Here is a 97267-nt window from a genome sequence, read left to right on the forward strand (position 1 = left end):
GTCGGCGCGGACGGCACCTATACCGCAACCCTCAGCGCCCCGCAGGCCAATGGCGAGACGCTGTCGGTGGCTCAGGCCGATCCGACCGGCAACCTTTCGCCGGCTGCAACTGCGCTGGCACCGGACATCACGGCACCAATTGCGCCGACCATCGCGATCAACGCCAATGGCACCGTGATCAGCGGCACGGGTGAGGCCGGTGCGACGGTGACGATCACCGGGGCGGACGGCACGACCGTCGGCACGGTGCTGGTCACCGGCGACGGCACCTACACCATCACGCTCGCCGATCCGCAGAACAACGGCCAGGCGCTGACCGCAACGCAGGCGGACCCAGCGGGGAACGTGTCGAACCCGGCCTTCGCCACCGCGCCGGACCTCGTCGCGCCATTGGCACCGACCGCAGTCGTCTCGGGCGACGGGACGATCGTGACCGGTACGGGCGAGCCTGGCGCGCATATCGTCGTGACCGATCCGGCCGGCGCGGTGATTGGCGCCGCCACGATCGGGGCGGACGGCACGTATTCCGCAACGCTCGGCACGGCCCAGTCGAACGGTGAGGTCCTCTCGGCCACGCAGACCGATAACGGCGGCAACGCCTCGCCATCTGCGACGGCCATCGCGCCCGATCTGACGGCACCGGCGATCCCGACGCTGACGATCGCCGGCGACGGTGCGAGCGCGACTGGCACCGGCGAGCCCGGTGCCACGGTCACGCTCGTCGGTCCCGGTGGGGCTGCGATCGGACAGACGGTGGTTGCGCCGGACGGGACTTATACGGTCGCGCTCAATCCGGCTCGACTGAACGGCGAAGCGTTCACCGCGACACAGGCCGACGCAGCCGGCAATGTCTCGCCACAGGTCTCGGCGGCAGCACCCGATCATACGGCGCCTGCTGCTCCTGCAGCCGTGCTCGGTGCCGACGGCACCAGCGTGACCGGCACGGGCGAGGCGGGTGCGACGGTCAGCGTCACCGGCCCGAACGGTCTCCTGGGAACGGCGATCGTCGCGGCGGACGGTAGCTTTACCGTGCCGCTGTCGTCGACGCAGGCCAATGGCCAGCCGCTGACGGTGATACAGACCGACCCGGCCGGCAATGGCTCGTCGCCGACGGGGATTATAGCGCCCGACACCACCGCGCCGACGGCGCCGACGGCGATCGTCGCTGCGAACGGCGCCAGCGTGACCGGCATCGGCGAACCCGGCGCACTCGTGACGATTACCGCGCCCGGTGGCGGCATCCTGGGATCGGCGACGGTCGCAGCGGGCGGCGGCTACACGGTGACGTTGTCGACCGCGCAGACCAACGGTGAACTGCTGACCGCGAGCCAGGCGGATCCGGCCGGCAATGCGTCTCCCACGACGCCCGCGCTTGCCCCCGACACCACCGCACCGACCGCACCGACCGCGGCGGTATCCGCCGATGGCGGGTTCGTCACGGGCACGGGCGAGCCCGGGGCGACGGTTACCGTCACCGGGCCGGGCGGCGCTCTCGGAACGGCGATCGTCGGCGTCGACGGCCACTATGCCGTACCGCTGTCGGTCGCACAGACCGACAGCCAGGCGCTGACGGTCAGGCAGGCCGACGCGGCGGGTAACGTATCGCCGCCCGCAACGGCTATCGCACCCGACGATACCGCACCGTTCTCGCCCACGGCCACCGTTTCCGCCGACGGCGGCGCGGTCGTCGGCAATGGTGTCCCCGGTGCCACGATTACGGTCAGCGGTGCGGGCGCGGTGCTTGGAACCGCGATCGTCGGTGCCGATGGTACCTACACCGCGCCGCTCGATATCGCGCAGCGCAACGGCGAGGTGCTGAGCGTGGTGCAGTCCGACGCGGTCGGCAATGCCTCGCAGCCAGTGCCTGCGGTCGCCCCCGATCTCACCGCGCCGGTCATGCCGTCCATCGCTATTGGCGGCGGCGGCGATGTCGTGACGGGTAACGGCGAGTCCGGTGCAAGGGTCACGATCACGGGTCAGGGCGGCGTCATACTGGGCACCGCGATCGTATCCGGCGGTGGCACCTATCTGGTCACGCTCGACACCCCGCAGCGCAACGGCGAGACCCTGGTGGCGACCCAGAGCGATGCGGCGGGTAACGTGTCCAATCCGGCCAGTGCGGTCGCACCCGATCTGACTGCGCCTTCCGCCCCAGCAGCTTTGGTCGTCGCAGGGGACGGGACGTCGGTGACCGGTACCGGCGAACCCGGCGCGCGTGTCGAGGTTCGCACCAGTGGCGGCGCGCTGCTGGGCACCGGCGTGGTTGGCGCGGACGCCAGCTTCGTCATTCCACTGAGCGCGGCTCAGGTGACCGGGGTGACGCTCGTCGTGACCCAAGCGGATGCCGCGGGCAACATCTCTGCCCCCGGCAATGTCGTCGCGCCATTCGACATCGCTGCGTTCGACAATACGAATACCGCCTCCATCGACCTGGTACCACCGACCACGGCGGTGAACTTGGGCACGGCCAACTATGTCGCGCTCGCCTCGCTCGGGGTGGTCAATCTACAGGCGCAAGTGCTCGGTGTACCTGCCGTGCAGTTCACGGTGGATGGCGGACACAGCCTGAACGCGGTGTTCACCTATGATGCGTTGCTGAACGTCGGGGCTGCGAGCGGGTATGCGGTCGTCGTGCAGCGCTTCGACGGGACCAACTGGGTCGCGGTCGCAGGGCCGGGCAACGTGTCGCTGCTTGAGGTCGGACTGCTCAACGGCAATCTAAGCGCCACCGACACGCTGGGTCCGGGCGAATATCGCGCGTTCCTCACGTTCGATGGCGCCGCGGGCGTCGGGCTGCTCGGTCACCTCAACGTCGGCGGGGTGGACTCCAACTTTACCGCGATCGGCGGCGCGGTACCTACTGCCGCCAGCGGCAACGTCATCACCGACCCCGGCGCAGGCGGCGCGGTCGATGTCGTCGGACCGGGTACCCATGTCGACAGCGTCACGATCAACGGTGTGACCATCGCGGTCACCGCGAACGGCACCGTCGTCGATGGCACCTATGGTACGCTGGTGATCAATCTGAACGGTAGCTATACCTACACGCCGGATGCCACCCCGCTTGCCATCGGCCATACCGATGCATTCACCTACACGCTGGTCGATCCGACCGATGGCGAACACGAAAGCGCCATCCTGTCGATCGCGATCGGCAGCCCGGATATCACCGGCGCGCCGGTGGCGGTCGCGGACGTTGCCGTCGCGGCGGTGACGTACGACAACGTCGTCACGACGACCGCGCCGGCGACGGCGTTCTCGTTCAACTCGTCCGGTCCGCTTGGGCTCGCTTCGACGGGCGCCGGCGCCGGCGGCTTTACGGTGGCGGCGAACAGCGTGGCGGACATCTCCATCACGGCGGCGCGCGCGCCCGGGCTCTCGGTGTTGCCGAGCTACACGTTGGTCGTACGCAACGATGCGGGTCAGGTGGTCGACCGGGAGACGCACCTCGCGGTCGTCGGACTGCCGGCCGGCACCGGCACCGTGTTCACGGTCGAGGATCTGCCGGCCGGGCATTACAGCTACACGCTGTCGAGCAGCGCGGCCGCCGGATCGTTCGCAACCACCGTGTCGGTTGGGGCGACGACGACGTTCCTCGACCAGTTCACGCTGGCCAGCGCAGGAACGGCGGCGGGCAATCTGCTCGAGAACGATACCGCGAACACGTCGTTCGCCGGGATCAGGGTGAACGCTGGCACCGGTTTTGCCGAAATCGGCGATACCGCGGTGGTGCTGACCGGCCAGCATGGGACGCTGACGGTCAATGAAACGGGCGATTATCTCTATCGTCCGAGTTCGACGCTCGGATACTCGGCGGTCGATCTGCACGACACGTTCACCTATCAGGTAATCCAGCCGAACGGCACGGTGGCGACGTCTACGCTGACCGTGACGATCGATGTGCCGGCGGACAACGCGCACGCCGTCATGAGTTTTGCCAGCCACGAAACCACCGCCGACACGAGCCACGTCGCCGTCGCAACGGATGTCATCGCGCTTGATGCATTCGTGGCACCAGCGGTCGACACGGACGCTTCGGTCGCGGCTGCCCATGACAGCAACGCGCTGGGTCGGGCGATCTACGACGTGTTCGAAGGGCAGGGCGAGTTGGAGAACGTCCTGGCGAACTACCTTCCGCCGGAACAGCATACCGCGCTGGAAGGTATTGGAGATGCAGGACATCCGACCTTCGTCGCCGACGTCGCGATGCCCGCAGTCGCCGATCCGCTCGACTATATCGTCGCTCCGGAAGATCCCGACCGGCACGGTACCCATACCAATCCTGTTTATTAAGAAGTCAGAACGGATTTAATATAATGATCTCAATGCGATAAAGGCTCTAGCCTTATACAATTCCTTAAAGGTACCGGGTCTTCTGTGTGTTCAAAGCAGAGGACCCGGTACCCATGCAAAACAGAGCACGATACGTACGATCGATACTTGCACTCGGCGGCGCGATGTCGATGGGCTTGGGCGGTATTGGCAGGGCGGAGGATAAGGGAATTGGACCGGCGCCGGATATGGTGCCGATTACGGCGGCTGACCGGGCGCCACCCGTGACCCTTACCGAAGCCGCCAGGGAAGCGCTGACCTGGCATCCATCGATCGTCGAGGCGGCGGGCGCTCTCAGCGCGCGAGGCGAAGAGATCAACGCGGCGCGCGCAGGCTATCTTCCCACCGTCAGCACCGGCGTCGGCAGCGGCTATGACAACCGCGTGTCGGGCTCATGGCGTCCGCGTCCGCAGGTCGGCGCAACGCAGATGCTGTTCGATTTCGGCAAGGTGTCGAGCGATGTCGCGGCTGCACGGGCCGGGACCCGCGGCGGTCGAGCCGAACTGCTGCTCTCGGTCGATACGCTGATCCGCGAAAGCGCGTACGCGGTCATCGAGCTGCAACGCGCAACGGCGCTGTACGCGGTCGCGCTCGACCAGGCATCGCGGATCGAAGAGATCAGCGCGCTCGTCGGCCAGCGTTCCAAGATGGGGGCGGCAACGCAGTCGGACGCGCTCCAGGCAGAAGCGCGGGTCGAAGCCGCGAGCGCCACGGTGACGCAGGTCGAGGCGACCAAGCGGCGGTGGACGAGCAATCTCGCCTATCTGCTCAATCGTGATACGCCGCCCTCGGCAGTGGCGCCCGACGTACCGGACTGGTTGATGCGCAGCTGTTCCAGGCCGATGCCGGAATGGAACACCGTGCCGTCGGTGATGGTTGCCGACGCCCTTGTGGACAAGGCGAATGCCACCGTTCGCCGGAGCCGCGCCGATCGCTATCCGACCGTGTCGCTGGGCGGCGACGCCTCGAGCGACATCGCCTCGCCGTTCGGCCAGCGCAGCATCTACAATTTCGGTCTGCGGGTTTCGAGCAACGTCTTCTCCGGCGGCGTCACAAAGGCGCGACTGCGCGGCGCCGGGTATGAACTCGATGCCGCAGAGGCGAGCGCGCGGCGTGCGCGGCTCGATACCAGCCAGGGCATGGCCGAGGCACAGCAGCAGATCGATAGCTACAACCGCGTGATCGACACGCTGGTCTCCCGGCAGGGCAACATGCGCGAGACCAACCGGCTCTACCGGATCCAGTATCTGGAGATGGGGACGCGGACGCTCGTCGATCTGCTGAACGCCGAGCAGGAGCTTCAGCAGGTCCGCTTCGAAGCGATCAACACGGCGCACGATCTGCGCCGCCTCCAGGTCGATTGTCTGTTCCTGTCCGGGCGAATGCGCGATGCCTTCGGGTTCACGGGCACGACGTTGCGCGGGGTGACGCTGTGAGCGCCGTGCTCGCGCCGCCGCCGGCCATGGCGGTCGACAGCTGGCTCGAATTGTTCGGCCGGGTGGCGCGTCATTACCGCCTGCCGGTGTCCGAACAGCGCGCGCGGCTCGCGGTACAATGGGATCTCGGCGGCGACGACGATATCCGGATCCGGACGCTGGGCCGCGCGACCGGTCTGACGGTGCGATTCGATACGCCGCGCGCGGTGCGCCTGACGAGCTGGCGACTGCCCGCGATCGTCCGCTTTGCCGATGGCGAGATCGCGCTGATCGAGGGGATCGATGCCGATGGTCAGGTCCGCCTGACGCTGCCCGGCGATCGCGGCGGCCAGACCCGGCTGACGCTCGCCGAACTGATGGACTCGGCGACCGGGTTCGTCATCCCGCGGCCGTCTCGATCTGCGCCCGACATGCGCGTCGACACGTATATCCGCCCGTTCCAGGATCACTGGCTGCGGCAGATCCTGATGCGCGATGCACCGTCCTACGGTCATGTGATGGTCGCGTCGGTGGTGACCAACTGCCTGGGGCTCGCCGGCGTCCTGTTCTCGATGCAGGTCTATGACCGGGTCGTGCCGGCAGGGTCGATCCCGACGTTGACCATCCTGTTCCTGGGCGTCCTGATCGCGATCGGCTTCGACTTCGCGTTGCGGCGGCTCCGTACCAACATCGTCGACGTGCTCGGCAAGCGCGCCGATCTGCGCATCTCGGACCGGGTGTTCGGGCACGCCTTGCGCGTCCGCAACCGCGCGCGACCGGCGTCGACCGGCACCTTCATCTCGCAGCTCCGCGATCTGGATCAGGTCCGCGACATGCTGACCTCGACCACGGTCGCGACGGTGGCGGACATGCCGTTCTTCCTGCTGTTCCTCGCGGTGCTCTGGTACATCGGCGGTGCGCTCGCGCTGGTACCGCTCGGCGCACTCGTTCTGCTGCTGCTGCCGGGGCTGCTGTCGCAACGCAAGCTGCGGATGCTGGCGACCGAATCGATGCGCGAATCCTCGCTCCGCAACGCGATGCTGGTCGAGGCGGTGCAGGGGATCGAGGACATCAAGGCGCTGCAGGCCGAGGAACGCTTTCACCACCAGTGGAATCACTACAACGCGGTCGCGGGCGAGGCGCAGTTGCGGTTGCGCGGCGTGACCAACGGCCTCTCGGTATGGACGCAGAGCGTGCAGAACGGCGTGTATGCCGCGATCATCTTCGTCGGCGCGCCGCTGGTGATCGCCGGCAACATCACGACCGGTGTGCTCGTCGCCACGTCGATCCTCGGCTCGCGGATGATGGCACCGATGGCGCAGGTCACGCAGCTGCTCGGCCGGTTGCAGCACGCCCGCGTCGCGATGGGTAGCCTGAACCAGATCATGTCGTTGCCCGTCGACAGTGCGGACGGCGACCACCGCATCCCGTTGCCGGCCGTGACCGGCGACTTCACGATCCGGTCGGGCGTCTTCACCTATGCCGATCCCAACGCGCCCCCGGCGCTGTCGGTCACCAGTCTCGACATCATCGCGGGTCAGCGGATCGCGCTGCTCGGGCGTAACGGTGCCGGCAAGTCTACGTTGCTGCAGGGCCTGTCGGGCATGCTCCAGCCGGTGTCGGGCGAGGTCCTGCTCGACGGGCTCGCGCTGCACCAGATCGATCCGGCCGACGTGCGCCGCGACATCGGCCTGCTGACGCAGAACAGCCGGTTGTTCCACGGGACGCTGCGCGAGAACCTGACGCTCGGGGCGCCATCCGCATCCGACGCGGAGATCGTCGAGATGCTCGGTATGGTCGGCGCCGAGGGCATGGTGCGCCGGTTGCGCGACGGGCTCGGCCATGTCGTGCAGGAGGGCGGGCTCGGCCTGTCCGGCGGGCAGGTGCAGGCGTTGCTGCTCGCACGGCTGCTGTTGCGACAACCGATGGTCGCGTTGCTCGACGAACCAACCGCGTCGATGGACGAGGGCGCCGAGCGCCACTTCATCGAGCGGCTCGGGCATTGGAGCCGGACCCGGACGGTCGTCGTCGCCACGCACCGCATGCGGATGCTCGACATCGTCGACCGGATCATCGTCATCGACAACGGCAAGATCATTCTCGACGGGCCCAAGGATCAGGTGCTCGCGACGATGCGCGGAACGCGGAGTGCTGCAGCATGACCACCATCACGGCAGAAGACGACCATCTGTTCGGCGGCGAAGGCGAGGCGCGGCTGACGTCGGCCACCCGTCTCGTCTGGGTCCTCGCGGCGATGTTCGCAGCCGCATTGATCTGGGCCTGGGTCGCCAGTCTCGATGAGGTGGCGACCGGCGAGGCGCGCGTCGTCCCGACCAGTCACGAACAGGTGTTGCAGTCGCTCGAAGGCGGTATCCTCGCCAAGATGCTCGTGCGGCAGGACGATATCGTCAAGCCGGGGCAGCTGCTGGCGCAGCTCGATCCGACCCAGGCAGGCTCGACCATGGACGAAAGCGCGGCGAAATACCGCGCCGCGCTCGCCAGTGCGGCACGGTTGCGGTCGGAGGCGAACGGCACGCCGTTGCAGTTCCCGAGCGAACTCGCGCCGTATCCCGACCTGAAGGCCGCGGAGACTCAGTTGTACGAGACGCGTCGTCGCAGTCTCCAGTCGTCGGTCGGCCTGATCGACGAGTCGCTCCAGCTGATCGGTCGTGAAGTCGCGATCGGCCAGTCGCTGATCGCGGTCGGCGCCGCGAGCAGCGTCGAGGTCCTGCGCCTGCAACGCCAGCGCGCCGACCTGGAGCTCAAGAAAGCCGATCTCCGCTCGCAATACATGGTCGAGGCACGGCAGGATCTCGCCAAGGTCACCGAGCAGGTCGACTCGCTGGCGCCGGTGGTCCGCGGCCGCTCCGATACGTTCAAGCGCCTGACGCTGCGATCCCCGGTGCGCGGCGTGGTGAAGAATATCGAGATCTCGACGATCGGCGGTGTCATTCCCCCCAACGGCAAGATCATGGAGATCGTGCCGCTCGACGATCGGCTGCTGATCGAGGCGCGCATCCAGCCGCGCGACATCGCCTTCATCCGCCCCGGCCAGCCCGCGAACGTCAAGGTCACCGCCTATGACTATTCGATCTATGGCGGCTTGAAGGGCACGGTCACCAGCATCTCGCCGGACACGATCCGCGACGAGGTAAAGCCCGACATCCTCTATTACCGGGTGTTCGTGCAGACGAAATCGGACTCACTGACCAACAAGTCGGGGCACAAGTTTCCGATCACCCCGGGCATGGTCGCGACCGTCGACATCCATACCGGCAGCAAGACCGTCCTCCAGTATCTGCTCAAGCCGCTCAATCGCGCGCAGGAAGCGCTGAGGGAGCGATGAGTCCGGTCATGCAGGACCGCGCACCGCGGGCACAGTTTCAGATCGAGTATGGGAGCATCGAGCAATGACCCCCCCGCGTTCGGATGGTGCAGTCGATCTGGCAACGCGGCGAGACAGGGCCGCTGGTATCGTCCCGATCTCGCCAGCGCTTCTCGCCCGTGCGCGCCAAGCGCGTCGGTTGCGTGCGACGATGAGCGCGTTCCTGCCGCGCGACCTTCTGGTCGATCCCGCCTGGGACATGATGATCGACCTCTTCATTGCCGTCGCCACCGGAGAGCGGCTGCACGTGAAGGACCTGATCCTGATGTCGGGCGAGAGCGTGGCCAGTGCGATGCGGCGGATCGATCGTCTTCAGCACGCCACGTTGCTGACCCGCCATCCCGATCCGATCGATCATCGCCGCGTTCATATCGGCATAACCGCCAAGGGGCAGGCTGCGATGGCTGCGATGCTGGATCACCTGTTCGATGGGGGCGCCGAAAACGGCAAGCTGCGGCCGGTGGAACCGCAATCCTTCCTGCCGGCCATGGGAAAGCTATCGTCGAACTAAGTGCTCCGCCGCCCGACGCGCAGCGCGGCGGGGCGGGTCTGCTCGCAGTGGAGGCGTGCTGCCGCGCGCGCAGGATTCATGAGCGCGAGCGGAATGCCGCAAGCTCCGCGAACAGACTAGAACGTCGACTGAAAACGTTTTCTATCGAACATTGAGCGGCCTGCGCTCGACAAACTGGCCCGCGACCCCGCGACCCCGCGACCCCGCGACCCCGCAACCACGGCGGCACACGGCATCGTCATTCGGCCAGCAGTGCCATCGCGGCCTGTGCCATCGCGTCGACCGGTTGTGCGATCACCAGTGGTTTGACGTCCAACAGGCGTAACCACGTCGCCCCGTCGAAGCCGGCAAGGTGGACCGCGAATCTTTGCGTGTCGATCCGGTCGTGCAGGACGACTGCGGCCTCGAGCATGGCGAACGCGTCGCCGACGATGATCGCGTCGAATGCCGCGCCGGCCAGCGCGGCCTGCACGGCTGTGGTCCGTCCCTCGGTATCGTGCGGCACGTCGACCGCGTGGACCGGCAGCCCGTGGCGGCGAAGCGCATCGGTGTACCTCTGGCGCCGCTTGACCGCGGTACTTCCGCGCGCGCCGAACAGGCCGAGTATCCGCGTGCACCCGGCCGCCTGCAGCGCGTCGACGAGTGCGCTGGCCGCGCCCGCATCATCCAACACGACGCTATCGACCTGTGGCGATCCCTCGACCCGGTCGGCCAGGACCAGCGGTATCGACAGGTCCGGAACGCCGCCGGCCTGCGTCGGCGCGAGGATGATGCCGGAAACGCGTTCCTCTTCGAGCAGTTCGAGATACTGCGCCTCGCGCGTCGGATCTTCGTCGCTGTTGCACAGGATCACGCGGATGCCGTCGCGCAAGGCCGAGGTCTCGATCGCGCGTGCGAACCCGACGAAGAAGGGATTCGCGATATCCGGCACGACCAGCCCGATCACGCTCGGCCGTTGCGATCTCAGTCGGCGCGCCGCCAGCTTCGGACGATAGTCCCGCACCGCCAGCGCCGCATCGACGCGAAGCCTTTACGCCGGACGGACGCTCTTGCCGGACAATACGCGCGATACGGTTGCGATCGAAACACCCGCACTTGCAGCGATCTCCTTGATACCGATCGTCACGTGCACGCCCCGCTGAAGTCGGTCCGTCGTAGGCGCCAGTGGCCGATTGTCCGCTTACGCACCGATCGCGATGACGATCATCGCGGCGACCCATGCCGACCTTGCTTCATGTCAGTACGATAATCACGACACCCGCCGCACACGAAGTGCGTTCACACGCTCATACGGTATCGCTCAGGCGAAGAACCACCCGGTCCGCGATCAAAGGAACTCCAATGCCGATCACCGCGATCCTGTTCGACATCGACGGCACGTTGGTGGACTCCAACGACATGCATGTCCTGGCATGGGAGGAGGCATTTGCCGGCATAGGCGAGTCGTTCGAGCGGACCGTGATCCACGACCAGATCGGCAAGGGGACCGACATGCTCGTGCCGACGCTTCTGCCCGACATCGACGAGGACGGGCAGGAAGCGCTTGGCGAAACGCACGGCGCGATCTTCAAGGCAAAGTATCTCGACACGGTCCGCCCCTTTCCAGGGGCGCATGATCTCCTGGCCAAGGCGCACGCTGCAGGACAACGCGTCGTCCTCGCGTCCTCGGCGTCGGAGGCCGAACTGGAGCATTATCTCGACCTTCTGGACGCGCGGGCGATCGTCGACACCACGACGAGCAGCGACGACGTCGAGAAGACCAAACCCGCCCCTGACATCTTCGCTACCGCCTTGAAGAAGCTCGGGGTCGATCCGGCAGAGGTGATCGTGGTTGGCGACACGCCCTATGATATCGAAGCCGCGGCCAAATGCGGGATCGCCGCGGTCGCGCTGCGGTCGGGCGGGTTTGCGGATGACGTGCTCAAGGGCGCGGGTGCCATCGCGATCTACGACGATGCCGCGGCCCTGCTTGCCGGTTACGACGCGTCGCCGCTCGCATCCTGAACGATTTTGCCGCTTCGGGCACTGGACTCGCACAGGTCCGCTTACGATATTCCCTGCATGGTCGCGGAGACGACGGAGAGGATGATGCAGGGGAACGACACCGAATATCATCGGCAGCGTGCCGAGCAGGAGCGGTTGCGCGCGGCGCGATCCACCGACGAACCGTCCCGGCAGGCGCACGTCGAACTCGAGCGCGCCCATGAGCTGGCGGCCGAGCAGGGCGGGCATCGGCTCATCGTCGTGCCGGACTGGTAATTCCCGCGGTCTTATTTTCCCGGTGATCGATGCGTCCTTTGCGAGCCCGGATCGTTGGAAAATACAGCTTCATCAACAATGGCGGAGCGCTTGAAACGGAGAGGCACCGATGCGCGCACTATGTTGGCACGGCAAAGGCGACGTTCGCGTCGACACCGTCGCAGATCCCGAGATCAAGCATCCGCGCGATGTCATCATCAAGGTGACGGCCTGCGCGATTTGCGGCTCGGACCTGCACCTGCTCGATGGTTATCAGCCGACGATGGAAGCCGGTGATATCCTCGGTCACGAGAATATGGGCGTCGTCGTGGCGCTCGGCTCGGAGGTCACCAACCTGAAGATCGGCGACCGCGTCGTCGTACCGTTCACGATCAGCTGCGGCGATTGCTTCTTCTGTCGCAAGGGCCTCTTCTCGGCGTGCGAGCGTACCAATCCGAACGCCGAGATGGCGATCAAGGCGATGGGCCATTCGCCGGCCGGCTTGTTCGGTTTCAGCCACATGCTCGGCGGATATTGCGGCGGACAGGCGGAGTATCTGCGCGTTCCGATGGCGGACATCGGTCCGATCAAGATACCCGACAGCGTCACCGACGAACAGGCGCTGTTCCTCTCCGACATCTTTCCGACCGGGTACATGGCGGCGGAGAATGCGCAGATCGAGCCGGGTGACACGGTGGCGATCTGGGGCTGCGGGCCGGTCGGTCAGTTCGCCATCCGTTCTGCCCTGATGCTCGGCGCCGGGCGCGTCATCGCTATCGACGAAGTGCCCGAGAGGCTGGCGATGGCCGAGGCGGGCGGTGCCGAGACGATCGATTTCAGCAAGGTCGACGACGTCTATGACGAACTGCAGTTCCGGACCAAGGGGCGCGGACCGGATAGCTGCATCGACGCGGTCGGCTGCGAAGCGTCGGCACACGGCGCGGCCGACGCGGTGCTCGACAAGGTGAAGGCCGCGACGTTCCTCGCGACCGACCGGGTCCACGTCCTGCGCCAGGCGATCATGAGCTGCCGGATGGGCGGCACCGTCTCGATTCCGGGCGTGTACGTCGGCATGGGGGACAAGATCCCGATCGGGGCGATGATGAACAAGGGCCTGACGATCAAGACCGGGCAGACCCATGTCCAGGCCTATACCAAGCCGTTGCTCGCGCGCATCGAAGCTGGTGATATCGATCCGAGCTTCGTCGTCACGCATCCGGCCAGCCTCGAAGACGCGCCCGAAATGTACAAGAAGTTCCGCGACAAGCAGGACGGCGTCATCAAGGTCGTGCTGCGACCCTAGCCACCGGCGGAACGGGGTGGCGTAGCGAGGCGCGACGCACCCCGTTTCCCGCACCCGCTTTCGCCGCCCCGCGACATTGCGCGACGGCATGTATTTCAGAAGACAGGAGTGTTCGATGAGTGACAAGGTTCCGACCCCCGTCAGCGGCAATCCCGAGAGCAAGGGCGCACCCGACGGCGTAGCCGACGTTCCGCGCGGAACCGACGCGAACGAGGTGCATGGTCGATCGGCGGGCGGCGAAAGTGGAGGGGGGGCGTATCCTAATCCGCATACCGGAAAGACAGACACGAATTCGGGGTTCATGGCGCATGGCGGCCAGACCGACATTGCCTATCACGGCGGCGGGCAGGCCGGCGACGACGGCGGCAATGCGCCGAACGGCGTCGCGGGCTCCAGCGGCGATACCGGCGAGGCGGGCGCCGACGCCAGAGCGACCGCACCCGCGCCGGACGCCGATCGGAAGACGCACGACATTCCGTCCGACGGCAGCACCATAAAGGTCGTCGAAACGTCCGGCACCGCAGAAGCGGAGGCCACTGGAAAGGTCGGAACGGACGCCGACTACGAGGGCGAACAGAAACAGCCCGGTTCCGGCTGATCCTCAGGGGGGCGGTGTAGCAGCCAGCGCGCTATACCGCCTCGTCACGACCGGCAGGGTCATTCCGCATCGAGATCGACGATGTTCAGCCCGGCATGCCCGACCTTCAGCGCGTCGGCATTCACCGCTGCTACTGCGCGCATCCCGCTGCGATGCCCTGCCGACCAGCGTTGCTCGATCGTCGGCGCGGAGAAATCGAGCGCCTTGCCCGCCACCTCGTTCGCCTGTTCGGTATAGGCGAGCCGCACCAGCGAAAGCGCGATATCGTCCCGACCGCCATGAACCGCCTGCCAGCGCGCGATCGAGCGCCGCGACTGTGCAGCGAAAATCAGGTCCTGCATCCGACCCGCAGCGTCGCCGAGCGTCGTCGGTAGCGGCTGGCGCAGCGGCAGCAGGTCGACCGCGATGCAAAGCGTGGGACGAGCCGACGGGCTGGCAAGTACCGGGTCGAGCGGCAGGTTGGCTGACAGGCCGCCATCGGCCAGCCAGCGCCCGTCAATCTCGACCGCGGGAAAGGCGACCGGCAACGCGGCACTCGCGCGAATGTGGAAGGACTCGATGCGGTGGACGTCCGTATCGAACACGACGTCGTCGCCGTTGCCCAGGTCCACGGCCGTAACCGTCAATCGGCAGGCCCCCGCGTTGAGACAACCGAAATCCACGAGCCGCTTCAGCGTGGCGTCGAGTTGTTCGGTCTCGAACATCGAAGGCTTCGCGTCGGTCCACGGATTGGTCGACGAGAGCAGCGGACCGAAGATACCCGGTCGTCCAGCTGCCATCGTCCAGGTCGCGGCGGCCGTCCGACGGCCGACCTCCATGTCGGGGGGCAGCCCCGGCATGGACGGGAACCCCGGTATCGCCGGAAATCCAAGAATTGATCCAAGCCACGGCGCTGCGGTCGGTCCCATGCCGAACCCGCCCGGGCACCAGAATTCGCGCAACGTATCGAGCCTGCGCTGCCGGGCGGATCCCGCGATCAGGGCACCGTTGATGGCACCGATCGACGCGCCGACGATCCAGTCGGGTTCGAGACCGTGTTCGTGCAACGCCTGATATACGCCGGCTTCGAACGCGCCGAGGGCGTTCCCACCGCTCAGGACCAGCACGACGTCGAAGTCGCGAACGGGCGCGCCGTCCCCGGCCATCATCGTCTCTTCGCCGCAGCATTGCCGAGCGCGATCGCCGCGGCACCACCGAGCAGACCAACCGCCAGCAGCGATCGGGGCAGCTTCTGAAGTTGCAGGACGATGCTCGATCGTCGTGCGTGGACGTCCTGGCTGCCGCGCAGCGCATCGGTGCGCGGCTCGTAGAGATTGTCGCGCCGCGCCGAATCGCCGGGATCGCCCGGCTTCTGCTGCGTGGCCGTGCCGATCGCTTCCATGATCAGGTCGGCCACCCGCGGCGCTGTCCGCGACAGCAGCGAGGACATCAGCCCGCCGCCACCGGCATACAGCGTCCGCCGCGAATTGGCGCAGGCGAACAGCACCGCGTCGGCGACTACCTCCGGCGCGTAGAGCGGCGGCGGCAGGCGCGGCGGCTGATCCATGAAGTTGCGCGCGTGTTCGGGAAACGGCGTGTCGATCGCGCCCGGCTTGATCAGCGTGACCGAGATCTCGGCACCCTCCTGCTCCAGCTCCATCCGCAGCGTATCGGTCAGCGCCTGCACCGCGTGCTTGGTCGCGCAATAGGGGCCCTGTTCGACGATCGCCCGGTCGCCGAGGATCGAGCCGATATTGACGATCGCGCCGCCGCCGCGCGTGCGCAGGTGCCGCGCCGCGACCAGCGAGCCGTGCAGCACGCCAAAATAATTGACGTCGAACACCCGGCGATGATCGGCGACCGGCACCTGCTCCAGCGTGCCGTACGTCCCCGCGCCGGCATTGTTGACCCAGCTGTCGAACCCGCCGAACGCCTCGATGGCGACCGTGGCCACGCGCTCCACCGCGGCAAGATCGCTGACGTCCGCAACGCAGGTCGCGATCCGCGCGCCGGTCGCCGACAGGCGGACGCGCAAGGTTTCGAGCGCAGTCTCGTTGCGCGCGACAGCGACGACCGCGGCCCCGTCGCGCACCGCCCGTTCGACGATCGCCAGCCCGTTGCCGCTGGTCGCTCCCGTCACGACCAGAATCTGCTCGTTTACCGGTTTCAATGTGTTAGCCATGATGGATCCTCGCCGGCCGGCTCGGCACGAGGCGACGACACCGCACCAACGGAATGCGGCCGGGAACGATCCGGCTCGTCGCGCGACCTGCGAAAGCTATGGAAAATTCGCCGCCGGCGGGTGTCGTCGGCGGCGGTACGGATCGTCAGGCGGCGGTCTTGTCGGCCGCGGGTGCTTCGATCCGGTCGTTCGCAGCGGGGGCCGCCGCGATCTCGATCCGCCGCGGCTTCATCGCCTCGGGGATCTCGCGCTTCAGGGCGATGCGCAGCAACCCGTTGTCGAAGCTCGCATTCTGCACCTGCACGAAGTCGGCGAGCTGGAAGCGGCGCTCGAACGCGCGCGTCGCGATGCCACGGTGGACGAAGCGTCCGTCGTCGCGCTCGTCCGACTTCCGGCCGCTGACGGTCAGCTGGTTGTTCTGTGCCACGATCTCGATGTCGCTCGGGGCAAAGCCGGCCACGGCGAGCGTGATCTGGTAGCTGTCGTCGCTGTCGCGTTCGATATCGAACGGCGGATGACCATCAGGCGCTTCGGCCCGAGCCGTCGCCTCCAGCAGATCGAAGAGCCGGTCGAAGCCGACGGTGGACCGCCGATAGGGCGTGAAATCGAAGTTCGTCCTCATATCCAAATCCTCCTCATGAGCAATCTGAGCACGAGGAGCACCGGGAGAGCCGGTGCCCTCAACTGTCGCCGGACGGTCTATCGCGTCCGGCGCCGCCAAGATATTTTCGGACCGTTCGTCGTCAAGATGCGTCCTGCGGACCGAACGAGATTTTTTTCAGCTCGGCGCGTTGCAAGCTTGCCGCACGCCTTCCGCCACCCGCGGCACGGACGATTACCGCGGTCGACAGCAGGATCATCGACACCAGTCCGCCGATCGACAGCAGACCGGCGCTGCTGACGTCGATCTCGCTCCTCGACTTGAACCGTTTGCCGATGCGCAACGTCAGCGACGCACGCTGCCGCTCCTGCAGGAATGCCGGACGCTGGTCTGGTTCTTGGTTCATGGTCTTCCGTCGCGAACGCAGGCGAGGGTTCGAACCTGCCCGTGCAGTACGCGGACCATGCCACGCGAATGTCAACGCGATAGCGCTTTCCACGCTCGACCCGACCGCCTAAGCGGACTCATCCCCGGGGGGCCGCTCATGCGCGGCTGAGAGGTGGGCAGCAGCCCATGACCCGCTGAACCTGATCCGGCTTATACCGGCGTAGGGAGGGTCTGCGGCTGGCCCGTCGTCCCTCCGATTGGAGTGGACGTGAGCGCTTTCGGCATTGGTTACCCGTTTTTACAATTTGGTTCGCCGGCGCGCATGCGTCGTCGGCGGTCGTGCGCCCGTCTCGGCGGGGTCGCCCTGACGCTGGCGACGCTGCTCGCGGCATCCTCCGCGGGAGCGCAGGTCGCGTCGGATCCGGTCGAGACCACCGAACCCGCCGAGATCCGCGTCGTCGGCAAGCCCGATCCGGCTGGCCTGTTGCCCGACCAGCGCGCGCCCAAGGCACAGAGCGCGATCTCCGCCGACTTCATCGTCAAGCAGGCGCCGACGCTGAACGCGTTTCAGCTCGTGACCCTGTTGCCGGGCGCCAACGTCGCGTCGAGCGATCCCTACGGCCTGTCGACGAGTTCCAGTCTGACGCTGCGCGGTCTCGGCCAGGATGAGATCGGCGTGCTGATGGAAGGCGCGCCGCAGAACGACATCGGCTATTATTACGCCTATCCGTCGCAGTTCGCCGACCCGGAAAACCTGAAGCGCATCACGCTCGCGCAAGGCTCGGTCGACATTGACTCTCCGACGTTGGGCGGCGCGGGCGGCCTGTTGTCGCTAACGCTCGACGATCCGAAGGCGCGCCCGCAGGCACTCGCCGACCTCTCGCTCGGCAGCTACGCGGCGCGGCGCGGCTTCTTCCGTATCGATAGCGGGACGATCGGCACGACCGGGCTCAAGGCCTTCCTGTCCTATTCGAACACGCGCGCCGACAATTGGCGGGGCGCCGGCTACGACACGCGCCAGCATGTCGATGCCAAGCTGCTCGATGAATGGGGTGCGGGCAACCGCGCCAGCCTCGCGCTGTCGTACAACGACGCCAATTCATCGAGCTACCCCAGCCCGACGCTCGCCGACTGGAACGCGCAAGGTCGCGGTTTCAACTATGACGCGCGCTACAGCGAGGGGAACACCAATTACTGGCGCCTCTACCGCGCGCCGTTCCGCAACCTCTATGCGTCCGCACCGGTCCATCTGGTGCTGAACGACCGGCTGGCGCTCGATACCACCACCTATCTCCAGTTCGGTTACGGCAACTCGCCCTATGGCACGCAACTGACGACCACCGGCAATTATCTCGGCACCGAGAAACTGGCGCAGCCGATCGCGCTGCCCGGTGCGGTCGATGGGCTGGCGACGGTGCTGGGCAACTATACCGGCGACCAGATGCGGACCGGCAACGTCAGCAAGCTCACGCTCCAGGCCGGCAGGCACAAGATCACCGCCGGGCTGTGGTTCGACTACGGCACGGACCGCGTCACGCAGTCCTACATCAGCATCGATGCGGACGGACAGCCGGTCGACCGCTGGGGCTATCGCGCAAAGGCGATCCGCACGGCCGACGGGCGGCTGCTCGCCTACGAAAACCAGCGCACCGTAACGGTTACCAAGGGGTTCTTCGTCGCCGACAGCATCGCGGTCACGCCGCGCCTGACGGTCGACGCCGGGTTCAAGGGCGTCGACGTCCTGCGCAATGGCCGCAACTACCTGCCCGGACCGCAGGACAAGGTCCGCAAGGACAGTTTCGCCGCACTGCCGCGCGCTGCGATCCACTACCGGCTCGACGATCGGCAACAGCTGTTCGCCAACATCACCACCAACTTCCGCACGCCGAACGAGTTCACGCTCTACAACAGCTATTATGGCGGCGAGCTGGTGGCGCAGGGCACGAACGCGCTGAAGAACGAATATTCGGTTTCGCAGGAGATCGGCTATCGCTTCATCGGCGAGCAGCTGTCGGCCTCGGTGACCGGCTTCCACTACAAATTCCGCAACCGCCAGTTGGCGACCGTGATCGACCAGGGCGGCGCGCAGGTCAACGCGACCCTCAACGCCGGCGGTCAGACGTCCTACGGCATCGATGCCGAGATCGATTATCGGCCGATTGCGGGCGTCAGCCTCTACCTCTCGGGCGAATATCTGCATGCGCGGATCGACGACGATCTGCCGGTCGGCGCGGACTTTCTCCCGACCAGCGGCAAGCGCGCGGTATCCAGCCCGACGGTGCAGTTCGGTGCGGGCGGCACCTATGACGACGGCCGCGTCTTCGGCAGCATCGCGTCCAAATATATCGGCCGGCAATATTCGAGCTTCATGAACGACGAGAGCATCAAGGGTTATGCGACACTCGACTTGTCGGTCGGCCTGCACCTCGCCGAGTGGCTCGACGGCAAGCGCACCGATCTGCGGGTCAATGCGATCAACGTCACCGACCCGCACGTCCTGTCCGGCGTACAGTCGGTCAGCACCAACGCGCAGGACGTGATCGGGCGCAACGGCACGGTCATCTCAGGCTCCGCGCCGGCCTATTATATCGGCAGCGGCGCAGCAGTCATGGCGACGCTCTCGCGTGCGTTCTGAGGCGGCGACACAGCGCGTAATGCGCGCGGCGGCCCCGGTCGACCATCTGGTGCACGGGATGGGGACGGCGATGGAAACGCCGACCTGGCCCGCGATCACGACTGGCGAAGCGGCGGCGGTGGTCGCGCGGTTCCCCGCGGCAGGCAGGCTGACGGCGTTGCACTGGCATTCCCCGCGACCCTTTTCCGCGGCGGCACTCGTCCATACGACGCAAGGTGCGTTCTTCCTGAAGCGCCATCATCACAGCCTCCGGTCAGTCGAAGGTCTCGCCGAGGAACACGCGTTCATCGCGCATCTGGCGAACGCCAGCGTTTCGGTACCGGAGATCCTGTCCACGGCGGACGGTGCGACTGCCGTCGCGTGGCGCGAATGGTCGTACGAACTGCACCGCAGGGCACCGGGCCGGGACCTGTACCGCGACAGCCTGTCGTGGACGCCGTTCCTGTCGCACGCGCACGCCCATGCCGCCGGGGTCGCGCTGGCAAGGCTGCACGTCGCCGCGCGCAGCTTCACCGCTCCCGAGCGTCGGCGGCAACCCTTGGTCGCCAGTTTCACCATCCTTCGCGCCGCCGATCCTCTCGCGGCGGCCGCAGCCTATGTTGCGGCGCGTCCCGCCATGGCTGCGTTCCTTGCTCCCCGATCGTGGCGGCGCGACCTGGGGCAGCTGTTTGGAGCACTGGGCGAAGGGCTGCCCGCGATGCTGGCGGACCAGGTGCCGCTGTGGACGCACAATGACTGGCATCCCTCCAACCTGCTCTGGGCGGACAATGGCAGCGTACGGACCGTATTCGACTTCGGTCTCGCCGATCGCACCTGCGCCGTCCATGACATCGCGACCGCGATCGAGCGTAGCGCGGTGCAATGGCTGAAGCTGGGGCAGGGGGCGGATGCGACCATCGCCGATGCCGGCGCGGCGCTGGCGCTGCTGGCGGGCTATGCGACGATTGCGCCGCTGAGCCGATCCGACATCACCACGATCGTGCGCCTGCTGCCTTTGGTGCATGTCGAGTTCGCGCTGTCGGAGATCGATTATTTTACCGGCGTCGTCGCCGACCCGGCGTCCGCCGCGCTGGCATGGGACGAGTATCTCGTCGGCCATGCGGCATGGTTCCGGACGGGGGCTGCGGGGGACTTCCTGCAACGCATCGACGGGCAGGATTTCGGACGATGACGCCGCTCGAGATCGTCGCGGTCGTCGTCAGCTTCGCCGGCATCTGGCTCACGGCAACCCGGCGCATGCTGTGCTGGCCAGTCGGTTTCCTGGCCTGCGCGCTCTACTTCAAGCTGTTCCTCGACGTGCGCCTCTATGCCGACATGGTGTTGCAGGCGTTGTTCGGGATCGCGATCGTCTATGGCTGGATCGCCTGGGCCCGCGGCAAGGACGATACCGGCGACATTGTCGTCGCACCGCTGCGCCTCCCGCAGGCGCTGGCGGGGTTGGCGGCCGGTGCGGTCGGCGCGCTCGCGATCGGCGCGTTCACCAGCCGCTACACCGACGCGGCGCTGCCGTGGATGGATGCGGGGCTGAGCAGCTTTAGTCTCGTCGCGCAATATTGGACAGCCCGGCGCCACAGTGCCAGCTGGCTGCTCTGGATCGCGGTCGACATCCTCTACGTCGGCATGTTCGTGTTCAAGGGACTGTTGCTGACCGCGGGTCTGTACGCGGCGATGATCGCGCTGGCGGTAATGGGGTATAGGCGATGGCGGAGCGCCGCGTCGGCGGCGCGCTGAATAGGTGCGAAACGAAGTTCGGGGGCGTGGTGGAAAAGATCGTGAAGGACTGGAACGGCGAAGTCGTCCGCAGATGGCTGGAAAGCCGCATCGCCGCTGCGCGCTCGGATCAGGTCGTCGCCGAGCGGGGCGGCAGGGCATTGCAGGACGATTGCGACAAGGCGACGGCCGAGGAGATGGTCTGCTCGCTAATGAGCCGGAAGGGCGTCCCGGATAGCCATGCCGCGTTTGCCGGCGCGCTGGCAGCGCTATTGGAACGCGATGAGTTTATCTGGCGCGGCGTCTACGACGATACGCGGTTCGACCGGCACGTCCGCGCCTATGCCAAGAAACTGGTCAAGATGGCCAAGACGAACACCGGTTTCGAGAACGTCTCCCACTATCAATAAGGGCCCGGGGACGTGCCCCGGGGCCCTGGCCGTCAGTCCTTGAACGGATCGATCATCCGGATCGTGCCGTCCGGATTGAAGAACAGCTCGGTCATCTTCGCCGACCGGAGGTGGTTCTTGTTCGACAATTGCGTGTCGTGATAGACCAGCCACCAGCGGTTCTGGAACTGGACGATCGAGTGATGCGTGGTCCAGCCCTGCACCGGTGACAGGATGTGCCCGGTATAGCGGAACGGGCCGTACGGCGTTTCCCCGACGGCATAGGCCAGGAAATGCGTGTCGCCGGTCGAGTAGGTAAAGTAATATTTGCCGCCGCGCTTGAACATCCACGATGCCTCGAAGAAGCGCCGGTCATGGTCGCCGCCGAGGAGCGGCTTGCCGGCCTCGTCGAGGATCTGGACGTCGCGCGGGGCTTCGGCGAACTGCTTCATGTCCGCCGACATCCGCGCGACCTTGGGTGCGAGCGCTGGCTTGGCGTCCTGCTTCAGGTCGGTATCGCCGGCGTTCGGATCGAACTTGCCGGTCGCCCAGCGCTGCAGCTGGCCACCCCAGATGCCGCCGAAATACATGTAGCTCTCACCGCTCGTGTCGGTGAACACCGCAGGGTCGATCGAGAAGCTGCCGCGGATCGGCAGCGGCTCCGCCTTGAACGGACCGGTCGGCGACTTCGACGTGGCGACGCCGATGCGGAAGACGCCCTGTTTGTCGCGCGCGGGCATGTAGAGATAATAAATGCCGTTCTTGTAGGCGGCATCGGGCGCCCAGGTCTGCTTAGAGGCCCAGGGGATCTGCTTCACGTCGATCGCGACGGGATGGATCGTGACCGGACCACCGGGGCGATCCATGCTCAGCACGCGGTAGTCGTGCATCGCATATTGATTGCCGAGGTCGTCGTCGGGGATGCCCGCATCGACGTCATGGCTCGGGTAGATATAGATCTTGCCGTTGAAGACATGCGCGGAAGGATCCGCCGCAAATATCTCCGTGACCAAGGGCTGCGCGCGATAGCGCTTGCCGTCGGGGCTGCGCGGTTCGGCCTTCGTCGCTGTAGGCGCGGTGCGCGATGTCGCGGCCGGGGCGGACGTCTGGGCGATGGCGAAGCCGGATGCGAGCATCAAGGGTATGGTGATGCACAAGGCGGGTATGGGGAGGCGCATGACCTTTCGATCCTTCCTGATAAACGATCTTCTACGAGATCTGTGGCCCATGATTGTGGGACGATAGCGCTATCATATCACGGGCGATTGTTCCGGCAAGCGCTGATCCGCCGTCAGCTGCACAACCCCGCGGGCGGACCCTGGAGCGCGGGGGTGACGGGAGGGCCGGCCAGCGAGGGTGTCGGTCCCGGCCGCGAGAGGTCGACCGCGCCGCCGTAATAGGGGTCGGCTTCGGCCTCCTGAAGCGTGATGAAACGAAACCCCATCTCGCTGTAGAGTGCGAGCAGGCGGGGCAGCATGTGGGCATCGAACGCGCCGACATGCATCAGTAGGACATAGGGGATGTCGCGCCCGACCTGCGCCTTCGCCCGTGCCCGCGAAGCCAGCGCAGCGCTGCGGGCGTCGGCGAGGAAGCTGGCTTCGAGCGCCCGGACCGCGACGGCATCGCGCTTGACCGCACAGGCGGCGTAGACCGGGTTCCATTTGAAATCGTTGAAGCTCATCGTCACCGCCGCAGCCCGGTAGCCACGTGCCTTGAGGGTCGCGCGGGCGGCGTCGCGCACGGCGGGTGTGCTGCCTTCCGACAGGAATGGATAGCGGAACCAATGCCAGTCGGTGTCCCCGGCTGCTTTCCCCAATACCGCTTCGTTGCGCGCCACTTCGGCGGCAAAGGCGGGGGCGCCGACCTGGTCGAGATTGACGTGCGAATAGGTATGGTTGCCGAGCGGCAGTCCGGCGGCGCGCCACGCCGCAATCGCGCGTGCCGCATCGTCAGGTGTGTCGAGACCGAAACCGGCATTGAGAAATCCGAACGCAGGCGCCTTCGCCTTGGCGAGGGCCTCGGTGATGTCACGGATCACGCCGACGCGGGTCTGGCCGGTTACCAGTGGTCCGTGCGCCGGAATATCGTCGAACGTGATCGCAATCGCTGGACGCGTGTGGACCGCTTGGCGCGAAGGTGCGACGGGCACGGGAGCGGCAACACCAGCCACCGCAGTCTTGGTCGCGGCCGAGCCGCCACCGAACAGCCCCAACGGCACCGCTTCGCCCATCACGCGATAGCCCGCTTCCGAGGGATGCAGATGGTCGCCCGAATCATAAGCAGGAGACAGTCGATCGGGATGTGCAGGATCGCGCATGACCCGGTCGAAGTCGATCACCGCGTCGAACACGCCGGACGTGCGAATGAACGTATTGAGCGCCTGCCGATCGCCCTCGTTCAGGGCATTGGGATGATAATACTCGTTGCCGCCGAACGGCATCACCGTGCCGCCGATGACCTTGATGCCGTGCGCATGCGCACGCGTGACGATCTGCGTGTAGCTAGTCGTTATCTGCGTGACGATCGCGGCGTGTTGTGCCGGCGACGCCGGGGCATCGCGGGTCAGGACGCCGAGATCATTGATGCCCTCCAACACGACCGCCCAGCGCACGCCGCTGCGCGCGATCACGTCGCGGTCGAACCGCGCGAGAAGGTTCGGTCCGGACCCGTCGAGCAGGATGCGATTGCCACCGATCCCGGCATTGACGACCCCGATAGCCCGCGTTGCCGTTTGCGCACGCAGGCGGGCGGCGAGAACGTCTGGCCAGCGGCCGTTATGCTCGGGTGCGACGCCGTAGCCGTCGGTGATCGAATCGCCGATCGCGACGATCGTACCTGCGTTCGTCGCGCGTGATGGGACGGGGCGGGCGACCTCGATATCCGCCAGCGCGTACCAGTGCGTCGTCGGCGTGGCACCGGCGAGCGTCGCCGCCGCGACATGATCGCCGGCCAGCGTAAAACTCGTCGCACGGGAGCCCGGGTGACCCGTCTGCGGGCTCGCGGCGTCTGGTAGGTAAAGGCTCACGGCGAGGTCCGCGCCGGGCAGGACCTGCAGCCCGATCGGATCGGAATAGAGTTCGGCGCCCGCCGGGATCACCGCGTCGGCGCGTCCCGCAAAGGTCAGCCTCGCGCCGGACCCGATCTGCGACGTGCCCGGCGCCACGGCCTGCGCGAGATGGGCGCCGCCGATCGCGAGCGGTCGCGTGCCGAACGCGTTGGACAGTCGAACGCGGACACTCGCACCACCGGCGGACACGCGCACGATCTGCCGCAGCGTGACCGCCTTCGCACGCTCGGCCGGCAGCGCATTGTCACCCTCGGCGACCATCTGAGACGCGCCCCAGGTTGCGATCCAGTGCACATCCCTGCGCGCGAGCCCCCTGGTCGGCGCCGTGCCGTCCCGCGCCGCGGCGCCCGTCACGCATACCACGCCCAGTGCGAGCGCCATCGGCCAACGCCTCATCACAACCATCCTCTCGCCGTTTTTCGTTAGCGCTATCGCTACTGCGCTTGTGGCAATTCCGGCAAGCGCTCGATCGTCACGCTGCCGGTCATCAGTTCTCAAGCGACGCAAGCGGGCCCGACGGCATCACTGCGGATTGCCCGGCGCGTACGGGATCTTCTGCGACTCGTACCATCCGAGGTCGTGCTCAGGGGGCACCGTACCGGCCGGAAGTTTCAACCCGTTGACGGAAACCCAATAGGCCAGACTGGCATCGCGCCACCACCGCGCCTCGCGCTCCTGGATCGCAAGATAGGTCGCGGTCTTGTCCCAGCGCCCCGCATCGACCTGTGCCTTCAGCCCATCCCATTGCCGCCGCATGTCGCCGACATAGGCGACACCCGAATCATAGTCATGAACCATCTCGGCCCACAATGTCCGCCCCGACGCCATCCGCCGATCCCACGGCACATGGTGGAACCACAGCAGTTCGCGCTCAGGCGTGGTCGCCGGATCGGCGAGACGCCGCGCGAGGTCGGGCGCATACTGCGCCACCGCGTTGCTGCCGGTCTTCGTGCGATCGAAGCCGATCCCCGCCTTGTCCGCGCGGTGGTAATAGACCGGGTTCCATTCGGGCCGCTTGAGGTCGGCGACCCATGGGCCGGGGCCGTAGTGATGCCCGGTCGCCATGACGTGCGCCAAGCCGAGCGGTGTCATGTAGTCGATCACCGCTTCGCGCGATCCCATCATCATCCTGACGACCGGGTCGACGATCGCGGGAGAGGGGGCAAAGGTCATCGCCGCCCATTCACGCGCGACCGGTGCCGCGCCGAGCGTCGGATCCCACGCCATCCGCCCGAACGCGTACCAGTTCGCCTGGTTGAAGGTCGAGCCGGCCCAGTCGCGGTCGCGGCCAATATTGGCGACGCCCGCCATGCCGGTCAGTCGATGACCCTCGATCGACCCGTCGACGACCTTGGCGACGGTCTCGCCGGGCGCCTGCATCGTCTCGCTTGAGAGCGTCTCGGCGAACAGCGGACCGAGGTATGCGAGGTGCGTCGCGAAGCCGAGATATTCCTTGGTGATCTGGAATTCGATCATCAGCGGCGTCCTGGGCATCGCGCCGAACAGCGGATGGAACGGCTCGCGCGGCTGGAAGTCGATTGCGCCGTTCTTGACCTGGACGATGACGTTGCGCGCGAACTTGCCGTCGAGCGGCTTGAATTCGGTATAGGCCTGTTTCGCGCGATCATCGGGGTCGGTCTCGGCATAGACGAAGGCGCGCCACATCACGATCCCGCCATGCGGCGCGACCGCGGCGGCGAGCATGTTGGCACCGTCGGCATGGCTTCGGTGATAGTCGCGCGGACCCGGCTGGCCCTCGCTGTTGGCCTTCACCAGGAAGCCACCGAAATCGGGGATCGCACGGTAGATCTCGTCGGCCTTCGCCTTCCACCACGCCGCGACCTGCGGATCGAGCGGATCGGCGGTCTTCAACCCCCCGAGCTCGATCGGGGCGGAGAACCGCGCCGACAAATACACCCTGATCCCGTACGGCCGGAATATGTCGGCGAGCGCGGCTGCCTTGGCGATATAGCGCGGCGTCAGGCTTTCGACCTTCGCGTTGACGTTGTTGAGGACCGTGCCGTTTATGCCGATCGACGCGTTGGCGCGCGCGTAATCGGTGTAGCGCGGATCGCGGAAGTCGGGGAGGGACCACCAGTCCCACAGCGATTGCCCGGCAAAACCGCGCTCGACGACGCCATCGAGATTGTCCCAATGGTTCAGGACGCGCATTTTCACGCGCGGCGTCGACGTCAGGTCGATGCGGTCGAGATTGCCGCCGGTCTGCACGTAGCGCAACAGCGCGAAGCTGCCGTACAGCACGCCGCGATCGGTGTTCGCCGTCACCAACGTCACGCGGCGGCCGCCGAGACTGGTCGGACGGATGCTATAGCCCTCGTCGCCCAGCGTCGCGGTTGGCAGGCGGAGTGCGGCAACGTCACGGTCGGCAGTGGTCGCCAGCACGATCGGACGGGGGCTGGGTCCCTCGGGAACCGCGCGGCCGGATAGCCCCGTCAGTCCGCGGCGTAGTTCATCGGCGGCGACGCGGAGCGTGGCCGTATCGCCGCGCCGTTCGACCGATTGCGCATCGTGCCGCAATGCCGTCGCCCCGGCGGTCGCAAGCGGCCGGTACCGCATCCACAGGTCGTATCCGTCCTCGGCCCGTGCCGTGCCGACGCTCAGGAGGAGTCCAGCGACCAGCGTCGCGACGGTCACGACGAGCCTACCGAATAGCATCATTCTTTCCTCTCTTGCCGAACGACCCCGCATTGACAACGGATCTGTTTGTCGGACATGTTATCGCTATCACGACGACGGCATCGACAGCAATGCCGCGTTTGACGACAGGAGAGACGGGTGTCCGGCAACAAAATCAGCGCGATCACGACCAACCGCCGCAGCGCGCTTGGCTGGCTTGGATCGGCGTCCGTCGCCGCCCTGACATCCACGCTGACTCCCCGCCTGGCCCGTGCCGCCGCCGCGCCGATGGTCTACAAGGATGCACGCGCGCCGATCGATCTGCGTGTCCGCGACCTGATGTCGCGCATGACGCTGGACGAGAAAGTCGCACAGCTCGTCACGCTGTCCACGTCGAAGCGGCAGATCATGGATGCAGCGCTGCACTTCGATCCGGCGCGTGCGGACACCGCATATCCGAACGGCATCGGTCAGATCGCGCGGCCGTCCGATCGCGGCGGTGCTGCAACTGCCGCCAATACCGGTACCGACGTCACCGGCCGGTGGCGTGCGCCGGCCGACACGATCGCCTTCGTCAACGCGGCGCAGCGCTGGGCGACGACGCGCAGCCGGCTCGGCATCCCGATCCTGTTCCACGAAGAAGCCTTGCACGGCTACATGGCACCGGAAGCGACCAGCTTTCCGCAGGCGATCGCGCTGGCCGGATCGTTCGACCGCGACCTCGTCCGCCGCGTCAATTCGGTGATCGCGCGGGAGGTTCGCGCGCACGGCACGGTGCTCGCTTTGTCCCCGGTCGTCGACATCGCCCGCGATCCACGCTGGGGCCGGATCGAGGAGACGTTCGGCGAGGATCCCTATCTGTGCGGCGAGATGGGCGTCGCCGCGGTCACCGGGCTGCAGGGCGAAGGCAAGACGCTGGCGCCGGGCAAGGTGTTCGCGACGCTGAAGCACATGACCGGACACGGCCAGCCGGAGAGCGGCGAGAACGTCGCGCCCGCACCGATCGCAGAGCGCGAACTGCGCGAGAATTTCTTCCCGCCGTTTCGCTCGGTCGTGGCGCGCACCGGGATCGGCGCGGTCATGCCCTCGTACAACGAGATCGACGGCGTGCCGAGCCATGCCAATCGCTGGCTGCTGCACGACGTCCTGCGCGGCGAATGGGGCTTCGATGGCGCAATCGTCAGCGATTATGCGGCGATCGGCGAGCTCGCGTCGCTCCACCATATCGCCGCCGATCGCGATGGTGCGGCACGCCTCGCGCTGGCCGCAGGTGTCGATTCGGACCTTCCCGACGGCGAGGCGTATCGTTCGCTCGCCGACCAGGTTCGCGCCGGCAAGGTGCCGATCGATCAGGTCGACGCGGCCTGCCGCCGGATGCTGACGATGAAATTCCGGTCCGGGATGTTCGAACAGCCGCTGGTCGATGTCGGTGTCGCGGCCAAGCTGACGGGCAACGCCGAGGCGCGCGCGCTGGCGCTGGACGCGGCACGCCGCTCGATTGCGCTGCTCGTCAACGACGGGACGCTCCCGCTGACGGCTGGCGCCCACAGGACGGTCGCGGTGATCGGACCCAATGCGGCGGTCGCGCGGCTCGGCGGGTATTCGTCGATCCCCAAGGCGACCGTCTCGCTGCTCGACGGCGTACGCGCGCGGCTCAAAGGCAAGGCCGAGGTCGTCCATGCGCAGGGCGTCTTCATCACGCAGAACGAGGATCGCTCCGCCAACGAAGTCCTGCTCGCCGATCCTGCCAGAAACCGGCAGCTGATCGAAGAGGCGGTCGCGGTCGCGAAGACCGCCGACGTCATCCTGCTCGCGATCGGCGATACCGAGCAGACCAGCCGCGAAGGCTATGCCAAGACCCATCTCGGCGATCGCACCAGTCTGGATCTCCTGGGCGAACAGAACGCGTTGCTGGCGGCGATGAAGGCGACGGGGAAGCCCTTGGTCGTGGTCGCGATCAATGGCCGGCCGCCGTCGTGGCCGGCCGCGGTTGAGACCGCGAACGCGTTGCTCGAATGCTGGTATGTCGGACAAGAAGGCGGCACCGCAATTGCCGAGGCGCTGTTCGGCGACATCAATCCGGGTGCAAAGCTGCCCGTCACCGTTGCCCGATCGACCGGCCAATTGCCGGTGTTCTACGATGCGAAGCCGTCCGCGCGCCGCGGCTATTTGTTCGACACCACCGCGCCGCTGTTCCCGTTCGGGTTCGGGCTCAGCTACACAAAATTCGAGATCGGCACGCCGCGTCTCTCGTCGCCGAAGATCGGGATTGCCGGGACCGTCACGGTCGCGGTCGACGTCGCCAATCTCGGGCAGCGCGCCGGCGACGAAGTCGTCCAGCTTTACGTGCGCGATCAGGTCTCGTCGGTCGCGCGGCCGATCATCGAACTGAAGGGGTTCGAGCGCGTCACGCTGGCGCCCGGCGAGCGCAAGACCGTGCAGTTCGCACTCGGCCCCGACTCGTTCCGGTTCTTCGACATCAACATGCGCGAGGTGGTCGAGGCGGGCCTGTTCGATATCTCCGTTGGCCCAGACTCCGCGCATCTCAAGACCGCCATTCTCGAAATCGCCTGAGGGACTGCCCATGCCCAAGATCGTTTCTGCCCGCGTCATCGTCACCTCCCCCGGCCGCAATTTCGTCACGCTGAAGATCGAGTGCGACGACGGTACCACCGGGCTAGGCGACGCCACGCTCAACGGTCGCGAGCTGAGTGTCGCCAGCTACCTGACCGATCACGTCGTACCGTGCCTGATCGGCCGCGACGCGCACCGGATCGAGGATGTCTGGCAGTATCTCTACAAGGGTGCGTATTGGCGGCGTGGCCCGGTGACGATGGCGGCGATCGCTGCGGTCGATACCGCGCTCTGGGACATTAAGGGTAAGCTCGCGGGCATGCCGGTGTACCAGTTGCTCGGCGGCGCGGCGCGCGATGCGTGCATGGTTTACGCGCATGCCAACGGCACGACGATCGAGGACACGATCGCGGTCGCCAAGGCGGAACAGGCGAAGGGCTACAAGGCGATCCGGCTGCAATGCGGCGTACCGGGACTGGCCTCGACCTACGGCGTCGCCAAGCACGGCGCGCGCTACGAACCCGCCGACGCCGCCCTGCCGAGCGAGAGCGTCTGGTCGACCGAGAAATACCTCCGTGTCGTCCCCGAACTGTTCAAGGCGGCGCGTGACGCGATGGGCTGGGACGTGCATCTGCTCCACGATATCCACCACCGGCTGACGCCGATCGAGGCGGGGCGGCTGGGCAAGGCGCTCGAGCCGTACAGCCTGTTCTGGATCGAGGATCCGACGCCCGCCGAGAACCAGGAGGCGTTCAAGCTCATCCGCCATCACACGACGACACCGATCGCGGTGGGCGAGGTGTTCAATTCGATCTGGGACGCGAAGGACCTGATCCAGAACCAGCTGATCGATTATATCCGCGCGACCGTCGTGCACGCGGGCGGCATCACGCACCTGCGCCGGATCGCGTCGCTCGCCGATCTGTACCAGGTGCGGACCGGCTGCCACGGCGCCACCGACCTGTCGCCGGTGGCGATGGCGGCGGCGCTGCATTTCGGGCTGTCGGTGCCCAATTTCGGCGTTCAGGAGCATATGCCGCACACCGACGAGACCGATGCCGTCTTCCCGCATGCGTACAGCTTCGACGACGGCATGATGCATCCGGGCGAGGCACCGGGACTCGGGGTCGACATCGACGAGGATCTCGCCGCGACCTATGACTATAAGCGCGCCTATCTCCCGGTCGCGCGACTGGAAGACGGCACGTTGTGCAACTGGTGAGCGGCGACGGGACGGGCGCTCCCGTGATCGACAAGCCGCGCGGCCGTGTCCGCTGGATCGTCTGCGCGCTGCTGTTCGCGGCGGTGGTGCTCAGCTATATCGACCGGCTCGTCCTGCCGACGCTCAAGCCCGATCTTCAGGTCCGTTACGGCTGGAGCGAGACGGGTTATGCCGATCTCGCGATCTGGTTCCAGGCCGCCTACGGCCTCAGCTACATCGTGTTCGGTCGGCTGATCGACCGGCTCGGCGCGCGGGTCGGCTATGCGCTGGCGGTGACCCTGTGGACACTCGGCCATGTCGCGCACGTCTTCTTCACGTCGACCGGCGGCATGATCCTCGCGCGGATCCCGCTCGCGCTCGGGGAGGCGGGGACGTTCCCAGCGGCGATCGCGGCGACCAACGAGTGGTTTCCGCGGCGTGAGCGCGCGCTGGCGATCGGCATCTTCAACGCCGGCTCCAACGTCGGCGCGATCCTGACGCCGCTGGTCGTGCCGATCATCGCCGTGACGATGGGTTGGCGCTGGGCGTTCATCCTGACCGGAATGCTGACCGTCGTGTGGCTGGTCGCGTGGCTCGGTTTCTATCGTCGCCCGCGTGAGCATCCCAAGGTCACGCCGGAGGAACTCGCGTATATCGAAAGCGAACCGGTCGAGCCCGGCCGGCCGGTCCGCTGGGCGACATTGCTGCGTCAGCGACAGACCTGGGCCTATATGCTCGGCCGGTTCCTGATCGACCCGGTGTGGTGGACCTTCCTGTTCTGGCTGCCCGATTTCTTCAACAAGCAATACGGCATCACGATGCTCGCGTTCGGACCGCCGCTGATCGCGGTGTACCTGCTCGCCGACGTCGGTTCGGTTGCCGGCGGATGGTTCTCGTCGCGGCTGATCGGGCGCGGGCTGAGCGTCAACCGGGCGCGTAAAACGGCGATGTTCGTCTGTGCGCTGTGTGCGGTGCCGATCGCGTTCGCGACGCAGGTGCCGAACATGTGGTGGGCGGTGCTGATGATCGGCCTCGCCTGCGCCGGACACCAGGGATTCTCGGCCAACCTCTACGCGCTGCCGGGCGACCTGTTGCCGCGCTGGGCGACGGGCTCGGTCGTCGGGCTTGGCGGCTTGTCGGGTGCGGTCGGCGGCATGCTGATGGCGAAGTTCGCCGGCACCATCCTCCAGACCGTCGGCAGCTACCAGCCGATATTCATCGTCGCAGCCTGCGCCTATCTCGTCGCGCTCGCGGTCATCCACCTCATCGTGCCGCGCTATGCGCAAGTGCCTGCGGAACGCCTCCTATGACCAAGCCTTTGCGCCTCCATCCCGATCGCCTGTTCCCGGACGAGCCGCGCACCCGCGACATCGCCCGTGCGCTGCATGCAGGCGTGAAGGACCTGCCGATCGTCAGCCCGCACGGCCATACCGATCCGGCATGGTTCGCACGGAACGCGGCGTTCACCGATCCTGCCTCGCTGCTGATCGTGCCCGATCATTATGTGTTCCGCATGCTCTACAGCCAGGGCGTGCCACTCGACGCGCTCGGTGTGCCGACCGTGGATGGCAGCGCGACGGAAGCTGATCCGCGGAAAATCTGGCGCATCTTCGCGGCGAACTATCACCTGTTCCGCGGCACGCCGTCGCGGATGTGGCTCGACTGGGTATTTGCCGAGGCGTTCGGCATCGACGTGCGTCTCGAGCCTGAGACCGCGGACCTGTATTACGACACGATCGACGCCGCGCTGAAGACGCCTGAATTCCGCCCCCGCGCGCTGTTCGACCGGTTCGGGATCGAGCTGATCGCGACCACCGAGAGCCCGCTCGATCCGCTCGACCATCACGCAGCGATCCGCGCGAGCGACTGGAACGGCCGCGTCGTCACCGCCTATCGCCCCGACCCGGTCGTCGATCCCGATACGCCGGGCTTTGCCGCGAACGTCTGCCGCTTCGGTGCGACCGCGAACGCGGATGTCGGCAGCTATGCGGGCTATCTGGCCGCGCACCGCTTCCACCGCGCACGCTTCCGCGCGGCGGGTGCGACCTCGACCGATCACGGCCATCCTTCGGCAGCAACGGCAGACCTCACGCCCGCCGAAGCGGAGGCACTTTACGCTCGCGTCATGGCGCAGCCGACCGCCGCTGAGTCCGAACGCTTCCGCGCGCAGATGCTGACCGAGATGGCGGCGATGTCGGTCGAGGACGGCATGGTGATGCAGCTTCATCCCGGTGTCGCGCGCAGCCACAACGCCTCGGTGCTGGCGCGCTTCGGTCGCGATAAGGGCGGCGACATCCCGCTGCCCGGCGAATTCGTCCGCGCGCTGAAACCGCTGCTCGACCGGTTCGGCAACGATCCCCGGCTGACGCTGATCCTATTCACGCTCGACGAGGACACCTACTCCCGCGAACTCGCGCCGCTCGCCGGCCATTACCCGTCGCTGCGGCTTGGCCCGCCCTGGTGGTTCCACGACAGTCCGGAGGGCATGCGTCGCTTCCGCGAACGCGCGACCGAGACCGCCGGCTTCTACAACACGGTCGGCTTCAACGACGACACGCGCGCGTTCCTGTCGATCCCTGCGCGCCACGACGTCGCCCGCCGGATGGACTGCGCGTTCCTCGCCAGACTGGTCGCGGAGCACCGCCTCGAAGAGGACGAAGCGCACGAGGTTGCCCGTGCGCTCGCCTATGATCTCGTCAAACAGGCGTACCGGCTCTGAGGCACGCGAATGCCCATGCCGGGGCCGCATCCTCCGGAGACACGTGATGAACTTTCGTTCGATCCTGCTGGCGTTGACCGCGCTTTCGGTCGCGACGCCCGCGCTTGCCGACGCCCCCTCGCTGCACAAACAGGGCAGCGCGACGCAGTTGATCGTCGGCGGCAAGCCGATGCTGATCATTGGCGGCGAGCTGAGCAATTCGGCGGCCTCCAGCGCTGCGTACATGGCGCCGCACTGGAAGAAACTGCGCGCGATGCACCTCAATACCGTCCTCGCGCCGGTCGCGTGGGAGCTGATCGAGCCACGCGAAGGCCAGTTCGACTGGACCTCCGTCGACACCATGCTGCACGATGCGCGCGCCGCCGACCTGAAGCTCGTTATCCTCTGGTTCGGCGCGTGGAAGAACTCGATGTCGACCTACGTGCCGGCCTGGGTGAAGCGCGACCAGGGCCGGTTCCCGCGCGCGCAGGGACCGAACGGGCAGGGCGTCGAGATCCTGTCGGCCTTCGCGCCCGCAACGCTGACGGCCGACCAGCGCGCCTATGCTGCGCTGATGGCGCATCTGAAGGCGGTCGACGGCACGCAAAACACCGTCGTGATGATGCAGGTCGAGAACGAGATCGGCATGCTGCCGGTCGCGCGCGATTACGGCCCGCTTGCGGAAGCCGCGTTTCGCCAGCCGGTGCCGACCGAGCTCGTCCAGTATCTCACGGCGCACAAGGCGAACCTCGTGCCCGAGATGCAGGCGATGTGGGTCGAGCGCGGCGCCAGGACGCAGGGCTCGTGGGAGGATCTGTTCGGCGCGGGCGACGCGGCCGCGGAAGTGTTCACCGCCTGGCATTATGCGCGCTTCGCCGATCAGCTGACCGCGGCCGGCAAGGCGGCCTATCCGATGCCGATGTACGTCAACGTCGCGCTCAATCGCCCCGGTCGTGCGGCCGGCGAATATCCGAGCGGTGGTCCGTTGCCGCATCTGATCGACGTCTGGAAGGCGGGCGCACCAGCGATCGATTTTCTGGCGCCCGACATCTATTTCCCGAATTATGTAGACCTCGTCGGCCGCTACAAGCGCCCGGACAATCCGTTGTTCATTCCCGAAGCCAATAACGCGGACAATCCAGCGGTCCCGGCCAACGCCTTTTATGCATATGGTGAGCATGACGCGATCGGGTTCGGGCCGTTCTCGATCGATTCGGCCGACGATGCGCCGGGCGATCTGGCCAAGGCCTATGACGTGATCGACCAGCTTTCGCCGCAGATCCTGGCTGCGCAGGGATCGAACCGAATGGCCGGGTTCAAGCCACGCGTGCTGTACGACGAGACCGTCGTGTACGAACCGCAGACGCGCGATATCGGCGGCTATCGCTTCACGATCGCCTATGCCGATATCCAGCGGCCGGTCGCGAAACCGGACATGGCGAGCTATGGCGGGCTGATCATCCAGACCGGACCCGAGGAATTTCTCGTGGCCGGGCAGGGCATTACGGTCACCTTCAAACCGATCGGCGACGGACCGGGACTGGCCGGGATCGACAGCGCGTATGAAGGACGGTTCGACGCTGCGGGGCGCTGGGTACCCGGTCGGCTACTCAACGGCGATCAGACTCATCAGGGTCGTCACATCAGCCTGCCGGCCGGCAACTGGCAGATCCAGCGGATCAAGCTCTATCGCTATCGCTGAAACCATTGACAGTGATCACTCCGACAATTACCCCTATGTGATAGCGCTATCATAAATGGCGCATGAATTAACGTATCCCGACGCCGAAGCGGGGACATCACACGGAGGGGATTTCCCATGAGTTTCATCGCACGCCGTCACCACGTCCGCGCCATATTGCTGGCGGCCGTCGCCGGGAATATCCTGATCGCCGCGACGCCTGCGGCCGCGCAGGTCGCGCAGCCCGACACGGGGCCGAGCACGACCGCGCCGGCGACTCCCGACCAGCAGGGCATCACCGGGACGACCACGCAGGCCGAGCCGGCTCCGGCCGACGCGACCGGGCAGAGTGCGACCGCCGCCGACAATGGCCTCGGCGCGACCGACGAAATCATCGTCACCGGCATCCGCGGCAGCCTTCAGAGCGCGACGAACGCCAAGCGCAACGCCGTCGCATTCGGCGACTCGATCTTCGCCGAGGATATCGGCAAGCTGCCCGCGACCAACCTGGCCGAGACGCTGAACCGCATTCCGGGCGTGCGCCTGAACCGCGACATCACCGGCGAAGGCGTACAGGTCGCGATCCGCGGTCTCGGTCCGAGCTTCTCGAAGGTGCTGCTGAACAACACGCAGATCGCGATCGCGTCGGACGGCGGCACCAACGGCACCGGCGGCGGCAACCGCGAGGTCGATCTCGATTTCTTCCCGTCGGAACTGTTCACCCGCCTCGACGTGCTGAAGTCGCCGGTCGCGTCGACGCTGGAGGGCGGGATCGCCGGCACGGTCAATTTGCGCAACGCGCGCCCGTTCGACAATCCGGGCACGCACCTGACCGTCGTCGGCCAGGGCCAGTATAACGATACCAACAACCGCTTCGGTCCGCGCGGCGCGATCGTCGCGAGCAAGACCTGGGATAAATTTGGTATCCTGGTCGGTCTGCAGGGCGTCAACCAGAAGACCCGGGTCGATGGCTTCGAAACGGTCGGCTATACCGATGGCAACGTGCCGACCGGCGTGCCGGGCGTCGGCGACGTCGGCGGCAACGGCTTCGCCTATGCGCCGGTCGTGCCGCGCAACACCGGTTTTGGCCTGACGCCGGGCGCGCCGGTCAACCTCGCGGCAACGTCGGGGCTAACCGATACGCAGATCCGCAGCGCGCTGATCCCGCGTCTCGGCCGCAACAACGTGACGCAGGGAACCCGCTCGCGCTATTCGGCATTGCTCTCGCTCGAACTGCGCCCGACCGACACGCTGAGCTTCGCGTTCGACGGCATCTACGCCAAATCGAAGCGCGACTACGTCAAGTCGAACATGAACTGGTACGTCCGGAATTCGGGCCCCGGCAGCGATCCGACGTCGACCGGCGGCATGGTGCCGATCGGCCTGACGGTGGATGCGAACAACGTTGTCACCAGCGGGACGTTCGCCAATTCGGTGTTCTTCCTCGAGGAGAGCATCTTCCGCCAGACCACCGAATTCTACAATCTCAGCCCCAGCGTCACCTGGGCACCGAGCGACACATTCAAGGTCGAGGCGCAGGTCAATTACGGCAAGAGCAATTTCTACCGTGAACAGCCGAGTTTCCTGATCCAGACTCCGCGCGAGACCGGGATCACCGCGTTCTACGACAATACCGACAGCAACAATCCTCAGCCGATCATCACCACGAACGTCGACCTCGGCGATCCGAACCTCGGCTGGAAATGGTATCGCCAGAATGTTTCGAGCGTACGCCGCAAGACCGAGACGAAGGGCGCGCATGTCGACTTCACGCTCGGCGACGCGACCATGAACCTGAAGTTTGGCGGCGCCTATGACAGCGCGCTGCGCAACGTCCGTGCCTATGACAATTCAACCGCGTACCAGACGTCGGTGTGCGGTGCGACGTGCAACGGCACCACCGGCAGCGTTACAAATGCGCAATTGTCGCAGTATCTGGAGCGTCTGAACGTCACCGATATCGGCAAGCTGTCGAAGGGGGCGGTCGGCTATACCAGCATCATCTCGACCAAGCTGAAGGAACTGCAGGCGGCGACCAACTACCAGTCGTTCCTCGACAGCGCGCCCGAGGCACGCGGTTCGGTCACCGGCGGCACTACCGGCGACATCCTCGAAAAGACGTTCGGCTTCTACATGGAAGGCAACGGCGTCACGGAGATCTTCGGCCGTGATCTGCGCGCGAATGCCGGCGTCCGCTACGTCCACACCGACCAGCACGTCGCCGGTCCGGTCCAGGTCGCGGCCGGCCTGGTGGACGTCGTCCAGGACTCGTCCTACGAAAAAGTCCTCCCCTCGCTCAACCTGTCCTATGACCTGGCGAAGCGCATCAAGCTGCGGTTTGCGACCTCGATCAGCATGACGCGGGCCGATGCTGGCTCGCTGTTGCCGGGACTGACCTTCTCCGATCAGGGCGCGCAGGTCGCCACCGCGGGCAACCCGAACCTGAAGCCCTATACGTCCGAGAATATCGATCTCGGCGGTGAATATTATACCGGCGGCATCGGCTATGTCGGGCTCTCGTATTTCCGCAAGAATATCGACGGGTTTACCGCAAACATCCAGTCGACGGTGCCGTTCTCGGCGCTCAATCTCGCGTTCAGCACGCTGACGACGACGCAGCAGCAGGCGATCAACGGTCGCGGTGGGCCGGACGTCGCGCAGATCGTCGTGACGCAGCCGGTCAATCTGAACCAGCTAAAGATCCAGGGTGTCGAAGCGACCTGGGTGCAGCCGCTCGATTTCCTCGTGCGTGGGCTCGGCTTCTCGGCGAACGGGACGCACATCACGCAGAAGTCCGATACCGGCCTCGTCGCGTCGGGCATCGCCCCGTGGAGCTACAATCTCCAGGGCTTCTACGAAGGCCACGGCGTGTCGCTCAGCCTGAACTATGTGTGGAACGACGAGTCGATCGCTGCAAATGGTCCGCAGAACAACATCCCCGTGCCGCTGCGGTCCGATGCGCGCGGACAGCTCGACATGTCGGTCGGGTACCAGCTGCCGTTCTTCGACAACCGGCTGCGCCTGACGCTCGACGTGCTGAACATCACCAACGAGCCGCTTCGCACCACGTTCGGGTACGATAACGCTGCGTACAGCGTCTATTACCCGGGTTGCCAGTTCCTCGGCGGCATCCGCGCCAAGTTCTAGATATCCTCTCCCGAGGAACCTTTGGGGTCGATTCGAAAGGATCGGCCCCTTTTTTTTGTTCGGTCGACACGCGGGACCGCCCGGCTAGCCGCGGCCGCAAGCAGGCGCGTTGAGCAGACCATGGCGATGCTCTTCCATGACCAACTCAATACCTTGCGGGCGAGATTTCGTTGATGTGACAAGGGGTAAGCCCACGGGCTGCCGAGAACAGTTGCTTACTTAACACAGTATAAAAACAATACTCGGGGACCCCGCTCTAAACATGCTTGCCAACGTATCGGCGAGGTCTATGTTAGCGCTCGCACAGCCGGCGTATCGATCGGCGTGGGAGTATCAGCGGTCAGGGTGACCGCGATCAAGAGGGGATGATCATGAAGGCTAAGAGTCTTTCGTCGGCGCTCGCGCGTTCGGCATCCGTATTAGCGGTCGCCAGTTGTCTTGCGCTGCCGGGAGTTGCTTTCGCACAAGCCCAGGCGCAGACCGGTGCGGAAGCCACCAACGCACAACCGACGACGGCACCCGGTACGACGGCGGATCCGGCTGCTTCGGCTGGCCAGCTGACCTCGCCCGCAACGGCGCCTTCGTCCGAGTCGGCGCAGGGTGCCGCTGGCGACGAGATCGTCGTGACCGGCGTTCGCGCCAGCCTTGAGCGGTCGATCGCGATCAAGCGCAATTCCACGGGTATCGTCGACGCCATCTCGGCCGAGGATATCGGCAAGTTCCCCGATACGAACCTCGCCGAGTCGCTGCAGCGGATTACCGGCGTCTCGATCAACCGTACCAACGGCGAAGGTGCACTGGTCACCGTTCGCGGGTTCGGCCCGAGCTACAATCTGGTCACGCTCAACGGGCGGCAGCTCGCGACCGCCAACGTCCAGGTGGTCGGTGGCGACGAGAATTCCGACAGCGCCCAGGGTGCCAGCCGTTCGTTCGACTTCTCCAACCTCGCATCGGAAGGCGTGCGGACGCTGGAGGTCTACAAGACCGGCCGCGCCTCGGTGCCCACCGGCGGTATCGGCGCGACGATCAACGTCGTCACGCGTCGCCCGCTGGACGGCAAGACCGGCCTGACCGGTAGCATCGGCGCAAAGGCACTGTACGACACCAGCACCGATGGTTGCCTGGATTGCGGGTCGAAGGTGACGCCGGAGCTTTCCGGTGTGGTCAGCTGGGCAGATCCGACCGATCGGTTCGGCGTGTCGTTGTTCGGAAGCTACCAGAAGCGCAATTTCACGTCGATCAGCGCGACGTCGAACGACTGGAACATCATCCCGTACAGCAACTTCCTGTCGGGCGGGTTCGTCAAGTCGGACGGCAGCACGAAGATCACGGGCGCGCCCACCAATCCGAACCAGCTCGTCGCGATCCCGAACGACAGCCGCTATCATTATGCCGAGGGCAGCCGCGAGCGCATCAACGGGCAGGCCGTCGTCCAGTTCAAGCCGATCGACACCCTGACGCTGACCGCGGACGCGCTGTTCGCGCAGAACCGCCAGAAGGAAATCCGGTCGGATCTGTCCAACTGGTTCAGTCGTCCGTTCGACGAGGTCCACTTCGACGCCAATCCGACCGTCGCCACCGCGACGTATCTGCACGAGACCATCAACGGCGCGAAGGACGAAGGCTTCGAGGCCCAGAATCGCGCGCAGAAGAGCCGGATCGAGGATTTCGGCCTGAACGGCAAATGGGACATCACCGACAATTTCTCGTTCAATCTGGACGGGCATTACAGCAAGGCGTCCAGTCGCCCGGACAACCCCAACGGCAACAGCTCGACGCTGGTGGGCATGGGCGCGAACGTCATCACGGCGCATTCCGTCGATTATAGCGGCGCCATTCCCGTTCAGGACGTGACGCTCGGCGGTCCGCTGACGCTTGCCCAGGTCGGCTCGCAGATCGGCCGCACATACGCCTCCACGCAGGATCAGCGCGTGAAGGAACTGCGCGGCGATTTCGGCTGGGATCTCGGGGGCGGGAGCCGCTTCGATTTCGGCGGGAACTTGCGCAATACCAATATGCATCAGACGCGGGTCGCCACGCAGCAGACGCTGGGCGACTGGGGCATCACCAGCCCGGGCGACGTCGAGCGCCTTGCACCCGGCGCGCTGCAGGCCTTCTGCCTCGTCTGCAAGTTCCAGCACTTCGATCCTGGCAGCGATCCGGAATTGCAGACCGCGTTCCGCGGCGATGCCGCCAACATCTACTCCATCCTGTCGCCGTTCTACGCGAAGGCCGGCAATGCCGTCGGGGTGACCACCAACGAGGATAACCGCGTCCGCGAAAAGATCTGGTCGGCCTATGGCCAGGTCACGTGGAAGGGGGACATCGCGGACCGGCCGGCGACGTTGGTCGCGGGCGTCCGCTACGAGCATACGAAGTCGCAATCGACGTCGCTGGTTGCCGTGCCTGCCGCGATCAACTGGGTGTCGGACAACGACTTCACGGTCGTGATCTCGAACCAGACCAGCTTCCTGACCGACGGTGGATCCTACAACAACTTCCTGCCGTCGATGGATTTCCAGGTCGAGCTGAAGAACAACCTGATCGGCCGCCTGTCATTCAGCAAGACCATCGCCCGTCCCGAATATGGCAACCTGTTCACGTCGACCAGTGTCGGCGGTCCACCGCGCCCGATCGCCAATGGCGGCATCGCGACCGGATCGACGGGCAATGCGCGCTTGATCCCGCTGGAATCGGACAATCTCGATGCGTCGCTCGAATGGTACTACAAGCCGGACAGCTATCTCTCGTTCGGCGTGTTCGACAAGCGCGTCCGCAACTTCATCGGCAACGGCCAGTTCACGTCCGACCTGTTCGGCTTGCGCGATCCGAGTTCGGGTGCTGCCGGAACGCGGTCCGGCCAGGCCAAGGCGGCCTTGCAGGCACTCGGTGCGGACCAGAGCGACGTCAATCTGTTCGCGCTGACCGCGCTCATCGATCAAACCGGTTCGGTCGGTGCGGCAACGACCGTGTTCCAGGCGAACTACAACGCCACCACGCGGTCGCTGAACGATGATTTCGTGAAGCAGATCAACAACACCCGTGACGTGATCGCCAACGGTACGGACGTCCTGTACCAGTTCCAGCTTACCCGGCCGGTCAACAACAAGGACGCGGAAGTCTATGGCTTCGAAGCGGCGGGGCAGCATTTCTTCGGGTCGAGCGGGTTCGGCGTGGGTGCTGCCTATACGCTGGTACGGGGTGACGTCGGGTTCAACATCGGTGCCAGCCCATCGGAGGACCAGTTTGCCCTGCTCGGCTTGTCCGACACGTTCAACGCGACGCTTATCTACGACAAAAACGGGTTGTCGGCGCGCGTCGCCTATAACTGGCGCGACAAGTTCCTGTCGGGGATCAACCGCCAGGGTTCGCGCAATCCGGAGTTCACCAAGGCGTTCGGCCAGCTGGACGTGAACATCAGCTACGACATTACGCCGCAGTTCGCGGTGTCGATCGAGGGCATCAACCTTACCGAGCAGAAGCTCAGGACCTATGCGCGCGACGAAGCCGAGCTCTGGTTCGGCCAGGAACTGCAGCGGCGCTTCTTGCTGGGCGGGCGCTTCCGCTTCTGATCGGCGGCGGGGTCGGGAGGCTTTGGCAAGGCTTCCCGACCGCGTTCCATAGTCCCCGCGACCCCGTCGCCGGGACGCTGCACGATGCGTCCAGACACGAGCGCATGACGGCACGAGGGTTCGCTACGGCGCGCGCCCTCGTCGCTTGCGCGATCAACGCTGCCGGCGAAACGGTGCGACGGATACCGGATTGCGCACGGCGGGAGGCCTCTTCATGATGCTGTGGGGTTCTCCCTTGGCCATGTGCAGACCTCGAAAGGCTGAATGTGACACGAATCGTCCTGCTGAATAACGTCGACCATCATGATCTGAGCGTTGCGGTGACGCATGGGGCGGCGTTCGGCGATGCGGTGAACCAGGTGCTGGTGTTTGCGACCGAATGGCAGGACCTGCAACGCGAATATCCGATCCTGTTCCGGCGGATGGAGGATGGCCGGCTTCAATCCGTCGCGCTGGTCGGACTGGAACGCGACGAGAACCTGTTTCTTCGGGACGGTGCATGGCACGCGCGCTACGTCCCGGCGCTCCATCAGCGCGGGCCGTTCTCGATCGGGCTCACGCGGACCGAAGACGGCAGTGATGGCGAGCCGATGATCCACGTCGATCTCGATCACCCGCGCATCGTCGACCGCGATACGCATACCGATGCGGGGGGCAGGCAGGCGGTCTTCCTGCCGCACGGCGGCAACACGCCGTATCTGGAGAATGTCTCCGAAGTTCTCAGGCGGATCCACGCCGGCGTCGCCGCGAACGATGCCCTGTTCGATGCGTTCGAAGCGGAGCGGCTGATCGAGCCGGTAGCGCTCGAGATCATCCTCAGCGAGACGAGCAAATATACCCTGGAGGATTTCTACACGATCTCCGGAGAGCGTCTCGCCGCGCTCGATGGCGCGGCATTGGCGCGGTTGCATGCGCAGGGATTCCTGCAGCTGGCGTTTTCCGCGGTCGCATCGCTGAGCAACGTGACGCGTCTGATCGATCTGAAGACGAACCGGCTGCCAGGGGCATGACCGGGGCCGGAACGGTGCGGACCGTCCGAACGATCGAAGGCATGGCGCGGGGCGAGATCGATTTCGCCGCGCTGATCGAAGCCGGCGAGCCGGTCGTGCTGAAGGCCGTCGCGACCGATCTGCCGCTCGTCGAAGCCGGACGCGAGGGCAGCGACGCAGCGATGGCGTATCTGTTGCGGTTCGATGGCGGGCGTCCGGTCGTCGGGTTCGTGGGAGACCCAAAGATCGAGGGGCGGTTCTTCTACAACGACGACGTATCGGGCATGAACTACGCCGCCGGGCGCGCGCCGCTCGTCGAATATCTCGACCGGATCCGCGCAGGGATTGCCGACGACGGCGCGACGTCGGTGTATCTCGGATCGACCGATCTCGACGCGTTCTTCCCAGGCTTGCGCGAGGAAAATCCGGTCGTTGCAAAAGATGATCTGCCGGGCGCCAAGACGTCGCTGGCCAGTCTCTGGATCGGCAACCGCACCACGGCAGCGGCGCATTGGGACATGTCCAACAACATCGCCTGTCCGCTCGTCGGCCGGCGTCGTTTCACGCTGTTTCCGCCGGATCAGGTCGCGAACCTGTATCCGGGGCCGCTCGAGCCGACCCCGGGCGGGCAAGTGGTCAGCATGGTCGATTTCATCGCGCCCGACCATGATCGCCATCCAGGCTTTCGCGATGCGTTGGGCGTCGCGCAGGTCGCCGACCTCGATCCGGGCGACATGCTCGTCTACCCTGCCTTGTGGTGGCACCGGGTCGAGGCGCTCGACGATTTCAACGTCATGGTCAATTACTGGTGGAACGACGTGCCTGCGTTCGTCGACACGCCGATGACCACGATGCTCCACGCGCTGCTCAGCCTGCGCGATCGTCCCGACGGCGAGAAGCGGGCATGGCGCGCGTTGTTCGACTATTACGTCTTCGGTCCGGCGGAGCGCGCCGGCGACCACCTGCCGCCGCATGCGCGTGGTCCGCTCGCGACGCTCGACGAGATGGCCGCCCGGCGGCTGCGTGCGCAGGTCCTGCAACGTCTGAACAGATAGGATGGCCATGACGGACACACCGAAGCGCAATCGCGTCGTGATCGCCGGTGGCGGCACGACCGGCTGGCTCGCCGCGGCGGCGCTGTCGCAGCAACTCGGCGCGCTGGTCGACGTCACGCTGGTCGAATCCGAGGAGATCGGCACGATCGGCGTCGGTGAGTCGACCATCCCCACGGCCCGCGCGTTCCACCGGCTGATCGGGATCGACGAACAGCGATTCATGGCGGAGACCGGCGCCACCTTCAAACTCGGTATTTCGTTCGAGAACTGGGCGCGGATCGGCGATCGCTACATCCACGCGTTCGGCGAAACCGGCCAGTCGACCTGGATGGGCGCGTTCCACCATTTCTGGCTACAGGCACGCGAAGATGGCTTTGGCGGCGACCTTGGCGACTATTGCCTCGAACTCCAGGCGGCCAAGGCGGGGCGGTTCGCGACCGGCGGCAACGGGCCGGAGCTGAGCTATGCCTATCATCTCGACGCCGGTCGCTATGCGCGCCATCTGCGCACGCTTGCCGAAGGCGCAGGTGCGCGCCGGATCGAAGGGTTTATCGACCGGGTCGAACAGGACGGCGAGAGCGGCGACATCGCCGCGCTGGTGCTGCGGTCGGGGGAGCGGATCGAGGGCGATCTGTTCATCGACTGCACCGGGTTCCGCGCGCTGCTGATCGGGCAGACGCTGGGATCGCCATTCGAAAATTGGCGACACTGGCTGCCGACCGACAGCGCGGTCGTCACGCAGACGCGGTCGGTCGGGCCGGCAGTGCCGTACACGCGTGCGATCGCGCACGGTGCAGGGTGGCGCTGGCAGATTCCGCTGCAGCACCGCGTCGGCAACGGACTGGTGTACGATAGTCGCCATCTCTCCGCCGACGAAGCACGCGCGCAATTGCTTGCGGAGGTCGAAGGCGAAGTCCTGTTCGATCCGCGCCTGATCCGCTTCCAGCCTGGGCGCCGCCAGGATGTCTGGCGCGGCAACTGCGTCGCGCTCGGGTTGGCCGGCGGCTTCGTGGAGCCGCTCGAGTCCACCGCGATCCACCTCGCGATGATTGGCATCACGCGCTTGCTCCAGGTGTTCCCGTTCGGCGGTAGCACCGCGGCGACCGCCAGGCGGTTCAACGATCAGGCCGCAGCCGATATCGAGCGGATTCGCGACTTCATCGTGCTGCACTATGTGCTGACCGAGCGCGACGACACCGCATTCTGGGATGGGTGCCGGACGATGGAGATACCCGAGACCCTGCGCGAGCGCATCGCGTTGTTCCGGGATAGCGGCATGGCATACCAGGAGGGCGAGGAGATCTTCCGCGTCGATTCCTGGGCGCAGGTGATGACCGGCCAGCGCCTGTCGCCACGCCAGCATCACCGCATGGGGCAGATCATGGGGCAGCCGCGCCTTCGCCAGGTCATGCAGGACATGAAGGAGAGCGTCGCCAGGCAGGTCGCGGTCCTGCCGACGCATCAGGACTTCCTGCGTACCTATTGTCCCGCCGATGTTTGACGATCCGCGTGGGCGCTTCCGGCCGGGTCGTCGCGAGATCCTGTTCGGGGCAATGGCGACGTTGGCCGCTCCGGCCTTTGCAGGTGGTCGTGCCGATGAAAGGGCGGGGACGCCGACGGAGCCTCGCATCCACCGCATGGCACCGGCGTTTGACCGCATGGTTGCGCCGGGCGCTCGGGTCACGGTGATCGCGACCGGGATCCGCTGGGCAGAGGGGCCGGTGTGGGTCGAGGCCGGGCAGTATCTGCTGTTCGCCGATCCGCCGGCCAATATCGTGCGGCGCTGGCGCAAGGGGGAAGGCGCGGCGACGTTCCTCGAGCCATCGGGGGCCGCGGGCACCGATCCGACGCGTATCCGCGAGCCCGGCGCGAATGGCCTCGCGCTCGACCGCACGGGCAGGCTGTTGATCGCGAACAGCGGCGGACGCTCGATCGACCGGTTCGACCTCGGCACGCGCCGCCGCGAGGTGCTGGTCGATCGCTATCAGGGAAAGCGCTTTAACAGCCCCAACGACCTGCATGTCGCGCGCGACGGCACGATCTATTTCACCGATCCGCCCTACGGGTTGGCAGACGGCGACGCGTCTTCGCTCAAGGAAACCGCGGTGAACGGTGTCTATCGCTGGAAGCCGGGTAGTGCCGTCGAGCTGTTGGACGGGAGTCTGACGCGACCCAACGGTATCGCCTTGTCGCCGGATGAAAGGCGGCTCTACGTCTCGGTGTCCGACGACGTCGCGCCACGGATCATGGCCTACGACCTCGATGCGACGGGGCGGCTGCGCGACGCCAAGATGCTGTTCGACGCCAAGCCGTTGAAAGCGGGCGGCGGGGCAGGGCTGACCGACGGGATGAAGGTCGCGCGCGATGGTACTCTGGTCTGTTCGGTACCCGGCGGCATGATGATGATGACGCCCGAGGCCGAGCCGCTGGGACTGATCTCAACCGGCACACCGATCGCAAACTGTGCGTTCGGCGAGCAGGGCCGGGCGTTGTACATGACCGCCAGCGACCGTGTCCTCCGCCTGCCGCTACGCGCAGGGTGGCAGGGCTGACCTGATCGACACGTTCCCCCGGCAGCGGATGCCGCCGGGGGGCGATCGTCAGAACCGAGCGCGGACACCGATCCGGTAGAAGCGGCCGAGCGTGTCGTACAGCGCCGGGTTGACGTCGAGACCGGTGTTGGTCTGCGGCGATGCCTCGGGATCGTGATCGAACAGATTGTCGACCTTGAAGAACATGCTGACCTGCTTCGTGACGTTCAATGCGCCGCCGATGTCGAAGTAGAACGCGCCCTTCATCTTGTTATAGTCGATCGTCGGGTTGTTGCTGGTCGATACGGGGCAGGTGCCGGCCGAGCACACGACATATTGGTTGCCGAACACGCCATCGCTGAACCAGCGCTGCTGCAACGTGATGCTGAACGCGTCGTTGTCGTAGCTCTGCGTGGCGAGCCATTTCCAGTTGGGCGTGCCGCCGGTGTTGGCACCAGCCGAGTCGACCGGGATCGTTCCCGGCAGGCCGGGATCGGTGACGAACTTCATCACGTGCGTGGCCAGAGCGCGTACCGTCAGATTGCCGTCGATCCCGAGCGGCTTGCGCCATTGATAGCTCGCCTCGATATCGAACCCGTCGGTCTTGATCGACGCGAGGTTGAACGCCTGGACGTTGACGAAGTTCGGTCCGGCGGTGTTCTGCAGGTTGAAGGCGCCGCAGGTCTCGGTATTTCCCTGGAAGCACAGATTGACGATCTGCGCCGCCGACAGGCTGGAGACGACGTCGTTCAGCTTGATGTTGTAATAGTCGAACGACAGGCTGAGCCCCGGCAGCCATTTCGGCCGGGCCAGGACGATCCCGGCTTCGGTGCTGCGTGCGATCTCGGGCCGCAGTGCCGGATTGCCGATCGAGTTCTGGATGATCAGCACTTGCGTATTGCGGAACGGATCGGTGAAGTTCGGTACGGTCGTCGTGGTCGGCGCCGCGAACAGTTCCGACAAGTTCGGTGCGCGGACGTCGCGCGACGTGACCGCACGAAGGCGGATACCGTCGATCGGCGTCTCCCACGTGCCGCCGACCTTCCATGCATAGACGACGCCCGACGTCGAATAGCGCGTGGCGCGTCCGGCCGCGTTCACGTTGGCGCGACCCAGCGTGTCGGAATTGAGGATCGGCAGGTTCAGCTCGAGGAAGCTCTCGAGGACGTTATATTTGCCGCGGCCGTTCTTGTAGTTGCCCGCGTACCAGTTGCTGCCGACCGCCGAGTTCAGATACGGGTCGGCCGGGTACAGCGCTGAATACGGGCTGATGGCGGAGGCGCCGGCGCCGTAGGGGTCGGCATTCACCCGGTAGAATTCGCGGCGGTACTCGATACCCGCAGCGACCGCGAGCGGACCTGCCCACAAATTGATCGGTTCGCCCGAGATGCTGCCGGCGGCGGCATCCTGCGTCTGCTTGGTGTGCTGGAAGGGCCCCGCCGCGGGGACGATGTAGGCGAGCGCGCCGGCAGACGGCGTCGTGCTGCCGAAGATGTTGATCGGCTGGCACCCGGTCGCCCGCGCGATCGGGTCGGCGCAGACGATCTGGCCATTGATCCGGGTCGCGTTGATCGCCTGGCTGTAGCGATTGTTCAGGCTGACATTGTCGACGTTGATATCGGTGATGTTGATGCCGTGTTCGTACGACGCGTCGTAGGTCCAGTTCGTACCGAGCAGGTCGGCCTTGCCCTTGATACCGCCGACGAAGCGATACTGGCGACGATCGGTGTTGACCTGGATGCTGGGCAGGATCGCGTTGCTCACGCCGTACTGGAATTGCGTGATGCCGTTCGCCGCACAGGCCGCGGCGATCGACGTGGGCAGATACGGGTTTGCGCACTGGATCGTCAGGCCGGTCTTGGCGGCGCCCGGGTTCGGCTGGTTGTGGGTCTTAACCTGCGCGACGTTGGCGGTGACATACACCTCCATGTCCGGGGTCACGTCATAGCCGATGCGGGTATAGCCGTTGAGGCGCTGGACCGCGGACTGCAGCGACGTGCCCGAGCCGACATGCCCGGACTGATCGCCGCCGACGCAGAAGCCGACATAACAGCCGTTGACGTTGCCGGCCGCGTTCTTGGCCGGGGTGCCGTTCGAGCCGTAATTGAACGCGAAGGGCTGGCCGTTCGCGTCGAACGCGGTGCCCTGGAGCGGCCCCGCGCTGATCAGGCCGTATTTCGTGTATTGATATGCTTGGGCGTGGTCGCGGTAGAGGAACTGCGGGGAGCCGTTGTTGCGGATGCCGGTGTCGACCAACGTCGAGGCTCGATACCAGTCGCGGCTCCCTGCCAGGTCTTCACCGAAGTTGCCGGGGCCGACGCCTTGCTCCTTGGCATATTCGCCGCTGAGGATGAGGTGCAGCTTGTCGTTGGCAAAGCTCTTGCCGACCGCGGCCTGCACGAGCACCTGGCCGTCGTCGCCATAGGTGGTGATCCCGGTCTGGACGTTGGCCTTGAACCCGGTGAACCGCGTGTCGGTGATGAAGTTGATGACGCCGCCTACTGCGTCCGACCCATAGGAAGCAGACGCGCCGCCGGTGACGATGTCGACGCGCTTAATCAGCAGCTGCGGGAACTGGCTGATGTCGGGCACGCCGGTGACGTTCGCACCGACGACGCGCTGGCCGTCGAGCAACGTCAGGGTGCGGATCGTGCCGAGCCCACGCAGCGAGAACGAGCTGAGCCCCTGCGATCCGCTCGACGTGCTGAACGTCCCGGTGCTGGCGCCGGTCGACCCCTGCAGCGAGGGCAGCTGTGACACCGTGGTGAAGATGTTGGGCTGCGCGTTCTTGAGGATCTGCTCCTCGCCGATCACGGTCGTCGGCGTCGGCGCGTTGAAGCCGCTCGACGTGATCCGCGTGCCGGTGACGACGATGTCGTTCGCCGTGGTCGCGGCCCGGTCGTCGATACCAAGACCTGGCGGCGTGGCCTCCGGAGCGAGCGTCTGGTCGGACGCGGCGGGATCGGCCGCGGGAGTCGATGCCGGCGCGTCCTGTACGGATGCTGCAGGTGGCGCCGTCTGGCCGATCGCGGGCGAGCACAGCAGCGCCGTCGCGAGCACGGCCAAACTGGTAGCGGTACCGCGGAAGTTTCCGACACTCTGCCGATCGCGCGCCTTGTGCATCATTCCATCCCCTAGTTGCACGTGGCGCGTGCCGTGTGTCCGGCTTGGCGACGTGTCGTTTCTAAGGCGTCTCTACCGGATGCCGGTCGGCAGAGCATCTACGACCATGGTCGCAGGCGGGGCAGGGAAGCGTGCGTCGCGCGGGATGGCCGCAGCCGGACATCGCGCGCGGGTCACGGCATCAGGCGTTTGCGCCCCTGCGACAGATGCCAGCGCATCGCCAGCGCTGCGCCGTCCGCGTCCTGCGCGCGGATCGCGTCGACGATCGCGTCGTGTTCTTCCATCATCGCCTTGATGACGTCCGGCGCGCGTGACCGGGAGATGTCCACGCCCGCGCGGAGGATCTGCATCACTTCTTCCCGCAGGTGATCAAAGACGGGCAGGAACGCCGCGTTGGAGGTCGCCTCCGCAATCGCACGGTGGAGCACCCAGTCCTCGTCGTGCGCGGGCGCGTTGGACAGCAGAGCGGTGCGCAGCGCCTCCAGCGCCTCCTCGATGGCGTCGAGTTGCCGGTTCGACCGCCGCTGCGCCGCGAGTCTCGCTGCTTCCGCCTCGAGCACGAAGCGCACCTCGTACGTGCCCAGCGTCGTCGCCAGGGCGTCCATCGGCATGTGCGATCCGAGCCGTTCGGACGGGCGCCGCTTGACGTAGGATCCCGCGCCGAGCCGGGCCTGGGTGATGCCGTCCGACGCCAGCCTCGCCAGCGCCTCCCGCACGATCGTCCGCGACATGCCGAAATTGGCCGCCAGCCGCATTTCCGAGGGCAGGCGGTCACCGATCGCGAGCTGCTCGTCGATGATGATCTGGACGATGCCGGTATAGGCGCGATCCGCCAGCCGCCCCTCGTTCGCGGACGCTCGTTCGGGCGGTTCTGGGACGTGGTCAGACGACATGGCTGAGCACCATCACGAGGCCGAGGCCGACCACGGAGATCGTGGTTTCGAGCAGCGACCAGGTACGGAACGTGTCGGCCGTGCTCGTGCCGACATAGCTCTTCACCAGCCAGAAGCCCGGATCGTTGACGTGGCTGAAGAATACCGATCCCGCGCCGATCGCCAGCACCACCAGTTCCGGCGACACGCCCGAGCTTGCGACGACGCCGGGCATGATCCCGACCGCGGTGATCGTCGCGACCGTCGCCGAGCCCGCGGCTAGCCTGATCGCCACGGCGACGAGCCACCCGAGCAGCAACGGCGAGATCGCGTACATCAGCACGGTTCGCGCGAGCAGATCGGACAGGCCTGCGGTCACCAGCACTTGCTTCAGCGCACCGCCCGCACCGATGGCGAGCAGGATCGCGCCTGCCGCACCCATCGTCTCGTGCCACACCGCATGCTGGATCGCCTCCTCGCGCAGCCGTCGCCCGAACAGCAGCGGCAGTGCGAGCAGGTTGGTCAGCAGCAACGCGATCACCGGGTTGCTCGCCGCAACCAGCCATGCCGTTCCCTTCATCCCCGGCACCATCTGGCCCAGTTCGCCGGTCGCGATCATCATCACCGGGAGCAGCACGATCAGCAGCGACAGCCGCCGCTTCGGCGGTGCGATCGAGAGGCCGGTGTCGGTAATGATCGGCGAGGCGAGCCGCACGCCGCGCGTCGTGACCATTGCCAGCAACGGTCCGGCGATGATCGCGGTCGGGATCGCGATCAGGATGCCGTAGACCATCGTCAGGCCGAGATTTGCGCCAAGTGCCTCGACGGCGAGCAAGGGCCCGGGATGCGGCGGGACGAGCGCGTGGACCACGCCCAGCCCGGCCAGCGCCGGCATGATGAGGCGCAACTTGGCGGCATCGCGCGCGGCACCGTCCTTGCCGGTCATCTCCTCCGCCGCCGCGACGACGATCGGCAGCAACAGCACGAGGCCGGTTTCGAAGAACAGCGGCAGTCCGACGACGATCGCGATGCCCAGCGTCGCCCACGGCGCGGCGCGCGCGCCCGTCAACCGGAGGGCGCCCTTTGCCAGCGACGCGGCGGCGCCCGACAGGTGCAGCATCGCGCCGAGCGAGAGACCGAGCGCGACCACCAGTCCGGTGCCGCCGACAATGTCGCCGACACCTTTCTGTACCGCCTTGGCGACGTCGGGCAGCGGAAGCCCGGCGAGCAGTCCGACGGTGAACGCGCCGCACAACAGGCCGATAAAGGGGTGAAGCCGTCCGCGGACGATCATCAGCACGGCGAGCAGGATTCCTGACACCGCGGCGATCACCAGCCTCATGTCGCTACCGATCATCGGCGCGCTGCTCGCGATCGTCCGGAACGATCCAGTGCTCGTGGCATCAAACGCCCCTCCTATCGGTCCAGCGGCGCCTTCGCCTGCTGGTGCAATCACATATCTGTACGACAGGTCTTTTCGATCTGACAACAAAAAAGGCTTGATTGCCAGTAAATCCAGGGGGCATAGTCCAGACCTGTCCAACCGAATCCGGATAACGGATCACAGGATCAACAGCTCGAACCATGACGTCACGGTAACGATCCGCGGCAAACCTGGTCGAAGCAGAGGAGGATGACCATGGAAGGGATCGGACCTGAGACGCGGCAGCCCGCGACATCGGCGCCGGCGGCAGCAGCGGCGACGAGTAGTGCCACGCGCGCCGGGTTGACGCCGACACAGATCAGGGTTTTGCGCGGCGTCCATTCGGGACTGCTGAACAAGCAGATCGCGTTCGATCTCGGCATCGCGGAAGCCACCGTGAAGGTCCACATGACCGCGTTGATGCGCAAGCTCAACGTCCGCAACCGCACGCAGGCGGCGATCATGGCGCAGTCGCTGGCGATCTGACGCCCCCCGGATCCTCCCCCCGGTGGTGAGGATCAGAACGGCCCCCAAGATACGACCATCGTCGCAGATGAAGCGGGCGCCGCCGAACGGTAGGACTGCTGTCCTGATAACGGGAGACGGATGATGGTTGCGCAATGGCTGCTCTGCGGAACGGCGCTGCTGGTCGCCAGCCCTGCGGTCGCGAAAACCGCGCCGCCAACGAAGTCCGTTTCGGTCTATCTGAGCCAACCCGCCGATCCGCGCGCGATCACCGTCAAGGGTGTCGGCGACGGACGCGCGGACGACAGCGCGGCACTCCAGCAGGCGATCGATGCGGCGGCGGTGGGTGGCCATGGCGGCGTCGTGTTCCTGCCTTCGGGTCGCTACCGGATCAGCCGGACGATTTTCGTCCGCTCGGCCGTCCGCATCTTCGGCGTCGGCCCGACCCGTCCCGAGATCGTGCTCGGCGACAACAGTGCGGGCTACGCCTCGGGCGTCGCGGCAATGGTCAGCTTCACCGGCGAAGACCAGTATCGCGTCGGCAAGGCACCCGTGCCGCCACGTACCAGCGTGCCGTTCGACCCGGCCATCTTCGACGCGACGTCGAGCACCTTCTATTCCGCGCTGTCGAACGTCGATTTCCGGATCGGCACGGGCAATGCCGGCGCGGTCGCGGTCCGCTTCCGCGTCGCGCAGCACGGCTATCTGCGACATATCGACTTCCACATCGGTTCAGGGCTCGCGGGGGTCTATCAGGCGGGCAACGAGTTCGAAGATCTGCGGTTCTTCGGCGGCCGCTATGGCCTCATGTCGGAGAAGACATCGCCGGCCTGGCAGTTCACGCTGCTCGACTCCGAGTTCCAGGGACAGCGCGACGCGGCGATCCGCGAACATGAGGTCGACCTGACGCTCGTCAACGTCGCGATCCGCGACACGCCGGTCGGGATCGAAATCGACCGCGGCTATTCCGACTCGCTCTGGGGCAAGGACGTCCGGTTCGAGAACGTGTCGCAGGCGGGCGTGATCGTGTCCGCGGAGAACAGCGTCTTCACCCAGATCGGCTTCGACAATGCGGTGGCGTCGAACACCCCGACCTTCGTCCGTTTCCGCGACAGCGGGAAGATCGTGGCAGGGGCGGGGACCAGCTACCGGGTCAGCGATTTTTCCTACGGGCTGAAGCTGGCCGGCCTCGGCACGATCGGCGACTACGCGACCGACATCACGATGGCGCCGCTCGCGCGCCTGCCCGCGCGACGCACGCCGGCCATCCGCGCGATGCCGGCTGTTCGCGAGTGGGCGAACGTTCACGATCTCGGCGTGAAGGGCGACGACACGACCGACGACACCGCGGCCTTGCAGCGCGCGATCGACACGCACCGCGTGCTGTATCTGCCGGTCGGGCGATACCGCGTCACCGATACGCTGAAGCTCCGCCCCGACAGCGTCCTGATCTCGCTGCACCCCAGCCTCACGCATCTGTATCTGCCCGACGAGACCCCTGCGTACATGGGCGTCGGCGGCCCGAAGGCATTGTTGCAGAGTGCGAAGGGCGGCAATGCGATCGTCTCCGGCCTCGGGCTGTGGACCGGCGGCGTCAACCCGCGCGCGACCGCGCTGTTGTGGCGTGCCGGCGAGGCGTCGATGGTCAACGACGTCAAGATCCAGGGCGGTGGCGGCACCGTGCTGACCAAGGGCAGCCCGATCGGCTTCGGCGATCCGCGCGCGCGCTTCGACGGCCAGCATCCCAGCATCTGGGTCACCGATGGCGGCGGCGGCACGTTCGCCGCACTCTGGTCGCCGAACACCCTGGCCTCGACCGGCTTCTACGTCTCGAACACCAGGACCCCCGGCCACGTCTACGAACTCTCCGCTGAACATCACTACCGCAGCGAAATCGTCCTCGACCATGTCGAAAACTGGGAATTCCTGGCGCCGCAGACCGAGCAGGAGGTCCGCGACGGCGTCGACGCGATCTCGACCGAGATCCGCAATTCACGCAACATCCTGTTCGCGAATTACCACAGCTACCGCGTGACGCGTTCGATCAAGCCGATGGACGCCGCGGTGAAACTCTACAATTCGGGCGAGATCCGCTTCCGCAACGTGCACGTGAACGCCGAAAGCGGGTTCGCCAGCTGCGATGCCAAGGGCTGCGGCACGTATCTCCGTGCGAGCAAATATCCGTTCGAGAACGCGATCAAGGACATGACCCGCGGCCAGGCGGTGCGCGAACTCGAATTCGCCAAGCTCGACATCCCGGCGGTAGCGGCGACCGCGGCCCGGTCGGCAATACCGGTTACTGCGGGCGTCGAAAAGCTGGCGGACGGGTTCTATTCGATCGCCGGCGGCGCGGTCGATGCGCAGGGCAAGCTGTACTTCATCGACCGGCAGTTTCAGCGGATTCATGGTTGGTCGAAGACCGAAGGACTTTCGATCGTCGCCGACGCGCCGCTCGATGCGGTCAACCTCGCGGTCGATCGATCCGGCGATCTGCTGATACTGTCATCGGCAGGGCGCGACGGGACGGTCTTCAGTATCGATCCGACCAAGCCGGCCGAGGTCAAGGTGATCGACCCTACGCCCGCTCGCGCCCGGCGCAATGCAGCTACGGTGCTGCCGGTGAACGTCTGGGCAAACGGCGAATTCGCGGACCGGATCGATCCGGCCACGTATCGATACCCGACCTTGCCTGACTTCTTCACCGGCAAGATGGGCGAGGCGAAGGCGCAGGAATATGTGTCGCCGGACGGCTCGCTGGTGCTGCCGGCGTTCCGTGTCTGGAACCAGGGAGCCAATGATCACCAGGGGTGGCGGTGGTCGGATACGCTCGATGCCTATGGCTTTGTCGCGGCAGCGCCTGGTGAGCGCGTCGTCCTGACCAACGCGTCGGAGGATCGCACGTACAGCGGCCTGGTCGGCGAGAATGGCCGGGTAACCGACCTGAAGGTCGTCGCCCCGCGCGGTGGGGAAAGCGTCGCGCGCGATGCCGCCGGCAACCTCTACGTCGCCAATGGCCAGGTCTTCGTCTATCGCCCGGACGGGACGCTCGATCGCCGGATCGACGTTCCCGACCGACCGTTGCAACTCGTGATCGGCGGCGCAGACCATCGCACGCTGTTCATTCTCACCCACCACGCGCTGTACGCCACGGGGCTGTGAGAAGGGGCGCCGGGTGTTAGGCCGGCCCCGCTCATCCCGCGACCTTCCGCAGGGTCGCGGGATGCCACGCGCACGCGAGCGTTCCGAAGAGCACCAGCACGCCAGCGATCGCCAGCGGCGCGACGAGGCCCATCTTGACCAGCAACCACGCGCCGAGCGCCGCCCCCGCAAAGATCGCCACGACGGCAGCGACCCGCCGTCGCCAGTTGGTGTTCGCGCCGCCTGCTATGCTCGAGTCGGCGCCCAGGCCGGTCAGCGTCATGGTCAGCACGGTGGTGGTCAGATCAGCCACTTTCAGCTGGCGGATCGTGCCGTTGCGATAGCCCATCGCGATGCCGGTGAGGGCGATGATCGCGAACAGTCGCGCTTGCGGCGCCTGTGTCGCAACGTCGAAATCGATGGCGACGATAGCGGCCGCCCAAAGCAGCGCCGCCTCCACGACCGCGGAGATCAGCAACCAGCGTCGTTCGGTCTGTCCCACGCTCGCCTTGCCCAAGCGGCCCGAGATTAGCGCTCCGACCAGGAAGCTCGCGATTGCGGCGATGAACGGCAGGACCTTGAACCCTGGCGTTCCTGCGGCGGCAAAACCCAGGAACACCACGTTGCCGGTCATGTTCGCGGTGAACACTTTGCCCAGACCCAGGACGCTGGCGGCATCGACAAGGCCCGTCGTGACCGACAGCAGCAGCAGCAGCGGTACGCGCGGGTCGAACGGTACAGCGGTGGCATTGGTCATGGTCATTCCAGTTTGCTAGCGCTCAGAACCGGAAATTGCTTTCCAGTCCGAGCATCGTGATCGTTTTTCCGGACCCGGTGTCGCGAATGAACTGGCCGGGCGGGAACGCCGACAGCGAGGTCGAAAGTTCGAGTTCCGGCGTCGCCTGCCAGGCGAGCGTCGCCTCCGCCTCCTTGCCGATGAACCGTGCTCGCGAGGTGCCGGGGGCGCGAATGAGGTTGCCGGGGATGTCGTACACGCCGTCGCTGAGCGAGTAGCGCCAGTACGCTGCACCCGCGATGCTGGCGGACACCGTCCTCGTCAGAGTCATTGCGACGCGAGGATTGACGCTGACGATGTTGGTCGGACCGACCGGCGACAGCTCACCGAAATACTTGCCCTTGGGGAACAGCGCGTTGAACGTGCCGAGGCGGTCGTCGTCGCGGTGGCGGTCGCCGCTCACCACGTTGAACCGCAGGACGGCGTCTGGCGCGAGCGGCGCGTCCGGGAAGCGGCGCCCGACTTCGGTACCGAGCGTCCACGCCGCGATCGGACCGCCGGCGAACCGGCCGAACTGCGCGATGCCCTCGACGTTCCAGTGCCAGTCCGCAGCCGTGCCGAACGACCGAGCGCCGATACTGTGGCGCACCTCGCGTCCTGCACGCGGACTGAAGACCGCCGCCGTGTTGCGATAGCCGATATAGTATAGGTCGAGCCCGGCGTCGCCGTTGCCGATGGTGGCATAGGCAGCCCATAGCGACTTGCTCCGCGAGCGCCGATCGTCGAGCGTTCCGCTGCCGGGTCGAACCGGGCGGACGGCCAGCAGGCTGACGGTCGCGCCGTTCAGGGATATGAGCGACCGGAGCCCGTCGAAAGCTAGCGGAACGTTCGGTCCGTAGCGGGTGCCGATCAGCCGTTCGCTGCCGAGAGAGATCATCTGGCGGCCCGCGCGCATCGTCACGCCCGTATCGTCCACCGCGTTGGTCGCGGCGGCGCCCAGTCGAACGTCGACAAAGCCTTGCAAGAGGTCGACGCGGGTCTGGTCGACCGGGCTCGCCGAGGGTGACACACCTACCGCGTACGCGGCGATCGGCTGGACGAACCCGCGTACGCGCCCGACATGGAGGTCGGCGTACGGCACGGCGCGGAGCCAGAGATAGCCGTCATCGGGAGCAGGACCGCCGCCCCAGAGAGTGTCCTCGTACGCCTCGTTGCGGGCGCGCAGTTCAATGCCGGTCGTCAGGTACGCGTCGGGTGAGATTGGGATGTACTTGAACCGGTTTGTCCAGCTCGTCGCACGATCGATGGCATCCGCGTCGGCACGCCAATCCTCGTCGTAGCGCGTGATCGTCAGCGTCGGTGGCTGCCAGGCTTCCGTCGCCTGCGCCTGAGCCTGAGCGCGGCCCGTGAGCGCCACAGCCAGCAGCGCCAGCCTACGCACGCCGGTTTTCATGCTCCGCGACCATGGCGGCGAGGACGAAGCCGCCGATGAGGCCGAGATGCTCGACGAACGCATTCGTCGCCATGAAGCGTTCGGGCCCCACCGGCATCGACCAGAAGGCGTTCGCCGTGAAGGCGGCGAGCAGTGTGAAGACGCCGAGCATCCCGGCGCCGAACCAGACGTAGCGACCGGTGAGAATGAGAAGCGGGCCGACGATCTCCACGGCGATGGTCAGCGCCGCCCACAGGGCGGGCGGTGCCATGCCGAAATGCGCCTGCTCGGCGACGGCGCTTGGCCAGTCCGTCGCCTTTACCACGCCGCCGAGCAGGTAGGCGCCGACCAGCGCAAACCGGGCGATGAACCCCGTCCAGCGCCAGTCGAGTATCGTGTCGACGAAGCGGGGATCGGCATGCGCGTTCACGGCGTCAGTGACCCGTCGGCGCGTGGATCTCGGCGATGTAGCCGCCGGGAAAGCGGACCATGGCCGACTGCCGACCGCCATAGGTCTGCGGGGCAACCAGTGTTTCGACGCCTGCCGCCGTTGCCTTCGCCAGGGTCGCCTGAAGATCGGCCACCTCGTAGCCGGTCGTCTCGCGGCCATAGGGCCAGCCGATCTGCCCGTCGGATACCGCCACCGTCATCCGGCCATAGCCGGACGTAATCGCGATGCGGCGATAGGTCTTGCCGGGCTGTCCGATCTCGATTCCGGGCGCCGACCGCTCGTCAGCCGTAACCTTGCCCTTCGAGAAGGCGAGCCAGTGCAGGACGAAACTGTCTGCGACGTCGGCGGTCAGGTAGATGCGGTTTTCGGGGACCGTCACCAGCGCCGGATAGTTCGGCTTGGCGGTATGCCAATAGAGTTGCATCGCGACGCCGCCCGGCCATTGCACGACCGCGTCGCGCCCGATCGGATCGGGGAAGGTCGTGACCATCCGCACCGCGCCGTGCTTCGTGGCCGCGGCAACGGCGGCATCCATGTCGTTGACGAGGTAGCCGTTCCGTTCCGCACCGAACGGGTAGGGGATCGGGGTCTTGAACCCGAACACCGACAGCGATCCGGCAGGGGTCAGCACCAGCTGCGACATGGTTTCGCTGGCCGTCGGCGTCACCTTGAACACGCCCTGCTTGGTAGCGGTGCCGCCGAAGGTCGCGATGACGCTCGCGACGAAGCGGTCGAAATCCGCGGGTGCGACATAGACGTGGGTGGTGTCGTACTGCGTGCCGACTGCGTAGTCGGCGGATGCCGGTGCGTCCCTCGCCAGGAGGGGCGCCGACGGCACCGATGCGAGCAGGGCGATGGCGATGAACAGGTTCAGGCGCTTCATGATTGGTCTCCGCTAGTCATGATCAGACCGCCCAGCAGCCGCAGCCGAACGAACCCCAGAAACTCTGCACGTCGGCGACCGGCACGTCGCGGCCGAGCGCCGCCGCATGGTCGTGGCCGTGGACCGAACATCCGCTCGCGCAACCGCACGCGGCGGCGAGCTTCGCCGCGGCTTCGGGCGTGCGGTGGTAGCCACCGAACGTCCCGACAGGCGACCAGTCGGGCATCGGCTTGGGCAGCGACGGCGCGAGCGGTGTGTAGTCGCCTTCGCCGAACACCACCTTGCCGCCGAGCAGCGTCAGGACGGACCGGAGATGAGGGATGTCGGTCTCCGGCACGGTCAGATAGTCGTCCGAGAGCACCGCAAGATCGGCGAGTTGCCCCGCCTTGATCCGCCCCTTCTTGCCGACCTCGTTCGAGAACCAGGTGTTCTCGTGCGTCCACATCGCCAGCGCCTTTTCGCGGCTGACGCGGTTGGCACCGGGGTAGAGGCCAAGGCCGCCGACGGTCCTGCCGGTCACCAGCCAGTTGAGCGACACCCACGGATTGTAGCTGGCGACCCGCGTCGCGTCGGTGCCGGCGCCGACGTGGATCCCGGCGGCGAGCATCTTCGCGATCGGCGGCGTCCGCTCGGCGGCCTTGGCGCCGTAGCGTTCGACGAAATACTCGCCCTGATACGCCATCCGGTGCTGGACCGCGATGCCGCCGCCGAGCGCTGCGATCCGGTCGATGTTGCGGTCGGTGATCGTCTCGGCATGGTCGAAGAACCAGTTGATCCCGTCGAACGGAATGTCCTTCGCCACCTTCTCGTACACGTCAAGCGCGCGGCCGATCGTCTGGTCGTAGGTCGCGTGCAGTCGCCACGGCCATTTATGCTCGGCAAGCAGACGGATGACGGGTTCGAGGTCGCCCTCCATGCTGGGTGGCATATCGGGGCGCTCGACGCGGAAGTCCTCGAAGTCGGCGGCGGAATAGACCAGCATCTCGCCGGCGCCATTATGGCGGTATGTATCGTCGCCCTGGCCCGGCTTGACCTGCTTCACCCAGCCCTGGAAGTTGGCAAGCTCCTCCTTCGGCTTCTGCGTGAACAGGTTGTAGCTGATGCGCAGCGTCAACTGGTCGTCGGCGTGCAGCTTCTCGATGATCTCATAATCGTCGGGATAGTTCTGGAAGCCGCCGCCGGCATCGATCACGCCGGTGACGCCGAGCGAGTTCATCTCGCGCATGAAGTGGCGGGTGGAGTTGAGCTGATACTCCGGCGGCAGCTTCGGTCCCTTGGCGAGCGTCGAATACAGGATCGTCGCATTGGGGTGCGCGAGCAGGAGTCCGGTCGGGTTGCCCGCCGCATCGCGGACGATCTCGCCGCCCGGCGGGTTGGGCGTATCCTTGCCGTAGCCGACGACGCGCAGCGCTGCCGCGTTCAGCAGCGCGCGGTCGTAGAGGTGGAGGATGAACACCGGCGTATCGGGCGCGACCGCGTTCAGTTCGGCGATCGTCGGCAGCCGCTTCTCGGCAAACTGGTGTTCGGTGAAACCACCGACTACCCGCACCCATTGCGGCGCCGGCGTTTTGTCGACCTGGCGCTTCAGCATCGCCATTGCATCGGCGAGGCTCGGCACGCCGTCCCAACGGAGTTCCATGTTGTAGTTCAGCCCGCCGCGGATGACGTGCATGTGGCTGTCGATCAGGCCGGGAATGACCCGCCGCCCGCCTGCGTCGATCACGGTCGCGGCGGGCGCGGCCGCGCGGACTTCGGCTTCCGAGCCGACTGCGAAGAATTTGCCGTCGCGGATCGCCACGGCCTGCGCCTCGGGGTTCTCGCGATCGAGCGTCGTCACCTTGGCGTTGACGAGTATCAGGTCGGACATTGTCGGGCTCCGGTTGCCGGCAAGCAGCGGGGCAAGCGTTGCCGCCGCCCCGCCGAGAATGGTCGCGCGTCGGGTGATGCTCACGCCGCGCCGTCGTGGTGGCCGGGCAACCTGCCGAACACATGGTTGGTGCAGGCCGTGCGGATCGCTGCGGCCTTCTCGCGGCTGGCCCACAGGCTTTTCGCGAGCGGCACCGCCTGTTCGCCGAGTAATATGCCGGCGAGCCCGATCAGCGCGATCGTCGGCGGGGCCGGCGACCGTACCTTCAGCAGCGCGTAGATCACGCCGACCAGCAGGCCGGCGGCGAGCGAGATCAGGTACGGCCGCACGCGATCAATGCCCGCCTTCGGACGCGCCGAACATGGTCTTGGCGTAGGTGACGCCGAGCCCGTAGGCGCCGCCCCATTTCTTCGCGATGCCGGTGGTGGAATCGTAGGTTGCGGTCCGCGCCCAGTCGCGCTGCAGCTCGAGCAGATACTGGAGCGCGGTCATCGGCTTGGCGCCGAGCTGGATCATCCGCTGGACCGCGCGGTCATGTGCCTCGACCGAGATATCGCCGCACGCATCGGCGATGAAATAGCAGTCGAAGCCCTGGTCGATCGCCGACGCCACCGGGCCGACGATGCAGACCCCGGTCCACAGCCCCGCGAACACGATCCGCGTCTTGCCGATACGGTTGATCTCGTCGATCACGCCCTGATCTTCCCAGGTGTTCATCGAGGTACGATCGAGCATCGCCTGGCCTGGAAACGCCGCCTTGATCTCGTCGAACATCGGCCCGGAAAAGCTGTCCACTGCGACCGTCGTCAGGATCGCCGGCACGTCGAACGACTTCGCCGCTTGGCTGATCAGCGCTGCGTTGTTGCGAAGGAGCTCGGTCGAGATCGACTTGGTCGCGAACGCCATCTGCGACTGGAAATCAATCAGGACCAGCACGTGGTCGGTCGGCGAGATGAGCGACGTGCCCGGCGTTGCGGTGGCGGTGATGGTCATGAGTGTCTCCCGGTGGGTCGAAGCGCGAGCGTCGAGACACGGTGCCGCCGCCGCTACGGGCTTCGCGTAACCGGGACGCTCTCGTTCGATGGATGCGACGCGCTTCGTTGCCGAAGACCCGTGGCACCCCTGTGCAATGCATCACCTGGAAGGGTCTTGGACGATCCTGACACAATGAGGACGGTTCCACGTTGATCGCCCGCCAGCGACGATCATGGCTATCGGCGCGCTCGCCAGTATCCACCCGCCACGGGCGAATACCGGCGTGGCCGCGATGCCGGGTCGATCGGGGTTAGGCGCGTTGCAGTACGCTGACCGACTGTATGATCGTCGCAATGGCCGTCATCGCGACGCCGAGGATGGTCACCCCGAACCAGCCCGCAGCCGCCCAGGCCTGCGTCGCCGCTGCCGAGCCGACCGCCCCGCCCAGGAACATGCCGCCCATGAAGATGGTGTTCAGCCGGGCGCGCGCCTCGGGTTTCAGCGCATAGACGACGTGCTGGTTGGAGATCAGCGCGCTCTGCACCGCGAAGTCGAGGATGATGACTCCTACGACCAACCCGGCGATCGAGGTCCATACGCCGAACACGACCCACGACACGAGCGTGAGCGCGGCACCAAGCGCGATCACCTTGCGCGGACCCTTGCGATCGGCATAGCGCCCGGCGATCGGTGCTGCGAGAATACCAACCGCGCCGACGATACCGAACAGTCCTGCGACGTCGGCACCCAATCCGAAACGCGGCTCCTGAAGCCGAAACGCGAGGATCGTCCAGAACGCGGTGAACGCGGCGAAGATCAGCGACTGCGTGATCGTCGCCAGTCGAAGCGCACCGAACTCTCGCCATAACACGACGAGTGATCGGAGCAGGGCACCGTAGGACAGGGTTGCGGTCGGCTGGCTGCGGGGCAGCTTGAACGCCATCCACCCACCCGCGGCGATCGCCATCGGCACTCCCAGCCAGAACATCTCGCGCCACCCCGCATGTGTAGCGACGAAGCCTGCCAACGTCCGGCTGAGCAATATCCCGCACAGCAGTCCGGACATCACCGTCCCGACGGTCGCTCCGCGCCGGTCGGGCGCGGACAGATGGGCTGCCAGCGGGACGATCTGTTGCGCGACGGTCGACGCGACGCCGACGAGCAGCGACGCGATCACCACCAGACCCGCACTGGGCGCCAGCGCCGTCGCCACCAAAGCTGCGGCCAGGATCGCGAACTGGATCACGATCAGGCGTTTGCGCTCGACCAGATCGCCGAGCGGCACGAGGAAGAACAGCCCGGCCGCATACCCCAGCTGCGTGGCCGTTGGGATCAGGCCTGACAGCCGGCCGGGCAGATCCTTCTCGATCACGCCCAGCATCGGCTGGTTATAATAGATGTTGGCAACGGCAATCCCTGCCGCAGCCGCCATCGCGAACGTCACGCTCGTCGGCAGTACATAGCCAGCAGCGTCGTGCGCACGCCGGTTGGGCAAGTTTGTCGTCATGGCCAATTCCGATCAAGGGCGCCGCCGTGCATCACCCATCTGTTTGCCGACGGGACGGTTAGCGCAGGCGTCAACCTCAGGAGCACACCGGACCGACCATATCGTCGCCGACCCGCAACCTTCCGGAAGCGGTAACCGATGTAAAAAGATGGTGCACCCGACTGGATTCGAACCAGTGGCCTCTGCCTTCGGAGGGCAGCTTTCAACATAGCTATTTACCTACCTTTTCTGCGGGTTTCAGGCCAGTCTTTTCTTTGGCTTGTACGAAGCCTGTACGAAGGGCCTCTAAAATTTTCGAGTCGCTGTCCTCGGCATGCGTGTAGATCTTGTCGATCATCCCGCCCTTTGCGGACCACCCGCCGACGCTCTCGATCGACTTGGTGTCGACGCCCTGGCGCACGCGCATTTCCTGCCCGAAGCCATGCCTGCCAGCGGAGTGCGGCGGGAGGTGGGGGATCTTTGCTTTCGTGCAGGCCGTGATCCAGCCTTTGCGTGGCCCGTCCTTGCTCGCCCATCCGAACACCCGCTTGTTCTCGGGATAGCGTCGGTCCCAGCCGCGCGGGAACTTGGCCGGCAGCGAACGCAGTTCCGCGACTAACTCGGGCATAAGCTGCACCACGCGATCCTCATGGCCTTTCGCACCGGGAATGATCGCAGTGCCGGCGTCGAGGTCGAGCGCGTCCGGATGCATTGCGACAGCCTGACCGACGCGTGCGCCGGTCGTGAACATGAACAATGCCAGCGCGCCATGCCGCTTCGAAGCCTTCGCACGAAAAGCTATTATCCAAGCCCAATCGCCGGGCACCTTGGGCTTGCGGCTCACCTTGCCGCGGTTGCGATCCTGCCGCACACGTTCGGCCTTGTCGTAACCGGTGATCCGGATCGGCGGGCACCTGCCCAGCTCGTTCGCATTGTTGATGACGGCGCGGGCAGGGGCGATCACCCAGCGGCGCCATGTGTCCGCGGAGTTCTTCGGATAGAGCGACGCGCCCAGATCGCGGATCATCTTCGCGGTGATCTTCTTTATCGGCAGCGAGCCAATCCGCTCCGCGATCGGGATAAGGTGTTTCGCGGTCTCGGTGTTCGCGGGGTACAGCACGACAGCATCGTTAAACGTGAAGTCGCGTTCGTCCGCTTCCTCATGGCCTAGGACCTGGCGGCGCTCTTCCCGCGCCTGCCGTTCTGCGATCCATTCCCGCGCGCCAGCTTCTGTAGATGCGCCAGTGCTTTCGCGGATGTAGTCGGTAACGTCGCGGCCGTTGAACTGGATCCGGCCTTTGACCCACCACGTCTTGCCGCGGGGGTAGGGTTCGAGCGGCATGCGCCATCCTCTAAAATATGATCGATCTGCTCGGGCGTAATCAGCATCGCCTTACCGAGCGTAAAATAGGACCCGGTGCTGCGGGCCTTGGCGCGTAGGGTGCGCTCCGACATTTCGATGTCGCGAGCGGCGAAGTGTTCGCACCATTGCGCCGGCGTTTTGGCTCGTTCGTGAGCGTACGTGATATCACCCACCAGCCGCCTCCTTCCCCCCGACAACCCCCGCCGTCGCCCCCTGCTCAAGGTGCTGGCGGACGTCATGTGCAAGCTGAGTTAGGGCAACGCCGTCGACTGTCCGCATTCCGAGGCCCAGCGCGATCGCTCCCCGCGCAGTCCCGTTCGGCCAGAGCCAGTAGCCCACGCCGAAATTGATCGCGTTCGTAAGACCCCTGCGCTGCACTTCCGTTAGCTTCGCCGCCACGTCTGCAAAAGCCCCCGCCTCGGTGTTGGTGGTCGTCATTGCAGGGCTCCAAACAGGTTCATTCTCAGACGAAGGATTCGCGCGTTCTTTCGCCTTGCCTTACTGTCGGCCGGGTACTTGCGGTCCATGTGCGCGTTCATCTCGGCGTCGGTTTCGAGCGAATGGAGGAAGTCAGCCTCCCATACGGTCACCGGCTTTCTCCAGTGACCAAGCTCCACGACCTCGGCGAACATCTTCCCCCGGAACGCGCCGCACTTTCGGCACCAGCCCGCTCCATTGAGGTAGATTGATCGCCCTGGACGCTGACGGCCCCACAGGTGGCGACACGAAAATTCGCTTTCGAATTGTGCGAACGCCTTCACCTCGGCGTCGGCGATCGTCGGACCTTCGCCGCGGATGAATGTGCCGGTCGGGAATGCCTCGAAAAACGGGGTGCTTGGGATAATGCCGTGGCCCCACTGGACCGTGCAATCATCCGGCCACGCGCAAGTCGGCGTGTACTGGACGTTCCCCGTCAGCAGTCCCGACAGCTTATGTTCTGCAGTCCCTGCCTGATGATGGCTTGCGATCCTCATCTTCCAGCCCCTTCGTGTTGCGAGCGTGAGGTGGCGAGAGCGTCAGTGAAAGCGGACATTCCACCGCCACCGGGGCTAAAGAACCGCGTGAGAGCTTCCCGGCTCAACACGGCTTTTGCGCGCTCCAAGTCGGCAGGATCGTCAGTGCGGAACGTGGCGATCGGCTTGAGGCCATCCGGGAACGCTGCTGCATAGGCCACGTCGCCCAATCCGCCCGTCAATGGTGTCGTGCAGGCCAGATCGGCTATGGTGCCGATCCGCTCGACCAACGCCACGCGTCGCGCCTCCCCCGCAACCGGCACCGCTTGCTGTTCTGATGTCGTCACTGGCCAGTCCCTCGCGTCCAAGCGCTTTCGCGAGCCTCAACGATGGCCGGATCCGCTGCGATGTTGAGCACGTTCGCAGCTTTGTCCGCAGCCTCGATCGCTTCGGGTGTGGTGGCTGTATCGAACATGGCGACGGTATCCGCGGTATCCGTGTTTGCCGGGGTGAGCTCGGCTTTGCGTTGTTCCATGATCGTCTGGAGCTTGTCGCGGAACGGTCGCATGTTCTTGTGCAGCCAGATCGTCTTCAGCTCGTCGGGAGTCTCAGCAGTGCGGATAGCGTGTTCGGCACCCTCGATCGTCGGCTCGTCGGATGCTGGCGCGACAACCTTCAACGGCTGCACGGTCGTCATCTTACGACTGCCCTTCTTCTCCTGAAGCGCGATCACGAGAGGCGCGGCAATGTCGGACATGCGCGAGACACGAATACCGCCGACCTTCATGCCGCCCCAGGTCACGCCGGGGTCGGTGTAGAGCTCGATCGACCGACCGCGGTATGCGTTGGCATCGGCTCCCCATGCAGCAACGAGGATGCGGCTGACGGTCTTGCAGGGGCGAAAGACTTTGTCCGAGCCGGCAAGCTTGATCGATACCGGCTGTTCGGTTCCAGGCTTGATCGACACGTCCTCGATCGTGAAGGTGCGGGCGCCTCCTGCGAAGTCGTCGGCATTCCACTGGTCGCTCTTGGCAACGATGACGGATGACATATCCATTAGATGACTTCCCTATAAAAAGAGCCGTGATTTTGTTTGGCGAAAGTTCGATACGCCTCTGCCGCAGCCTCGGGCGTGGGGTGCCTGCCAAGAAAATGGCTGCGCCCTTTCAAGGTCGCGCTAGCCAGCCAGCGGCGATTTTCTTTGTCCCACGTCACGCCCTTAAATCCTGACGTGTTGTGCTTACGTTTCCCGACGTTGCATTTGTTTTCGCCATCGGTTGCAAGTCTAAGATTGCAGAGACGGTTATCGGATTTGCAGCCGTTGATATGGTCAATGAAACGGTCGGGAAGTTCGCCGTATACGATCCACCAGATCAACCGGTGCGCCACGTATTCTCGACCATTAAAGCCGATCTTCGTGTAGCCATCGTGATCCTTTTTCGAACCAACTACCCGGCGATGCCCGCCCTTAAACAGACGTGTCAGAACGCCGGCCTCTGGGTCATAGTGAAATGCGTCCTCTAGGCGTTCTGGCGCGCGAGCGGTCACAGGTGCATCTCCTGCTCGACGACACGCTCGGTGGGCACCCAACGCAGATCGCCAGCCTCAAGCCGCTTGTGGTAGGTGCCGATGGCGTCCTGCACGCGCTGTTCGAAGTCGCGGCCGGCCGCGATGATCGCGGTTTGCATGGCGTCGTTAGGTTCAACCCGGATCACAGCCATCGGCATGCCACCCGAGTACGACACGTAATCAATCCAGTTGCGTTCGGTGACGACCAGCCCGGATTGCAGCTGCAGGACATGCTCGTCAGGCGTGCCGTCGACGATCGTCTGCACCTGGAACCGTTGGCGGCGTGACTTGGCTTCCGCCTGGCCATCGTCGCCGACCAGCCAATCGGGCGAATACCCGAGCGTGAAACCGTGCAGGCTGTTCGTGATGAACCCGCACTCTGAAACCGTGCCGAACATCTCCGAATAGGCAAGCCGCGCACGGATCTCGTCCTCGTGGCCGCGCAACATTTCATCCCCGATGTAGGTCGGCTCGACATGCTGCGTGATCCGTTGCGCCGCGATCTCCCAAACGTGAGCACGGGTCTTGTCATTGTTCGCCATCTTGAGCGTAGGGGTCAGGATCAGCTTGACCTCGCTGCAAGTGAGCAACCCGCATCTGGCTTGAAGCCACGCTTCCGAGCCCTGCTCATACTCGGCATGGCAAACGATGTGCGGCTTCCCGATCGGCGAGTAGCTGGTGAATGCTGCGGGCGCGTTCAACGGACGTTCTCCACACGAGGAAGGGGAGCGGCGCGCGGGCCAGCAGAAACGAGAGTCCGACGCGGCCAAACAGCGGTGACGTAAGCCCCTTGAAAGACCAGCTTGCCGACCGACGTCGGGATCGCGCACCACGTCTGTTTGCACGCGGCCTCGATCGTCCGCTCGCTGGTGACGGCGCTGCGAATGGCGTCGTAGGCTTCGGGCAGCGTTGCCCGGGTGTTGATGTGCGCCTGGTAGGAAAGGGCTGCGGCTAGGGTGATGATCACGAAAGCAAACTCCCGAACAATGCAGCGAAAAAGGTCACGCCCATGATGGCGAAACAGGCGGTGCGAAGGGGGGTGGCGAACTCGGGCTCGACGGCGATTGGCATCAGGGCGATGTCGCGGTCGCGGATCGACAGGGCGGAGGGGTGCTGCCAGATCATGCGTCACCTGCGCGGGCGAGCGTGGCGGCGCGACGGAGGGCGGCGACCACCTCGGGCTGGGTGCGCTCGGGGGAGTCGTTCCAGCTTACGATCGACTGCCGACCGATCACCTTTCGCAGCGTGCTGAATATTACCGTCTCGTCTAGATCTTGGTCGGTACCGGCAGCGCGATCAATGGCACCCATTGCGCAAAAGCATTCTATGCCGTTCCGCTCCCCGACAAATGAGCCGCGTATCCAAGCACCTTCCGGCTCGATCAGATCAGCCGCGCGCTCCAGCACGTCAGCAACACAGAGTGGTGTATCGGTCAGCATGGGGTGGGCTCCTGGGTGCGGGCGCGGAGCATGGCGTCGGCGTACCGATAGGCGTTGCTCGCGCTCGACTGGCGTGGGTCGGGTTCCCAACTGTCTTGATTGGAAACAGCGTGGTTGGAGAGCAAACCGGCGAGCGCTTGACCGGCGAACCAGTCGCGCAAAGTCATGCCAGGCGAGCCTTCGCTGATACCGAACCCGTCGTGCGTGCGAACATCGGGGATCGGGAATGCGGGTGGGTTTTCCATGTTAAATATACCCCAGCTTTGCCAACGCAGCATCACGGTGCGCGTCGAAGGAAAGGTCGATCATCGCCTGCCCAGCAGCACGACGAGTGGCGTAGGTCGGGTCCGACAGCGCCGCCTCGATGCTGGCGATCAGCACGGATGCGTCCTCGTAGTCGTCAGGGTTTGCGAAACGCTGCGGGGTGGCGGTGAAGAAGGCGGTCACGAGAACGCCTCGTCACTGAACGGGTGAACGCTCTCCAGATAATCGGCATAGGAACCCGGCTCGTTGTACCCGAGTGCTCGAAGGCTACCGGCGGCGTGCTCCTGAGGGGCGCCGCGTCCAGTCCGCTGTGTCTGCTTGATTGCCTTGCAGGACTTGGAGCAGAACTTGCCCCAGCCGCGCTTACGATCGGCGACCCGCGCCATGAACGGCTGCTTGCAACGCTGACACTTCACCTCGACGGTTGCGGCGTTGATGGGATGCGCGTGCGTCACGAATACTTCTCCACTTCGCAGTCAGCCTCTTCGATCGCGGCAAGGGCACGCGAGAGGGCTTCGGTGATGGGGGACTCAGCGGGTTGCGCCTGCTCTTTCAGCGCGGCCTCGACGGCGAAGTACGCGCGGCCGAGGTCAGGGTTTGCCCAACCGGTCGGGGCGAACGAGGCGATTGCTGCAGCGCTCACGACCCGAAACCCCAGAACCGCGCGCTACGGATAGCGTCACGCGAGTTGCGATCGATCCGGGCCAGCCGTTCGCGCTCCTGGAACTGCACGATGTGGCGCACAGGCTCGCGGTGGAAATACATCGCCTCGCTGGCGGGGAGCATGGCGCTCACGACCGCACACCCAACGCCAGCTCAGCTTCATCCCGAATGTCGATCAGGATCATGTCGATGCCGCGGTCGATCTCGTCGGCGCCGTAGCTGTACGAGAACTCGCCGGTCAGGAGCCGGATCAGCTCGATCTGCTGGAGAGGGGGAAGGGCCAGCGCGGCTTGCGTCACTACCGACATGGGTAGGTCGTGCTGCGGGGCGGGGAAGCGGATGATGTTGGCGGGGGCGTTCATGCGACCGACTCCCATGCACGCGTCATCAGCGCCTTCATGGCGTCCGGCAGCGCGTCAGCAGCAGCCTTCACGACTGGGTCCTCGCTAGCGAGCGCGGCGGTGACGAGCGGCGTAAAGGGAAGGTTCTCGACGTGGTACTTGAAATCACAGCCAAGAGCCTCGCGCAGATTCTCCAGTGCCTCTGTGTTGTTCGGCGCTTCCTCGCCGTCCTCGCCTTCGACGGCCTCCCGAACTTTCGCGACAATGTTCGAGGCATGGTACTGCGTGTTCCAGACGCCGTTCTTGAACGCGTCCCACTTGCCTTCGTCCAGCGTCAGATCGGCGAAGTGGCGAGCGTTCAGGACTTCCGGCTTCTCAGCGGCCTCGGTGTTCTTTTCAGCCGCCTTGCTATCCGCGATAGCCTGCGCTTCCGCTTCGGTCCGCCACGCTTCGCTCTCGCGAACGATCCACGACGAACTGCCGCTGATGCTGGAGCGATATTTGACGGCTTGGCCTACGTGCAATTCCATGCCGGTAAGCGTGCGAGCGAGTGCCTTGCCAGCCCAATGCTCAACGTCGAGCGAGGGAAGGTCTCGGTTACCGTAGTAGCTCTTAGAGCAGCGCGGGCAGTCGGTTGTGAACTCGCCGCCAGCAGGCGAGAGGACCGCCCACTTCTTCGCGCCCAAGCAATCGGGGCACGGCAGCTTCTCAGTCTGACGCTCGACGCTTGCAACGTAAACAGTCTCACCGATCGCGAACATCGGCGTCGGTGCGGTAATGGTCTGGGACATAACGCCTCCAAATCGACGCGACCGAATGTCGCTGTCGTTGGAGGTGTTATGTGGGACGCATCCTACGGCGTCAAGCGCTAAATGTGGGACCTATCCCACTTTCCTCAATCGTCGTCCCAGACCGGGTCCGGCCAAAAGCCATCTGCGCCTGGTTCGGGCGCGTGTGGCTTCGGAGCGGGAAGCACCGGCTCTTCACTGTCGAATGCCACGCGGATCCAGCCGACCTTAGGCTCTAGCGCTTGGAAAATGGCTGCGGCCTCGTGACCCTGTCGACGCAGGGTGCCGATAAGCACGGCGCGCTCGGAGGCGAGGTAGCCGAGCTGAATACCGCGGCAGGAGAACACGGCTATGGCGTGCTCGTCGTGCGGGTTGTTCGGTTCTGGCCGCAGCTCGATCGGCTCGCCGGGGCGGCATATCTCAAGCTCGAAGCGGCGGGCCGGGCCGCGCTTGTTCGGGTAATCTATGCCGACGATAGCTAGGCTAAGAGGCCTCACCCCAATTTAGAAACTGCCGTTGCGACGACAACTAGAGCAGCGACCAGCCCAAGGTATATCTGCATCTTCAGCAACAGCTTATCGCCCAGAGTCGTCAAATCGGTTTTTGTCGCGACGGTTGCCTTAAGCACGGCGACGTCAGTTTTAATATCACTGACGTTAGGCTCGATCTTGCCTAAACGCGTATCCAAACTGGTAAGGCGAGTCTCAACGCTGTTCTGCCACGGGTCCATAGGCCCTGATGTGCTCCCTCCATCGTCGCCATGCAAGGGACCAGCCTTCCCACCTCTAGGAAACGTGTAGACTTTGCCATACTCAGCCATTCGGAACCGCGCCTTTACCCTCTAACAGGGTTTTCAATTCATCTGCAAAGCTTAGCCCCAATTCCATTGCCGCAAACTGCCTATAGAATCCGCACTGGGTACACACTGTCGACACGACAGGGAGGCCAGCTGCGGCTTGACCTGGGTAAACACCAAAGGTCGCGACGCCGATTCTATTGACCACCTCCGAGGGAACCTTGCCGCAATTCGGGCAGGGGTCGGAAGGGTCCTTAGCTCTTTGATTGATAGCATTAGCTACCTCGGTCACTTCTTCGTCAGAAAGTATGCCGGTAGGTGCCGGCATTATGCTTCCCGCCCTATCCAAATCACCCGGCCAAGAATGATCAAGTCGCCAGCGTCTACCTCCCGATTCCCTGCGATCGGGTTATCGGAGCGCACCTCGACCTTGCCCTTGCCGATAGCCTTTAGCCGTTTGACCGCACCGGCGCCGTAGACGCTGCATGCCCATATCTTATCGTCCAGGTTCAGTGTGCGCTGCGTCGTGTCGATCAGCACCCAGTCACCGTTCAGCAACGTCGGGAACATGCTGTCGCCGCGCGGACGCACGACGATGACCCGAGCGGCAGGCGATCGTGTGATCGAGCGCAGCAGGTTCAAATCGAACTCGACCGATTCCTCGTCGGCCCAGTCGTCGAGGTTCCCGCCGTCGCCCATCGCCAGGTTTAGGTCGACGACTTTGAGGCTGACGGTGCCGTCATCGGCTTTGCGCATCGGCGGTTGATCAGGCTCTTGTCGGGGTTGCGCCGCTGGAGCCGTCCGCGGAAAAACGATGCCCACAAGCTGCTCTTCCCGCAATCCAAGCACACGCTCAATCGCTCTCAACGTATCAACGCCCGGCTTTTTACTTTTGCCGCGCTCGATATCCCAAAGCGGCTTACCGGTCGTGTTGAGCTCCTTCTTGAGAAGCTGATCGTTCGCGTCACGCGTCCGTCCGGACGCCGCAACAGCATCTCGGATAGCTATCTGCAACGGGGTTGAACTGTCGTCATTCATGTGGGTTTCATCCCACAAATGTAGATCGACGGGAATGCTGGGACGAGTCCCACAGTTATTGCTTGACGGTGGGACGCATCCTACACTACGTTCCTGTTCATGCAGACCGAAACCCTCCCGCTGGTCGACGCAATCTCGACCTTCATCGAAGATCACGAGATGTCGCCGTTCACGTTTGGCCGAAAGGCTCTGCGCGACCCCCATTTCGTCAACCAGCTGCAGAAGGGCAGGCGGGTCTGGCCTGAGACCGAGGCCAAAGTGCGCGACTTCATGGCGTCCTACCAGCCCACCGACGTGCAGGCTGCGGCATGAAGCGCCTTAGCACCCCCACCAAGGCCACAATCCTCGAGTCCACCCCCATCGTCTGCGCCATCCGCAACGGTCCCATGATCAACCTGCACACCTCGCCGACTGAGCGGGTTGCTGTTCGGGTGTTTGGGAAGTGAGTGGGCAGGGTGCCTACTACAACGAGATCGACCCCTTCGCTGCGGCATGGCTGCGCGAACTCATAGCCGCTGGTCACATTGCACCCGGCATCGTCGATGAAAGGGATATCCGCGATGTTAGACCAGATGAGCTTTCTGGATATGTTCAGTGCCATTTCTTCGCCGGAATTGGAGTGTGGTCCTACGCCCTGCGCCGCGCCGGTTGGCCCGACGATCGACCGGTCTGGACCGGTTCCTGCCCATGCCAACCTTTCAGCGCGGCAGGCAAAGGAGGCGGGTTTGGTGACGAGCGGCACCTTTGGCCCGCTTGGCAGTGGCTCGTCGAGCAGTGCGGCCCTGTCGACATCATTGGCGAGCAGGTTGCGAGCAGCAACGTCGATCCTTGGCTCGACCTTGTACAAGCTGACGTGGAAGGAATGGGTTACGCCTTCGGGTGTACGCCGCTCCCGGCTGCGGGCTTCGGCTCTCCGAACATCCGCGACCGAGCGTTCTGGACGGCCCACGCCGATGGCGAAACAGGCAGGGCCGGACTTCGCGGTAGTGAACCGGCCAGGCTCGGGGTCGATGTTACTTCCTGCGGTCGCGACGCTCGCGGGGTGGCCGACGCCTCGTACGGAGGATGGGGAATCCTCGGGGGCTCGATGGGGCCGGGGCACGTTCGACACCCTGACCGCAATGGCGACACACCTAGCGGGCTGGCACACGCCAGTGGTTCGCGACCATCGGAACTCAGCGGGCAACGGGACGAACCCACGCGACCTGCCGCGCTCGGCTCCACTTGCGGGCTGGTCGACACCAGCAGCTTCGGACGGCGAACGGGCGGGTACGGGCATAACTCCGGGGATGACCGGCCAATCGCTGACGCAATCCGCGAAAATGACAGGTCCGCACCGACTAACGGCTTCTGGAGAGATGCTGACTGGCTCGGATGCCGAGATGGAAAGTGGCGGCCAGTTGAACCCGGCACATTCCCGCTGGCTCATGGGGCTCCCGCCCGTGTGGGACGACTGCGCGGTTACGGCAATGCAATTAATGCCGAAGTCGCGACGGGGTTCATCGAAGCCGTAATCGGTCATCTCGATGGCACTCCGGTGCAGGCCATCGCAGCATGAACACCCTCACCACCATCCTCGCCATCTGGCTCCCCGCCAGCGTGATCACCGGTTTCGTACTGGGCCCGATCCTCGCGCGGTCCACCCCAAGCCCCTGCGAACGCGACGCTCAGGATGGGCGCGGTGAGGGTGGCGAAGGGGCGATCCGTACAATTCATAGGAGTGCTTCTAAATGACGCAGCACAACAATTCTGCGGACGACGTCGGCATTGTCAGCCCTGATCGCGTCCAATGTGTATTCAAATCGGTTCTACGGGCGGCGCAGCTTGGCGGTTGGACCGACGAAGCGCTCGGTGCCGCGTCCGGTATTAAGCCACGCCGCATTAAGGCCTATCGGGTTGAGGACAAAGAGCCCCCGTTATCGGTGGCCCTCTCGATCGCAGTCGTCATTGGCAAGCCCGCAGTCGCAGCGATCATGGCAACGATCGGTTATTCCGCAACGCCTACCGACGAGCTGGAGGCCGACTGCCCGCTGGAGAGTGCTGTCGCTGCTATGCAGGCGCTCGGCACGTTCATGGGCTTTGCTGCCGATCGTCGTATCGATCATACTGAGGAAGCGCCGGCGACTGCAGCAGCAGACATCATCATTGCTGAGTTCCTGCCGTTCTCCAGCCAGGCGCGCGCATCATGAAGCGCACATGCACAACCTGCGACGTGGTTCTGCATGGTAGCAACCGCTGCGGCGTCTGCTGGGATTGCCAGAACAAGCGCACCTGCAGCGATTGCGGGGACAAGATCAGCTATCGGTCAAAGGGTCGGTGTCAGGCTTGCACCAACGCGATTGTCAACGCGGATCCGGACAAGCGCGCTTCTATGTCAGTCGCGATGAAGCGCTCATATGCGGATCCGGAAGTTCGCGCCCAGCGGCTCGCATCGGTTCGATCCGTAGCAGTTCGCATGATGCAGGATCCTGCTTACGCGGCTCGGTGCAGCCTTCTGGGTCGTACCGTCGGAGCTCGTAATTTCGAGAAGGGTCGCACGGTCGAGGTTGCCCGGAAGCGCGCGCCTGCGGTTAGCGCTGGCAAGCTGGCCCATATCCACCCTGCCTATCGCGAGCTCTACAAGACACTCCGCGGCAAGCATTTCACCGCCGCAGAGTCCTTGCAGATGGTCGAAGATCAGCGGGCAGCAGACGAGCGGAACGCACCGCAGGTCATAGCCGCCAACGAAAACGCGATGGTCGAGAAGCACCGCCGCGAAGTTGCGAGCCGTTACTGATGACCGCCGCCCGTATCGCCCGCGAAGCCGTCCAAGAGGCCGTAAAGGCCGAACCGCTTTGGGTCCGCATCCTCGCGTATCAGTTTCGCTCGGCCATTTCCGACCAGGCTGCGGCTCGGTTGCGGAACCTGCTCAAGTGACCGCCGCGGCCCGCACCAACGTCGTACCGCTGCGTGCGGTGCCGGACATGGACGCTGCGTACCGCGCCGCGGTCAGCATCCACTACCCGAACTGCGACCCTCTTTCGATGGCGACGCGGGTCGAGATCATGGGGCTGCGGGATCGCGCGTCTGCGGCGTTGCGGCGAGCCAATCCCGAGGCACAATTCATTCTCGCCGAGGCTGCACGCATTGCGACGTTGGCATCGCTGTCTAGCGCGGACCCGCAGTCGCTCGCGTTCACCCGGGTCGCGATCGAGTCCCTGATCTTCTCGGCCGACATGATGCGGAGGGCCTACGCATGATCGAGCTCCGCCCGTATCAACAGAACCTGATTGCCGACATTCGCACGCAGTTCCGCAGCATGGACCGCACGGTGCTGGTGCAGCTCGCGACGGGGGGCGGCAAGACCGTCACGTCTGCGTACATGGTCAAGACTGCAGCCGAGCGCGGTCGCCGGTGCTGGTGGGTCGTTCACCGCCGCGAGATCATCCTGCAGGCCAGCCGCACGTTCTGGTCGATGGAGATCCCGCACTCACTGGTCATGGGTGGGTCGATCGGTGATCCCGATGCGATGGTGCAGGTCGGCTCGGTGCAGACCCTTGCGCGCCGGCTCGGCAAGCTTCCTCCGCCCGACCTGATCATCTTCGACGAGTGCCACCACATGGGCGCCGCGCAGTACCAGGCTATCTACGAGGCCTGCCCGCGTGCGCAGATCGTCGGCCTGACCGCCACGCCCTGGCGCCTGGATGGCCGCGGGCTGGGCACATGGTTCGATAGCATGGTGCAGGGGCCATCGGTCGCCGACCTCATGGAGCAGGGTGCGCTGTGCGATTACCAGCTCTACGCGCCGGCGATGTCGACCGACGTGTCGCGCGTCGCCTCGCAGGGCGGCGACTTCAAACGCGACGACCTCGCCAAGATCATGGATAAACCGTCGATCGTCGGCGACGCGGTGTCGCACTATCAGCGGCTCGCAGCAGGCAAGCGCGCGATCGTGTTCGCGGTATCGATCGAGCATAGTCGGAACATCGCTCAGCAGTTCCGCGACGCCGGGATCGCGGCCGCACATGTCGACGGCAGCATGGACAGCGGTGCGCGCGACGCGATCGTATCGGACTTCACCAGCGGCGCGATCACCGTCCTGAGCAACGCTGACCTGTTCGGCGAGGGCTTCGACGTTCCCGCGGTCGAGGCGGTTATCCTGCTGCGTCCGACGCAATCGCTGTCTCTCCACCTTCAACAGATCGGCCGCGGTCTGCGTCCCGCCGAGGGCAAGCCGCACGCGATCATTCTCGACCACGCGGGCAACGCCATGCGTCACGGGCTGCCCGACGACGATCGCGAATGGACCTTGGACGATCGCCCGAAGAAGAAGCGTGGGGAGAAATCCGAGGTGCCGGTCAAGCAATGCCCAAAATGCTTCCTGATCCACGCACCCCAACCTGAGTGCCCCGGCTGCGGCCACACCTACGCGATCCAGAGCCGTGAGATTGAGCAAGTCGAAGGCGAACTCGAGGTAGTCGATCTCGACGCCATCCGCGCGCGCAAGCGTACCGAGCTCAAGTCAGCGCGCACCCTGCAGGATCTGATCGAGCTCGGCCGTCAGCGTCGGTACAAATACCCGTCGCAGTGGGCCGGCCACATCATGCGCCAGCGCCAGCAGTGGGCGGCAGGCGCATGACGCACCACGATCTCGTCAACAAGCTCCTGCTGGCGGTCTCACCGCTCGGTCTCGCGTGGTCGAACAACACCGGCGCGCTCAAGAACGAGGGCCGCATGATCCGGTATGGTCTGCCGGGTTCGGCTGACATCCTCGCCTGCGTCAACGGTCGCATGATCGGCATCGAGGCCAAAGTCGGTCGCGATGCCTGGCGCCCGAAACAACAAGCCTTTGCCGCAGCGCTCAACCGCGCCGGCGGAACATATATTCTCGCACGCTCCACCGATGGCTCCGGTGATGACGCGGTCGCGCTGACATTGGAACAGATCAATGGGTGAGCCGATCCCTCTCAACGCGTGGCGCGGAAACCTGCAGGTCGGGTCGAAGGGTGAGAAGAAAACGCTCTACAACCTCATGCAGTACATGAAGAATGTACCCGGCCTGGGGAAGCAGATCCGTCACAACGAGCTGACCGGGCAGGTCGAATGGTGCGGCGATCCGCTGTGCGATAGCGATTACGTCGACATTCAGACGATGATCGAGCAGGCCGGGTTCTCGCCAAGCAAGACCGACATCCCGGCTGCGGTCGCACGCACGGCTCTGTTCAATAAATACCATCCGGTGCGCGAATATCTCGACGCGCTGAAGTGGGACGGTACGAAGCGGCTCGATCGGTTCCTGCATATTCTGTTCGGCACCGCGGACGGGCCATACGAGCGCGCGGTCGGTGCCAAGTGGATGATCGGTGCCGTTGCCCGCGTCTATCAGCCCGGCTGCAAAATGGACACGATGCTGGTGTTAGAGGGTCCGCAGGGGCTGAAGAAGTCGACCGCACTGCGCACCCTGTTTGGCGCTTCCTACTTCACGGAAATGGTCAACGAGCTGCGCGACCATAAGCGCTTCGTCGAGCAGATCGCTGGCAAGTGGGTCGTCGAGTTCGCGGAGCTCTCCGCGTTGCGCAAGGCTGATGTCGAGCTCGTCAAGGCGATCATCACGATGCAGGTCGACAAGACCCGCCCGTCGTACGGTCGGCATACCGTCGAGTATCCGCGCCAGTGCGTGCTTGCCGCGTCGGTCAACCCGAAGGCGGGGCAGGGGTATCTTACGGACAGCACCGGCAATCGGCGCTTCTGGCCGGTTGCCTGTACGGCGATCGACCTTCCCCGCCTTGAGCGCAAGCGCGACCAGCTATGGGCTGAGGCGCTGACGAGGTTCCGCGATGGCGAGAACTGGTGGTTGAGCGAGGAAGAGTCCTCTCTGGCGATCCGTGAGCAGGATAGCCGCATGCAGGGCGACGTGTGGGAAGACACGGTCGCAAACCACCTGACGCCAGGGTTTGCGTACACCTCGGCGCAGTTGCTGACCGACGCGCTGAAGATGCCGGTCGCCCAACACGATCAACGCGCAAAGGACCGCATTGCCGCGATCATGGACGATCTGGGATGGTCGCAAGTGGTCCGCAAAGAGCGCCAGCCTGACGGCACCCGCCGCAGCGCGAGGCTCTGGAGGATGCCGGAATGACCCGGACTACACCCCCCATCCGCAAGCGTAGTCAATCGGGGACCAAGCGTAGTCACTTGGGACCGATGCGGCCGTTTGACCACACGCCTGACTACGCATTGACCACACTAGGGTGTAGTCAGCAAAAACGGCATATTTCTGCGGCTTTCACCCCCCTGACTACACTGACTACACCCTATTTTATAAATAAAGATATAGAGTGGAATATAGGGGTGGCTGAGGGTGTTTCAGGCCGGCTTCCGATTTCAACTAGGGGTGTAGTCACCCCGGGTGTGGTCACCGCGCCATGAAATTCCCCCTCACCGATTTCATCGTCGCCATGCTGCGTGCGGACCCGTCAGCGATCAGACGCGCGGACCCCACCAAACTAGCCGCCAAGTACGACATCGAGGTCAGCCACGCCGCTGGGTATCTCGCCCACCACTGCGGATCGCCAATGTCCCCCGTTACGAATGAAGGAGCAGGAAGATGAGTGCATATTACCGTTGGAGCGACAACGATCGCCGGCTGGGCCGCTTCATCTATGCTCGCGAGAAGACCTATCGGCCGCTGGCAGTCGAGATCACGTCGAACGGCGACGAGGATGACGAGCAGTTTTCCACGCTCCGTCTCCGCGCGTTTGGCCACACGCTGATTGTCATTCTGCCGCCCATCGTGAAGCCGTGGAAGCGCTGGGTCGATACCAGCGCCGCGCCGTGGTCGAGCAACCCGGCTGGCGGCTATTGGGATATGGGCAAGCGGGAATATGGCTTCTCGGTCACTGAGGGTTATCTGTCGGTTTCGCTAGGCCGCGTCACGAACGACAGCAGCACCGAGCAACGGTGGGGCTATTTCCTGCCTTGGACGCAATGGCGGTTCGTTGGGCATCGCCTTTACGGCATCGATGGCACGCTGTTCGCCAAGCTTCACAACCGCGCCAAGTGGAGGACACCTGAGAGCGACGAGAACGAGCGGTTGCAGGAGGTATGCCCCCGCGCGCTGTTCGAGTTCGACGACTACGACGGCGAGCGCATCACAGCGACGACGAAGATCGAGGAACGTGAATGGGCGTTCGGCGAGCGCTGGTGCAAGTTCCTGTCGCTGTTTCGCCGCAACAAGGTTCGCCGCTCGCTCGACCTCTGGTTCAGCGCTGAGACTGGCAAGCGCAAGGGATCATGGAAGGGCGGCACGCTGGGCCACAGCATCGATATGCTGCCGGGTGAACTGCATGAAGCTGCATTCCGCCGATACTGCGCTGCGCACGGCATGACTTTCGTTGGCGCCACCCCGGCCACCTCCGCATGACGCATCTTTTTGGGTTGGGGGAGTAGGGGGATTATGAGAACCGAAGACATCGCGATCCATTTCGCAGATCAGCTTTGCCGCACCCGTGCATTGACGACCGCCGAGTCCGATATGCTGCGCGTCGTGGTGATGAAGGAACGCCCGCGGATGACGTGGACGCCTGAGGACGACCAGGTCTTGCGCCGGTTGTCGGCCAGCCTTCCGGCGTATGCGGTCGCCGAGCAGATGGGGCGCACACCGTGGGCTATCAGGAACCGGACGCGGCGGTTGAAGCAGAGGGAGTTTGCACGTGGATAAGCGAGAGGTTGGCCGTCCAACATCGTTCAAGCCCGAGTTTGTCGAGCAGGCGCGTAAGCTAGCTTCGCTGGGGGCTACTGATCGGGAGGCGGCGGAGTTTTTTGAGGTCGCGGAGAGCACTCTCTACCTTTGGAAGCATACCCAGCCGGAATTTTCGGAGGCCCTAAAGGTCGGCAAGGAAACAGCCGATGCGCGTGTGGAGCAATCGCTGTACCGTCGTGCACTCGGTTACAGCCACGATGCGGTCAAGATCATGATGGCTGATGGCGTCCCGATCGTAGAACCCTACGTCGAGCATTATCCGCCAGACACCACCGCCGCTATCTTCTGGCTGAAGAACCGCAAGCCCGAGCAGTGGCGCGACAAGACCACTGTGGAGCATGAACTACCGAAGGACATGGGCGCGTGGCTGGGGGAACGCTGAGTCCCGTAGAGCGCGAGTTCATGGCCACGATGATGGCTCGCTACCCTGACAAGCTGTCGCGGCTCCGGGGGGGGTTCTATGACATCAAGAACAAGCAGGGGCAGCGCGTACCGTTCCGCATGAACGAGGACCAGGAAGAGTTCATTCTGAACCGTTGGAAGCTGGATATCATCCTCAAGGCGCGCCAACGCGGGTTCACGACGGTAATCCAGCTCGACATGTTGGACGACTGCCTATTTCTCGCGGACCTGTCTGCTGGCGTGATTGCGCATAACCTGGTCGATGCGAAGGCCTTCTTTCGCGACAAGATCAAGTATGCCTATGACCACCTGCCGGCGACCTTCCGTAAGATACGCGCAGCCGACAACGACAGCGCGGAAAGCTTGCGGTTCAACAATGGGTCGAGCATCCGCGTCGGCACCTCGTTGCGATCGGGCACGCTACAAAGGCTTCACGTTTCGGAGTTCGGAAAGCTTTGCGCCAAGTACCCCGAGCGTGCCGCAGAGGTCGTGTCAGGTGCGTTCAACACGGTCGCAGCAGGCCAGGTGATCACGATCGAAAGCACCGCGGAAGGGCGCGCTGGCGAGTATCACGATATGGTAAAGACGGCCCGGCAACTCCAAGATGCGGGTAAGAATTCTGACGGACTTGGATTTCAGGTTTCACTTTTACCCCTGGTACCGGGATGAGGGATACTCGCTCGACGCTGATGTCGTCGAAACCACAGAGATGCGCGAGTATTTCTCCAAGCTGGCAGTATTCGGCATCAACCTGACCAAGGGGCAGCGCGCTTGGTACGTGAAGAAAGCCGAGCAGCAGGGCGAGAAGATGAAGCAGGAGTTCCCATCCACGCCTGACGAGGCATTCGAGGCCAGTGTGGAGGGCGCGTACTTCGGCCCCCAGATGCTAAAGATGCGCGCGCAGGGCCGGATATGCCGTATCCCGGTGCTAGACATTCCGGTCTACACGACGTGGGATCTGGGCGTCGGGGACGCGATGACGCTCTGCTTCTGGCAAGACGTTGGCATGGAGCGCCGGTTGATCGACTATTACGAGAACAGCGGGGAGGGGTTCAACCATTACGGAGCCGAGTTGACCAGGCGAGGGTACAACTACAGTGAGCACTTCATGCCCCACGATGCTGACCATCGCCGGCTGGGCAAGGACGCCAAGAGCGCCCGCCAGCACGCCGAGGAAGTGGGGATCAAGCCGGTGCGTGTCGTGCCGCGCATTTCGTCTGAACAGGACGGCATTGACGCGAGCCGTGCATACCTGCCCACCGTTTGGATTGACGAAGAGCGTTGCGCCCGACTGGTCGATTGCCTCGACAGCTACCGCAAGGAGTGGGACGATCGCTTGTCGGTGTGGAAGGATAAGCCGCTGCACGATCAGTTCAGCCATGGGTACAAGGCGTTCGAGACTGCTGCAGTCCGCAAGACGGCAAAACCGAAGGCCGCAACATCGGTCGTCGTGCCCTCGATGTCGGTCGGATTCAGGCGAGGTTGAGTGTCCGAGAAAGAGCGTTATCGGACACAGCTAAGACAAACTAAGACAAAATGACCGAACCGGTTCGCGCGCGTAATTGGTTCGGTCATGGCGGACACCGACGACACCACGGCACCCAAGCGCGAGACCACGAGCGAGCGTAACGCGAAGGTCCACGAGCGGGCCATGAAGCGGTTCGACGCGATCTGGGGCGTGGTGCGTGAAGAGCGTATGCAGAACCTGGCTGATCGCCGCTTTGCCCGTATCCGTGGAGCGCAGTGGGAAGGCCAGTACGCGATCGGCGAGACCGTCGACGACAACGGCGACCCGATCGACACCGGCGCGCCCCGCATGGAGGTGCCGAAGTTTCTGCGCCCGATCCGCCGCGTCAAAGGCGAGTACCGTTCGAGCCGCAAGCAGGTCGACTTCAAACCGAAGGGCGACGACAGCGACCGAGCCAGCGCCGACAACCTCGACGGACTGTACCGCGCCGATATGCTCGACAGCCCGGGTGGCTTCGGGTCTGCGCAGGACAACGCGTTCGACGAGGCGATTGACGGCGGGCTGGGTGGCTGGCGTCTGCGTGATCGCTGGGAAGATGACGAAGACGAGGCGAACGAGAATCAGCGTATCGGGTTCGAGCCGATCTATGATGCGGATCAGTCGATGTTCTTCGACCTGGACGCCAAGCACCAGGACAAGTCGGACGCTCGGTTCGCGTTCCTGCTGACCACGCTGAGCCGGGATGCGTTCGAAGAGAAGTACCCCGATGCCACGCCTTCCACGTTCGATGGCGTCAGCAACTATGATTACGACTGGATTCAGCCGGATAGCCTGACGCTGGCTGAGTATTTCGAGGTTGAAGACCGCTCGGTACTGCGCCGCACCTTCCAGATGAAGGGCGTCAATGTACTCGCCGATGACATGCGCCCCGAAGAGCGTACGTTCGATGACGCCGATCTAAAGGCTGAGCGCGACGACCAGCCGACGTTGGAGAGCGAGCTTGAGCAGCAGGGCTACGAGCAGATCAAGCAGCGCCGGATCAAGCGCCAGATCGTTCGCCGCTACCTACTGACTGGCGCGGAATGTCTCGAAGGCCCGACGACGATCCCAGGCAAGTTCATCCCGATCATCCCGCTTTATGCCGAGCGTTCGTATGTGCAGGGCATCGAGCGCGCGCAGGGCATGGTACGGCCGGCGATCGATGCGACCAGGCTTTACAACATCGTCGTCAGCAACCTTGCCGAGTCCGCGAGCGGGCCGAGCGATGACACGCCGATCGTTGCACCTGAGCAGGTCGATACCGCGATCCTCGACGCGTGGGCTAGCCGTAAGGTCAAGCGGCCTGCCGTGCTGTTGCTGAAGCCGATCTACGATGAGAACGGCGCGATCATCCAAGCTGGCATGTCGGGAACGCTGCCCGCCGCTCAGGTCTCGCCCGCGACCGCAGCGCTGATCCAGGTGGCCGGCGCCGACATTCCCGATCTGATGGGGATGAACGACCAGCCCGAGACTGTCCCCGCGAACACGTCGGCCGCTGCAATACAGCTGGTGAACGACCGCGGCGATGTGACAGACTTCCTCTGGCACGATAACTTCTCGCTGGCGCTGACACATTGCGGGCGCGTGTGGCTTTCGATGGCCGGCGATCTCTACGTCGAGGAGGGCCGCAAGATGGTCAGCCTCGACGCCGAGGGTAAGCAGTCCACCATCACGCTCGCCGAGCCGCGTACCGATGATGGCGGCGAGCACCGCGTGAATGACCTGACGACGGGCAAGTACGATGTCGTGGTCGACGTCGGCCCTGCGACCAAGACGCGCCAGGATGCGACGGTGAAGTCGATGACTGGGCTCGCATCGGCCTACACCGCCAATGGCAACGCCGCGAATGCAGACGCCGCACTGGGTGTCGCTGTCCTCAACATCGAGGGCGAAGGCACCGAGGCTTACCGCTCGTTCATCCGTAAGCAGGGGCTCCAAGGCGGCTGGGTCGAGCCGAGTGAGGAAGAGGCGGCGCAGTTGCAGCAGGCCGCAGAGGCTGCGGGTCAGCAGCAGGATCCGAACATGATCGTTGCGCAGTCGCAACTCATGCTCGCCCAGGCTGAGCAGACCAAGGCGCAGGTCGCGCTAATCGAGGCAGAAACGAAGCGGATCACCGCCGAAGCCAACGCCGAGAAGGCCAAGGCGCAGACCGCGGCCGCACTCGCCACGATCGATCGCGACGACCGTGCGCAGGTCTTGGACGAGGTCGAACGCGCCACGAACATCGAGCACACCGACGAACAGCACCAGCACGACCGCACGATGGGCGCAGTCGATGCATCCATGCGCGTCGAGCAGCACGAACGACAGATGAACCAGCCGGAGAGAGACAATGCAAGTTGAAGAAATCCGTATTTGGGCCTTTCAGCAACTGGCCTCTATGCCCGCACCCCCTGGAGGGCTGTTGAACCTGAAGCAGTTCATTGCAGATGCTGATGTATTGGTAAGCTGGGTCGTGCACGGCCATCCGGAGGCGCCGGATGGCAGAGATTAAGCGAGAGCCGATTGTGCGTGATGATGGCGATAGCGTCACGTTTGACGCCGATCATACCCACTCGGACATCTTACGCTACGTTATTGGCGATCTAGGTGCTGAAGACGCTGTATTTCTCATGAACCTACTGGCTGAGGAGGTGCGGGTTGATGGCAACGCAGCTTGAAGACGACTTCACCGAAGACGCACCCGATCTGGATCTCGACGACGAGCAGGAGGCGGATGCTGAGGCGAACGATAACGATCAGGAGCCTGACGATCTCGACGACGACAGCAATGACCAGGACGACGATGCAGAGGAAGACGTCGTCACGTTCGGTGCTGACGATGTCCGCGGCGAGGACGAGCCCGAGGGCATCCGAGAATCTTCGCGAGGAACTGAAGCGTCAGAAGGCCCGCGTCCGTGAGCTTGAAGGCGCTGGCGCTGCGCCCGTCGAGGTTGGCGCGCGCCCGAAGCTTGAAGACTTCGACTACGACGAGGACGCGCACGGCGAGGCTGTCGAGGCGTGGATCGACAAGAAGCGCAACGCCGATGCTCAAGTAACGGCTCGCGATAAATCGATCCGCCAGGCGCAGGAGAAGTTCAACACGCAGCAGCGCGCGTTCGAGGACGGCTGGAGCGCTCTACGTGTCACCGGCAAGGATGCGGCGCGCGCTAAGGTCGAGGACACGTTCGATCCAACGCAGCAGGCGATGCTGATCAAGGCGGCGCGAGGCAACGGTGCGGGCCTGATGCTGTATCTCGGCACGTCCGCCGCCAGCCTCGATAAGCTGAAAGCCCTCGTCAACGATCCCGCCGAGTTCATCGCAGAAGCAGCCGTGATGGCGAAGGAGGTCAAGGTGGAACGACGCAAACCGGCAACAACGCCGATCGAGCCGGTGCGGGGCGGCACTGGCGGCGCTGCTAAGGGAGACGCCCGCCGCGCACGCCTGGAACGCGATGCCGACACCAGCGGGGATTACTCCGCACTCATCAAGTACGATCGTGATTTGGAGATGAAACGCCGTGGCTAATCTGACCGCACGCGAAAAGGCGCTGCTTCGTGCAGCGATGGAAACCGAGTTCTCGCGGCTCGACAAGGACGCGCAGAACACGTCCAGCGAATACCTCTCCGCATACCCCCGGATGATGTATCGCATGACCGATGTCGAAGAGACGACGGTCCTGACGACGCACAACGACGGGCGCCCACGCGAGGTGCGGATCGATAACCAGTTCGCCGGGCTGCTGTGCGACACGATCATCGCCGAGACCGCCGACGAGGCCGAGGCGCTGACTGCTGATGGCTGGGATATCAGCCCGCAGGCCGCGCATGGTGTTGTGACCGGGATGGCCGCAGCAACGACCGCGAAGGACGACGAGATCGCCGCGCTGCGTGCCGAGCTGGCGGCTGAGCGTGCGACCAAAACCGGTGGGAAGGGCTCCTCGAAGGGGCCACCGGAAACGCTTGCACTGGCCGAATAGTTCGGGTATCTGGATACCCGCGCCATCGGTCCCCAGACAACCGTGATGTCTGAGTAGCGGCGAAACCGGGCTTCGGCCCCGCTACTCAGGGATCACCACATGGCTTCATCGTTTTTCAAGGAAGAGCGCGTCGCATTCACCAACATGGTGAAGGCATTCGAGGATCAGCTTGCTTACGGGCAGGCCGCGACGCTGTTCGACGAGCTTACCCCGGCCGAAATGGTCTACACGCGCGATCGCGTTTGGGTCGACACGCCGATGATCGGCTCGAGCTACGACGGATTCGATCAGACCAGCAACTTCGACGGCCTGACCGAACTGGTCGTGCCGGCATCGGTCGGCTTCCACAAGGCTAGCCCCAAGGTGCTGTCGTCGAAGAACCTGCGCAACGAGCGGGCAATGACGCGCTGGATGGACTCGGCGAAGGCCAAGCTCGCATCGGACGTGAACGCCGCGGTTCGCCGTCGCGTCGCGCTCGAGGCCGCGATCTTCACCAAACGCACCGTTGCGCCGACCGGCTTCGACGACCTCGCTGTCAGCCCAGGCGCAGATGGACGAGATTGGCGTTCCGGTCGACGACCGCGTTGCCTTCATCGGCACGCGCGCCGCGATCGGCATGGCATCCAACCTCGCCAGCCGTCAGACCATGAACGGCGTCCGATCTCTCGGCCTACGAGAAGACGAAGCTGATCGATATCGCGAACGACGAGGTCTATCGCGACGACCAGCCCATCCGCCTAGCTGCGGCTGCTGGCGGTGCCACGACCGTCAACGGCGCCAACCAGTACTGGGAGCCTGCCGCGTTCACGACCGAACCGGACGGCGAGCAGGTCAACCGCGACAACCGCTATTCGCAGCTCGTCGTGACTGCTGCTGCAATCGCCTGGGTCAAGCAGGGCGATGCCTTCGCCGATGGCGGGCGTCGATGCGATGCACCGGATCTGGAAGCAGGACACCGGCCAGCCACAGACGTTCCGCGTCGATTGCTGTCGACGCGTCGACCAACACGCTGACGATCGCCCCTGCGATCATCTCGAACGGTGGTGCGACGATCGCCGGCCGCGAATACCAGAACGTGCCCGCCACGCCTGCAAACGGTGCGACGATCGCGTGGCTCAACACCACGACCGCGGAGATCTACCCGGTTCTTCTCGCGTCGCTCGGTGCTGCTGCTGCCGGGTTCGTTCAAGGTCGATGCAGGCGACGGCTGGTCGGTGATGAAGGCAACCACGCCGGTTCTCGGTCTTCCGATCACCTACACGCGCCAGGGCAACATCAACGACCTGTCGCTCAAGGCTCGCGTCGACATCGACTTCGGCACGGCGCTTCTCGCGCCCGACCAGGCCGGCGTCGTCATGTTCAATCAGGCATCCGGAGCGGACACGATGACGACCAAGAAAGACACGACCGGCACGAACCTCGCCGACAACGCGCCCGCTGGCCTCACGGTCACGGACGCGGAAGCGGAGAAGGCACGCCACGAAGGCGCTCTGGACGCGGTGAAGGACGCCGCCAAGGATGCCCGTATCTCTCTGACCGATGGCGCGCAGCCGGGCGACCCCGCTGTCGATCGCTGGCCCGGCTCGGACCAGTTTCTGCAGCAGTATGCGTATATGTTGGAGGACGCGCCCGATGCGTTCGACAAGCGCGTGAACGGTAAGGACAGCCCCGTCACCGACGTGATGGCAGCTGGCTTGCTAAAGCTCGAGCGCGCTGGCCAAAATCGTACCCCGTACGTCAAGACGCTGCTGAAGCGCCTCGGCCTCAAGGGTTCAGGAGATCGGCGAAGTGACGTCGGCTGGCCCGGCGTACACCAACGACATGTCGCTCATCAGCGGCCTGGTCGCGCTCGACGTGGGTGGCGCGGGAATACCCCCGACTGCGTCACCCACGTTGAGAACCGGGGCAGGGGGACACCTGATGCGCAATATCATCTTACTGGCGCTGGCATTGGTCGCGTCGCCTGCCACGGCTCAAACCGCCCGCCCCGTCGCCGTTCAGACCCAGTCGAGCGGCGCCGCATCTGGAGCCGTCGTAATGACCGGCGTAGGGCAGGCTAGCAGCGTCAACATCGTCAATGGCGCGACGGCTGGGTACGCCGTACTATACGATAGCCTGACGGTCCCCGCAGACGGCGCGTTGACGCCTTCCCTGATCCGCTGGTGCATGCCTGTCGCGATAAATACCGGGCTGCGCGACACATTCCCCGCGCCCCTCCCATTCTATAACGGGCTTGCCGCGTTCGTATCGTCCACGAGCTGCACGACAAAAGCCGCGGTCGCCTACGCGTTCGCATCGGCGCAGGTCCAGTAATGCGCTGGCTCGCCCTTCTCGCGTTTGTTGCAACGCCTGCGCACGCCCAGCTCGTATCGCCTCCAGGTGTGACGATCGGCCAAGTCCAGGCGCTGATGGACCAGTCTATCGCGCCGGTCTTGGCCAAGGCTGACAGCGCCATGACGAAGGCCGACGCGGCTATCGCCGATGGCCTGACCAGCGCAAACCGTCAGCAGGCGTTGCGGATCCAGGTTACACCCGATGCCAATGGCCGGGCGGTGTTCACCTACCCGATGCCGTACGTTGCTGGGACCAAGCCGGCGGTCACCACGACAGCCGAGACGCCCAACGGCGCGACCTATCGCAATGACGCCAGCGTCGAGGAGAACAGCGCCACGAACACGCAGGTCGTGATCCTCGTGCAGCGCGTGCCCAAGACGATCGTCGTCAGCCTGCTGGGCGCTGTCACGAACATCATCAGCCCCCGTCACCACCCCTGTCTGGATCAACGTGCTGGTGAGGGCTGCAGTATGACCCATATCGCAAGGAACGCCGCATGACCGTCCGCCTTCTCGTTCCTGCTTATGGCAAGCAGACCAACGCGCTTTACACTGGTACTCAGGCCGCAGAGCGTGCGCTCGATCGACGCGGGGCAGGCGGATAACCAGCTTGACGCGTCGTTCGATTACCCGGCTTATCTGGCGGGCAAGTCCATGGCGGTTGGTACATTAACTCAGACCTCGGTAGATGCTGCCGTAGCTTCTGGCGTCGGATTTTCTCGCCGACCCCACGGCACGGGCCGTCGTTGCCCGGATAGGCGCATTGCCAAAGTGGCGGAGAGCGATGGCACGTGTGCGGGCGGGTAAAGGTCGGGGACGGATCTTGATTGTCGGGGATAGCACGAAGGTCGGCGTTGGCGCTGGCAGTGGCGGATTTCCCGCGCTTACCGGCGCTCGCGCTCGTAGCTTCGGGGTACGTTCTGGCTGAGGGTATTTCCCCAAGCCGGCCTACTTGCTGTCCATACGAATTTCATGGGTACTGGCACCACCAAGGGCAGTGGCGGCAACGGTGTTTTCGCAACCGGCTATGATCCGCGTCTGACCTTCGGTGCAGGTTGGACTTACGGGACGGTGCTGATGGCGTCGGCGGTCCGATGTTCTTCAACGGTACGACGACGAACAGCATGGACTTCGCCATTCCGGGTCAAAGCGACACCATCGAGATATACTCGCCGCGCAATTCCGGGCTGGGGGCCTTCACCGCAGCCGTAGATGGCGGCGCGGTGCTGCAAACGGTTGTCCAGGATGGGGTAGACGGGTTCATTAAAACGACGATCACGGTCACGCGAGGTGCGCACACGCTCAACCTCTCCCGTGTTTCCGGTCTTGTGTTCATCACAGGTGTTATCGCTTTTGATAGCACCGTGCCAGCAGTCGATGTTGTCAGCGCGGGTTGGCTCGCTCTTCCACCGCTGGCTTAATGGGTGTTTGCTAGTTCAGCGTTTACTTTTGGTGCGATCAGGGGGCAGTCGGTAATTGGGCCGGACCTGACAATTATTGCGCTAACAATTAACGAGGCGCTCACAGCAAGCGCGAACCCCTATCGCGACCTACCGAACAAGCCTCCAGGCACTCATCACACAGGCAAAGTTGAGCGGCGACTGCCTGTTGATGACAGGTATGCCGAGCGATTTCAGCTTAGCGACGGCCGACGCTCAGGCTCAAGTTGTAGCGGTGATGGCCGAATTAGCAGCATCCAATGATCTCCTGTTTATCAACAACCATGCGCGAACTGGCGGCTGGGCGGCGCTAAACGCGCTTGGGGAGATATTCGACGGCCTCCACGGAAACGACCTTTACTATGCTGACGAGGCCAACGCCACACGCGCATTCTTAATGGACTACATGTAATAACAAAGTGTTAAGACACTTACCAACGGTAAATCCTTCAAATGAGTTTACCGCTTTGGCGTGTCGCGTTATGGCGCTCGCCGGGGGATTAATCTTTCCCGATTAGGCGGTAAAAGAGGTGAGCCTTGATCCGAGCATTTCCTTGGTGCCTACGCATTTTCAGCCGGCTAGCATCGGTTGTGGGAGAGGTTAACAACTCAAGGAGGAGCGCGCAGTCTACCCGCCGGGCGAACCCCGATGGCGGGCGCTGTCACAGTTGCGGGACTGTGACAGATGCTGGTTCCAAGGAGTGCTGGGAATGTGTGCTGGATCGGCAATGGTGACAAGGGCTAGCCAACAACCCCACATTTAAGCTATACCACCACCGTCGAGTAAAAGCGGCGCCGGCACCGCTCCAGCAATTCATGCGGAGCCGTGCTATATGACCACCAGAGCCAGCATCCTCTCTCGAGCCTTCGGACGCCTCGCGATGGGCGACTACGAGTTCGACGTGACGCCTGACGAGCGAGCGCCAGCGCGCGGGACTCGCTGGATACGATGCTGGGCGAGTGGGCGGCGGTCGGCGTTGATCTCCGTCATACTCCTAGTGATGGCGATAACGACGCCGAAGAGATGACGACGCCCAGCTGGTCGGATCAGGGCGTGATCGCGAACCTCGCGCTCCGGATGGCCGCAGATTTCGGCAAAACGCCGGGTTCTGGCCTCACCAAAGACGCCAAGCGCGGGTATGACCTTGCCACCGCCAAGACGCTCGCAATCCCGACAGCACAGCGCGCGCAGTCCGTCGCGCATGGTGGTGGTGAGCGATACTATCGCCGGTTCTCGTACTGATGGTGCAGATCCCCATCCTGTCGGGCATCTACGCCAAGACGACGGCGGATTTCGCGCGTTCGTTTCCGGCTCAACCTAATGCCGATCGCGGAGAGCGGCGAGGGCACCGGGACGGGCATCAGCAAAGGCTATCTGAAGGTAGCGCCGGGCTTGCGCAAGATGGCTGACACGCTGGGCGAGGACCGCGGCGGTTATGTCTTCAAGGGTGAGCATCTGCGAAGTGCTGGGGACCTTCCTATACCGCGTCGCAACGACCGGCCATGTGCTCGCTGTCGGCAACGTCGGGCTTGGCGGTCCGGTCACGTTTGCGGACGAGTCCTTCGACCGTCTCGGCATCGCATCGGGCGGTGACCTTTGGTATTACGACGGCACGAACCTGACGCAGGTGACCGATCCCGACCTCGGGCCGGTGCTTTCGATGGCTTGGCAGGATGGCTATTTCATCACAACTGACGGCGCCTCGCTGGTCGTGACTGAACTGAACGATCCGACGTCGGTCGACCCGCTCAAGTACGGATCCTCGGAAGCGGACCCCGGACCCGGTAACTGGCGTGCTGGCGTTGCGTGGGCAGGTCTATGCGCTGAACCGCTACACGATCGAGGTCTTTATCAACGGAGGTTCTACCGGCTTCCCGTTCGCGCGGTCGCGTGGTGGGCAGATACCGAAAGGATGCGTCGGACCGCACGGGTTCACGCCGTTCGTCGAGACGTTCGCGTTCTGCGGTTCGGGCCGGAATGAGTCGCCTGCGATCTACCTTGCGGGATCGGGGCAGGGCATTCGGATCAGCCCCCGCGGCCTCGACGACGCTCTGGCCGCGCTCACCGAAAGCGAGTTGGTGCTGGTCGAGCTCGAGGCGCGCAATGGCGCAGGCATGACCGAGTTGCTTGTCCACCTTCCGACCGAATCGTGGGTCTATCACTGGACGGCATCACAGCAATTCGACCTTCCCGTGTGGTCGCGGCTGGCGGGCGGGATTGATCTATCGCTTGCCTACCCCGCGCGGCACTTCACGTTCTATAACAACCAGTGGTGGTGCGGGACCGTCAGCGCGATCGGGGTGGTCGACGAGATGGAGCCGACGCTGTTCGGTGCCGAGTACGCGTTCCAGTTCGACACGCCACTGGTTTACAATGGGCGAGCCGGTGCGATCGTACATGACCTGGAGCTGGTGCCGCTGGGTGGCCGGTCCGTCACCGAGACGTTCGTCGATATGAGCTACACCGACGACGGCGTAACCTGGAGCCAGAAGCGGACGGCATCGCTTGGTGCGATCGGCGAACGTGAGACGCGGCCGGGCTGGCGTCGGGGTGGGCGGATCAGGCGCTGGCGTGGCTACCGGTTCTCCGGGCTGGTCACCGGCGCCGCGGCCTTCGCGCGCTTGGAGGCTCAACTGGAGCCCTTGAATGGTTAGCAGGGTCACAGACAACGAGTACACGTTCCTCACCGATCGCGAGATTGCGGCGTCGGGCATTGGATCCAGCCCGTCTGCGGTTCAGGCTTATGGGGACTTGCAACGCGCCGTTTACGAGCTCGCTCCCGCTGACGTCGGCGATGCGCAGGCTGCTGCTGAGGCCGCGGATGGCAAGGCCACAGGAGCGCAAGAGGCGGCGGAAACAGCGGACGGCAAAGCTGAAGACGCTGGTACGCGGGCGGATGCCGCACAGGGCCGCGCGGATGACGCCTATGACCTCGCGGACACGAAGGTATCGAAAAACGTGGGCCCCGTGTTCTCGGCGCCTAGCGGCGGGGCCTCACGCAGCGCCTTACCCGCCTACGCCGGGGGCACCGCCTCTGCGGTCTACACCCCCTCTGATGTGCAAGCACTGATGGACCAGGTCGCAGCACTTACGTCGCGGGTCGCGGCGCTGATCGTGGATGGGCGCTCGAACCAATCACTGAAGAGCTGATGCTGTCTGTACAGCCGATCAAGGATAGCGCCGCGACCAACGCCATCCTCTGTAACCCGTGGGTGCACGCCAAGCTTGCGCAGGACGGACGCGAGCCTGGTATATCGACCACCCGCTCGTCAGCTACCACGGCGCCTACGTAGACGGCTCGCTCGTCGGCGTGTTTATCGCCGTTCAGTTCACGCGATGGGAGGTCGAGGTTCACGCCGCGATGCTGCGCCCCGCTATCCCGCACGGTCGCGCGCTCGGGAGGCTGTTCTTGGATACGGTGTTCGCAACCCCTGACGTGTTACGCGCTACCGCCTATGTGCTCGGCTCGTTGCCGTCCGCAGCAAACTACTGCCGGCGTCTAGGCTTTGTCGACGAGGGTGTGCGGCGCTCGGCTTGCATGGTTGGCGGGGTGCCGACTGACATTGTCGTGCTAGGGTTAGTTAGGGGCGCCCTTCTCTCCACAGCGATAGGCCACGGCAGCAACCATTAGTTGCATTGCATCGCCGTTACGCGCCGACGCCGGGAGGAGATCATACACCGCCCGGTATGCTCGGGGCATTTCGGCAGCAGTTGGCAGGCATTCGGCCCCCTGTTTTTCAGCCGATTGCACCGCAACGCCTGCGACCAATAGGCACTTCGCAGCGCTGAAAGGGGCGACATCGTCTACCCCGACCGGAACGTCCTCACCCTTCTGCAGCTAGGGCGCAGCCGATGTATAGGTCCTTGGCTTGCGGCACATCATGTCCGTAGCGTTTCGTTGAGCGCGGCGCCGTGGGCTCGGTGACGAGAACGGTTGGCCCGCCATAGCTGCGGCATGTGACCGTATCGAATAAACGATTGCACGTGGTCGTCACCTGCAACGCGACAGCAAGAAACAGCATTCATCCTCCCGCGGGTATTGCAATACCCGAATCGCCGTGGCATACCTTAGCCACCGCGTATTGCACAGTCCGGTCGTGCTCCTGAACTTGTTTCGGAGCAACGGGCTTGAGTTTCATCGGCGACGCGATTGGTTCAGTCCTCGGTGGTATCACCGGCGCGAACCAGTCCGCCAAAGGTGCGCAGGCAGCAGCTCAAACGCAGGCAACCGCCGCAGATAAGGCTATCGCCGAGCAAGTAGCCGCGCGCGGTGAGGCTCGTGGCCTTCAGCAACCATTCGTCAACGCCGGCACCGCTTCCCTCACGCAGCAGATGGCGCTGCTTGGTCTCAACGGCACAGCCGACCAGCAGACGTCGATCAGCGCGCTCCTGTCCTCGCCTCAGTACACCAGCGGCGTCCAGCAGGGCGAGGAAGCGAATTCCGGCGAACGCGTCCGCAACTGGCGGGCTTCGGGGCGGCAACACGCAGAACAGCCTGTCGCGCTTTCGTGCCGACCTGCTGAACACGACCATTCAGAACCAGATGCAGAACCTGAACGGGCTGACCTCGCTGGGGCAGAACGCCGCGGCGGGCGTGGGCAACAACGCGATGAACTCGGCGAATAACATCGGCTCGCTGCTCAACCAGCAAGGCGCCGCGATCGCGGGTGGTGCAGATCGCCAGGGGCAACGTCGTGGCGAACAATTACAACACCATGCTGCAAGCAGCTGGCGCGATTGCGGGGTTCTGACGATGGCCATGGGACCTATTGATTACAATTCGATGCAGACGCGGTTGGACTTCAGCCCGTTGGTGCAGGGCCTTCAGCTTCGTCAGCAGAAGCAGAACATCGAGGCGGACAACCAGCGGCAGGAAGAAGCCGGCCCAGCTCGCGCGCGCGACAAGTTTTACGATTCGACCAGCAGGAGCACGCCGCATACCTGGCGGATGTCGAAGCGTACAAGGCTGACCCAACGCCAACACGTCTGCGCGATATCGGTCTAAAGCATCCCGAGCAGGCCGCTGCACTTCAGAAGGCAGGCGACAGCTACACGACCTCGCAGAAGCAGGATCTGATCGGGACGGGCTTCGGTGCCCTTGGCGCGCTAGCCGCTGGCAACAATGACCTGGCGGCGTCCCACTCTGGAGAAGCGGATCGAGGCACTTAAAGAACAGCGGCATCGATACCTCGCACACTCAGGCCGCGGTCGAACATGATCAAGGCTGGGAAGGCCAAGGAGGCTACAGCTTACCTGTCGTACGCGATGGCTGGGCTTGTCGGGTCGGATCATGCGGCGAGCGTCATGGAGACGCTCGGCGTTGGCGGGAAGGCCGACGACAAGCGGGCTGACAATGAGCGTGCTGACCGCCGGGCCGAGCTAGAAGAGCGCCGCGTGACGAACAGCGAGCGTGCCACGGAACCGCTGGCGCATCGCTCGCGGGGACGCCGCAAGCGCTCGCGCTGAGCGTGCTTCGGATCGTGCCGATCGCAAGGCAGCTGGCGGCGGTAAGGGCGGGGAAAAGAAGGGGGCGTTCAGCGACTCCCCGAACTTGAACGCGTTGATTCAGTAATGGCTGCGACCGGACAGCTAAAGGAGCGGATTCAGCTGCTACAGGCGGCGAAGGCGCGCGCGGGAGTCGCTCGGGAAAACGCTGAAGCCAGAGGTCCAGAAGGAACTCGACAGCTATTCGTCTCAGGGGCGGCCGGGTTCGTCTGCGGCCGGCGCTGCGGGCGGCAAGGCATCCGAGGGGGCAGCGAAGACTGCCGTCCTAGCGAGACGGTCGTGCGGGATCGCTGGACGAGCTGAACGCACGCTGCCTGCGGATCAGGCAGCGACCCTGGCTGGTCCCAGGAGGCTGTCCGTGGCGTGGCGCCCGAAGCGATCGCGAGCAGCCGAACCTGGCAGCGCGCACCGCGAGCGCGTTGCCAGGCCGCGCAAGGCGAGATTCCTTGACGCAGCGCTGACACTCGGCACGGGCGCGGCGGTAGACGAAGGAGCAGCTGACCGGTTACCGTATGCAGCGACTGGCCCCCAGCTTGGCGACAGCGACGAAGGTCATCAAGGAGAAGACGAAGCGGCGCAACACGTCGGCTTCGAGTCTGCGCGCACCGGGCGCCGGTGGCGCTGCTCCACAGATCGACGAGGCTCTGAAGAAGTCCTGGGTTCTGGCGGTTCCCGGCGCGACAGAGGGCGAAAGGCGGTGATCCTGAATCCTGGCACGACGGGGGCAGCGGTCGCCGCTGGCGGCCTGCCCCCGGCGGGTCGAACTCGGCCAAGCGGTCCTGACAGTCGCGGAGGCGGTGCAGGTTCAACGGCGAGGGACCGGAACTCTCGCGGCTGGCGGTCTCGAAGCCGTCGCGCCGAGGCGCAGGAGAAGCTTTACCAATTCTCGCTCGCCACGAAGCCTGAAACGCGGCGCGGCTCGAGCAGTAGGATGACCACGCTGGTGCGCCGGTGCGCTGCCTGACGCAAACGCTGACAGCAAATCGCGGAAACTATCACGGGCAAGGGCGGCACCGAGCGCATCGGTGCTGAGCTGGACGACAAGGCCGAAGCAGCGCCTGTTGAACGCCGGCGACGGCTCGGCGGGTGCGGCTGCGTCGCGGCGCTGGGAATGCGCTGACGCTGGGCTTTCTCGACGAGGCTGGCGCGCTGGCGGATACGCTGCCCAGGGCAGGGCCTGGAACCCTACGACGAGAACCTCGACGCGTCGCCGCGGCGAGGCTCCGTCCCGACGAGCAGAACAGCGGTGCTCGCGCGCTTTCGCCGGGCAGCATGCGTCGGCTCGCTCCCCTTGGGTGGGCACCGAGTTCGGCGGCGCGCGTGCCTGCGCTCGGCGCGGCGGCTGGTGTTCGGCGGCGATCCGGCAGGGGCTGGGTCGGCGCAGTTGCGGCGATGCAGGCGAACCGGACCTTTGCCATGCGTCTCGGCCATGGAGGGCGCTGGGATCGGTGCCGTCTATGGCGCGGGTGAGGCTGAAGGTCCTAGGCGATCGCGCTAT

General features: G+C 64.9%; 100 protein-coding genes and 1 riboswitch (1 of these 101 only partly in view). Of the genes, 58 read left to right on the forward strand and 42 right to left on the reverse strand.

Annotation, left to right across the window (positions count from 1 at the left end):
- The 5 genes from SJY41_RS19805 to SJY41_RS19825 all read left to right on the forward strand — a co-directional run.
- Positions 1-4293: the 3' end of a BapA/Bap/LapF family large adhesin gene (locus SJY41_RS19805; protein ID WP_380783933.1), read on the forward strand. Its footprint begins 7419 nt before the window's first position; the window shows 4293 of its 11712 coding nt (coding positions 7420-11712); its start codon lies beyond the left edge, outside the window; its stop codon occupies positions 4291-4293.
- Between the two features lie 263 nt (positions 4294-4556).
- Positions 4557-5768, forward strand: a complete 1212-nt coding sequence (locus SJY41_RS19810; protein WP_380783934.1) for a TolC family protein — start codon at positions 4557-4559, stop codon at positions 5766-5768.
- On the forward strand, positions 5765-7909 hold the full coding sequence (locus SJY41_RS19815) for a type I secretion system permease/ATPase (RefSeq protein ID WP_380783935.1): 2145 nt from the start codon (positions 5765-5767) through the stop codon (positions 7907-7909). Before SJY41_RS19810 ends, SJY41_RS19815 begins: the two co-directional genes overlap by 4 nt.
- A complete protein-coding gene (locus SJY41_RS19820) occupies positions 7906-9093 on the forward strand; it encodes an HlyD family type I secretion periplasmic adaptor subunit (protein WP_380783936.1) in 1188 nt (395 codons plus the stop codon). The genes SJY41_RS19815 and SJY41_RS19820 overlap by 4 nt, the downstream gene beginning before the upstream one ends.
- A gap of 64 nt (positions 9094-9157) precedes the next feature.
- On the forward strand, positions 9158-9643 hold the full coding sequence (locus SJY41_RS19825) for a MarR family transcriptional regulator (RefSeq protein ID WP_380783937.1): 486 nt from the start codon (positions 9158-9160) through the stop codon (positions 9641-9643).
- 238 nt (positions 9644-9881) lie between these two features.
- On the opposite strand, the gene SJY41_RS19830 is transcribed toward SJY41_RS19825, so the two are convergent.
- Both SJY41_RS19830 and SJY41_RS19835 read right to left on the reverse strand, forming a co-directional pair.
- Entirely contained in the window at positions 9882-10646 is a 765-nt protein-coding gene (locus tag SJY41_RS19830; protein WP_380783939.1) for a LacI family DNA-binding transcriptional regulator, read from the reverse strand.
- A 27-nt stretch (positions 10647-10673) separates the two neighbouring features.
- A complete protein-coding gene (locus SJY41_RS19835) occupies positions 10674-10775 on the reverse strand; it encodes a LacI family DNA-binding transcriptional regulator (protein ID WP_380783940.1) in 102 nt (33 codons plus the stop codon).
- Positions 10776-10984: 209 nt separating this feature from the next.
- On the opposite strand from SJY41_RS19835, the gene SJY41_RS19840 reads away from it, so the two are divergent.
- The 4 genes from SJY41_RS19840 to SJY41_RS19855 all read left to right on the forward strand — a co-directional run bounded on the left by SJY41_RS19840 (position 10985) and on the right by SJY41_RS19855 (position 13782).
- Entirely contained in the window at positions 10985-11647 is a 663-nt protein-coding gene (locus SJY41_RS19840; protein ID WP_380783941.1) for an HAD family hydrolase, read from the forward strand.
- A 57-nt stretch (positions 11648-11704) separates the two neighbouring features.
- Positions 11705-11902: a hypothetical protein gene (locus SJY41_RS19845; protein ID WP_380783942.1), complete on the forward strand. Its 198-nt coding sequence runs from the start codon at positions 11705-11707 to the stop codon at positions 11900-11902.
- Positions 11903-12011: 109 nt separating this feature from the next.
- On the forward strand, positions 12012-13184 hold the full coding sequence (locus tag SJY41_RS19850) for a zinc-dependent alcohol dehydrogenase (protein ID WP_380783943.1): 1173 nt from the start codon (positions 12012-12014) through the stop codon (positions 13182-13184).
- A 115-nt stretch (positions 13185-13299) separates the two neighbouring features.
- Positions 13300-13782 (forward strand): hypothetical protein, encoded by a 483-nt coding sequence (locus SJY41_RS19855; RefSeq protein WP_380783944.1) that lies wholly within the window; start codon positions 13300-13302, stop codon positions 13780-13782.
- Between the two features lie 59 nt (positions 13783-13841).
- Here SJY41_RS19855 and SJY41_RS19860 read toward each other — a convergent pair whose 3' ends face one another.
- The 4 genes from SJY41_RS19860 to SJY41_RS19875 form a co-directional block, all read right to left on the reverse strand.
- On the reverse strand, positions 13842-14927 hold the full coding sequence (locus tag SJY41_RS19860; protein WP_380783945.1) for a patatin-like phospholipase family protein: 1086 nt from the start codon (positions 14925-14927) through the stop codon (positions 13842-13844).
- Complete coding sequence (locus SJY41_RS19865) at positions 14927-15943, reverse strand: SDR family oxidoreductase (protein ID WP_380783947.1); 1017 nt, start codon at positions 15941-15943, stop codon at positions 14927-14929. The genes SJY41_RS19860 and SJY41_RS19865 overlap by 1 nt, the downstream gene beginning before the upstream one ends.
- A gap of 145 nt (positions 15944-16088) precedes the next feature.
- Positions 16089-16565: an Hsp20 family protein gene (locus SJY41_RS19870; protein WP_380783948.1), complete on the reverse strand. Its 477-nt coding sequence runs from the start codon at positions 16563-16565 to the stop codon at positions 16089-16091.
- A gap of 121 nt (positions 16566-16686) precedes the next feature.
- Entirely contained in the window at positions 16687-16950 is a 264-nt protein-coding gene (locus SJY41_RS19875) for a hypothetical protein (RefSeq protein WP_380783950.1), read from the reverse strand.
- A 115-nt stretch (positions 16951-17065) separates the two neighbouring features.
- Positions 17066-17175, forward strand: a riboswitch (TPP riboswitch).
- Positions 17176-17253: 78 nt separating this feature from the next.
- Between SJY41_RS19875 and SJY41_RS19880 the strand changes: the two genes are divergently transcribed.
- The 4 genes from SJY41_RS19880 to SJY41_RS19895 are packed head-to-tail and all read left to right on the forward strand — an operon-like array spanning position 17254 to position 21686.
- Positions 17254-19566, forward strand: a complete 2313-nt coding sequence (locus SJY41_RS19880) for a TonB-dependent receptor (RefSeq protein ID WP_380783951.1) — start codon at positions 17254-17256, stop codon at positions 19564-19566.
- A 19-nt stretch (positions 19567-19585) separates the two neighbouring features.
- On the forward strand, positions 19586-20737 hold the full coding sequence (locus SJY41_RS19885) for a phosphotransferase enzyme family protein (protein WP_380783953.1): 1152 nt from the start codon (positions 19586-19588) through the stop codon (positions 20735-20737).
- The gene (pnuC, locus tag SJY41_RS19890; RefSeq protein WP_380783954.1) at positions 20734-21297 is read left to right on the forward strand and encodes a nicotinamide riboside transporter PnuC; all 564 of its coding nucleotides are present in this window, start codon (positions 20734-20736) and stop codon (positions 21295-21297) included. The genes SJY41_RS19885 and pnuC overlap by 4 nt, the downstream gene beginning before the upstream one ends.
- A complete protein-coding gene (locus SJY41_RS19895; protein WP_380783955.1) occupies positions 21267-21686 on the forward strand; it encodes a hypothetical protein in 420 nt (139 codons plus the stop codon). The genes pnuC and SJY41_RS19895 overlap by 31 nt, the downstream gene beginning before the upstream one ends.
- A 32-nt stretch (positions 21687-21718) precedes the next feature.
- Here SJY41_RS19895 and SJY41_RS19900 read toward each other — a convergent pair whose 3' ends face one another.
- The 3 genes from SJY41_RS19900 to SJY41_RS19910 form a co-directional block, all read right to left on the reverse strand.
- Complete coding sequence (locus SJY41_RS19900; RefSeq protein ID WP_380783956.1) at positions 21719-22843, reverse strand: glycoside hydrolase family 43 protein; 1125 nt, start codon at positions 22841-22843, stop codon at positions 21719-21721.
- Positions 22844-22956: 113 nt separating this feature from the next.
- Entirely contained in the window at positions 22957-25128 is a 2172-nt protein-coding gene (locus tag SJY41_RS19905) for a GDSL-type esterase/lipase family protein (RefSeq protein ID WP_380783957.1), read from the reverse strand.
- 126 nt (positions 25129-25254) lie between these two features.
- Complete coding sequence (locus SJY41_RS19910; protein WP_380783958.1) at positions 25255-27411, reverse strand: alpha-glucuronidase family glycosyl hydrolase; 2157 nt, start codon at positions 27409-27411, stop codon at positions 25255-25257.
- Positions 27412-27657: 246 nt separating this feature from the next.
- Here SJY41_RS19910 and SJY41_RS19915 point away from each other — a divergent pair, with 246 nt between their 5' ends.
- From SJY41_RS19915 to SJY41_RS19965, 11 genes are all read left to right on the forward strand, one after another.
- A complete protein-coding gene (locus SJY41_RS19915) occupies positions 27658-29943 on the forward strand; it encodes a glycoside hydrolase family 3 N-terminal domain-containing protein (RefSeq protein WP_380784202.1) in 2286 nt (761 codons plus the stop codon).
- Positions 29944-29953: 10 nt separating this feature from the next.
- Positions 29954-31165 (forward strand): D-mannonate dehydratase ManD, encoded by a 1212-nt coding sequence (gene manD, locus SJY41_RS19920; protein WP_380783959.1) that lies wholly within the window; start codon positions 29954-29956, stop codon positions 31163-31165.
- A gap of 26 nt (positions 31166-31191) precedes the next feature.
- Positions 31192-32454 carry an MFS transporter gene (locus tag SJY41_RS19925; protein WP_380784203.1) on the forward strand — a complete coding sequence of 421 codons (1263 nt, stop codon included), beginning with the start codon at positions 31192-31194 and terminating at the stop codon, positions 32452-32454.
- The gene (gene uxaC / locus SJY41_RS19930; RefSeq protein WP_380783961.1) at positions 32451-33863 is read left to right on the forward strand and encodes a glucuronate isomerase; all 1413 of its coding nucleotides are present in this window, start codon (positions 32451-32453) and stop codon (positions 33861-33863) included. The genes SJY41_RS19925 and uxaC overlap by 4 nt, the downstream gene beginning before the upstream one ends.
- 46 nt (positions 33864-33909) lie before the next feature.
- Complete coding sequence (locus SJY41_RS19935; protein ID WP_380783962.1) at positions 33910-35544, forward strand: DUF5597 domain-containing protein; 1635 nt, start codon at positions 33910-33912, stop codon at positions 35542-35544.
- Positions 35545-35661: 117 nt separating this feature from the next.
- Positions 35662-38670, forward strand: a complete 3009-nt coding sequence (locus tag SJY41_RS19940; protein ID WP_380783963.1) for a TonB-dependent receptor — start codon at positions 35662-35664, stop codon at positions 38668-38670.
- A gap of 371 nt (positions 38671-39041) precedes the next feature.
- Complete coding sequence (locus tag SJY41_RS19945) at positions 39042-42242, forward strand: TonB-dependent receptor (RefSeq protein ID WP_380783964.1); 3201 nt, start codon at positions 39042-39044, stop codon at positions 42240-42242.
- 266 nt (positions 42243-42508) lie between these two features.
- Positions 42509-43252 carry a SapC family protein gene (locus SJY41_RS19950; protein WP_380783966.1) on the forward strand — a complete coding sequence of 248 codons (744 nt, stop codon included), beginning with the start codon at positions 42509-42511 and terminating at the stop codon, positions 43250-43252.
- Positions 43249-44286 carry a cupin-like domain-containing protein gene (locus tag SJY41_RS19955; protein ID WP_380783967.1) on the forward strand — a complete coding sequence of 346 codons (1038 nt, stop codon included), beginning with the start codon at positions 43249-43251 and terminating at the stop codon, positions 44284-44286. Before SJY41_RS19950 ends, SJY41_RS19955 begins: the two co-directional genes overlap by 4 nt.
- Before the next feature lie 7 nt (positions 44287-44293).
- The gene (locus tag SJY41_RS19960) at positions 44294-45787 is read left to right on the forward strand and encodes a tryptophan halogenase family protein (RefSeq protein WP_380783969.1); all 1494 of its coding nucleotides are present in this window, start codon (positions 44294-44296) and stop codon (positions 45785-45787) included.
- On the forward strand, positions 45780-46838 hold the full coding sequence (locus SJY41_RS19965; RefSeq protein WP_380783970.1) for an SMP-30/gluconolactonase/LRE family protein: 1059 nt from the start codon (positions 45780-45782) through the stop codon (positions 46836-46838). The genes SJY41_RS19960 and SJY41_RS19965 overlap by 8 nt, the downstream gene beginning before the upstream one ends.
- A 48-nt stretch (positions 46839-46886) precedes the next feature.
- On the opposite strand, the gene SJY41_RS19970 is transcribed toward SJY41_RS19965, so the two are convergent.
- From SJY41_RS19970 to SJY41_RS19980, 3 genes are all read right to left on the reverse strand, one after another.
- The gene (locus tag SJY41_RS19970) at positions 46887-49943 is read right to left on the reverse strand and encodes a TonB-dependent receptor plug domain-containing protein (RefSeq protein WP_380783971.1); all 3057 of its coding nucleotides are present in this window, start codon (positions 49941-49943) and stop codon (positions 46887-46889) included.
- Positions 49944-50113: 170 nt separating this feature from the next.
- Complete coding sequence (locus SJY41_RS19975; protein WP_380783972.1) at positions 50114-50833, reverse strand: FadR/GntR family transcriptional regulator; 720 nt, start codon at positions 50831-50833, stop codon at positions 50114-50116.
- Entirely contained in the window at positions 50823-52169 is a 1347-nt protein-coding gene (locus SJY41_RS19980; RefSeq protein ID WP_380783974.1) for a GntP family permease, read from the reverse strand. Before SJY41_RS19980 ends, SJY41_RS19975 begins: the two co-directional genes overlap by 11 nt.
- Before the next feature lie 276 nt (positions 52170-52445).
- On the opposite strand from SJY41_RS19980, the gene SJY41_RS19985 reads away from it, so the two are divergent.
- Both SJY41_RS19985 and SJY41_RS19990 read left to right on the forward strand, forming a co-directional pair.
- Complete coding sequence (locus SJY41_RS19985; RefSeq protein ID WP_380783976.1) at positions 52446-52721, forward strand: helix-turn-helix transcriptional regulator; 276 nt, start codon at positions 52446-52448, stop codon at positions 52719-52721.
- Positions 52722-52844: 123 nt separating this feature from the next.
- Complete coding sequence (locus SJY41_RS19990; protein WP_380783978.1) at positions 52845-55859, forward strand: glycosyl hydrolase family 28-related protein; 3015 nt, start codon at positions 52845-52847, stop codon at positions 55857-55859.
- Positions 55860-55890: 31 nt separating this feature from the next.
- Here the strand turns inward: SJY41_RS19990 and SJY41_RS19995 are convergent, their stop codons facing one another.
- From SJY41_RS19995 to SJY41_RS20130, 28 genes are all read right to left on the reverse strand, one after another.
- Complete coding sequence (locus tag SJY41_RS19995; RefSeq protein WP_380783980.1) at positions 55891-56595, reverse strand: YoaK family protein; 705 nt, start codon at positions 56593-56595, stop codon at positions 55891-55893.
- A gap of 22 nt (positions 56596-56617) precedes the next feature.
- Entirely contained in the window at positions 56618-58027 is a 1410-nt protein-coding gene (locus SJY41_RS20000) for an alginate export family protein (protein ID WP_380783982.1), read from the reverse strand.
- Positions 58008-58436 carry a DoxX family protein gene (locus SJY41_RS20005; RefSeq protein WP_380783984.1) on the reverse strand — a complete coding sequence of 143 codons (429 nt, stop codon included), beginning with the start codon at positions 58434-58436 and terminating at the stop codon, positions 58008-58010. The genes SJY41_RS20000 and SJY41_RS20005 overlap by 20 nt, the downstream gene beginning before the upstream one ends.
- Before the next feature lie 4 nt (positions 58437-58440).
- Positions 58441-59340, reverse strand: a complete 900-nt coding sequence (locus SJY41_RS20010; protein ID WP_380783985.1) for a VOC family protein — start codon at positions 59338-59340, stop codon at positions 58441-58443.
- Positions 59341-59362: 22 nt separating this feature from the next.
- The gene (locus tag SJY41_RS20015; RefSeq protein WP_380784204.1) at positions 59363-61207 is read right to left on the reverse strand and encodes an amidohydrolase; all 1845 of its coding nucleotides are present in this window, start codon (positions 61205-61207) and stop codon (positions 59363-59365) included.
- Between the two features lie 80 nt (positions 61208-61287).
- On the reverse strand, positions 61288-61536 hold the full coding sequence (locus SJY41_RS20020) for a XapX domain-containing protein (RefSeq protein WP_380783986.1): 249 nt from the start codon (positions 61534-61536) through the stop codon (positions 61288-61290).
- Positions 61537-61540: 4 nt separating this feature from the next.
- Entirely contained in the window at positions 61541-62200 is a 660-nt protein-coding gene (locus SJY41_RS20025; RefSeq protein WP_380783987.1) for a hydrolase, read from the reverse strand.
- A 292-nt stretch (positions 62201-62492) separates the two neighbouring features.
- Positions 62493-63689: an MFS transporter gene (locus SJY41_RS20030; protein WP_380783989.1), complete on the reverse strand. Its 1197-nt coding sequence runs from the start codon at positions 63687-63689 to the stop codon at positions 62493-62495.
- Positions 63690-63900: 211 nt separating this feature from the next.
- The gene (locus SJY41_RS20035) at positions 63901-65010 is read right to left on the reverse strand and encodes a tyrosine-type recombinase/integrase (protein WP_380783991.1); all 1110 of its coding nucleotides are present in this window, start codon (positions 65008-65010) and stop codon (positions 63901-63903) included.
- A 186-nt stretch (positions 65011-65196) separates the two neighbouring features.
- Entirely contained in the window at positions 65197-65469 is a 273-nt protein-coding gene (locus SJY41_RS20040; RefSeq protein WP_380783993.1) for a hypothetical protein, read from the reverse strand.
- Positions 65466-66005, reverse strand: a complete 540-nt coding sequence (locus SJY41_RS20045) for a hypothetical protein (RefSeq protein WP_380783995.1) — start codon at positions 66003-66005, stop codon at positions 65466-65468. The genes SJY41_RS20040 and SJY41_RS20045 overlap by 4 nt, the downstream gene beginning before the upstream one ends.
- Positions 66002-66331 (reverse strand): hypothetical protein, encoded by a 330-nt coding sequence (locus SJY41_RS20050; RefSeq protein WP_380778008.1) that lies wholly within the window; start codon positions 66329-66331, stop codon positions 66002-66004. The genes SJY41_RS20045 and SJY41_RS20050 overlap by 4 nt, the downstream gene beginning before the upstream one ends.
- Positions 66328-67041: a hypothetical protein gene (locus SJY41_RS20055; protein WP_380783996.1), complete on the reverse strand. Its 714-nt coding sequence runs from the start codon at positions 67039-67041 to the stop codon at positions 66328-66330. Before SJY41_RS20055 ends, SJY41_RS20050 begins: the two co-directional genes overlap by 4 nt.
- Positions 67041-67532 (reverse strand): HNH endonuclease, encoded by a 492-nt coding sequence (locus SJY41_RS20060; protein ID WP_380783997.1) that lies wholly within the window; start codon positions 67530-67532, stop codon positions 67041-67043. Before SJY41_RS20060 ends, SJY41_RS20055 begins: the two co-directional genes overlap by 1 nt.
- Positions 67529-68254: a YqaJ viral recombinase family protein gene (locus SJY41_RS20065; protein WP_380783998.1), complete on the reverse strand. Its 726-nt coding sequence runs from the start codon at positions 68252-68254 to the stop codon at positions 67529-67531. Before SJY41_RS20065 ends, SJY41_RS20060 begins: the two co-directional genes overlap by 4 nt.
- Positions 68251-68520 (reverse strand): hypothetical protein, encoded by a 270-nt coding sequence (locus tag SJY41_RS20070; protein ID WP_380778014.1) that lies wholly within the window; start codon positions 68518-68520, stop codon positions 68251-68253. Before SJY41_RS20070 ends, SJY41_RS20065 begins: the two co-directional genes overlap by 4 nt.
- The gene (locus SJY41_RS20075) at positions 68517-68678 is read right to left on the reverse strand and encodes a hypothetical protein (RefSeq protein WP_380778016.1); all 162 of its coding nucleotides are present in this window, start codon (positions 68676-68678) and stop codon (positions 68517-68519) included. Before SJY41_RS20075 ends, SJY41_RS20070 begins: the two co-directional genes overlap by 4 nt.
- A complete protein-coding gene (locus tag SJY41_RS20080) occupies positions 68675-68992 on the reverse strand; it encodes a hypothetical protein (RefSeq protein ID WP_380778018.1) in 318 nt (105 codons plus the stop codon). Before SJY41_RS20080 ends, SJY41_RS20075 begins: the two co-directional genes overlap by 4 nt.
- Positions 68986-69237: a hypothetical protein gene (locus tag SJY41_RS20085; RefSeq protein WP_380778019.1), complete on the reverse strand. Its 252-nt coding sequence runs from the start codon at positions 69235-69237 to the stop codon at positions 68986-68988. Before SJY41_RS20085 ends, SJY41_RS20080 begins: the two co-directional genes overlap by 7 nt.
- Position 69238: 1 nt before the next feature.
- Entirely contained in the window at positions 69239-69439 is a 201-nt protein-coding gene (locus tag SJY41_RS20090) for a hypothetical protein (protein ID WP_380778021.1), read from the reverse strand.
- The gene (locus SJY41_RS20095) at positions 69436-69711 is read right to left on the reverse strand and encodes a hypothetical protein (protein ID WP_380778023.1); all 276 of its coding nucleotides are present in this window, start codon (positions 69709-69711) and stop codon (positions 69436-69438) included. The genes SJY41_RS20090 and SJY41_RS20095 overlap by 4 nt, the downstream gene beginning before the upstream one ends.
- Positions 69708-69899, reverse strand: a complete 192-nt coding sequence (locus SJY41_RS20100) for a hypothetical protein (RefSeq protein WP_380778024.1) — start codon at positions 69897-69899, stop codon at positions 69708-69710. Before SJY41_RS20100 ends, SJY41_RS20095 begins: the two co-directional genes overlap by 4 nt.
- A complete protein-coding gene (locus SJY41_RS20105) occupies positions 69896-70051 on the reverse strand; it encodes a hypothetical protein (protein ID WP_380778026.1) in 156 nt (51 codons plus the stop codon). The genes SJY41_RS20100 and SJY41_RS20105 overlap by 4 nt, the downstream gene beginning before the upstream one ends.
- Positions 70048-70281 carry a hypothetical protein gene (locus SJY41_RS20110; protein WP_380778028.1) on the reverse strand — a complete coding sequence of 78 codons (234 nt, stop codon included), beginning with the start codon at positions 70279-70281 and terminating at the stop codon, positions 70048-70050. Before SJY41_RS20110 ends, SJY41_RS20105 begins: the two co-directional genes overlap by 4 nt.
- Positions 70278-71051: a hypothetical protein gene (locus SJY41_RS20115; RefSeq protein WP_380778030.1), complete on the reverse strand. Its 774-nt coding sequence runs from the start codon at positions 71049-71051 to the stop codon at positions 70278-70280. Before SJY41_RS20115 ends, SJY41_RS20110 begins: the two co-directional genes overlap by 4 nt.
- A gap of 104 nt (positions 71052-71155) precedes the next feature.
- Positions 71156-71545 carry an HIRAN domain-containing protein gene (locus SJY41_RS20120; protein ID WP_380778032.1) on the reverse strand — a complete coding sequence of 130 codons (390 nt, stop codon included), beginning with the start codon at positions 71543-71545 and terminating at the stop codon, positions 71156-71158.
- Positions 71542-71868 (reverse strand): hypothetical protein, encoded by a 327-nt coding sequence (locus tag SJY41_RS20125; RefSeq protein ID WP_380778034.1) that lies wholly within the window; start codon positions 71866-71868, stop codon positions 71542-71544. The genes SJY41_RS20120 and SJY41_RS20125 overlap by 4 nt, the downstream gene beginning before the upstream one ends.
- 303 nt (positions 71869-72171) lie before the next feature.
- Positions 72172-72882, reverse strand: coding sequence for a helix-turn-helix transcriptional regulator (locus SJY41_RS20130; protein WP_380778035.1), 711 nt, complete (start codon positions 72880-72882; stop codon positions 72172-72174).
- 99 nt (positions 72883-72981) lie between these two features.
- Between SJY41_RS20130 and SJY41_RS20135 the strand changes: the two genes are divergently transcribed.
- From SJY41_RS20135 to SJY41_RS20275, 29 genes are all read left to right on the forward strand, one after another.
- Positions 72982-73194 carry a hypothetical protein gene (locus SJY41_RS20135; protein WP_380783999.1) on the forward strand — a complete coding sequence of 71 codons (213 nt, stop codon included), beginning with the start codon at positions 72982-72984 and terminating at the stop codon, positions 73192-73194.
- Positions 73195-73501: 307 nt separating this feature from the next.
- A complete protein-coding gene (locus tag SJY41_RS20140; protein ID WP_380784019.1) occupies positions 73502-74440 on the forward strand; it encodes a DNA cytosine methyltransferase in 939 nt (312 codons plus the stop codon).
- 172 nt (positions 74441-74612) lie between these two features.
- A complete protein-coding gene (locus SJY41_RS20145) occupies positions 74613-75071 on the forward strand; it encodes a hypothetical protein (RefSeq protein ID WP_380778038.1) in 459 nt (152 codons plus the stop codon).
- A 266-nt stretch (positions 75072-75337) separates the two neighbouring features.
- Positions 75338-75658 carry a hypothetical protein gene (locus SJY41_RS20150; protein ID WP_380784000.1) on the forward strand — a complete coding sequence of 107 codons (321 nt, stop codon included), beginning with the start codon at positions 75338-75340 and terminating at the stop codon, positions 75656-75658.
- Complete coding sequence (locus SJY41_RS20155; RefSeq protein ID WP_380784001.1) at positions 75658-75798, forward strand: hypothetical protein; 141 nt, start codon at positions 75658-75660, stop codon at positions 75796-75798. The genes SJY41_RS20150 and SJY41_RS20155 overlap by 1 nt, the downstream gene beginning before the upstream one ends.
- A complete protein-coding gene (locus SJY41_RS20160; RefSeq protein WP_380778043.1) occupies positions 75795-76121 on the forward strand; it encodes a hypothetical protein in 327 nt (108 codons plus the stop codon). The genes SJY41_RS20155 and SJY41_RS20160 overlap by 4 nt, the downstream gene beginning before the upstream one ends.
- A complete protein-coding gene (locus SJY41_RS20165; RefSeq protein WP_380778045.1) occupies positions 76118-77500 on the forward strand; it encodes a DEAD/DEAH box helicase in 1383 nt (460 codons plus the stop codon). The genes SJY41_RS20160 and SJY41_RS20165 overlap by 4 nt, the downstream gene beginning before the upstream one ends.
- Positions 77497-77817 carry a hypothetical protein gene (locus SJY41_RS20170; RefSeq protein ID WP_380784002.1) on the forward strand — a complete coding sequence of 107 codons (321 nt, stop codon included), beginning with the start codon at positions 77497-77499 and terminating at the stop codon, positions 77815-77817. Before SJY41_RS20165 ends, SJY41_RS20170 begins: the two co-directional genes overlap by 4 nt.
- Positions 77810-79000 (forward strand): VapE domain-containing protein, encoded by a 1191-nt coding sequence (locus tag SJY41_RS20175; RefSeq protein ID WP_380778048.1) that lies wholly within the window; start codon positions 77810-77812, stop codon positions 78998-79000. The genes SJY41_RS20170 and SJY41_RS20175 overlap by 8 nt, the downstream gene beginning before the upstream one ends.
- 468 nt (positions 79001-79468) lie before the next feature.
- Positions 79469-80284 carry a hypothetical protein gene (locus tag SJY41_RS20180; RefSeq protein ID WP_380778050.1) on the forward strand — a complete coding sequence of 272 codons (816 nt, stop codon included), beginning with the start codon at positions 79469-79471 and terminating at the stop codon, positions 80282-80284.
- A gap of 33 nt (positions 80285-80317) precedes the next feature.
- Positions 80318-80581: a hypothetical protein gene (locus tag SJY41_RS20185; protein ID WP_380778051.1), complete on the forward strand. Its 264-nt coding sequence runs from the start codon at positions 80318-80320 to the stop codon at positions 80579-80581.
- Positions 80574-81005, forward strand: coding sequence for a helix-turn-helix domain-containing protein (locus tag SJY41_RS20190; protein WP_380778053.1), 432 nt, complete (start codon positions 80574-80576; stop codon positions 81003-81005). The genes SJY41_RS20185 and SJY41_RS20190 overlap by 8 nt, the downstream gene beginning before the upstream one ends.
- A gap of 119 nt (positions 81006-81124) precedes the next feature.
- Positions 81125-81694 carry a hypothetical protein gene (locus tag SJY41_RS20195; RefSeq protein ID WP_380784003.1) on the forward strand — a complete coding sequence of 190 codons (570 nt, stop codon included), beginning with the start codon at positions 81125-81127 and terminating at the stop codon, positions 81692-81694.
- On the forward strand, positions 81654-82511 hold the full coding sequence (locus SJY41_RS20200) for a hypothetical protein (protein ID WP_380784004.1): 858 nt from the start codon (positions 81654-81656) through the stop codon (positions 82509-82511). Before SJY41_RS20195 ends, SJY41_RS20200 begins: the two co-directional genes overlap by 41 nt.
- Positions 82512-82598: 87 nt before the next feature.
- Positions 82599-84875 (forward strand): portal protein, encoded by a 2277-nt coding sequence (locus SJY41_RS20205; protein ID WP_380784005.1) that lies wholly within the window; start codon positions 82599-82601, stop codon positions 84873-84875.
- Between the two features lie 137 nt (positions 84876-85012).
- Positions 85013-85192: a hypothetical protein gene (locus SJY41_RS20210; protein WP_380778060.1), complete on the forward strand. Its 180-nt coding sequence runs from the start codon at positions 85013-85015 to the stop codon at positions 85190-85192.
- Positions 85176-85433 (forward strand): hypothetical protein, encoded by a 258-nt coding sequence (locus SJY41_RS20215; RefSeq protein ID WP_380784006.1) that lies wholly within the window; start codon positions 85176-85178, stop codon positions 85431-85433. The genes SJY41_RS20210 and SJY41_RS20215 overlap by 17 nt, the downstream gene beginning before the upstream one ends.
- A complete protein-coding gene (locus SJY41_RS20220) occupies positions 85354-86040 on the forward strand; it encodes a hypothetical protein (protein WP_380784007.1) in 687 nt (228 codons plus the stop codon). Before SJY41_RS20215 ends, SJY41_RS20220 begins: the two co-directional genes overlap by 80 nt.
- Positions 86033-86491, forward strand: a complete 459-nt coding sequence (locus SJY41_RS20225; protein WP_380778064.1) for a hypothetical protein — start codon at positions 86033-86035, stop codon at positions 86489-86491. The genes SJY41_RS20220 and SJY41_RS20225 overlap by 8 nt, the downstream gene beginning before the upstream one ends.
- A gap of 99 nt (positions 86492-86590) precedes the next feature.
- Positions 86591-87181 carry a P22 phage major capsid protein family protein gene (locus SJY41_RS20230; protein WP_380784008.1) on the forward strand — a complete coding sequence of 197 codons (591 nt, stop codon included), beginning with the start codon at positions 86591-86593 and terminating at the stop codon, positions 87179-87181.
- A 5-nt stretch (positions 87182-87186) separates the two neighbouring features.
- Positions 87187-87504 carry a P22 phage major capsid protein family protein gene (locus tag SJY41_RS20235; protein WP_380784205.1) on the forward strand — a complete coding sequence of 106 codons (318 nt, stop codon included), beginning with the start codon at positions 87187-87189 and terminating at the stop codon, positions 87502-87504.
- Positions 87505-87654: 150 nt separating this feature from the next.
- Positions 87655-88551 carry a P22 phage major capsid protein family protein gene (locus tag SJY41_RS20240; RefSeq protein WP_380784009.1) on the forward strand — a complete coding sequence of 299 codons (897 nt, stop codon included), beginning with the start codon at positions 87655-87657 and terminating at the stop codon, positions 88549-88551.
- The gene (locus tag SJY41_RS20245; protein ID WP_380784010.1) at positions 88529-88804 is read left to right on the forward strand and encodes a hypothetical protein; all 276 of its coding nucleotides are present in this window, start codon (positions 88529-88531) and stop codon (positions 88802-88804) included. The genes SJY41_RS20240 and SJY41_RS20245 overlap by 23 nt, the downstream gene beginning before the upstream one ends.
- Positions 88804-89325 carry a hypothetical protein gene (locus tag SJY41_RS20250; RefSeq protein ID WP_380784011.1) on the forward strand — a complete coding sequence of 174 codons (522 nt, stop codon included), beginning with the start codon at positions 88804-88806 and terminating at the stop codon, positions 89323-89325. The genes SJY41_RS20245 and SJY41_RS20250 overlap by 1 nt, the downstream gene beginning before the upstream one ends.
- A gap of 593 nt (positions 89326-89918) precedes the next feature.
- Entirely contained in the window at positions 89919-90245 is a 327-nt protein-coding gene (locus SJY41_RS20255; protein ID WP_380784012.1) for a hypothetical protein, read from the forward strand.
- A 169-nt stretch (positions 90246-90414) separates the two neighbouring features.
- A complete protein-coding gene (locus SJY41_RS20260) occupies positions 90415-90675 on the forward strand; it encodes a hypothetical protein (protein WP_380784013.1) in 261 nt (86 codons plus the stop codon).
- Positions 90676-91203: 528 nt separating this feature from the next.
- Positions 91204-91506: a packaged DNA stabilization gp4 family protein gene (locus SJY41_RS20265; protein ID WP_380784206.1), complete on the forward strand. Its 303-nt coding sequence runs from the start codon at positions 91204-91206 to the stop codon at positions 91504-91506.
- Positions 91507-91991: 485 nt separating this feature from the next.
- The gene (locus SJY41_RS20270) at positions 91992-92918 is read left to right on the forward strand and encodes a packaged DNA stabilization protein (protein WP_380784207.1); all 927 of its coding nucleotides are present in this window, start codon (positions 91992-91994) and stop codon (positions 92916-92918) included.
- Complete coding sequence (locus SJY41_RS20275) at positions 92911-93414, forward strand: hypothetical protein (RefSeq protein WP_380778077.1); 504 nt, start codon at positions 92911-92913, stop codon at positions 93412-93414. The genes SJY41_RS20270 and SJY41_RS20275 overlap by 8 nt, the downstream gene beginning before the upstream one ends.
- Positions 93415-94088: 674 nt before the next feature.
- On the opposite strand, the gene SJY41_RS20280 is transcribed toward SJY41_RS20275, so the two are convergent.
- Positions 94089-94286, reverse strand: a complete 198-nt coding sequence (locus tag SJY41_RS20280; RefSeq protein ID WP_380784014.1) for a hypothetical protein — start codon at positions 94284-94286, stop codon at positions 94089-94091.
- A 133-nt stretch (positions 94287-94419) separates the two neighbouring features.
- Positions 94420-94797: a hypothetical protein gene (locus SJY41_RS20285; RefSeq protein ID WP_380784015.1), complete on the reverse strand. Its 378-nt coding sequence runs from the start codon at positions 94795-94797 to the stop codon at positions 94420-94422.
- Positions 94798-94807: 10 nt separating this feature from the next.
- Between SJY41_RS20285 and SJY41_RS20290 the strand changes: the two genes are divergently transcribed.
- From SJY41_RS20290 to SJY41_RS20300, 3 genes are all read left to right on the forward strand, one after another.
- Positions 94808-95269: a hypothetical protein gene (locus SJY41_RS20290; RefSeq protein ID WP_380784016.1), complete on the forward strand. Its 462-nt coding sequence runs from the start codon at positions 94808-94810 to the stop codon at positions 95267-95269.
- A gap of 209 nt (positions 95270-95478) precedes the next feature.
- Entirely contained in the window at positions 95479-95730 is a 252-nt protein-coding gene (locus SJY41_RS20295; protein ID WP_380784017.1) for a hypothetical protein, read from the forward strand.
- A gap of 572 nt (positions 95731-96302) precedes the next feature.
- Positions 96303-96470, forward strand: coding sequence for a hypothetical protein (locus SJY41_RS20300; protein ID WP_380784018.1), 168 nt, complete (start codon positions 96303-96305; stop codon positions 96468-96470).
- The last annotated feature ends 797 nt before the right edge of the window (positions 96471-97267 follow it).

Origin of the sequence: Sphingomonas sp. R86520 (assembly GCF_042466285.1) — a bacterium.
Classification (GTDB): Bacteria; Pseudomonadota; Alphaproteobacteria; order Sphingomonadales; family Sphingomonadaceae; genus Sphingomonas.

Bases quoted from the DNA above. Each gene is read 5' to 3' on its own strand.
- SJY41_RS19880 (WP_380783951.1), top strand. From the start codon at position 17,254: ATGCGTCGTCGGCGGTCGTGCGCCCGTCTCGGCGGGGTCGCCCTGACG.
- SJY41_RS20030 (WP_380783989.1), bottom strand. From the start codon at position 63,689: ATGACGACAAACTTGCCCAACCGGCGTGCGCACGACGCTGCTGGCTAT.
- SJY41_RS19955 (WP_380783967.1), top strand. From the start codon at position 43,249: ATGACCGGGGCCGGAACGGTGCGGACCGTCCGAACGATCGAAGGCATG.
- SJY41_RS19895 (WP_380783955.1), top strand. From the start codon at position 21,267: ATGGCGGAGCGCCGCGTCGGCGGCGCGCTGAATAGGTGCGAAACGAAG.
- SJY41_RS20025 (WP_380783987.1), bottom strand. From the start codon at position 62,200: ATGACCATCACCGCCACCGCAACGCCGGGCACGTCGCTCATCTCGCCG.
- SJY41_RS20195 (WP_380784003.1), top strand. From the start codon at position 81,125: ATGAACGAGGACCAGGAAGAGTTCATTCTGAACCGTTGGAAGCTGGAT.
- SJY41_RS19875 (WP_380783950.1), bottom strand. From the start codon at position 16,950: ATGAACCAAGAACCAGACCAGCGTCCGGCATTCCTGCAGGAGCGGCAG.
- SJY41_RS19855 (WP_380783944.1), top strand. From the start codon at position 13,300: ATGAGTGACAAGGTTCCGACCCCCGTCAGCGGCAATCCCGAGAGCAAG.
- SJY41_RS20085 (WP_380778019.1), bottom strand. From the start codon at position 69,237: ATGGAAAACCCACCCGCATTCCCGATCCCCGATGTTCGCACGCACGAC.
- SJY41_RS19845 (WP_380783942.1), top strand. From the start codon at position 11,705: ATGGTCGCGGAGACGACGGAGAGGATGATGCAGGGGAACGACACCGAA.
- SJY41_RS20130 (WP_380778035.1), bottom strand. From the start codon at position 72,882: ATGAATGACGACAGTTCAACCCCGTTGCAGATAGCTATCCGAGATGCT.
- SJY41_RS19900 (WP_380783956.1), bottom strand. From the start codon at position 22,843: ATGCGCCTCCCCATACCCGCCTTGTGCATCACCATACCCTTGATGCTC.
- SJY41_RS20170 (WP_380784002.1), top strand. From the start codon at position 77,497: ATGACGCACCACGATCTCGTCAACAAGCTCCTGCTGGCGGTCTCACCG.
- SJY41_RS20040 (WP_380783993.1), bottom strand. From the start codon at position 65,469: ATGACGACCACCAACACCGAGGCGGGGGCTTTTGCAGACGTGGCGGCG.
- SJY41_RS20055 (WP_380783996.1), bottom strand. From the start codon at position 67,041: ATGGATATGTCATCCGTCATCGTTGCCAAGAGCGACCAGTGGAATGCC.
- SJY41_RS20250 (WP_380784011.1), top strand. From the start codon at position 88,804: ATGCGCTGGCTCGCCCTTCTCGCGTTTGTTGCAACGCCTGCGCACGCC.
- SJY41_RS19940 (WP_380783963.1), top strand. From the start codon at position 35,662: ATGAGTTTCATCGCACGCCGTCACCACGTCCGCGCCATATTGCTGGCG.
- SJY41_RS20185 (WP_380778051.1), top strand. From the start codon at position 80,318: ATGAGAACCGAAGACATCGCGATCCATTTCGCAGATCAGCTTTGCCGC.
- SJY41_RS20275 (WP_380778077.1), top strand. From the start codon at position 92,911: ATGGTTAGCAGGGTCACAGACAACGAGTACACGTTCCTCACCGATCGC.
- SJY41_RS19870 (WP_380783948.1), bottom strand. From the start codon at position 16,565: ATGAGGACGAACTTCGATTTCACGCCCTATCGGCGGTCCACCGTCGGC.
- SJY41_RS20290 (WP_380784016.1), top strand. From the start codon at position 94,808: ATGCAGAACCTGAACGGGCTGACCTCGCTGGGGCAGAACGCCGCGGCG.
- SJY41_RS20205 (WP_380784005.1), top strand. From the start codon at position 82,599: ATGGCGGACACCGACGACACCACGGCACCCAAGCGCGAGACCACGAGC.
- SJY41_RS20230 (WP_380784008.1), top strand. From the start codon at position 86,591: ATGGCTTCATCGTTTTTCAAGGAAGAGCGCGTCGCATTCACCAACATG.
- SJY41_RS20285 (WP_380784015.1), bottom strand. From the start codon at position 94,797: ATGGTCGTGTTCAGCAGGTCGGCACGAAAGCGCGACAGGCTGTTCTGC.
- SJY41_RS20210 (WP_380778060.1), top strand. From the start codon at position 85,013: ATGGCAGAGATTAAGCGAGAGCCGATTGTGCGTGATGATGGCGATAGC.
- SJY41_RS20010 (WP_380783985.1), bottom strand. From the start codon at position 59,340: ATGAAGCGCCTGAACCTGTTCATCGCCATCGCCCTGCTCGCATCGGTG.
- SJY41_RS20295 (WP_380784017.1), top strand. From the start codon at position 95,479: ATGATCAAGGCTGGGAAGGCCAAGGAGGCTACAGCTTACCTGTCGTAC.
- SJY41_RS20015 (WP_380784204.1), bottom strand. From the start codon at position 61,207: ATGTCCGACCTGATACTCGTCAACGCCAAGGTGACGACGCTCGATCGC.
- SJY41_RS19945 (WP_380783964.1), top strand. From the start codon at position 39,042: ATGAAGGCTAAGAGTCTTTCGTCGGCGCTCGCGCGTTCGGCATCCGTA.
- SJY41_RS19990 (WP_380783978.1), top strand. From the start codon at position 52,845: ATGGTTGCGCAATGGCTGCTCTGCGGAACGGCGCTGCTGGTCGCCAGC.
- SJY41_RS19840 (WP_380783941.1), top strand. From the start codon at position 10,985: ATGCCGATCACCGCGATCCTGTTCGACATCGACGGCACGTTGGTGGAC.
- pnuC (WP_380783954.1), top strand. From the start codon at position 20,734: ATGACGCCGCTCGAGATCGTCGCGGTCGTCGTCAGCTTCGCCGGCATC.
- SJY41_RS20080 (WP_380778018.1), bottom strand. From the start codon at position 68,992: ATGCTGACCGATACACCACTCTGTGTTGCTGACGTGCTGGAGCGCGCG.
- SJY41_RS19820 (WP_380783936.1), top strand. From the start codon at position 7,906: ATGACCACCATCACGGCAGAAGACGACCATCTGTTCGGCGGCGAAGGC.
- SJY41_RS19825 (WP_380783937.1), top strand. From the start codon at position 9,158: ATGACCCCCCCGCGTTCGGATGGTGCAGTCGATCTGGCAACGCGGCGA.
- SJY41_RS20035 (WP_380783991.1), bottom strand. From the start codon at position 65,010: ATGCCGCTCGAACCCTACCCCCGCGGCAAGACGTGGTGGGTCAAAGGC.
- SJY41_RS20145 (WP_380778038.1), top strand. From the start codon at position 74,613: ATGACGCAGCACAACAATTCTGCGGACGACGTCGGCATTGTCAGCCCT.
- manD (WP_380783959.1), top strand. From the start codon at position 29,954: ATGCCCAAGATCGTTTCTGCCCGCGTCATCGTCACCTCCCCCGGCCGC.
- SJY41_RS19910 (WP_380783958.1), bottom strand. From the start codon at position 27,411: ATGATGCTATTCGGTAGGCTCGTCGTGACCGTCGCGACGCTGGTCGCT.
- SJY41_RS20150 (WP_380784000.1), top strand. From the start codon at position 75,338: ATGATGCAGGATCCTGCTTACGCGGCTCGGTGCAGCCTTCTGGGTCGT.
- SJY41_RS19915 (WP_380784202.1), top strand. From the start codon at position 27,658: ATGGTCTACAAGGATGCACGCGCGCCGATCGATCTGCGTGTCCGCGAC.
- SJY41_RS19885 (WP_380783953.1), top strand. From the start codon at position 19,586: ATGCGCGCGGCGGCCCCGGTCGACCATCTGGTGCACGGGATGGGGACG.
- SJY41_RS20215 (WP_380784006.1), top strand. From the start codon at position 85,176: ATGGCAACGCAGCTTGAAGACGACTTCACCGAAGACGCACCCGATCTG.
- SJY41_RS19965 (WP_380783970.1), top strand. From the start codon at position 45,780: ATGTTTGACGATCCGCGTGGGCGCTTCCGGCCGGGTCGTCGCGAGATC.
- SJY41_RS20220 (WP_380784007.1), top strand. From the start codon at position 85,354: ATGTCCGCGGCGAGGACGAGCCCGAGGGCATCCGAGAATCTTCGCGAG.
- SJY41_RS20045 (WP_380783995.1), bottom strand. From the start codon at position 66,005: ATGAGGATCGCAAGCCATCATCAGGCAGGGACTGCAGAACATAAGCTG.
- SJY41_RS20255 (WP_380784012.1), top strand. From the start codon at position 89,919: ATGTTCTTCAACGGTACGACGACGAACAGCATGGACTTCGCCATTCCG.
- SJY41_RS19850 (WP_380783943.1), top strand. From the start codon at position 12,012: ATGCGCGCACTATGTTGGCACGGCAAAGGCGACGTTCGCGTCGACACC.
- SJY41_RS19985 (WP_380783976.1), top strand. From the start codon at position 52,446: ATGACCATGGAAGGGATCGGACCTGAGACGCGGCAGCCCGCGACATCG.
- SJY41_RS20000 (WP_380783982.1), bottom strand. From the start codon at position 58,027: ATGAAAACCGGCGTGCGTAGGCTGGCGCTGCTGGCTGTGGCGCTCACG.
- SJY41_RS19980 (WP_380783974.1), bottom strand. From the start codon at position 52,169: ATGATCGGTAGCGACATGAGGCTGGTGATCGCCGCGGTGTCAGGAATC.
- SJY41_RS19935 (WP_380783962.1), top strand. From the start codon at position 33,910: ATGAACTTTCGTTCGATCCTGCTGGCGTTGACCGCGCTTTCGGTCGCG.
- SJY41_RS20165 (WP_380778045.1), top strand. From the start codon at position 76,118: ATGATCGAGCTCCGCCCGTATCAACAGAACCTGATTGCCGACATTCGC.
- SJY41_RS19995 (WP_380783980.1), bottom strand. From the start codon at position 56,595: ATGACCAATGCCACCGCTGTACCGTTCGACCCGCGCGTACCGCTGCTG.
- SJY41_RS19865 (WP_380783947.1), bottom strand. From the start codon at position 15,943: ATGGCTAACACATTGAAACCGGTAAACGAGCAGATTCTGGTCGTGACG.
- SJY41_RS20135 (WP_380783999.1), top strand. From the start codon at position 72,982: ATGCAGACCGAAACCCTCCCGCTGGTCGACGCAATCTCGACCTTCATC.
- SJY41_RS20280 (WP_380784014.1), bottom strand. From the start codon at position 94,286: ATGCTGTTTCTTGCTGTCGCGTTGCAGGTGACGACCACGTGCAATCGT.
- SJY41_RS20075 (WP_380778016.1), bottom strand. From the start codon at position 68,678: ATGATCTGGCAGCACCCCTCCGCCCTGTCGATCCGCGACCGCGACATC.
- SJY41_RS20245 (WP_380784010.1), top strand. From the start codon at position 88,529: ATGACCGGCGTAGGGCAGGCTAGCAGCGTCAACATCGTCAATGGCGCG.
- uxaC (WP_380783961.1), top strand. From the start codon at position 32,451: ATGACCAAGCCTTTGCGCCTCCATCCCGATCGCCTGTTCCCGGACGAG.
- SJY41_RS19960 (WP_380783969.1), top strand. From the start codon at position 44,294: ATGACGGACACACCGAAGCGCAATCGCGTCGTGATCGCCGGTGGCGGC.
- SJY41_RS20175 (WP_380778048.1), top strand. From the start codon at position 77,810: ATGGGTGAGCCGATCCCTCTCAACGCGTGGCGCGGAAACCTGCAGGTC.
- SJY41_RS19975 (WP_380783972.1), bottom strand. From the start codon at position 50,833: ATGTCGTCTGACCACGTCCCAGAACCGCCCGAACGAGCGTCCGCGAAC.
- SJY41_RS19970 (WP_380783971.1), bottom strand. From the start codon at position 49,943: ATGATGCACAAGGCGCGCGATCGGCAGAGTGTCGGAAACTTCCGCGGT.
- SJY41_RS20110 (WP_380778028.1), bottom strand. From the start codon at position 70,281: ATGAACGCCCCCGCCAACATCATCCGCTTCCCCGCCCCGCAGCACGAC.
- SJY41_RS19905 (WP_380783957.1), bottom strand. From the start codon at position 25,128: ATGAGGCGTTGGCCGATGGCGCTCGCACTGGGCGTGGTATGCGTGACG.
- SJY41_RS20180 (WP_380778050.1), top strand. From the start codon at position 79,469: ATGAGTGCATATTACCGTTGGAGCGACAACGATCGCCGGCTGGGCCGC.
- SJY41_RS20115 (WP_380778030.1), bottom strand. From the start codon at position 71,051: ATGTCCCAGACCATTACCGCACCGACGCCGATGTTCGCGATCGGTGAG.
- SJY41_RS19860 (WP_380783945.1), bottom strand. From the start codon at position 14,927: ATGGCCGGGGACGGCGCGCCCGTTCGCGACTTCGACGTCGTGCTGGTC.
- SJY41_RS20125 (WP_380778034.1), bottom strand. From the start codon at position 71,868: ATGGCTGAGTATGGCAAAGTCTACACGTTTCCTAGAGGTGGGAAGGCT.
- SJY41_RS20155 (WP_380784001.1), top strand. From the start codon at position 75,658: ATGACCGCCGCCCGTATCGCCCGCGAAGCCGTCCAAGAGGCCGTAAAG.